102 protein-coding genes, 1 tRNA gene and 2 pseudogenes (1 of these 105 only partly in view) are annotated in these 112314 nt (G+C 69.5%); 55 read left to right on the top strand and 50 right to left on the bottom strand.

All coding sequences use genetic code 11. The annotated features are described in order from the left end of the window. Both SGCZBJ_RS05265 and odhB read left to right on the top strand, forming a co-directional pair. Positions 1-894: the final stretch of a 2-oxoglutarate dehydrogenase E1 component gene (locus SGCZBJ_RS05265; protein WP_101716974.1), read on the top strand. 2070 nt of this gene lie to the left of the window's left edge; 894 of the gene's 2964 nt are visible here — the last part of the coding sequence; its start codon lies beyond the left edge, outside the window; it ends in the stop codon at positions 892-894. Positions 895-1002: 108 nt separating this feature from the next. Beyond that, entirely contained in the window at positions 1003-2220 is a 1218-nt protein-coding gene (gene odhB / locus SGCZBJ_RS05260; protein WP_101716973.1) for a 2-oxoglutarate dehydrogenase complex dihydrolipoyllysine-residue succinyltransferase, read from the top strand. A 199-nt stretch (positions 2221-2419) separates the two neighbouring features. On the opposite strand, the gene SGCZBJ_RS05255 is transcribed toward odhB, so the two are convergent. Next, positions 2420-3259, bottom strand: a complete 840-nt coding sequence (locus tag SGCZBJ_RS05255; RefSeq protein WP_101716972.1) for an aldo/keto reductase — start codon at positions 3257-3259, stop codon at positions 2420-2422. Between the two features lie 41 nt (positions 3260-3300). After that, the gene (locus SGCZBJ_RS05250) at positions 3301-3648 is read right to left on the bottom strand and encodes an MmcQ/YjbR family DNA-binding protein (RefSeq protein ID WP_101716971.1); all 348 of its coding nucleotides are present in this window, start codon (positions 3646-3648) and stop codon (positions 3301-3303) included. Positions 3649-3683: 35 nt separating this feature from the next. On the opposite strand from SGCZBJ_RS05250, the gene SGCZBJ_RS05245 reads away from it, so the two are divergent. Further along, the gene (locus tag SGCZBJ_RS05245; RefSeq protein ID WP_101716970.1) at positions 3684-4544 is read left to right on the top strand and encodes an NAD-dependent epimerase/dehydratase family protein; all 861 of its coding nucleotides are present in this window, start codon (positions 3684-3686) and stop codon (positions 4542-4544) included. A gap of 121 nt (positions 4545-4665) precedes the next feature. Here SGCZBJ_RS05245 and SGCZBJ_RS05240 read toward each other — a convergent pair whose 3' ends face one another. From SGCZBJ_RS05240 to SGCZBJ_RS05230, 3 genes are all read right to left on the bottom strand, one after another. Then, positions 4666-4923 carry a hypothetical protein gene (locus SGCZBJ_RS05240; protein WP_101716969.1) on the bottom strand — a complete coding sequence of 86 codons (258 nt, stop codon included), beginning with the start codon at positions 4921-4923 and terminating at the stop codon, positions 4666-4668. Positions 4924-5005: 82 nt separating this feature from the next. Then, positions 5006-6466: a catalase gene (locus SGCZBJ_RS05235; RefSeq protein WP_101716968.1), complete on the bottom strand. Its 1461-nt coding sequence runs from the start codon at positions 6464-6466 to the stop codon at positions 5006-5008. Between the two features lie 91 nt (positions 6467-6557). Continuing rightward, entirely contained in the window at positions 6558-7016 is a 459-nt protein-coding gene (locus SGCZBJ_RS05230; protein ID WP_101716967.1) for a hypothetical protein, read from the bottom strand. A gap of 103 nt (positions 7017-7119) precedes the next feature. Between SGCZBJ_RS05230 and ubiA the strand changes: the two genes are divergently transcribed. After that, positions 7120-8046 carry a 4-hydroxybenzoate octaprenyltransferase gene (ubiA, locus tag SGCZBJ_RS05225; protein WP_101716966.1) on the top strand — a complete coding sequence of 309 codons (927 nt, stop codon included), beginning with the start codon at positions 7120-7122 and terminating at the stop codon, positions 8044-8046. Between the two features lie 207 nt (positions 8047-8253). Here the strand turns inward: ubiA and SGCZBJ_RS05220 are convergent, their stop codons facing one another. Continuing rightward, positions 8254-8595 carry a lysozyme inhibitor LprI family protein gene (locus SGCZBJ_RS05220; RefSeq protein ID WP_101716965.1) on the bottom strand — a complete coding sequence of 114 codons (342 nt, stop codon included), beginning with the start codon at positions 8593-8595 and terminating at the stop codon, positions 8254-8256. 74 nt (positions 8596-8669) lie between these two features. Here SGCZBJ_RS05220 and SGCZBJ_RS05215 point away from each other — a divergent pair, with 74 nt between their 5' ends. From SGCZBJ_RS05215 to SGCZBJ_RS05200, 4 genes are all read left to right on the top strand, one after another. After that, entirely contained in the window at positions 8670-9617 is a 948-nt protein-coding gene (locus SGCZBJ_RS05215) for a fatty acid desaturase family protein (protein WP_101717250.1), read from the top strand. Between the two features lie 202 nt (positions 9618-9819). After that, positions 9820-10479 carry a class I SAM-dependent methyltransferase gene (locus SGCZBJ_RS05210; RefSeq protein ID WP_101716964.1) on the top strand — a complete coding sequence of 220 codons (660 nt, stop codon included), beginning with the start codon at positions 9820-9822 and terminating at the stop codon, positions 10477-10479. Between the two features lie 43 nt (positions 10480-10522). Next, entirely contained in the window at positions 10523-10876 is a 354-nt protein-coding gene (locus SGCZBJ_RS05205; protein ID WP_101716963.1) for a VOC family protein, read from the top strand. A gap of 368 nt (positions 10877-11244) precedes the next feature. Beyond that, a complete protein-coding gene (locus SGCZBJ_RS05200; protein ID WP_101716962.1) occupies positions 11245-13038 on the top strand; it encodes an ABC transporter ATP-binding protein in 1794 nt (597 codons plus the stop codon). A 10-nt stretch (positions 13039-13048) separates the two neighbouring features. On the opposite strand, the gene SGCZBJ_RS05195 is transcribed toward SGCZBJ_RS05200, so the two are convergent. Then, positions 13049-14896 carry a DUF4153 domain-containing protein gene (locus tag SGCZBJ_RS05195; protein ID WP_101716961.1) on the bottom strand — a complete coding sequence of 616 codons (1848 nt, stop codon included), beginning with the start codon at positions 14894-14896 and terminating at the stop codon, positions 13049-13051. A 153-nt stretch (positions 14897-15049) separates the two neighbouring features. Between SGCZBJ_RS05195 and SGCZBJ_RS05190 the strand changes: the two genes are divergently transcribed. Genes SGCZBJ_RS05190 through SGCZBJ_RS05180 form a run of 3 tightly spaced genes read left to right on the top strand, consistent with a single transcriptional unit; the run spans position 15050 to position 18911 of the window. After that, complete coding sequence (locus tag SGCZBJ_RS05190) at positions 15050-16585, top strand: UbiD family decarboxylase (RefSeq protein WP_101716960.1); 1536 nt, start codon at positions 15050-15052, stop codon at positions 16583-16585. An 18-nt stretch (positions 16586-16603) separates the two neighbouring features. Next, a complete protein-coding gene (locus SGCZBJ_RS05185) occupies positions 16604-17089 on the top strand; it encodes a hypothetical protein (protein ID WP_101716959.1) in 486 nt (161 codons plus the stop codon). 7 nt (positions 17090-17096) lie between these two features. After that, a complete protein-coding gene (locus SGCZBJ_RS05180; RefSeq protein WP_101717249.1) occupies positions 17097-18911 on the top strand; it encodes a M14 family metallopeptidase in 1815 nt (604 codons plus the stop codon). Positions 18912-19087: 176 nt separating this feature from the next. On the opposite strand, the gene SGCZBJ_RS05175 is transcribed toward SGCZBJ_RS05180, so the two are convergent. After that, complete coding sequence (locus SGCZBJ_RS05175) at positions 19088-20014, bottom strand: LysR family transcriptional regulator (protein WP_101716958.1); 927 nt, start codon at positions 20012-20014, stop codon at positions 19088-19090. 75 nt (positions 20015-20089) lie between these two features. Between SGCZBJ_RS05175 and SGCZBJ_RS05170 the strand changes: the two genes are divergently transcribed. From SGCZBJ_RS05170 to SGCZBJ_RS05150, 5 genes are all read left to right on the top strand, one after another. Next, a complete protein-coding gene (locus SGCZBJ_RS05170; protein ID WP_101716957.1) occupies positions 20090-20806 on the top strand; it encodes an SDR family oxidoreductase in 717 nt (238 codons plus the stop codon). A gap of 282 nt (positions 20807-21088) precedes the next feature. Next, positions 21089-21490 (top strand): MAPEG family protein, encoded by a 402-nt coding sequence (locus SGCZBJ_RS05165; protein WP_101716956.1) that lies wholly within the window; start codon positions 21089-21091, stop codon positions 21488-21490. A gap of 49 nt (positions 21491-21539) precedes the next feature. Beyond that, positions 21540-22871 (top strand): TldD/PmbA family protein, encoded by a 1332-nt coding sequence (locus tag SGCZBJ_RS05160; RefSeq protein WP_101716955.1) that lies wholly within the window; start codon positions 21540-21542, stop codon positions 22869-22871. Continuing rightward, on the top strand, positions 22871-23650 hold the full coding sequence (locus tag SGCZBJ_RS05155) for a 3'(2'),5'-bisphosphate nucleotidase CysQ (protein WP_101717248.1): 780 nt from the start codon (positions 22871-22873) through the stop codon (positions 23648-23650). The genes SGCZBJ_RS05160 and SGCZBJ_RS05155 overlap by 1 nt, the downstream gene beginning before the upstream one ends. A gap of 29 nt (positions 23651-23679) precedes the next feature. Then, positions 23680-23904, top strand: coding sequence for a DUF4170 domain-containing protein (locus tag SGCZBJ_RS05150; RefSeq protein ID WP_101716954.1), 225 nt, complete (start codon positions 23680-23682; stop codon positions 23902-23904). A 163-nt stretch (positions 23905-24067) separates the two neighbouring features. Here the strand turns inward: SGCZBJ_RS05150 and SGCZBJ_RS05145 are convergent, their stop codons facing one another. Next, the gene (locus SGCZBJ_RS05145; RefSeq protein WP_101716953.1) at positions 24068-24733 is read right to left on the bottom strand and encodes a fused DSP-PTPase phosphatase/NAD kinase-like protein; all 666 of its coding nucleotides are present in this window, start codon (positions 24731-24733) and stop codon (positions 24068-24070) included. A gap of 187 nt (positions 24734-24920) precedes the next feature. Between SGCZBJ_RS05145 and SGCZBJ_RS05140 the strand changes: the two genes are divergently transcribed. From SGCZBJ_RS05140 to lpxK, 5 genes are all read left to right on the top strand, one after another. Beyond that, positions 24921-26735: an ABC transporter ATP-binding protein gene (locus tag SGCZBJ_RS05140; RefSeq protein ID WP_101716952.1), complete on the top strand. Its 1815-nt coding sequence runs from the start codon at positions 24921-24923 to the stop codon at positions 26733-26735. Further along, positions 26732-27436 carry a lysophospholipid acyltransferase family protein gene (locus tag SGCZBJ_RS05135; protein ID WP_101716951.1) on the top strand — a complete coding sequence of 235 codons (705 nt, stop codon included), beginning with the start codon at positions 26732-26734 and terminating at the stop codon, positions 27434-27436. The genes SGCZBJ_RS05140 and SGCZBJ_RS05135 overlap by 4 nt, the downstream gene beginning before the upstream one ends. A 191-nt stretch (positions 27437-27627) precedes the next feature. Continuing rightward, positions 27628-28644, top strand: coding sequence for a cation diffusion facilitator family transporter (locus tag SGCZBJ_RS05130; protein WP_101716950.1), 1017 nt, complete (start codon positions 27628-27630; stop codon positions 28642-28644). 2 nt (positions 28645-28646) lie between these two features. Then, positions 28647-29921 carry a 3-deoxy-D-manno-octulosonic acid transferase gene (locus tag SGCZBJ_RS05125; protein ID WP_420808150.1) on the top strand — a complete coding sequence of 425 codons (1275 nt, stop codon included), beginning with the start codon at positions 28647-28649 and terminating at the stop codon, positions 29919-29921. Beyond that, positions 29918-30922 carry a tetraacyldisaccharide 4'-kinase gene (lpxK, locus tag SGCZBJ_RS05120; RefSeq protein ID WP_101716948.1) on the top strand — a complete coding sequence of 335 codons (1005 nt, stop codon included), beginning with the start codon at positions 29918-29920 and terminating at the stop codon, positions 30920-30922. Before SGCZBJ_RS05125 ends, lpxK begins: the two co-directional genes overlap by 4 nt. A 38-nt stretch (positions 30923-30960) precedes the next feature. Here lpxK and SGCZBJ_RS05115 read toward each other — a convergent pair whose 3' ends face one another. From SGCZBJ_RS05115 to purD, 3 genes are all read right to left on the bottom strand, one after another. Continuing rightward, complete coding sequence (locus SGCZBJ_RS05115; protein WP_101716947.1) at positions 30961-32271, bottom strand: metal-dependent hydrolase family protein; 1311 nt, start codon at positions 32269-32271, stop codon at positions 30961-30963. Between the two features lie 219 nt (positions 32272-32490). Then, the gene (locus SGCZBJ_RS05110) at positions 32491-33567 is read right to left on the bottom strand and encodes a phosphotransferase family protein (RefSeq protein WP_101716946.1); all 1077 of its coding nucleotides are present in this window, start codon (positions 33565-33567) and stop codon (positions 32491-32493) included. Positions 33568-33777: 210 nt separating this feature from the next. Further along, the gene (gene purD, locus SGCZBJ_RS05105) at positions 33778-35061 is read right to left on the bottom strand and encodes a phosphoribosylamine--glycine ligase (protein WP_101716945.1); all 1284 of its coding nucleotides are present in this window, start codon (positions 35059-35061) and stop codon (positions 33778-33780) included. Between the two features lie 177 nt (positions 35062-35238). On the opposite strand from purD, the gene SGCZBJ_RS05100 reads away from it, so the two are divergent. Continuing rightward, a complete protein-coding gene (locus SGCZBJ_RS05100) occupies positions 35239-36858 on the top strand; it encodes an ATP-binding protein (protein WP_101716944.1) in 1620 nt (539 codons plus the stop codon). A 245-nt stretch (positions 36859-37103) separates the two neighbouring features. Then, entirely contained in the window at positions 37104-37724 is a 621-nt protein-coding gene (locus SGCZBJ_RS05095) for a cysteine hydrolase family protein (protein ID WP_101716943.1), read from the top strand. A gap of 120 nt (positions 37725-37844) precedes the next feature. Here the strand turns inward: SGCZBJ_RS05095 and SGCZBJ_RS05090 are convergent, their stop codons facing one another. Continuing rightward, entirely contained in the window at positions 37845-38513 is a 669-nt protein-coding gene (locus SGCZBJ_RS05090) for a cation efflux transmembrane domain-containing protein (protein WP_101717247.1), read from the bottom strand. Positions 38514-38573: 60 nt separating this feature from the next. Here SGCZBJ_RS05090 and SGCZBJ_RS05085 point away from each other — a divergent pair, with 60 nt between their 5' ends. Further along, positions 38574-38972, top strand: a complete 399-nt coding sequence (locus tag SGCZBJ_RS05085; RefSeq protein ID WP_101716942.1) for a MerR family transcriptional regulator — start codon at positions 38574-38576, stop codon at positions 38970-38972. Between the two features lie 295 nt (positions 38973-39267). On the opposite strand, the gene phoB is transcribed toward SGCZBJ_RS05085, so the two are convergent. From phoB to SGCZBJ_RS05055, 6 genes are all read right to left on the bottom strand, one after another. Then, complete coding sequence (gene phoB, locus SGCZBJ_RS05080) at positions 39268-39960, bottom strand: phosphate regulon transcriptional regulator PhoB (RefSeq protein ID WP_058349669.1); 693 nt, start codon at positions 39958-39960, stop codon at positions 39268-39270. 21 nt (positions 39961-39981) lie between these two features. Beyond that, positions 39982-40674, bottom strand: coding sequence for a phosphate signaling complex protein PhoU (gene phoU, locus SGCZBJ_RS05075; protein WP_101716941.1), 693 nt, complete (start codon positions 40672-40674; stop codon positions 39982-39984). A gap of 16 nt (positions 40675-40690) precedes the next feature. After that, a complete protein-coding gene (gene pstB / locus SGCZBJ_RS05070) occupies positions 40691-41533 on the bottom strand; it encodes a phosphate ABC transporter ATP-binding protein PstB (RefSeq protein WP_420808149.1) in 843 nt (280 codons plus the stop codon). A 55-nt stretch (positions 41534-41588) separates the two neighbouring features. Further along, complete coding sequence (gene pstA / locus SGCZBJ_RS05065; RefSeq protein ID WP_101716939.1) at positions 41589-42902, bottom strand: phosphate ABC transporter permease PstA; 1314 nt, start codon at positions 42900-42902, stop codon at positions 41589-41591. Then, positions 42895-44337 (bottom strand): phosphate ABC transporter permease subunit PstC, encoded by a 1443-nt coding sequence (gene pstC, locus SGCZBJ_RS05060; protein WP_101716938.1) that lies wholly within the window; start codon positions 44335-44337, stop codon positions 42895-42897. Before pstC ends, pstA begins: the two co-directional genes overlap by 8 nt. A 101-nt stretch (positions 44338-44438) precedes the next feature. Continuing rightward, positions 44439-45896: a sensor histidine kinase gene (locus SGCZBJ_RS05055; protein ID WP_101716937.1), complete on the bottom strand. Its 1458-nt coding sequence runs from the start codon at positions 45894-45896 to the stop codon at positions 44439-44441. 243 nt (positions 45897-46139) lie between these two features. On the opposite strand from SGCZBJ_RS05055, the gene SGCZBJ_RS05050 reads away from it, so the two are divergent. The 12 genes from SGCZBJ_RS05050 to SGCZBJ_RS04995 all read left to right on the top strand — a co-directional run bounded on the left by SGCZBJ_RS05050 (position 46140) and on the right by SGCZBJ_RS04995 (position 60043). Next, positions 46140-49361 (top strand): autotransporter outer membrane beta-barrel domain-containing protein, encoded by a 3222-nt coding sequence (locus tag SGCZBJ_RS05050; RefSeq protein WP_101716936.1) that lies wholly within the window; start codon positions 46140-46142, stop codon positions 49359-49361. A 210-nt stretch (positions 49362-49571) separates the two neighbouring features. Further along, positions 49572-51137, top strand: coding sequence for an OprO/OprP family phosphate-selective porin (locus SGCZBJ_RS05045; protein ID WP_240621417.1), 1566 nt, complete (start codon positions 49572-49574; stop codon positions 51135-51137). Positions 51138-51415: 278 nt separating this feature from the next. Then, positions 51416-52444 carry a sulfate ABC transporter substrate-binding protein gene (locus SGCZBJ_RS05040; RefSeq protein ID WP_101716935.1) on the top strand — a complete coding sequence of 343 codons (1029 nt, stop codon included), beginning with the start codon at positions 51416-51418 and terminating at the stop codon, positions 52442-52444. Between the two features lie 104 nt (positions 52445-52548). Continuing rightward, entirely contained in the window at positions 52549-53595 is a 1047-nt protein-coding gene (locus SGCZBJ_RS05035; RefSeq protein WP_101716934.1) for a sulfate ABC transporter substrate-binding protein, read from the top strand. Between the two features lie 160 nt (positions 53596-53755). Then, entirely contained in the window at positions 53756-54865 is a 1110-nt protein-coding gene (gene lovK / locus SGCZBJ_RS05030; RefSeq protein WP_101716933.1) for a photosensory histidine protein kinase LovK, read from the top strand. 13 nt (positions 54866-54878) lie between these two features. Continuing rightward, entirely contained in the window at positions 54879-55343 is a 465-nt protein-coding gene (locus tag SGCZBJ_RS05025; protein WP_101716932.1) for a response regulator, read from the top strand. Beyond that, positions 55343-55639 carry a SemiSWEET family sugar transporter gene (locus SGCZBJ_RS05020; RefSeq protein WP_101716931.1) on the top strand — a complete coding sequence of 99 codons (297 nt, stop codon included), beginning with the start codon at positions 55343-55345 and terminating at the stop codon, positions 55637-55639. The genes SGCZBJ_RS05025 and SGCZBJ_RS05020 overlap by 1 nt, the downstream gene beginning before the upstream one ends. Before the next feature lie 77 nt (positions 55640-55716). Further along, a complete protein-coding gene (gene argB / locus SGCZBJ_RS05015; protein ID WP_101716930.1) occupies positions 55717-56631 on the top strand; it encodes an acetylglutamate kinase in 915 nt (304 codons plus the stop codon). A 136-nt stretch (positions 56632-56767) separates the two neighbouring features. After that, positions 56768-57433 (top strand): pyrimidine 5'-nucleotidase, encoded by a 666-nt coding sequence (locus tag SGCZBJ_RS05010; protein WP_101716929.1) that lies wholly within the window; start codon positions 56768-56770, stop codon positions 57431-57433. Next, positions 57430-58275 carry a 2,3,4,5-tetrahydropyridine-2,6-dicarboxylate N-succinyltransferase gene (gene dapD, locus SGCZBJ_RS05005; protein WP_101716928.1) on the top strand — a complete coding sequence of 282 codons (846 nt, stop codon included), beginning with the start codon at positions 57430-57432 and terminating at the stop codon, positions 58273-58275. Before SGCZBJ_RS05010 ends, dapD begins: the two co-directional genes overlap by 4 nt. A gap of 7 nt (positions 58276-58282) precedes the next feature. Then, positions 58283-59566: a leucine-rich repeat-containing protein kinase family protein gene (locus tag SGCZBJ_RS05000; RefSeq protein ID WP_101716927.1), complete on the top strand. Its 1284-nt coding sequence runs from the start codon at positions 58283-58285 to the stop codon at positions 59564-59566. Positions 59567-59593: 27 nt separating this feature from the next. Beyond that, on the top strand, positions 59594-60043 hold the full coding sequence (locus SGCZBJ_RS04995) for a DUF805 domain-containing protein (protein WP_101716926.1): 450 nt from the start codon (positions 59594-59596) through the stop codon (positions 60041-60043). An 8-nt stretch (positions 60044-60051) separates the two neighbouring features. Here the strand turns inward: SGCZBJ_RS04995 and SGCZBJ_RS04990 are convergent, their stop codons facing one another. Then, positions 60052-60408, bottom strand: a complete 357-nt coding sequence (locus SGCZBJ_RS04990; protein WP_101716925.1) for a cell surface protein — start codon at positions 60406-60408, stop codon at positions 60052-60054. 137 nt (positions 60409-60545) lie between these two features. Here SGCZBJ_RS04990 and fmt point away from each other — a divergent pair, with 137 nt between their 5' ends. Next, complete coding sequence (fmt, locus tag SGCZBJ_RS04985; protein ID WP_101716924.1) at positions 60546-61472, top strand: methionyl-tRNA formyltransferase; 927 nt, start codon at positions 60546-60548, stop codon at positions 61470-61472. Continuing rightward, positions 61472-62215, top strand: a complete 744-nt coding sequence (truA, locus tag SGCZBJ_RS04980; protein ID WP_101716923.1) for a tRNA pseudouridine(38-40) synthase TruA — start codon at positions 61472-61474, stop codon at positions 62213-62215. The genes fmt and truA overlap by 1 nt, the downstream gene beginning before the upstream one ends. Positions 62216-62636: 421 nt before the next feature. Here truA and SGCZBJ_RS04970 read toward each other — a convergent pair whose 3' ends face one another. Then, positions 62637-63557 carry a glutaminase gene (locus SGCZBJ_RS04970; protein WP_101716921.1) on the bottom strand — a complete coding sequence of 307 codons (921 nt, stop codon included), beginning with the start codon at positions 63555-63557 and terminating at the stop codon, positions 62637-62639. 188 nt (positions 63558-63745) lie between these two features. Beyond that, the gene (gene dapE, locus SGCZBJ_RS04965) at positions 63746-64909 is read right to left on the bottom strand and encodes a succinyl-diaminopimelate desuccinylase (RefSeq protein ID WP_101716920.1); all 1164 of its coding nucleotides are present in this window, start codon (positions 64907-64909) and stop codon (positions 63746-63748) included. Between the two features lie 77 nt (positions 64910-64986). On the opposite strand from dapE, the gene SGCZBJ_RS04960 reads away from it, so the two are divergent. The 4 genes and pseudogenes from SGCZBJ_RS04960 to SGCZBJ_RS26465 form a co-directional block, all read left to right on the top strand. After that, a complete protein-coding gene (locus tag SGCZBJ_RS04960) occupies positions 64987-65466 on the top strand; it encodes a cupin domain-containing protein (RefSeq protein ID WP_101716919.1) in 480 nt (159 codons plus the stop codon). 298 nt (positions 65467-65764) lie between these two features. Then, positions 65765-66073: a hypothetical protein gene (locus tag SGCZBJ_RS04955; RefSeq protein ID WP_133149192.1), complete on the top strand. Its 309-nt coding sequence runs from the start codon at positions 65765-65767 to the stop codon at positions 66071-66073. Positions 66074-66192: 119 nt separating this feature from the next. Next, positions 66193-66330, top strand: a complete 138-nt coding sequence (locus SGCZBJ_RS25575) for a hypothetical protein (RefSeq protein WP_162839360.1) — start codon at positions 66193-66195, stop codon at positions 66328-66330. 10 nt (positions 66331-66340) lie between these two features. Next, positions 66341-66438, top strand: a pseudogene (locus SGCZBJ_RS26465) (hypothetical protein); the annotation flags it as partial. Positions 66439-66445: 7 nt separating this feature from the next. Here the strand turns inward: SGCZBJ_RS26465 and SGCZBJ_RS04950 are convergent. Continuing rightward, complete coding sequence (locus SGCZBJ_RS04950; protein WP_165799247.1) at positions 66446-66913, bottom strand: COG3650 family protein; 468 nt, start codon at positions 66911-66913, stop codon at positions 66446-66448. A 48-nt stretch (positions 66914-66961) separates the two neighbouring features. On the opposite strand from SGCZBJ_RS04950, the gene SGCZBJ_RS04945 reads away from it, so the two are divergent. From SGCZBJ_RS04945 to SGCZBJ_RS04935, 4 genes and pseudogenes are all read left to right on the top strand, one after another. After that, on the top strand, positions 66962-68089 hold the full coding sequence (locus SGCZBJ_RS04945) for a DNA cytosine methyltransferase (protein WP_101716917.1): 1128 nt from the start codon (positions 66962-66964) through the stop codon (positions 68087-68089). Between the two features lie 75 nt (positions 68090-68164). Further along, complete coding sequence (gene cysK / locus SGCZBJ_RS04940; RefSeq protein ID WP_101716916.1) at positions 68165-69151, top strand: cysteine synthase A; 987 nt, start codon at positions 68165-68167, stop codon at positions 69149-69151. 34 nt (positions 69152-69185) lie between these two features. After that, positions 69186-69257 (top strand): annotated as a pseudogene (locus tag SGCZBJ_RS26005) (hypothetical protein); the annotation flags it as partial. Positions 69258-69332: 75 nt separating this feature from the next. Further along, positions 69333-69779, top strand: coding sequence for a very short patch repair endonuclease (locus tag SGCZBJ_RS04935; protein ID WP_101716915.1), 447 nt, complete (start codon positions 69333-69335; stop codon positions 69777-69779). On the opposite strand, the gene SGCZBJ_RS04930 is transcribed toward SGCZBJ_RS04935, so the two are convergent. The 3 genes from SGCZBJ_RS04930 to SGCZBJ_RS04920 form a co-directional block, all read right to left on the bottom strand. Beyond that, positions 69776-71536 carry an ATP-binding protein gene (locus tag SGCZBJ_RS04930; protein WP_101716914.1) on the bottom strand — a complete coding sequence of 587 codons (1761 nt, stop codon included), beginning with the start codon at positions 71534-71536 and terminating at the stop codon, positions 69776-69778. The genes SGCZBJ_RS04935 and SGCZBJ_RS04930 overlap by 4 nt on opposite strands. Before the next feature lie 171 nt (positions 71537-71707). Continuing rightward, positions 71708-71995, bottom strand: a complete 288-nt coding sequence (locus tag SGCZBJ_RS04925; protein ID WP_101716913.1) for a DUF167 family protein — start codon at positions 71993-71995, stop codon at positions 71708-71710. Between the two features lie 11 nt (positions 71996-72006). Continuing rightward, positions 72007-72321 (bottom strand): YggT family protein, encoded by a 315-nt coding sequence (locus SGCZBJ_RS04920; RefSeq protein WP_101716912.1) that lies wholly within the window; start codon positions 72319-72321, stop codon positions 72007-72009. A 240-nt stretch (positions 72322-72561) separates the two neighbouring features. On the opposite strand from SGCZBJ_RS04920, the gene SGCZBJ_RS04915 reads away from it, so the two are divergent. Next, positions 72562-72637 (top strand) — tRNA-Ala (locus SGCZBJ_RS04915). Between the two features lie 79 nt (positions 72638-72716). Here SGCZBJ_RS04915 and SGCZBJ_RS04910 read toward each other — a convergent pair. The 5 genes from SGCZBJ_RS04910 to SGCZBJ_RS04890 form a co-directional block, all read right to left on the bottom strand. Next, positions 72717-72926 carry a hypothetical protein gene (locus tag SGCZBJ_RS04910; RefSeq protein ID WP_101716911.1) on the bottom strand — a complete coding sequence of 70 codons (210 nt, stop codon included), beginning with the start codon at positions 72924-72926 and terminating at the stop codon, positions 72717-72719. A 131-nt stretch (positions 72927-73057) separates the two neighbouring features. Next, positions 73058-73246 (bottom strand): hypothetical protein, encoded by a 189-nt coding sequence (locus tag SGCZBJ_RS04905; protein WP_133149191.1) that lies wholly within the window; start codon positions 73244-73246, stop codon positions 73058-73060. 64 nt (positions 73247-73310) lie between these two features. After that, positions 73311-74192: an N-carbamoylputrescine amidase gene (aguB, locus tag SGCZBJ_RS04900; RefSeq protein WP_101716909.1), complete on the bottom strand. Its 882-nt coding sequence runs from the start codon at positions 74190-74192 to the stop codon at positions 73311-73313. A 6-nt stretch (positions 74193-74198) separates the two neighbouring features. Further along, positions 74199-75203: an agmatine deiminase family protein gene (locus tag SGCZBJ_RS04895; protein WP_101716908.1), complete on the bottom strand. Its 1005-nt coding sequence runs from the start codon at positions 75201-75203 to the stop codon at positions 74199-74201. 147 nt (positions 75204-75350) lie between these two features. Then, entirely contained in the window at positions 75351-77789 is a 2439-nt protein-coding gene (locus SGCZBJ_RS04890; protein WP_101716907.1) for a TonB-dependent receptor, read from the bottom strand. A gap of 188 nt (positions 77790-77977) precedes the next feature. On the opposite strand from SGCZBJ_RS04890, the gene SGCZBJ_RS04885 reads away from it, so the two are divergent. Continuing rightward, the gene (locus SGCZBJ_RS04885) at positions 77978-79561 is read left to right on the top strand and encodes an ArnT family glycosyltransferase (RefSeq protein ID WP_101716906.1); all 1584 of its coding nucleotides are present in this window, start codon (positions 77978-77980) and stop codon (positions 79559-79561) included. 150 nt (positions 79562-79711) lie between these two features. Here the strand turns inward: SGCZBJ_RS04885 and cysS are convergent, their stop codons facing one another. Then, positions 79712-81103, bottom strand: coding sequence for a cysteine--tRNA ligase (gene cysS / locus SGCZBJ_RS04880; protein WP_101717244.1), 1392 nt, complete (start codon positions 81101-81103; stop codon positions 79712-79714). A 194-nt stretch (positions 81104-81297) separates the two neighbouring features. Here cysS and folE point away from each other — a divergent pair, with 194 nt between their 5' ends. Further along, complete coding sequence (gene folE, locus SGCZBJ_RS04875) at positions 81298-81933, top strand: GTP cyclohydrolase I FolE (RefSeq protein ID WP_101716905.1); 636 nt, start codon at positions 81298-81300, stop codon at positions 81931-81933. A gap of 124 nt (positions 81934-82057) precedes the next feature. Here the strand turns inward: folE and SGCZBJ_RS04870 are convergent, their stop codons facing one another. The 5 genes from SGCZBJ_RS04870 to SGCZBJ_RS04855 all read right to left on the bottom strand — a co-directional run bounded on the left by SGCZBJ_RS04870 (position 82058) and on the right by SGCZBJ_RS04855 (position 84060). Then, on the bottom strand, positions 82058-82249 hold the full coding sequence (locus tag SGCZBJ_RS04870) for a hypothetical protein (protein WP_101716904.1): 192 nt from the start codon (positions 82247-82249) through the stop codon (positions 82058-82060). Beyond that, positions 82250-82426 (bottom strand): coiled-coil domain-containing protein, encoded by a 177-nt coding sequence (locus SGCZBJ_RS25570; protein WP_165799246.1) that lies wholly within the window; start codon positions 82424-82426, stop codon positions 82250-82252. Further along, a complete protein-coding gene (locus SGCZBJ_RS04865) occupies positions 82423-82683 on the bottom strand; it encodes a hypothetical protein (protein ID WP_101716903.1) in 261 nt (86 codons plus the stop codon). Before SGCZBJ_RS04865 ends, SGCZBJ_RS25570 begins: the two co-directional genes overlap by 4 nt. After that, a complete protein-coding gene (locus SGCZBJ_RS04860; RefSeq protein WP_101716902.1) occupies positions 82670-82966 on the bottom strand; it encodes a hypothetical protein in 297 nt (98 codons plus the stop codon). Before SGCZBJ_RS04860 ends, SGCZBJ_RS04865 begins: the two co-directional genes overlap by 14 nt. A 209-nt stretch (positions 82967-83175) precedes the next feature. Further along, a complete protein-coding gene (locus SGCZBJ_RS04855) occupies positions 83176-84060 on the bottom strand; it encodes a DUF817 domain-containing protein (RefSeq protein WP_101716901.1) in 885 nt (294 codons plus the stop codon). A 75-nt stretch (positions 84061-84135) separates the two neighbouring features. Between SGCZBJ_RS04855 and hisI the strand changes: the two genes are divergently transcribed. Next, positions 84136-84558 (top strand): phosphoribosyl-AMP cyclohydrolase, encoded by a 423-nt coding sequence (gene hisI / locus SGCZBJ_RS04850; protein ID WP_101717243.1) that lies wholly within the window; start codon positions 84136-84138, stop codon positions 84556-84558. Next, positions 84545-85171: a LysE family translocator gene (locus SGCZBJ_RS04845; protein ID WP_101716900.1), complete on the top strand. Its 627-nt coding sequence runs from the start codon at positions 84545-84547 to the stop codon at positions 85169-85171. The genes hisI and SGCZBJ_RS04845 overlap by 14 nt, the downstream gene beginning before the upstream one ends. A 160-nt stretch (positions 85172-85331) precedes the next feature. On the opposite strand, the gene SGCZBJ_RS04840 is transcribed toward SGCZBJ_RS04845, so the two are convergent. From SGCZBJ_RS04840 to SGCZBJ_RS04825, 4 genes are all read right to left on the bottom strand, one after another. Next, a complete protein-coding gene (locus SGCZBJ_RS04840) occupies positions 85332-87035 on the bottom strand; it encodes an alkaline phosphatase D family protein (RefSeq protein ID WP_101716899.1) in 1704 nt (567 codons plus the stop codon). A gap of 257 nt (positions 87036-87292) precedes the next feature. Next, positions 87293-88492, bottom strand: a complete 1200-nt coding sequence (locus tag SGCZBJ_RS04835; protein ID WP_101716898.1) for a DUF418 domain-containing protein — start codon at positions 88490-88492, stop codon at positions 87293-87295. A gap of 195 nt (positions 88493-88687) precedes the next feature. Next, a complete protein-coding gene (locus tag SGCZBJ_RS04830; RefSeq protein WP_101716897.1) occupies positions 88688-93514 on the bottom strand; it encodes an NAD-glutamate dehydrogenase in 4827 nt (1608 codons plus the stop codon). A gap of 338 nt (positions 93515-93852) precedes the next feature. Then, the gene (locus SGCZBJ_RS04825; protein ID WP_101716896.1) at positions 93853-94980 is read right to left on the bottom strand and encodes an AI-2E family transporter; all 1128 of its coding nucleotides are present in this window, start codon (positions 94978-94980) and stop codon (positions 93853-93855) included. A 108-nt stretch (positions 94981-95088) separates the two neighbouring features. Here SGCZBJ_RS04825 and SGCZBJ_RS04820 point away from each other — a divergent pair, with 108 nt between their 5' ends. Further along, positions 95089-96630, top strand: coding sequence for a helicase HerA-like domain-containing protein (locus tag SGCZBJ_RS04820; RefSeq protein WP_101716895.1), 1542 nt, complete (start codon positions 95089-95091; stop codon positions 96628-96630). A 19-nt stretch (positions 96631-96649) separates the two neighbouring features. On the opposite strand, the gene SGCZBJ_RS26330 is transcribed toward SGCZBJ_RS04820, so the two are convergent. The 4 genes from SGCZBJ_RS26330 to SGCZBJ_RS04800 form a co-directional block, all read right to left on the bottom strand. Beyond that, complete coding sequence (locus SGCZBJ_RS26330; RefSeq protein WP_101716894.1) at positions 96650-98992, bottom strand: ATP-binding protein; 2343 nt, start codon at positions 98990-98992, stop codon at positions 96650-96652. A 92-nt stretch (positions 98993-99084) separates the two neighbouring features. Further along, positions 99085-101493: an EAL domain-containing protein gene (locus SGCZBJ_RS04810; RefSeq protein ID WP_101716893.1), complete on the bottom strand. Its 2409-nt coding sequence runs from the start codon at positions 101491-101493 to the stop codon at positions 99085-99087. Positions 101494-101661: 168 nt separating this feature from the next. After that, complete coding sequence (locus SGCZBJ_RS04805; RefSeq protein ID WP_101716892.1) at positions 101662-102294, bottom strand: polysaccharide biosynthesis/export family protein; 633 nt, start codon at positions 102292-102294, stop codon at positions 101662-101664. 67 nt (positions 102295-102361) lie between these two features. Next, a complete protein-coding gene (locus SGCZBJ_RS04800; protein ID WP_338065441.1) occupies positions 102362-103093 on the bottom strand; it encodes a metallophosphoesterase family protein in 732 nt (243 codons plus the stop codon). A 324-nt stretch (positions 103094-103417) separates the two neighbouring features. Here SGCZBJ_RS04800 and SGCZBJ_RS04795 point away from each other — a divergent pair, with 324 nt between their 5' ends. Then, positions 103418-104293, top strand: a complete 876-nt coding sequence (locus SGCZBJ_RS04795; protein ID WP_101716891.1) for a transglutaminase-like cysteine peptidase — start codon at positions 103418-103420, stop codon at positions 104291-104293. A gap of 80 nt (positions 104294-104373) precedes the next feature. On the opposite strand, the gene pssZ is transcribed toward SGCZBJ_RS04795, so the two are convergent. After that, positions 104374-105000 carry an exopolysaccharide biosynthesis protein PssZ gene (pssZ, locus tag SGCZBJ_RS04790; RefSeq protein ID WP_101714178.1) on the bottom strand — a complete coding sequence of 209 codons (627 nt, stop codon included), beginning with the start codon at positions 104998-105000 and terminating at the stop codon, positions 104374-104376. A 251-nt stretch (positions 105001-105251) separates the two neighbouring features. On the opposite strand from pssZ, the gene SGCZBJ_RS25565 reads away from it, so the two are divergent. After that, the gene (locus tag SGCZBJ_RS25565; protein WP_165799245.1) at positions 105252-105404 is read left to right on the top strand and encodes a hypothetical protein; all 153 of its coding nucleotides are present in this window, start codon (positions 105252-105254) and stop codon (positions 105402-105404) included. A gap of 13 nt (positions 105405-105417) precedes the next feature. On the opposite strand, the gene SGCZBJ_RS04785 is transcribed toward SGCZBJ_RS25565, so the two are convergent. The 4 genes from SGCZBJ_RS04785 to SGCZBJ_RS04770 form a co-directional block, all read right to left on the bottom strand. Then, positions 105418-107322 carry an O-antigen ligase family protein gene (locus SGCZBJ_RS04785; protein WP_101716890.1) on the bottom strand — a complete coding sequence of 635 codons (1905 nt, stop codon included), beginning with the start codon at positions 107320-107322 and terminating at the stop codon, positions 105418-105420. Continuing rightward, complete coding sequence (locus tag SGCZBJ_RS04780) at positions 107312-109534, bottom strand: GumC family protein (RefSeq protein WP_101716889.1); 2223 nt, start codon at positions 109532-109534, stop codon at positions 107312-107314. Before SGCZBJ_RS04780 ends, SGCZBJ_RS04785 begins: the two co-directional genes overlap by 11 nt. 59 nt (positions 109535-109593) lie before the next feature. Then, positions 109594-110862 (bottom strand): outer membrane beta-barrel protein, encoded by a 1269-nt coding sequence (locus tag SGCZBJ_RS04775; protein WP_101716888.1) that lies wholly within the window; start codon positions 110860-110862, stop codon positions 109594-109596. Between the two features lie 107 nt (positions 110863-110969). Then, positions 110970-111536, bottom strand: a complete 567-nt coding sequence (locus SGCZBJ_RS04770) for a hypothetical protein (RefSeq protein ID WP_101716887.1) — start codon at positions 111534-111536, stop codon at positions 110970-110972. A gap of 668 nt (positions 111537-112204) precedes the next feature. Here SGCZBJ_RS04770 and SGCZBJ_RS04765 point away from each other — a divergent pair. Then, on the top strand, positions 112205-112314 hold a 110-nt coding region (locus SGCZBJ_RS04765), incomplete at its 3' end, for a hypothetical protein (protein WP_133149190.1).

The following is a 112314-nucleotide window of genomic DNA, read 5'->3' as shown; positions in this document are numbered from 1 at the left end:
CAGGCCAACTACGAAGTCATCGACTCGGCCCTGTCGGAAGAAGCGGTGCTGGGCTTCGAGTACGGCTTCTCGCTGGCCGACCCGAACACCCTGACCCTGTGGGAAGGCCAGTTCGGCGACTTCGTGAACGGCGCCCAGGTGGTGATCGACCAGTTCATCAGCTCGGGCGAACGCAAGTGGCTGCGCATGAGCGGTCTGGTGATGCTGCTGCCGCACGGCTACGAAGGCCAGGGCCCCGAGCACAGCTCGGCCCGCCTCGAGCGCTTCCTGCAGTCGTGCGCGGAAGACAACATGCAGGTCGTCAACTGCACCACGCCGGCCAACTACTTCCACGCCCTGCGTCGCCAGATGCACCGTGAGTACCGCAAGCCGCTGATCGTGATGTCGCCCAAGAGCCTGCTGCGCCACAAGCGCGCCGTCTCGAACCTGTCGGACCTGGCCGAAGGCACCGCCTTCCACCGCGTGATGGTGGACGGCGCCGAAGCCGGCTGCGACGTCGGCGGGATCACGCTGAAGAGCGACGACCAGATCAAGCGCGTCATCATGTGCTCGGGCAAGGTCTACTTCGACCTGATCGACCAGCGCGCCAAGACCGGCCGCGACGACGTCTACATCCTGCGCCTGGAGCAGTTCTATCCCTGGCCGATGAAGTCGGTCATGGGCGTCCTGAACCGCTTCAAGAACGCAGAACTGGTGTGGGTGCAGGAAGAGCCGAAGAACATGGGCGGCTGGACCTTCGTCGATCCGTGGATCGAGCTGACCCTCGACAAGATGGACATCAAGGCCAAGCGGGCCCGTTACGTCGGCCGTCCGGCCAGCGCCTCGACCGCCGCCGGCCTGATGAGCCGCCACCTCAAGGAGCTCGAAGCCTTCCTCACCGAAGCCTTCGCCTAAGAGCACCAACCTTCAAGCCGCCGCGCCCTCGGACTTGTTCGATAGGCGCGGCGGCCTAAGTTCGTTTAGACCCCCGACCGCCAGATCAAAGAGACATCGGAACCTGACATGGCCGACATCATGACCCCCGCCCTGGGCGAATCCGTCACCGAAGCGACGGTCGCCCGCTGGACCAAGAAGGCCGGGGAGGCCGTGAAGAAGGACGAGCTGCTCGTCGAGCTGGAAACCGACAAGGTCAGCCTCGAAGTGGTCTCGCCGGCCGACGGCGTCCTGGCCGCGATCAGCGCCGAGGAAGGCGCCACCGTGGTTCCGGGCACGGTCCTGGGCGTGGTGACCGAAGGCGCGACCGCCTCGGCCGCTCCGGCCGCCGCCGCTCCGGCCCCGGCCGCTGCTCCGGCGCCCGCCCCGGCTCCGGCTCCCGCCGCTGCGGCCCCTGCCGCCCCGGCCGCCGCTCCGGTCAGCCCGGCCCCGGCCCGCGTCGCCGCCGAAAACAACCTCGACCTGTCCAAGGTCGTCGGCACCGGCAAGGACGGCCGCGTGACCAAGGGCGACGCTCTCGCCGCCCTGGAAGCCCGCGCCAGCGCCCCGGCTCCGGCCGCCGCTCCGGCCGCGCCGCGCGCCCTGCACGAACGCGAAGAGCGCGTGAAGATGACGCGCCTGCGTCAGACGATCGCCCGCCGCCTGAAGGAAGCCCAGAACACGGCCGCCATGCTGACGACCTTCAACGAGGTCGACATGACGGCGGTCATGGCCCTGCGCGCCCAGTACAAGGACGTGTTCGAAAAGCGTCACGGCGTGAAACTCGGTTTCATGTCGTTCTTCACCAAGGCCGTCGTGGCCGCGCTGAAGGCGATCCCGGACGTCAACGCCGAGATCGACGGCCAGGACGTCATCTACAAGAACCACTACGACATCGGCGTCGCCGTCGGCACCGACAAGGGCCTGGTGGTTCCGGTCGTCCGTGACGCCGACGTGCTGAACCTGGCCGAGATCGAAAAGACCATCGGCGACCTCGGCAAGAAGGCCCGCACCGGCGGCCTGGCCATCGAGGACATGCAGGGCGGCACCTTCACGATCACCAACGGCGGCATCTACGGTTCGCTGATGTCGACCCCGATCCTGAACGCGCCGCAGTCGGGCATCCTGGGCATGCACGCGATCAAGGAACGCGCCATGGTCGTCAACGGCAAGATCGAGATCCGTCCGATGATGTACCTGGCCCTGTCGTACGACCACCGCGTCGTCGACGGCGCCGGCGCCGTGACCTTCCTGGTCAAGGTCAAGGAAGCCCTGGAAGACCCGCAGCGCCTGCTGCTGGACCTGTAAGGTCCGGTTCGATCCAGAACGACGAAGGGGCCGCGAAAGCGGCCCCTTTTTCTTTGGTCAGAAGATCCTCTCCCTCTGGGGGAGGCGGCCCGGAGAGCCGGAGGGGGGACGGTTTCAGCTCCCGAAACGACGGCCGATTTCCCGACTACGCCCCCCTCCGACCGCTACGCGGTCTCCTCCCCCATGGGGGGGAGGGTCCTCATTCCGCGTCCCACCTGAACGCCGCGTCGATCCAGTCGCCGATGCGGCCGTCCGGACGGGCCAGGCCGTAGACCGCCGCCATTTCCTCGTCGGTCAGGGCGAAGTCGAAGATCGCGAAGTTCTCGGCCAGGCGAGCCGGGTTCTTGGTGCGCGGAATGGTGACCACGCCCTGCTGCACCTGCCAGCGCAGGGTCACCTGGCCCGGCGTCTTGCCGTACTTCTCGCCGATCGCCTTCAGCACCGGATCGCCCGCGACCTTGCCCTGGGCCAGGGGCGACCAGGCGGTGATCGAGGCGCCCAGCTTGTCGGCCGCAGCCCGCAGGGTCTTCTGCGACAGGTAGGGGTGGTACTCGACCTGGTTGGTGGCCAGCGGGGCTTCGGACAGCTTGGCCGCCTCTTCCCACAGCGCCGAGGGGAAGTTCGACAGGCCGATCGCCCGCGCGCGGCCGTCAGCCTTCACCGCGTTCAGGGCGGCGATGGTTTCCGACAAGGCCGGCTTGGGCTTGGGCCAATGCAGCAGCAGGAGGTCGACCTGGTCGACCCGCAGCTTCCTAAGGCTCTCGTCGACCGAGCGCTGCAGGTCGCCCTCGGCGAACTTGTCGATCCACACCTTGGTGGTGACGAAGATCTCGCCGCGCGCCACGCCCGTCGCCGCCAGGGCAGCGCCGACGTCCTGCTCGTTGCCGTAGATCTGGGCGGTGTCGACATGCCGATAGCCAAGCTCCAGCGCCTGCTCGGTCATGGTCTGGGCCAGGCCGTTCTCCAGCTGGTAGGTGCCCAGGCCGATGGCGGGGATCTCGACATCGCCCGAACGGACGCCGGGGGTGGGGTTCGACATGGAAAGCTCCGCAAAATCTGGTCAGGCGGATATAGGCGCCCTCACAGGCCTTCGTCATGGGCCCTGGCGACCTTCTTCGGCACGCAGGCGCGCCAGTGACGCTCGATCAGGCGCTTGACCGTCCCGGCCTCGACCGCCGACAGCCGCGCCAGCACCATCGGATAGTTCCGGTAGTGGTCGGTGAAATAGAACACCTCGGGCGCCGCCTCGATCAGCATCTCGCGCTCGTCGAACGGCACGCCGGGCAGCACCAGGCTGTCGCCGTCCTCCTTCAGCCGCGTCAGGAACTTGCCGTTCGCCTTCAGGCAGGGATAGCCATAGGACGTCCCGTCCGCGACCAGCGGCAGGGCCAAGGCGAACGCGCGGACCTCGTCATAGGTGATGGGCATGGGCGAAGCTCCCCTGGCGCGACTATAGAGGGACCATGAGCGCGGAAAACACCCTGAAGACGCCGATCCTCGTGCTGGGCGCCACCAGCCTGATCGGAACCTTCCTGATGGAGCGGCTGCAGGCCGCCGGCCACGAGCCCATGGGGCTTTCGCGGAGACCTCCGGGTGGAGACGCCTGCTGGATCGACGCCGACCTCAAGGGCGGCGACCTGGCCGAACAGCTGCCCGGCGCGGCCACGGTGTTCTCCCTGTCGCCGATCTGGCTGCTGCCGGCCGTGCTGCCGCTCTTGAAGGCGCGCGGCATGAAGCGCCTGGTGGCCTTCTCCTCGACCAGCCGTTTCACCAAGGAGACCTCGCCCGAGGCCTCCGAGCGCGCCGTGGCCAAGGCCCTGGCCGACGCCGAAGCCGCCGTCGAGGCTTTCTGCGCGGAGCAAGACGTCGCCTGGACCATCCTGCGCCCCACCCTGATCTATGCCGAGGGCCGCGACGGCAATGTCAGCCGGCTGGCCGGCCTGATCCGCCGCTTCAAGGTGCTGCCGCTGTCGGGATCCGGCGGGGGCCTGCGCCAGCCGGTGCACGCCGACGACCTGGCCGCGGGGGCCATCGCCGCCGCCACGGCCCCGGCCGCCTTCGACCGGGCCTACGCCCTGGTCGGCGGCGAGACCCTGCCCTATCGCGAGATGGCCCGCCGGGTGTTCGAGGGCCTGGGCCGGCGCCCGGCCATCCTGGTTCTACCGCCCTGGCTGTTTTCCCTGCTGCTGACCCTGGCCAGGCCGTTCTTCCCAGGAGCCACGGCGGCCATGGGCGCGCGCATGAGCCAGGATCTGACGTTCGACGCCTCGGACGCCGTCAGGGATTTCGGGTGGTCGCCGCGGGATTTCAGGCCGCGGTTCTGACCCCCTCCGGCCCTCCGGGCCACCTCCCCCAAAGGGGGGAGGATCTAACGACGCCGAGCCAAGAAGATGCTCCCCCTCTGGGGGAGCTGTCGCGGAGCGACTGAGGGGGCCTGCGCAGGCGTCAAGCCAACCCCGCCCTTCCATAATACAGCATCCCCGCCGTCGGCCGCTTCAGGCCACGGCGGATCCGCGGCCCGAACTTCGTCGTCGACAGCAGGCGCGAGACCATCGCCTCGTCGCCAGCGCGGCGGAACGCCCGGGCCGAGGCCGACCACAGGGCCGTGGTGGCCGGATGCGGCAGGACGACGCCCGCCGCCAGGCCCAGGGCCAGCAGGCCGTAGCCGGCGATGCGGTTCGAGATCGGGTCGGGACGGGTCATCGGATGTCTCCTTTCATGGGGTGGAGGAGGACCGCCGGGGGCTGGGCGGGTGGCGGTCCTCCTCGGGCCGCCGAGCGAGCGTCTACTCGGCGGCGATGGGGGCCGCGTCGAACGCGATCCCCAGTCTCGAAGCGACTCCGGCGGCATAGGCCGGGTCGGCGCGGTGGAAGTGGACCAGCTGGCGACGCACGATCGCTTCCGGCACGCCCTGCATGGCCGCGGCGATGTTGCCGAACAGCTGGGCCTGCTGGGTCGGGCTCATCAGCCGGAAGAGGGCCCCCGGCTGGGCGTAGTCGTCATTGCCCGCTCGGTGATCGAACCGGTCGGCGTCGCCGTACAGCGGCAGCGGCGGCTCGGCCGCGGACGGCTCCTGCACCGGCCCGCCGAAGCTGCTGGGCTCGTACCAGGCCTGCGTCCGCTTCGGCGCGTCGAAGCGCATGGCGCCGTCGGCGTGGTAGTGGTTCACCGGGCAGCGCGGACGATTGACCGGCAGCGCCTCGTAGTGCGTGCCCACCCGGTAGCGGTGCGCGTCGGCATAGGCGAACAGCCGGCCTTGCAGCACCCTGTCGGGCGAGAAGCCGATCCCGGGCACGATGTTCGACGGCGAGAACGAGCTCTGCTCGACCTCGGCGAAATAGTTGTCCGGATTGCGGTTCAGCTCCAGCACGCCGACCTCGATCAGCGGGAAGTCGGCATGGGGCCACACCTTGGTCAGGTCGAACGGGTCGAAGGCCGTCTCGCGCGCCTGGGCCTCGGTCATGATCTGCACCTTCAGGGACCAGCGGGGGTATTCGCCGCCCTCGATGGCCTCGAACAGGTCGCGCTGGGCGCTCTCGCGGTCGCCCGCGATCACCGCATTGCCCTCTTCGTTGGTCCAGGTGCGGACGCCCTGCTGGGACTTGAAGTGGAACTTCACCCACACCCGCTCATTGGCGGCGTTGATGAAGCTGTAGGTGTGACTGCCGAAGCCGTGCATGTGGCGATAGCCCTGCGGCAGGCCGCGGTCCGAGAACAGGATCGTCACCTGGTGCAGGCTCTCGGGGCTCAGGCTCCAGAAGTCCCACATCGCCGTCGGCGAGCGCAGGTTCGACACCGGGTGGCGCTTCTGGGTGCGGATGAAGTCGGGGAACTTCAGCGGGTCGCGGATGAAGAACACCGGGGTGTTGTTGCCCACCAGATCCCAGTTGCCCTCGTCGGTGTAGACCTTCAGGGCGAAACCGCGCACGTCGCGCTCGGCGTCGGCCGCGCCGCGCTCGCCGGCCACGGTGGAAAAACGCAGCAGCACCTCGGATCGGGCGCCCGGCTGCAGGGCCTTGGCCTTGGTGTAGCGGCTGATGTCGTGGGTGATGGTCAGCGTGCCGTAGGCCGCCGAGCCCTTGGCGTGCACGACACGCTCGGGGATGCGCTCGCGGTTCTGGTGCGCCAGCTTCTCGATCAGTTGGTAGTCCTGCATCAGCAGAGGACCGCGCGGGCCGGCCGACAGGCTGTTCTGGTTGTCCGCGACGGGCGCGCCGGCCGTGGTGGTCAGGGTGTCTCGGGTCATCTGCGCCTCTTGGTCATGCCTTGACCCTGAAGGTGCCGCAGATGGATCTATTGATCTAATCGTTCGTTTTTTGCGTCGAAATCGAAATTGTCTATGGAAGCTGGTTCACCGTCGCCTCCAGCCAGCGCTGCATCCGTACCCGCCTGACGCCGACCCCGATCAGGACCAGGGCCAAGAGGAGCAGCGAGAATCCCGCCGCGAACGGCGCGAGCTCGCGACTGGAGAACCAGACCATGACGGGAAAACCCACGAGCCCCAGCAACTCGCCGGACCACATCCGGTGCAGGCGCAGGACAAGGCTCGTCTCGCCCCGCTCTGGCTCGATGCTGATCACGCCCCGCTTGAAGCCCCTGAACAGCCCGCCGCCGATCCCTCCAGGCCGCCCGGCCGTGGGGAAGTAGGTCTGGCGGAAGACGACCTGGTCGTCGCGGACGCTGGCCCAGTTCACGCTGGCCTTCAGCAGCCGGTCGCGCACCGCCAGCAAGGCCGTCTCGACGACGGGATCGCCGTGCAGCGGCGCACGCAGGACAAGGCCGGTACAGGGCGACATGGGCTCGCGATCTCCACATGGTTGAGCTTGTATCGACCCTTAGCCGATCCGCCCGGCGCGCGACAGGTTGCAGAGCGCCATCGGTGGGCGCTAAGCCTCCGCCATGACCGCCATCCTGCCCGACGCCGCCGCCGCCAACTGGGTCGACCGCTACGCGCCCGTGTCCTTGCGTCCCTGGCTGAAGCTGGGGCGGTTCGACCGTCCGGCCGGCATCTGGCTCTTGATGCTGCCCGGCTGGCAGGGCATCGCCCTGGCGGCGGCCGAGCAGGGCCAGCTGCCCAATCCCTGGCTGCTGATCGCCTTCTTCGTGGGGGCGGCGCTGATGCGGGCGGCCGGCTGCGCCTTCAACGACATCGTCGACCGCGACTTCGACGCCCAGGTGGCCCGCACCGCCCTGCGCCCGATCCCGGCCGGCCTGATCACCGTCAAGCAGGCCTGGCTGTTCCTGGTGGGATGCAGCCTGACGAGTTTCCTCATTCTGATCTGCCTGGGCTGGGTCGCCATCGGCCTGGGCGTGGCCTCGCTGCTGCTGGTGGCCGGCTATCCGTTCATGAAGCGCATCACCTGGTGGCCGCAGGCATGGCTGGGCCTGACCTTCAACTGGGGCACCCTCCTGGGCTACGCCGCCGCCACCCACACCCTGTCGTGGTCGGCCGCCCTGCTCTACGCCTCGGGCATCTTCTGGACCCTGGGCTACGACACGATCTACGCCATCCAGGACATCGAGGACGACGCCCTGGCCGGGGTGAAGTCGTCGACCCGGCGCCTGGGCGCCAAGGTCCGCGAGGGCGTGGCGGTGTTCTACGTCCTGGCCTTCGTGCTGGCGCTGGCCGCCGCATGGGTCGGGGGCCTGGGGCCGCTGTTCCTGCCGCTGCTGGGCCTCTTCGGCCTGCACCTGTCGCGCCAGGCCGTGGCCGTGCGCGTCGACGACGGCCCCGGCGCGCTGAAGATCTTCAAGTCCAACGCCCAGGCCGGCGCGATCCTGGTCCTGGCCCTGGTGGCGGGGCTGTGGAGCCCGGCGGGGTTCTGAGGGAAGGCCCCTCAGTCGGCTTTGCCGACAGCTCCCCCAGAGGGGGAGCATCTTCAAGGAGCGCCGGCGCCAAGAAATCCTCCCCCTCTGGGGGAGGTGGCCCGGAGGGCCGGAGGGGGGCTTCTCAGCTTTCGAGGCGTCGGCCGACTTCGCAGCCACTCCCCCCACCGATCGCTGCGCGATCGCCTCCCCCACAGGGGGAGGCTCCTAGAACGGTCCCGCCCGATAGATCCGCTCCATCGACCGCTCCAGCTCGCCCAGTCGGCGGTCGTAGGCCCGGTTCAGGCAGGCGCGGTTGGCCTTGCAGTTCGCGCGGTCGTTCAGCCAGGCCTGCTGGCCGTCCATCAGCGCCCCGCGCGCGCCCATGCCCATGGTGCGCTTGTTGATGTCGTAGAGCACGCTCATCCGCACGTCCTTGTTGTCGAGCCCCCGGTCCGCGCAGATCGCCCGCTCGTCGGCCCGCCTGGCCTTGGCGCAGTCGAAGCTGGCCGCGTGGGCGCCACCGGCGAGACCAAGCGAGACAAGGGCGGCGGCGACGAGCAAGCGCATGAAAACTCTCCGGAAACAGACCTGACCTAACGGCATTCTGTCGGCCAGAACCTGAATGTGCGATGATCCGTTCCATGGCCGTCGCCGCCCGCATCAAGCCGCAGGAGCTGTTCGCGCCCGAGGAATGGGCTCGCCTGTCGGCGCGCTCGTCCTGGCGCGGGATCGCCATGGTCGCCCACGCCTGGGGCGTGATCCTGGCGGCCGGCGCCCTCTTCGTGATCTGGCCCAACCCGCTGACCTATCTCGTGGCGGTCATGCTGATCGGCGCGCGGCAGCTGGGCCTGGCGATCCTGATGCACGAGACCGCGCATGGCGGCCTGCACCCCAACCTCAAGCTCAACGACTGGCTGGGCGAGTGGCTGTGCGCCGCGCCCCTGGGCGCTTCGCTCAGCAGCTACCGCCCCTACCACCTGACCCACCACAAGTTCGCCCAGCAGGCGGAAGACCCCGACCTCGTGCTGTCGGCGCCGTTCCCGACCACCCGCGCCTCGCTGCGCCGCAAGATCGTCCGCGACCTCACGGGCCAGACCTTCTTCAAGCAGCGGCTGGGACCAATCATCGCCGGCCTGAAGCAGCGCGGCCACGGCCAGGCCCCCGGCGCGATCTTCGCCCGCGCGGCGGCGGGCCAGAAGCGGTTCCTGCTGATCAACCTGGCCATGCTCGTGGTGTTGAGCGCCGCGGGCCTGTGGTGGGCCTGGCTGGCGCTCTGGATCGTGCCGATGGCCACCTGGTTCCCGCTCGTCACCCGCCTGCGCAACATCGCCGAGCACGCCCTGGTGGCCAAGGACGAGCCCGACCCGTTCCGCCACGCCCGCACCACCCGCGCCAACTGGCTCGAACGCGCCCTGGTCGCGCCCTACCACGTCAATTTCCACGCCGAGCACCACCTGTTCATGCACGTGCCCTGCTGGAACCTGCCCCGCGCCCACCGGCTGCTGCGGGAAAAGGGGCTGACCGAGGGCATGCTGACCGCGCCGGGCTATCTGACGGTGCTGAAGGCGGCGTCCGGGAAGGCGGCCTGACCCTATATTTTCCCGTCATTCCCGCCCTTGTGGCGGGAACCCCTCCATAAGCCGCAAGGGCAGATGTGGCGGATCGCAGGCGATCCGCTGGCGCCTCGCGTGCGAGCGGAACCAGGGGTTCCCGCCACAAGGGCGGGAATGACGGGCGGATAGGTTGGCGCCCTACTGGTCTGGCCGCCGCACCAATGCTCTAACCCGCCCCATGATCGTCCAGACCCTGGAAGGCCGCCGGGCCTTCATCGCCGAGAACACCCGCCTGCTGCCCACGCCGCACGCGCCGGAATTGGTGCTGCACCTGGCCGACGAGATCACGCCGCTGTGGAAGCTGACGGAAGAGGCGCTGGAAGAGATCGGCCTGCCGCCGCCGTTCTGGGCCTTCGCCTGGGCGGGCGGCCAGGCCCTGGCGCGCTATGTTCTGGACCACCCCGAAATCGTGCGCGGCAAGACCGTGATCGACTTCGCCACCGGCTCAGGCATCGTCGCGGTGGCGGCGATGAAGGCGGGCGCCAAAAGCGTGCTGGCGGCCGACATCGACGTCTTCTGCGAGGCGGCCGTGGCCATGAACGCGGCGGCCAACGGCGTCGAGATCGCCTTCACCGACGCCAACCTGCTCGACGCCCCGCCGCCGCCGGCCGACGTGCTGCTGGCCGGCGACATCTGCTACGAGGGGCCGATGGCGGCCGCCGTCATGGCCTGGCTGGGGAAGGGCCGCGCGGCCGGGGCCACGGTGCTGGTCGGCGATCCGGGCCGCACCTACTTCCCCAAGGACGGCCTGGAAAAGCTGGCCGAGTACCAAGTGCCCACCACCCGCGAGCTGGAAGACCTGGCGATCAAGCGCACCAGCGTCTGGACTCTGCCCTGAGCCCCACCTAGAACATAATAAGAACATTTCGAGGAGCACGCCCATGCGCGAAGACGGCAAGATCGACTACATCGAATGGGCGGGCGGCGAGCTGCCGGCGACCAAGGCCTTCTACGCCGCCGCCTTCGGCTGGAGCTTCACCGACTACGGCCCCGGCTACACCGCCTTCGAGGGCCAGGGCGCCGACGGCGGCTTCGTGGGCGACATCACCGAAGAGCCGGCCAAGCCGCTGGTCATCCTCTACGCCAACGACCTCGAAGCCATGGAGGCCAAGGTGGTCGCCGCCGGCGGCGTGGTGGTGAAGCCGATCTTCGAATTCCCCGGCGGTCGCCGCTTCCACTTCATCGACCCGGCCGGCAACGAACTGGCCGTCTGGAGCGCCACCGGGTTCGAGTGACCCCTCAGTCGCTCCGCGGCAGCTCCCCCTGAGGGGGAGCATTCACGGCGATAAATCCTCCCCCTCTGGGGGAGGTGGCCCGGAGGGCCGGGGGGGACGGTCTCAGCTTTCGTAGAGTTGGCCGTAGTCAGTCGCTTCGGGCCGCCTCCCTGCACCTCCCCCGTAAAACGGGGGAGGTGGCGCGGCGCTATAAGCGCCGTGACGGAGGGGGCGACGGCCGGCACGGCGCCCAGTCCCGCCCCCTCCACCGCTTCGCGGTCCCCCTCCCCCGCGAGCGGGGGAGGGGCAAGGCCCCCACCGCCAATTCCTGGCAGCAGCCTGTCGGCAGGACGTTCCTTATCGGCCGCAACAGGCCTATCTAGCCGCCCATGAGCGATTTCGACGACACGGACGACCAGGGGGACGGGGGCGGCGGCAAGCGCCGGGCGCTGTCCAACGGCCAGGTGCTGGGCTTCCTGGCGCGGTTCTGGCTGCGCCGCAAAGCGATCTTCGCCGCCGGCGTGAGCCTGACCCTGGTGGCGGTGGCCTTCGACCTCGCTTTGCCGTGGGCCTCGGGCAAGCTGATCGACGTGGTCGCCGCCGGCCACAAGGACCAGGCCTGGGGCGCCTGGGCGGCCTTCGTCGGCGTCTACCTGGCCTTCTCGTTGATCCGTAACGTCGCGCACCGGTTCTGGATTCCGCTGGCCGCCCGCAACATGGAAGAGATGACCAACGAGGGCTTCGCCCGCGTCCAAGCCTTCTCGTCCGACTGGCACGCCGACAGCTTCGCCGGCGCCACGGTGCGTAAGCTGACCCGCGCCATGTGGGGCTATGACAGCGTCACCGACGCCTTCACCATCTGGCTCGTGCCCAGCCTGATCGTGCTGGTCGGCCTGTCAGTGATGATGCTGGTGCGCCAGCCCCTGGCCGGCGCCATCTCGCTGGTCGTGGTGGTGCTGTACCTGGCGGTGAACCTGTGGATCACCGAGCGCTATGTCCGCCCGTCCAACCTGAAGTCCAACGCCCTGGATTCCGCCATCGGCGGGGCCCTGGCCGACGCCGTGACCTCCAACCCGACCGTCAAGGCCTTCGGCGCGGAAGGCCGCGAGACCGAGCGCCTGGCCCAGGTCACCGCCGCCTGGCGCGACGCGGTGATGGTCACCTGGAACCGCTTCACCGACGTCTGGCTGGGCCAGAACCTGCTGCTGGTGGTCCTACAGGCGGGCCTGTCGGGCGCGATGGTCTGGAGCTGGCTGCAAGGCCAGGCCGGCCCCGGCGACGTCGCCTTCGCCATCACCGCCTTCCTCCTGATGAGCGGCTATCTGCGCAACATGGGCGAGAACATCCGCATGCTGCAGAAGGGCCTGGACGACAGCGAGGACGCCGCCGCCTGGGCCACGCTGTCGCCGCAGATCGCCGACCAGGCGGGCGCGCCCGACTTCGTCCCCGGCCCCGGCGAGATCGCCTTCCAGGGCGTGACCTTCGCCTACCGCAACGCCGGCGCGCCGCTGTACGACCGCTTCTCGCTGGACATCGCGCCGGGCGAGAAGGTGGCGCTGGTGGGCCCCACGGGCTCGGGCAAGTCGACCTTCGTCAAGCTGATCCAGCGCCTGCACGACCTGCAAGGCGGACGGATCCTGATCGACGGCCAGGACGTGGCCCGGGTGACGCAAGGGTCCCTGCGCCGCGCCATCGCCGTGGTGCCGCAGGACCCGGCCCTGTTCCACCGCTCCCTGCTCGACAACATCGCCTACGGCCGCCCCGACGCGACCTTCGACCAGGTCGTGGAAGCCGCCAAGAAGGCCCGCGCCCACGACTTCATCCTCAAGCTGCCGCATGGCTACGACACCCTGGTCGGCGAGCGCGGCATCAAGCTGTCGGGCGGCGAGCGCCAGCGCGTGGCCATCGCCCGCGCCTTCCTGACCGACGCCCCGATCCTGGTTCTGGACGAGGCCACCTCGTCGCTCGACGTCGAGACCGAGGCCCTGGTGCAGGAAGCCGCCGAGGCCCTGATGCAGGGCCGCACGACGATCGTCATCGCCCACCGCCTGTCGACCGTGCGCGGCGCCGACCGGATCCTGGTGTTCCAGAACGGCCGCGTTGTCGAGGAAGGCCGCCACGCCGACCTCAAGGCCGCTGGCGGGGTCTATGCCCGGCTGAACGCGGTCAGCGAGGGCGCCTAGGGCGCCGCCATCAGCGGGTTGACGACTTGCCGCCGCCCCTCTTCTCCGGCAGCGGAGCCAGCTTGGCCGGCGGCGGCTCCCTGCGCTCGCAGCCCATCTGGCCCAGCGTCATGTGATGGCGCTGGCCGGCGATCTCCAGGTCGGGCAGCGACGGCGGCAGCGGCTTCAACTGGCCGGCCGCGAAGACGTCGCGGATGTTGTAGGTCGGACACTCTGACAGGCCAACCTGCCCATACTCCTCCCACCTGGCCGCACCCCGACGGTAGATGACGATGTCCGGGCCGCTCGACATCAGCAGCTCGGGCCCACCCTGGGCGTCGATATCGACGAGGGTGGCGATGCACCAGCTGTCCGGATCATAGTCGCACCCTGCGAGCGGCAGAGCTCCGGGGCTGGTGAACTGGGTCGCGAAGTCGGCCGGCAAGACCTGGCCGGCTGGCAGCATCTGCGCACGGGCGAGCACGCCCTTGTTGCGCTCGATAATGGAGGGCTCCTGCCTCTTTACCACTCGCCGCGCAGAAGCCTCCAAGTAGGTCTTCGGCGTGGCCTTGGCCGCCTGGGCGATCGCCGGGTCGGCGTGTTGCTCCAACGCGTCGAACGCCTTTTTTCCCGTTGGGCCGGACCCGAACCGCAGGAACTCGAAGTCGAAGGCCCCGGGCTTGACCTTCCCGCTCTCCAACCGCGCCACCTGGCTGTTCACCGACAGCCGCACCGGATCGGCGATCGGGGTGAACAGCGCCAGCAGCACGGCGACGGCCACGAAGGCCAGGGCGATGTTGGTCGCCTCCAGCGGCTTCATCCAGGCGCCGGGCTTGAGGGCCGCGATCGCGTAGCCGATCGCATAGCCCGCCGCGACCACGACACAGGCGCCGCCGTACACCCGCTCGGGGGTCAGGCCGTACTGGTTCACCCGCAGCCAGATGGCGTAGCCGGCGAGCACCGTGATAGGGGCCAGCAGCAGGCCGGCGATCCGCGCCGCCCAGGCCAGCACGGTCGGCGGCCGCTCGGTCCCGTCCTGATAGGCGGCGTTGGTCAGCACGATCAGGAAGGCCGCCGCCGTCAGCAGCAGGGCCGCCGCCTTCTTGGTGGCCCACAGCAGGTCCAGCCCCTTGAACGGCAGGGTCGCCAGGAAGCCGGCGGCGATCAGCACCATCAGCGGCAGCAGCCAGGCCAGCAGGGTCAGCGACACCGTCCGCACCCCGCGCACCAGGCCGGCGCGCACGTCGGTCAGCTGCACGGCGGCGGCGAACATCACCGCCGTCGCCGGCCACGAGAACCACGGCTGGTCGATCAGCTTGTTGATCGCCTCGATGCCGATCATCGAGAACAGGGCCGAGGCCAGGTGCAGCAGCAGCCAGAACGCGCCGGTGAACAGGGCCGACAGCGCCAGCTGCACGCCGTGCTTCCAGGTCTCGTCGAAATACGTGGTGAAGCGCGCGATCGGCCGGCGCTCCATCTCGGCCGGCTGCACCAGATGATGGCCGATGAACAGCAGGACGGCGATCGCCAGCATCGCCACGCCCTCCGGGATCACCGACCGGGGCCGGATCTCGGCCTGACCGCTGTGGACGGCGTAGGCGGCCAGCCCGGCGGCCACCAGCACCGCGACCAGCTTCCAGGCCGCCAGCCGGCTCAGGCGCATGGTCGACAGGCCGGCCAGCACCACGAACGGCACGAAGATCGCGACCGCGGCGATGGCGGCGAACACCGCCGGCTGGGTGGCCGGCCAGGCCTTGGCCTGCAGCGCGTGGTCCAGGCAAAACAGCAGCAGGCCCTGGGCCAGGCCCGTCGCCAGGCGCAGCATCGCCAAGCGGCGCACGGCCTTGGGATCGGCGGTCTCGGGCGCGGGATCGGTCATGGCGTCGTTTCGCTCAACTCTGGAAGGCGCCCGCAAGGGAGCACGCCTATCGCGGCGCGACTAGGGCGAAGCTTGCCGCTTCACCCATCCCGACGCCTTGCCCCGACGCACGCCCACCCCTAGGTTCCGCCGCGTTCCAGGAGTTTCCCGCCCATGGCCTACCGCTCGCTTCGCGAATTCATCGACGTGCTGGAGGCCCAGGGCGAGCTGGTGCGGGTCAAGGAGCCGGTGTCGTCCGTCCTTGAGATGACCGAGATCCAGACCCGGCTGCTGGCCACCGGCGGCCCGGCGGTGCTGTTCGAGCACGTGCTGCTGCCCGACGGGTCGCGCTCGCCGATGCCGGCCCTGGCCAACCTGTTCGGCACGGTCAAGCGCGTGGCCATGGGCGTGACGCTGGGCGGCGAGCCGCGCACCACCGCCGGCGAACTGCGCGAGGTGGGCGAGCTCCTGGCCTTCCTCCGCCAGCCCCAGCCGCCCAAGGGCCTGAAGGACGCCATCGACATGCTGCCGCTGGCCAAGACGGTGCTGTCGATGCGCCCCGGCACGGTCAAGAAGGCCCCCGTGCAGGAGGTCGTGCTGACCGGCGACCAGATCGATCTGGCCAAGCTGCCGGTGCAGACCTGCTGGCCGGGCGAGCCGGCGCCGCTGATCACCTGGGGCCTGGTGGTCACCAAGGGCCCCAGCGACGACCGCGAGGACGACTTCAACCTCGGCATCTACCGCATGCAGGTGCTGGGCAAGGACAAGGCGATCATGCGCTGGCTGGCCCACCGCGGCGGCGCCCAGCACTACGCCCGCCACAAGAAGGCCGGCAAGAAGGAGCCCCTGCCCTGCGCCGTCGTGCTGGGCGCGGACCCAGGCACCATCCTGGCCGCCGTGACGCCGGTGCCCGACACCCTTTCCGAGTACCAGTTCGCCGGTCTGATGCGCGGCGCCAAGCTCGACCTCGTGCCCTGCAAGACCGTGCCGCTGATGGTCCCGGCCCAGGCCGAGATCGTGCTGGAGGGCCACGTCCTGCTCGACGAGTACGAGGACGAGGGCCCCTACGGCGACCACACCGGCTACTACAACAGCGTCGAGAAATTCCCGGTCTTCCAGGTGACGGCGATCACCATGCGCAAGGACCCGATCTATCTCACCACCTTCACTGGCCGGCCGCCGGACGAGCCCTCGGTGCTGGGCGAGGCGCTGAACGAGGTGTTCATCCCGCTGATCCGCCAGCAGTTCCCCGAGATCGTCGACTTCTGGCTGCCGCCCGAGGGCTGCTCCTACCGCATCGCCGTGGTGTCGATGAAGAAGGCCTATCCGGGCCACGCCAAGCGGGTGATGCTGGGCGTGTGGAGCTACCTGCGCCAGTTCATGTACACCAAGTGGGTGATCGTCGTGGACCACGACATCAACGCCCGCGACTGGAAGGACGTGATGTGGGCGATCAGCACCAAGATGGATCCCGCCCGGGACATCACGGTGATCGAGCACACCCCGATCGACTATCTCGACTTCGCCAGTCCGGTGAGCGGCCTGGGCAGCAAGATCGGCCTCGACGCCACAGACAAGTGGGAGCCCGAGACCAATCGCGAGTGGGGCGAGGAGATCCGCATGGACCAGTCGGTGATCGACGCGGTCAGCGAAAAGTGGTCGCGCCTGGGCCTGCCGGGCGAGGGCAAGCCGATCTGGAAGGGCAAGTAGTCCGAAGGAAGGCCCGTCTTGATCATCACCCTGACATCGAAGGCCTGGTACGACGCCAAGGATCAAACGCTCTTCGCGCTCCCCATGCTTGAAGACGCGCTGCAACCCGCGCTCGGCGCCGACTATGGCGGGCTCGCCGCCTTCCATGCGGTGTTGGTGGCAATGGAGCCCGACGAAGCCGGAAATGCTCCCCATCGGAAGACCTTCGAAAAGGTCGGCCGATTTCCTGGTACGGACCTTCGCTTCCTCAGCGTGTCGGTCGGGTTCTCCTCGGAGGAAATCGTCAAGATGACGGGCACCGAGGTAGCGCGCGTCTTTGCGATACGTCTGAAGGAGCGCCTCGCCGACCGACCCGCGCGCCTGCCGAAGGCTTTCGACTACCCGCGTTTTCACGCGGATATCTCGCAAGCGCTGGACGCCTTCATCGCCTCGGCGGGCGCTTGCGGCGATCCCGGCTCTCCATTTCCCTGCCCCCGGGATGACAATGGAATCACAGCGGGCTGATATGCGTATCCTGACCTTCGCGGCGCTGGCCGCGGCCCTGATGGCGAGTGCGAGCATGGCCCAAACCCCAACCAAGAAGCCCTGGGACGAAGCCTTCCTGCCGCCGGCCCCGCAGTGGCAAGGCGCCAGCCAAGCCCTGATCCGCGACAAGGCCGATCCCTGGGTGACGCCGTTCGAGGCCGATCCGGGCCACGACTTCTCGCCGACCTACGCCGACACCCGCGCCTGGTTCGACAGGCTGGACAAGGCGAGCAAGCTGGTGCGCGTCGAGGACTTCGGCGTCTCGCCCGAGGGTCGTCCGATCTTCGCGGTGATCGCCAGCAAGGACGGCGACAAGCTGGACCCGAAGAAGCCGCTGCTGCTGGTTCAGTGCGGCATCCACCCCGGCGAGATCGACGGCAAGGACGCGGGCATGATGCTGCTGCGCGACATGGCCTTTCACGGCAAGGACGCCTTGCTCGACAAGGTCAACCTGGTGCTGATCCCGATCCTGTCGGTCGACGGCCACGAGCGCTCGGGCCCCTATTCGCGCCCCAACCAGCGCGGACCGCGCATCCAGGGCTGGCGCAACACCGCCACCAACCAGAACCTCAATCGCGACTTCATGAAGCTCGACCAGCCCGAGATGCAGGCGCTGAAGCGGCTTCAGGCCAAGTACCGGGCCGACCTTTACGTCGACGTCCACGTCACCGACGGCATGGATTACCAGTACGACGTCACCTACGGCTACAACGGCGAGGACGGTGTCTGGTCGCGCTCGCCGGCCACCGCCAAGTGGCTGGACGACGCCTTCAAGCCGGCGATGAACCAGAGCCTTGAGGCCGAGGGCCACATCCCGGGCGAGCTCGTCTTCGGCATCGACGAGCGCAACCCCAAGGCCGGCCTGTCGGACGGCGGTCTTGGCGAGCGGTTCTCCAACGGCTGGGGCTCGGCCGCCCACGTGCCGACCATCCTGATCGAGAACCATAGCCTCAAGCCCCACGCCCAGCGCGTGCTCGGGACCTACGTCTTCATCGAGACGGCGCTGGAGCTGCTGGCGCAGAAGGGCGACACCCTGCGCGCCGCGATCGCCGCCGACAGCGCCCTGCGCCCGGCGACCATCCCGGCCAACTTCGTCGCCGACGACAAGCCGAGCGTGGCCCGCCTCTTCAAGGGAATCCGCTACGAGACCTACGAGAGCGCCGCCTCGGGCGCGACCGAGATCCGCTGGCTGGGCGAGGCCGACCCGGAGCTGTGGCAGCTGCCGTTCTACAGCTCCCACCCCACCCTGCAACTGGCGCGCCCCAAGGCCTATTGGGTGCCCAGCTACCGCGCCGACATCATCGAGCGGCTGAAGCTGCATGGCGTGAAGGTCGAAACGCTGGATGCGCCCCAAACCGTACCGGTCGAGATGCTGCGCCTCGTGGACCCCAAGCTCGCCCCGCGCGCCAACGAGGGCCACGTCCAGATGAGCGTGGAGCAGGTGACGACGGAAGCCCGCGACTGGACCTTCCCCAAGGGCTCGGTGCGGGTGTCGACCGACCAGCCGCTGGGCGACCTCGTGGTGCTGCTGCTGGAGCCGCAATCGAGCGAAAGCGTCTTCGCCTGGGGCATGGTCCCCGAGGTGCTGAGCCGCGTCGAATATATCGAGCCCTACGCCATCGCGCCCCTGGCCGAGAAGATGATGGCCGCCGATCCGGCGCTGAAGGCCGAGTTCGAGGCCAAGCTGGCCGCCGAGCCCAAGTTCGCCGCCGATCCCGACGCCCGCCTGGCCTGGTTCTACAAGCGCACGCCCTTCTACGACCAGCGCCACCTGCTCTACCCGATCGCCCGGGAGAAGTAGGCGGCAAAGGTCGAGGCCCTCTTTTCGCCCCCTCTTCCATAGGGAGAGGGAGGGGCCCGCCGCGAAGCGGTGGGAGGGTGAGGGTTTTCACCGCCAGCAGGCGAATCCGAGAAGGCGGCCAACCGCGACGCGCCGCTGCACGAACGCCGCGCTTCATTCCGCGAGTTTGTTACCTCTCACCCCTCCCAAGGCCGCTCCGTCCCATACCGCTCCAACAACACGTCCACGGCCACCCGCAGCTTGGCGCTCAGATACGGCGTGCGGGGCCAGACGAGGTTGACCGGCAGGGGGCTGTCGAACACGCCGTCCAGCACCGTCTCCAGCCGTCCGGCCGCAAGGTCTGCGGCGACCAGCCAGCGGGGGACCATGGCGATCCCCGCGCCAGCCAGCGTGGCCTGCGCCAGCATCTGCGCATCGCCCAGCCGCACCCGGCCGTCGACCGCCAGGCTGCGCGCCGCGCCGTCCGCGTCGACATAGGGCCAGGGCGTGGGACGGCCGTCGCGGGCCTCGACCAGGCAGGCGTGGGCGGCGAGGCCCTCGACGATGTCGGGGCGTCCGCGCGCGTCGAGATAGGCCGGGGTGGCGCAGAGCACCCGCCGCTGCGCGCCCAGCGACCGGGCCACGAGACCGGCGCGATCGTCCAGAGCGCCGATGCGCACCGCCAGGTCGACGCCCTCGCCGGTCAGGTCGACCGGGCGGGCGTCGAAGCTCGCCTCCAGCCGCAAGGCCGGCCAGCGGGCCAGCAGGTCCAGCAGCACAGGCATGACGAAGGCCCGGCCCAGCAGCGGCGGCAGGGCCACGCGCAGCAGGCCCGACGGCTCGCCCCGGCCCTGTCTCAGCTCGGCCTCGGCCTGGGCGAGGCCCGCCAGAGCGGCGACGCAGCGGGCGTGATAGAGGCGGCCGTCCTGCGTCAGGGCCACGCTGCGGGTGGTGCGGGCCAACAGGCGCACGCCCAGCCTGGCCTCCAGCCGCGCCACCGCCTTGCCCACCGCCGACGGTGAAAGCCCCAGCACCGGCGCTGCGGCCGCGAAGCCGCCATGCTCGGCCACGGCCACGAAGGCCCGCACGCCGCTGTATCCGTCGAGGGAGGGGATCGAGGCCATTCCCGAACTGATGTCCGGAATGATCGGAATTCAAGTCGTTTCCGTCGCCGCGCGCCGCCGCCTAAGCCTTGGGCCATGCGATATGATGACAAGACCCTGGTGGTGATCGGCGGCGGCTCGGGGATCGGGCTGGCCACGGCGAAGGCCTTCGTCGAGGGCGGCGGACAGGTGGTGATCGGCGGGCGGTCGCTCGATCGGCTCGAGACCGCGCGCGAACGCCTGGGTCCCAACGCCCGGGCGGCGGCGGTCGACCTGTTCGACCCCGCCTCGGTGGCCCGCTTCTTCGCGCTGGTCGACCGCATCGACCACCTGTTCACCCCGGCCGCCACCTACACCATCGCGCCCTTCGATCATCCCGACGAGGCGGCCCTGGCCTCGCCTTTCGACGGCAAGTTCTGGGGCCAGGTCCGCTGCGTGCGCGCCGCCGCGCCGAAGCTTTCGCCCGACGGCTCGGTGGTGCTGATGTCTGGCGCCGCCAGCGCCCGGCCGCCCAAGGGCGCGGCCCTCTACGCGGCCGCCAACGGCGCGATTGAGGCGTTCGGGCGCGGTCTGGCGGTCGACCTGGCGCCCATCCGAGTCAACGTGATCGCGCCGGGCACGATCGACGGCGACTTCTGGGCCCGGCGCCCCGCCGAGGTTCGCGACGCCGCCTTCGCCGGCCAGGCCGCCGGCTCGCTGGCCGGCCGCCCCGGAACCGAGGCCGAGATCGCCCAGGCGGTGCTGTTCCTCCTGACCAACGGCTTCACCACGGGGACGACGCTGTTCACGGACGGCGGCTACAGCCTGCGCTGAGGATTTGGGCCACGCCCCTCAACATCCGTCATTCCCGCCCTTGTGGCGGGAACCTCTGGTTCCGCCCGTGCGTAAAACGCCAGCGGATCGCTGGCGATCCGCCCCATCTGCCCTCGCGGCTGAGAGAGGGGTTCCCGCCACAAGGGCGGGAATGACGGGAGTATGGGGCAAGGTCGTAGGCAGACGCCCATTCAAAGCCAAGCTTCCGTCACGTCACCAGTTGCCATGAGCGCGGAAGCCAGGGCCTTATGCGGCCCCGCTTTCTGTACGAAGGGTCCGTCGATGGACGTTTCCGCTTCCGGTCATGCCGCCGCCCTGTGGGCCGGCCTGCATGTCTTCCTGCTGCTGGTGCTGTCGCTGCTGGTCGTGCGCGGCCGCCAGAAGCACAAGGTGGCCCTGGGCGACGGCGGCGTGCCCGAGCTGGCCCAGGCCGTGCGGGCTTTCGGCAACGCCAGCGAATATGTCCCCACGGGCCTGGGCGTCCTGGCGGTGCTGGCCGTGGTCGGCGCGCCATCCATCGCCATCCACGGGGTGGGCCTGGTCCTGTTCGCCGGCCGCCTGATCCACGCCGTGGGCCTGTCGCGTAGCGGCGGCGCCTCGGTGCCGCGCGCCATCGGCATGATCTGCACCTGGCTGGCCTACGTCTTCGGCGGCGTGATCCTGCTGTTCTACGCCATTCCCTAAAACCGGAGGCGGTGCTTGCCCCGCCCCTCCCGCCTCGCCATAAGACGCCATGGACGAAAACCTGTTGCATGACGTCGTCGCCGCCGCGCGCAAGGCCGGGGCCGACGCCGCCGAGGCCGTGTTCGCCGAGCGCCAGTCCCTTTCGGTGGGCGTGCGCCTGGGCGAACTGGAGGAAGTCGAGCGCGAGGAGGCCAAGGACCTTGGCCTGCGCGTCTTCGTCGGCCGGCGCAGCGCCACCGTCTCCGGCTCGGACGTCAGCCCCGAGGCCCGCGCCAAGCTGGTCGAGCGCGCCGTCGCCATGGCCCGCCTGGCCCCCGAGGATCCCTATGCCGGCTTCGCGCCGAAGGACCGCCTGGCCAAGGGTCCGTTCCCCGATCTCGACCTGATCGACACCTACGAACCCACGGCCGAGACCCTGGAAGACCAGGCCCGCGCCGCCGAGGCCGGCGCCCGCGGCGTCGAGGGCGTGACCAATTCCGACGGCGGCTCGTCCAGCTGGAGCTCGACCGTCTGGCGCCTGGTGACCAGCGACGGCTTCTCGGGCCAGCACGCGGCCACGGGTTTCGGCATCTCGGCCTCGGCCATCGCCGGCGAGGGCGCGGGCATGGAGCGCGGCGGCGAGGGCCGTTCGGTGCGGCATGCAGAGGACCTGCCCTCGCCCGAGGCCATCGGCGCCAAGGCCGGCCAGCAGGCCGTCTCGCGCCTGGGCGCGCGCAAGATCGGCTCGACCACCGCCCCGGTGATCTTCGAAAACCGGCTGGCCATGTCGCTGATCAGCCCGCTGATCGGCGCGATCTCCGGCCCGGCCATCGCCCGCGGCACCTCGTTCCTGAAGGACAAGCTGAACCAGCGGATCTTCGCCGCCGGCGTGCAGCTGACCGACGACCCGCACCGGGTGCGCGGCCTGGGCTCGGCCCCGTTCGACGACGAGGGCGTGACCACCGTGCGCCGCGCCCTGATCGACGACGGCGTGCTGACCACCTGGCTGCTCAACAGCGCCAGCGCCCGCCAGCTTAACCTGGAGACCACCGGCCACGCCTCGCGCGGCTCGGCCGGGGCGCCGGGGGTGTCGACCCACAACCTGACCCTGGAGCCGGGCGAGCTGGATCTCGCCGGCCTGATGGGCCAGGCCAAGGACGGCCTCTTCATCACCTCGATGTTCGGCCCCTCGCTGAACGGCAACACCGGCGACTGGTCGGTAGGCTGCTCGGGCTTCTGGTTCGAGAACGGCCAGATCGCCTATCCGGTCACCGAGATCACCGTGGCCGGCAACCTGATCGACATCTACGGCCGGCTGGTCGTGGGGTCGGACCTGGAGCTGCGCGGCGCCAGCAACAGCCCGTCGCTGCTGGTCGACGCCCTGGCGATCGCAGGCAAATGATGAGCGACCTCGACCTGATCCTCGACGCGGCTCGCGAGGCCGGGGCCCTGGCCCTGGCGGCCCGGGCCAAGGGCGTGAAGATCTGGTCGAAGGAGGGCGGCTCGCCGGTCACCGACGCCGACCTGGCGGTCGACGCCCTGCTGAAGGAACGCCTGGGCGCGGCCCGGCCCGATTACGGCTGGCTGTCGGAAGAGACGGTCGACGACCCGGCCCGCCTGGCCACCGACCGTCAGTTCGTGGTCGACCCGATCGACGGCACCGTCGCCTTCATGAAGGACAAGCCCTGGTTCGCCGTCTCGGTGGCGGTGGTCGAGAACGGCCGGCCGATCGCCGGCGTCGTCCATGCCCCGGCCCTTGACGAGACCTATGCGGCAACCCTTGGCGGCGGCGCGACCCTGAACGGCGCGGCCCTGGCCCCCAGCCTTTCGACCACGCTGGACGGCGCGGCCATGCTGGGCGACGCCAAGATGTTCGCCCACCCGGCCTGGCCGACGCCCTGGCCGGCCATGCGGGTCGAGGCCCGCAACTCGATCGCCTATCGCATCTGCCTGGTGGCGGCCGGCGCCTTCGACGCGGCCATCGCCCTGACCCCCAAGAGCGAGTGGGACCTGGCCGCCGCCGACCTGATCTGCGGCGAGGCCGGAGCGTTGCTTACCGATCACCTCGGCCGAAAATTCGCCTATAATCGGCCGAATCCGACGGTTCCGAGCCTGGTTTGCGCGAATAGGGCGCTTCACCCGTTGATCCTGTCACGCGTCGGGCATATCGACCTGCCATAATCAAAAACTCCGCAGGATCTTGCTCCCCCATGTCCGACAAGCAGCTTCTTCATATCGTGATCGGCGGCGAACTGAAGGATGTCGCCGGCACCGAATTCCGTGACCTCTCGAAGGTCGAATTCGTCGGCGCCTATCCGACCTACAACGACGCCCACGCCGCCTGGAAGGCCAAGGCCCAGGCCACCGTCGACAACGCCCACGCCCGCTACTTCATCATCCACGCCCACAAGCTGCTGGACCCGAGCGCGGCTTAAGAGCGGATCCTTCTCCCCTTGCGGGAGAAGGTGTCATCCGCAGGATGACGGATGAGGGGTCGAAAGGTCTGTCCGCAGAGCTCTTCTCCCGGAGTTCTGAGAGACCCCTCACCCGACCTCCCTCCGGGAGGCCACCCTCTCCCGCAAGGGGAGAGGGACGATATCACTCCCGCCGCAGCAGCTTGTCGGTCAGCACCTTGCCCAGCATGCCGGCGCGGAAGGTCTTCTTCATTTCCACCGGATCGTAGTCGTCGCTGTCGACCCACTGGGTGAAGGTCAGACCCTTGGGCGCGCCCTTCTCCAGGTACTGGTCGAAGGTGTAGTCGAGCACCCCGGTGTTGCCCTCCTTGATGTGGAGGTAGCGGCCCGACAGCTGCTTCTTGGCCTCCTCGATCGGCAGGCCCAGGCGATAGTGGGCGTAGAGCACGCTCATGATGCCCGCGCGGTCGGCTCCCGACTTGCAGTGGATCAGGGCCGGATATTCGATCGTCTCGAACAGTTCCCTGGCGCCGTGCACCCGCTGGCGGATCGGCACCTCGCGCGAGGTGATGACGAAATCGACCATCTTGATGCCCAGGCGCTCGCAGGCGTCCTTCTCCAGCGCGTAGAAACTGCCGTCGAAGCCGCCGCGCAGGTTCACCACCGTCTTGATCCCCTGCTTCTTCCACCAGGCCAGCTGGAACGGCCAGGGCTGGTTGGTGCGCACCAGTTCCGGGCTGATCCAGTGGGCGTTGGTGAAGCCCACGCGCAGATAGGCGTGGTCGTTCCACAGGAAGTGGAGATAAGTCTTGAAGCGCCCCCAGCGCGTGGAAAGGTCGAAACCGGCCAAGTGGCGATCCTCTGAAAACGCGCCTAGATAGGGCCCACCGGGGATTATTGCAAAACCCCCGCGTCGTTTGGCGTCGCAAAGCGTGGCGGCCGAAAGTGTCAGCGGTTTCGGCGTCCGCACGCTTTAATTCCAAAAGTGCGGCGCCGGCGTCCTTGACAGCCCTCCCTCGAAATCCGACCCCTCGCCCATGACCGAAACCCCCGCGACCGAGCTTTCCAACCGCGCCCTGGCCGCGCGGGTCTGGCGCGACTACCTGCGGCCGCGCTGGAAGGGGTTTGCGGTGTCGGTGGGCTGCGCCGCCATCGTCGCCGGCCTGACCGCGCTGCTGCTGTGGCTGGTCGGCCCGGCGGTGGACAAGCTGATCACCCATCCGACGCGCGAGGCGATCTGGTCCATCCCGCTGGCGATCGCCTGCATCGCCGTGGTCCGCGCCGTCTTCCAGGTGCTGCAGGCCCGGATCATCAACGGCATCGGCAACGGCATCGTCGGCGACGTCCAGGTCGGGCTGTTCAGCCGTCTGGTCCGCGCCGACCTGGCGCGGCTGCGCGGCGCCCACTCGGGCTCCTACGTCGCCTCGGTGCTCTATGACGCCGGCCTGATCCGCGAGGCCTCGACCACCGGCGTGGTCAACTACGTGCGCGAGAGCCTGGTGGTCATCGGCGCCATCGGCACGATGTTCTGGTACGACCCGATCCTGACCGGCGCGGTGCTGCTGATCGCGCCCGTGGTCAGCATGATCACCCGCCGCTTCTCCAGGAAGACCACCAAGGCCGCCAAGGGCGCGATGGGCGAGACCTCGAACCTGTCGACGGCGATCATGGAAAGCCTGGACGGCATCAAGATCGTCAAGATCGAGAACCGCGAGGCCGACGAGGAAGCGAGGGTCGGCGAGGTCATCGCCCGCCGCCAGAAGCACCTGGTCAAGGGCAGCAACGCCAAGTCGATGGCCGCCCCCGCCACCGAGGCCTTCACGACGATCATCGTCGCCCTGGTGCTGCTCTACACCGGCTGGCGCGCCATGACCGGCGGCATCACCGCCGGCGACTTCACCGCCTTCCTGGCCGCGCTGATGGCCGCGGGCCAGTCGCTGCGCCAAGTGACCAACCTGCAGACGGTGATGGCCGAGGGCTTCACCGCCGCCCGCCGCCTGTTCGCCGCCCTCGACGTCGCGCCGGCCATCGTCGAGCCGGTCGGCGCCGCGCCGCTGCCGCCGGGCGACGGCTCGGTGAGCCTCGAGCATGTGGACTTCGCCTACGGGGAAGGCGCGCCGGCCCTGTCGGACGTGTCGCTGCGGGTGTGCAAGGGCGAGACCGTCGCCCTGGTCGGCCCGTCCGGCGGCGGCAAGAGCTCGATCCTCAACCTGATCCCGCGCTTCTACGACGTCACCGGCGGCACGGTCAGCGTCGACGGCCATGACGTGCGCTCGGTGACCCTGGCCAGCTTGCGCGACCGCATCGCCCTGGTGACGCAGGAGCCGTTCCTGTTCGACGACACCATCCGCGCCAACATCGCCTACGCCAAGCCGGACGCCAGCGATGAAGAGATCGAGGCCGCCGCCCGCCAGGCCGCCGCCCACGACTTCGTCAGCGCCCTGCCCGAGGGCTATGACAGCCGCGTCGGCGAGGCCGGGACGCGGCTGTCGGGCGGCCAGCGCCAGCGCATCGCCATCGCCCGGGCCTTCCTCAAGAACGCCCCGATCCTGCTGCTCGACGAGGCCACCAGCGCGCTCGACACCGAGAGCGAGGCCCTGGTGCAGGCGGCGCTGGAGCGGCTGATGGCCGGCCGCGCCACCATCCTGATCGCCCACCGGCTGTCGACCGTGAAGCACGCCGACCGCATCTACGTCATCGACAAGGGCCGCGTCGTCGAGACCGGAACCCACGCGGGCCTGGTGCGCGCCAAGGGCCTGTACTCGCGCCTGGCCAGGGCCCAGGACCTCGACCACGCTCCCGATCCCATTCCCGGCCCCTCCATTCCCGGCTCTGAGGAGACCGCCTCTTGAGGCCTCTGCGTTCCCCCCTGGTCATCAAGATCCTGTCCTCGATCTTCGCCGGCTATTCCAAGCTGGTCTTCATGACGCTGCGCATGACCGTCGAGGGCCAGGACCAGGCCGAGGCCGTCTGGGCGCAGGGGCGCACCAAGGGCGCGGGCGCGATCCTGTGCTTCTGGCACTCGCGCATCCCGATGTCGCCGCTGTCCTGGCCGCAGAGCCCGGCCCGCCAGGACATGCGCGCCCTGATCTCGCTGTCCAACGACGGCGAGTTCATCGCCCGCACGGTGGAAAAGCTCGGCTTCCCGTCGATCCGCGGCTCGTCGGCCAAGAAGACGGACCTGGCCAAGAACAAGCACGGCGAGCAGGCCTTCCGCGACATGGTCAAGTGGGTGAAGGACGGCGGCGGCATCGCCATCACCCCCGACGGCCCGCGCGGCCCGGCCGAGCACATGGAGAAGGGCACCCCGTCCCTGGCCCGCGTCACCGGCGCGCCGGTGATCTTCGTCGGCCTGGCCGCCAAACCCTGCATCCGCCTGGGCTCTTGGGACCGCACGCTGATCCCCCTGCCCTTCGCCAAGGCCGCCATGGTCTGGGACGGCCCCACGGGCGCCGGCCGCGGCGACGACCCCGACACCCTGGCCGAGGACTGGGCCGACCGCCTCTCGGCCGTGACCCGGCGGGCGGAAGAGATCGTGGGGATCGAGGACTGAGTATCGAGACCCCTTCTCCCCTTGCGGGAGAAGGTGGCGGCCGAAGGCCGTCGGATGAGGGGTCAACGACCTCTCCGCCGACTTCTGAGAGACCCCTCACCCGACCTCCCTCCGGGAGGCCACCCTCTCCCACAAGGGGGAGAGGGACTTGGAATGTTGATCCCCGCCCGCCTTGGTGGGATGTAGACCCCATGCCGCACGACCATCCGGGCCACGATCACGACCACGATCACCACGATCACGCCGATGGGCACGCCCACGGTCATTCGCATGGTCACGGTCACCATCATCACGGCCACGGGCACGGACATCACGGCCACAGCCACGCCCCCGCCGACTTCGGGCGGGCCTTCGCCATCGGCACGGCGCTGAACCTGGCCTTCGTGGCGGCCGAGGCCGCCGCCGGCTTCTTCACCGGCTCGCTGGCCCTGCTGGCCGACGCCGGCCACAATCTGTCCGACGTGCTGGGCCTGCTGCTGGCCTGGGGGGCTGCGGTGCTGGCCAAGCGCGCGCCCACGGGCCGACGCACCTACGGCCTGCGCAAAGGCACCATCCTGGCCTCGCTGACCAACGCGGCCTTGCTGCTGGTGGCCGTCGGCGCCATCGCCTGGGAGGCCGTGCGCCGCTTCGCCGATCCGCAGCCTGTGCAGACCGGCCCGGTGATGATCGTCGCGGCCATCGGCATCGCCATCAACACCGCCACGGCCCTGATGTTCATGAAGGGCAGCAAGGACGACCTCAACGTCCGGGGCGCCTTCCTGCACATGGCCGCCGACGCCGCCGTCTCGGCCGGCGTGGTGGTCGCGGCCCTCGCCATGTGGGCCACCGGCTGGCTGTGGCTGGATCCGGTGGTCAGCCTGGCCATCGTCGTCGTCATCGTGCTGGGCACCTGGGGCCTGCTGCGCGACTCCCTGGACCTGGCTCTGGACGCCGCCCCGCGCGGCATCGACCCCAGGGCCGTGGCCGACTGGCTGGCCGCCCAGCCGGGCGTGGCCGAGGTGCACGACCTGCACATCTGGGCCATGAGCACCACCGAGACGGCGATGACCGCCCACCTGGTGCGCCCCGACGAGAGCGACCACGACCAGTTCCTGCACGATGTCTGCGGGCAGCTTTCCAAGCGCTTCAACATCGGCCACTCGACCATCCAGATCGAGCGCGGCGGACACGCCCACCCTTGCGCCCTGGCCGCCGAAGGCAGCGTGTGAGCCTGCCCTTCTCCCTGGCGCTCTATCGGGCCGCGACCACCGCCCTGACGCCGATCGCGCCCGCCCTGCTGCGCGGCCGCGCCCGAAAGGGCAAGGAAGACCCCACCCGCCTGAACGAGCGCCTGGGCCGCCCCGCGATCCCGCGCCCGCCCGGCGCGCTGGTCTGGCTGCACGGCGCCAGCGTCGGCGAGAGCCTGTCGATCCTGCCGCTGGTCGAGCGCCTGCGCGCCGAGCGCCCCGACGCGAGCGTGCTGGTCACCTCGGGCACCGTCACCTCCGCAGAACTCCTGGCCAAGCGCCTGCCGCCGGGCGCCATCCATCAGTACCTGCCGGTCGACACGCCCAGCGGCGCGGCCCGCTTCCTCGACCACTGGCGGCCGGACCTGGCCGTCTTCGTCGAGAGCGAGCTGTGGCCCAACCTGCTGCTGGGGGCCAAGCAACGCGGCGCCAAGCTGGCCCTGGTCTCGGCCAAGCTGTCGGACAAGAGCTATCGCAGCTGGCAGACGCGCCCCCTGGCGGCGGCCTGGCTGTTCGCCAGCTTCGACTTGATCCTGGCCCAGGACGGCCGCGCCGCCGATCGCTTCGCCAGCCTGGGCGGGACCGTGGCGGGCGAGGCCGACCTGAAGTTCGGCTCGCCGCCCCTGCCGGTGGACGAGGCCGAATATGCCCGCCTGCGCTTCCAGCTCACCGACCGGCCGCTGCTGCTGGCCGCCAGCACCCATCCCGGCGAGGACGAGATCGTGCTCGACGCCGTCGCCGGCTTCCATCTGGCCCCTCGGCTGGTGATCGTGCCGCGCCACCCGGCGCGCGGCGAGGCGATCCTAGAGATGGCCAGGGCCCGCGGCCTCGAGGCCGTGCGCCGCAGCCAGGCGCCTGGCGCCGTGGCCGAGGTGATCGTCGCCGACACCCTGGGCGAGATGGGCCTGTGGTGCCGCCTGGCCGACCTGGCCCTGGTCTGCGGCAGCCTTGTGCCCGGCATCGGCGGCCATAATCCGCTGGAGCCGGCGCGGCTGGACTGCCCGATCGTCTCGGGCCCCCATGTCGAGAACTGGCTGACCGCCTATGCCGACCTGGCCGCCGTCGAGGGCTGCGCCCATGCCGACGCCTCGGTGCTGGGCCAGCGGCTGTCGGCGATGCTGGAAACGCCCGAGCGGCTGAAGGCGCAGGCCGCCCGCGCCAGGGCCTTCGTCGAGGCCCGCGACGGGGCCGCGCAGGTCGGCCTGTCGCGCATTCTCGAACTCACGCCGCCCAACCTTGAGCAAGGGGTTTCCGCATGAAGCTCTCGACCCCCCGCTGGTGGTATCGCCGTGAAGGCGGCCCCGCCCCGCTGACCCGCGCCCTGCTGACCCCGCTGTCGTGGATCTGGGCCGGCGCCACGGCCCGCCGCATCGCAAGGGCGACTCCGGCCGATCCGGGCGCGCCGGTGATCTGCGTCGGCAACCTCACCGCCGGCGGCGTCGGCAAGACCCCGATCGTGCGCGAGCTCCTGCTGGTGCTGAACAACGGCGGCGTGGCGGCCCATGGCCTGTCGCGCGGCTATGGCGGCTCGCTGAAGGGGCCGCTGCGCGTCGATCCCTCCCGCCACAAGGCCGGCGAGGTCGGCGACGAGCCGCTGATGCTGGCCCAGGACTTCCCGATCTGGGTGTCGCGCGACCGCGTGGCCGGCGCGACCGCCGCCGCGGCCGCCGGGGCCCAGGTCATCGTCATGGACGACGGCCACCAGAACCCGGACCTGGCCAAGACCCTGTCGCTGGTGGTGGTCGACGGCGAGACCCGCGACGACGAGTGGCCGTTCGGCGACGGCCGGGTGTTCCCCGCTGGGCCCATGCGCGAGCCGCTGGCCGTGGGCCTGGCCCGCGCCGACGCGGTGATCGTGCTGCTGCCGGCCGACCTGCCCCAGGCCGATCCGGCCCTGCTGGCTCTGCTGGCCTCCAAGCCGGTGCTGATCGCCCGCCTCGAGCCGGCCGCCCCGCCGCCGGGCGGGCCGCAGGTCGGCTTCGCCGGCGTCGGCAAGCCGTGGAAGGTCGAGCGCGCCCTGCAGGCCGCGGGCTGCGACCTCGTCGACTTCGCCCCCTTCCCCGACCACGGCGCCTATAGCGAAGACACCCTGCGGGGCCTCGCCGAACGGGCCCGCGACCTGGGCGCCAGCCTGATCACGACGGAGAAGGACTGGATCCGCCTGCCCCCGGCCTGGCGCGAACGCGTCGCCGCCTGGCCCGTGCGGGCGCGGTTCGAGGATGAAGAGGCGCTGGCGCGGGTGCTGGCGGGTTTGAGCTGATCCTGGGCATCTCCCTTCCCTCTTGATGGGGGAAGGGCTTATTTGACAACCACCCCGCCCTTGATCACCGTCTCCACCTTCTGGAGCACGGACACATCGGCCAGCGGGTCGCCCGACACGGCCACCAGGTCGGCCGCCTTGCCCGGAGCCAGCGAGCCGACCTCGGCCGAGATCCCCAGGTGGTCGGCGGCGTTGACGGTGGCGGCGCGGATGGCGTCCAGCGGCGACAGGCCCGCGCGGTTCAGCAGCACGAACTCGTAGGCGTTGTCGCCATGGGCGCTGACGCCGCTGTCGGTGCCGAAGGCGATCTTGACGCCGCCGGCGTTGGCGCGGCGGGCCATGTCCAGCATCTTGGGCCCGGCCTCCAGGGCCTTGGCGGTCTGGGCCGGCGTGAAGAAGTTGCCCGGGCTGGCGGCGATGCGGGCCACGTAGTCGCCGGCCATCAGGGTCGGCACCAGATAGGCGCCGTTCTTCTTGAACAGGGCGATGCTCTCGTTGTCGAGATAGGTGCCGTGCTCGATGGAGTCGCCGCCGGCCTTGAGGAAGGCGTTGATGCCGTCGACGCCGTGGGCGTGGGCGGTGACGCGACGGCCCATGCGGTGGGCGCTCTCGACGATGGCGGCCAGCTCGCCGTCGCTGAACTGCTGGGAGAGGCCTGCGGCGGTGTTGGACAGCACGCCGCCGGTGGCGGTGATCTTGATGATGTCGGCGCCGCGCCAGACCTGCTCGCGCACCGCGCGGCGGCAGTCGTCGGCGCCCGAGCAAACCGATTCCGGCCGCAGTACGTGCATGACCTCCTCGCTGTAGCCGTTGACGTCGCCGTGGCCGCCGTGGATCGACACGGCCGAGCCGGCGGCGATGATCCGCGGGCCCACGACGTCGCCGCGCTTGATGCCCGCGCGCAGGGCGAAGATGGCGGCGTTCTCGGCGCCCAGATCGGCCACGGTGGTGAAGCCCGCCATCAGGGTCTTGCGGGCGTAGCCGGCCCCGACCATCGCCTGGTCGGCCGACGACTGCGTCACCTCGTCGAGGCGCGAGGTCGGGCCCTGCTGGCCGGTCAGGTGCACGTGGCTGTCGATGAAGCCGGGCAGCACGAAGCGGTCCTTCAGGTCGACCACCACCCCGCCGGGCTCGGACACGTAGCCGTCGGCGATCCGCACCACCTTGCCGTCCTGCAGCACCACGGTCTTGGCGGTCTCGACCTTGCCAGCGGCCGGATCGGCCAGCAGCTTGCCGGCCTGGACGAAGGTCAGCGGGCCCGCAGCCCCATTGGCGGCTTGAGCCGCGGCGAACGACAGGGCGGCGGCCGCGACGCCGAGCGCGGCGGCGGCCAGGAAACGGATACGCATGAAGAGAGCCCCTCTGAACGATCTCGCCCCTCCCCAGGGGCGTTTGCGGCAGGATGGCGGGGTCAGGCCGAGGCTGTCACGCCATATTTCGTAGATCCTCCCCCTCTGGGGGAGGTGTCGGCAAAGCCGACGGAGGGGGGCCGTTTTCAGCTTCCGCGGAGGCGGCCGATCTCCCCCACCGATCGCTTCGCGATCGCCTTCCCCACAGGGGGAGGTTCCTTACGCCGCCCCCGCCTTCTGCGCGAACATCCACGCCCCCTTGGCCAGCACCGGCACCCGGGCTTCCATCAGCTGGGCGTGGGCGCTGGCGGCGGTGCCGTCGCGCACGCGGCCGACGATGCCCTGGCAAATGCCGGCCAGGCGGAAGAGGTTGTAGCTGAAGTACCAGTCCAGTTGCGGCAGGCCCTGGCGCCCCGTCGCGGCGCAGTAGCGGGCCACGGCCTCCTCGATGGTGGGAACGCCATAGGCGGTGAGATCCGAAATCTCGGCCAGGCCCCCGCGCTGGTCGGACGGCATCACCCAGTTCATCAGGAAGTAGGTGAAGTCGGCCAGCGGATTGCCCAGGGTCGACAGCTCCCAGTCCAGCACCGCGATCACGCGCGGCTCGGTGGGATGCAGGATCATGTTGTCCAGGCGATAGTCGCCGTGGACGATCGAGGTCTGGTCGTCGGCCGGCGCGCTGGCCGGCAGCCAGTCGATCAGCCGGTCCATCTCGTCGATCTTGGTCGTCTCGCTGGCGCGGTACTGCTTGGTCCAGCGATCGATCTGGCGCGTGAAGTAGTTGCCCGGCTTGCCGTAGTCGGCCAGGCCCACGGCGGCGTAGTCGACGGTGTGCAGGGCCGCCAGGGTGTCGATCTGGGCCTCGTAGATGGCCCGACGCTCGGCCGGCTGGTAGTCCGGCAGCGTGCCGTCCCATAGGATCCGGCCCTCGACGTTGTCCATCACGTAGAAGATCGTGCCGATGACCCCCTCGTCCATACACAGGGCGTAGGGCCGGGCGACCGGGAACCTGGCCTGGTGCAGGCCCGAGATCACCTTGAACTCCCGGTCGACGGCGTGGGCGCTGGGCAAGAGCTTGCCGGGCGGCTTGCGGCGCAGGACGTAGCGCCGCTCCGGCGTCACCAGCTGATAGGTGGGATTGCTCTGCCCGCCCTTGAACTGGCGCACCTCCAGCGGGCCGGCATAGCCCTCGACGTTCGCCTCCAGCCAGGCGGCCAGGGCGGCCTCGTCGATCGCATGGCGCGGATCGACCGGCTTGGTGCCCGAATTCAGCTCCTGAGCGGACGGCTCGGCCACGGCGCTTCACTCCCAACGTTTGTTTGAATGGGAGTTTAGAGACGACGACGTCGGGCGCAATACAAAACCCCCTTCCCCCTTGATGGGGGAAGGGTCGGGGATGGGGGTGGTTACGGCGTCGGCGGCTGGCGCAGGCGGCCAGCTCAGCAGCTCACCCCCAACCCTGCCCTTCCCCCATCAAGGGGGAAGGGTTCTTCCAGGGATCGGTTCTCAGTGCTGGCTGAGCGCCCGCCAGCCGATGTCGCTGCGGTAGAAGCCGCCTTCCAGCGACACTGTGCCCAGCGCGGCATAGGCCACGTCGCGGGCCTCGTGCAGCGTCGCGCCCAGGGCGCAGACGTTGAGCACCCGGCCGCCCGAGGCCACCAGCTTGCCGTCGGCGTCGCGGGTCGTGCCGGCGTGGAAGATCTCGGCCTCGTGGCCGTAGTCGGCCTCGGCGCCCTGGATCAGGCCGCCGGACTTGGGGGCGTCGGGATAGCCCTCGGCAGCCAGCACCACGCAGATCGCCGCCTCGTCGCGCCACTTGGGCGGCTCGGCGCTCGCCAGTTCGCCCTTGGCCGCCGCCAGCAGGGTCGGGACGATGTCGCTTTCCAGGCGCAGCATCAGCACCTGGCATTCCGGATCGCCGAAGCGGGCGTTGTATTCCACCAGCTTGGGGCCCGCGGGCGTCAGCATCAGGCCGGCATAGAGCACGCCCACATAGGGGTTGCCCTCGGCGGCCATGCCCTCGACGGTCGGCACGATCAGCTCGCGCCAGGCCTGCTCGATCAGGGCGTCGGTCAGCACGGGCGGCGGCGAATAGGTGCCCATGCCGCCGGTGTTGGGGCCCTCGTCGCCGTCATAGGCGCGCTTGTGGTCCTGGGCCGCGCCGAAGAAGATCGCAGTCTCGCCATCGCACACCGCGAAGAGCGAGGCCTCCTCGCCGTGCATGAACTCCTCGATGACCACCCGGGCGCCGGCCGAGCCGAAGCGGCCGCCCAGCATGTCGACCACGGCGGCGTCAGCGGCCGCGCGGTCCGGCGCGATGACCACGCCCTTGCCGGCGGCCAGGCCATCGGCCTTGATCACGAACGGCGCTTCCAGGGTGTCGAGGAATTCGCTCGCGGAAGCCGCGTCCTCGAACACGCCGTAGGCGGCGGTCGGCAGGTCGTGGCGCTTGCAGAAGTCCTTGGTGAAGGCCTTGGAGGTTTCCAGCTGGGCGGCGCGCTGGCTGCCGCCAAAGCAGGGAATGCCGATTTCGGCGAGCTTGTCGGCCAGGCCCGCTTCGAGGGCCGACTCCGGACCGACCACCACCAGGTCCGCGCCGATCTCCTGGGCCAGGGCCACCAGGCCGTCGGCGTCGGTCGCCTTGACCGGCGCCAGCTCGGCGACGGCCGCGATGCCCGGATTGCCCGGGGCGGCGACGAGGCGGCCGCACAGCGGCGATTGCGCGATCTTCCAGGCCAGGGCGTGCTCGCGCCCGCCGGACCCGACGAGGAGGATGGTCAGCTTTTCCATGAGCCGGGGATGTCGCGCGGGCCGGGGCGCGGGTCAAGCATCGGCTGCGTCTGATCGTCCATCACCCCGTCCTGCGACGCTTGGCCCGATTGCCAGGCGCCCCGCGCGCGGGCTTCTTCCTGTGCAAATTCGCGCGTCCAGGGCAGGACGCGCGCCACGGGGCTTTCTCAAAGACACATGGCCAAGGACGACCATCACCTTCCGCGCGACCCGGCGGCCGCGACGGACGCCGCTTCCCACCCGGCCAAGGCCCTGCACTCCTGGGCCTTCCTCGACGCCGTGGTCGAGAGCGTGCCGGCCATGCTGGTGGTCAAGAACGGCCGCGACGGCCGCTTCGTGCTGGTCAACCGCACCGGCGAGGAACTGCTGGGCGTCCCGCGCGAGGACCTGATCGGCCGCAACGACGCCGACTTCTTCCCGCCCGAGCAGGCCGCCTTCTTCGCCGAGATGGACGCCAAGGTGCTGGCCAGCGACCGCCTGTGGGTGATCGACGAGGAACCGCTGAAGACGCCGCACAACGGCGACCGCTGGCTGCAGACCAAGAAGATCGCCATCCCCGGAGAGGGCGACGAGAAGCTGCTGCTGATCATCAGCGAGGACATCACCGAGCGAAAGAAGTCGGCAATCGCCCTGGAGGCCGCCCTGGAGAGGGCCCGCGCCGCCAGCGTCGCCAAGTCAGAGTTCCTGGCCAATATGAGCCACGAGATCCGCACGCCCCTGAACGGCGTGCTGGGCATGGCCCAGGTGCTGGCCCAGACCGAGCTGACCCCGCGCCAGCGCGAGATGATGGACGTGATCCTCAGCTCCGGCCGCACCCTGAACGCCCTGCTCAGCGGCATTCTGGATCTGGCCAAGATCGAGGCCGGCGAGGTCGAGCTGGAAACCGCGCCCTTCGACCTGCGCGCGGCGGTGACCGCCTGCGCCGCCACCTTCGAGGGCCTGGCCCACCAGAAGGGCCTGTCCTTCTCGCTCGATTTCGACGAGCCCTTCCAGCAGCGGGTCACCGGCGACGCACTGAAGTTCGGACAGATCGTCAACAACCTGATCAGCAACGCGGTGAAGTTCACCTGCGAGGGCTCGGTGAGCGTCCACGCAGGCACGCGCGCCGACGGCGACGAGGTGCTGCTGACCCTCACCGTCGAGGACACCGGCGAGGGCTTCACGCCCGAGGTGCAGGCCAGCCTGTTCGAGCGCTTCGTGCAGGGCGACGGCTCGATCACCCGCCGGTTCGGCGGCTCGGGCCTGGGCCTGTCGATCGCCCTGCGGTTCGCCAAGCTGATGGGCGGCGACATCGCCTGCGTCTCCACGCCCGGCGAAGGCGCTCGCTTCACCCTGACCACGCGCCTGGCCCCGGCCGCCCCGGAAGCGCCGGCGCCGGCCCGGCGCGCGCCGAAGGCCGCCGCGCCCGAGCGCCTGCGGGTGCTGCTGGCCGAGGACCATCCGGCCAACCAGCGGGTGGTGGAACTGATGCTCGACGGCGTCGCCGACGTGGTCGTCACCGAGGATGGCGAGGCGGCCCTGCGCGCCTACCAGGCGCAGGACTTCGACCTCGTCCTGATGGACACCCAGATGCCGGTGATGGACGGGCTGACGGCGATCCAGGAGATCCGCCAGCGCGAGCGGGCCGCCGGCCGCGTGCGGATCCCGATCATCTCGCTGACAGCCAACGCCATGCCCCACCAGGTGGAGGCCTGCCTGGCGGCCGGCGCCGACCTGCACCTGGCCAAGCCGGTCACCGTCTCGGCCCTGTTCGACGCCATCGCGCAAGCCTGCGAACTGGCGGCGGAGGGGGTTTAGGTCCTTAATCTCCCCTCATTCCCGCCCTTGTGGCGGAAACCCCTCTGCCAGCCGCAAGGGCGGTTGAGGCGGATCGCCTGCGATCCGCTTGCGCCTCCCGTGCAGGCGGAACCAGGGGTTCTCGCCACAAGGGCGAGAATGACGGGAGTTTTGGAGGTGGAGGGAGGTCCCGCCACGACCGGAACATCCAAGCCTTCCGCCCGCCGAGCGCGCCTCCTGACAGTCCCGCCGCCAGGAGCCTCGCCATGCCGGACGCCTATCCCAGGGACCGCACCGCCCTGTTGTTCGTCGACCCCTACAACGACTTCCTGGCCGACGGCGGCAAGCTGTGGCCCAGGGTCGCGGCGACGAAAGCGGCCGAAGGGCTGCACGCGCGGCTGGCGGCCGTGACGGCGGCGGCGCGGGCGGCCGGCCTGCCGGTGTTCATCGTGCCTCACCACCGCTTCGCCCTGGGCGACCTGGACGGCTGGAAGCATCCCTCGCCCTACCTGCAAGGCAGCGCCCGGGCGATGGTCTTCGAGAAGGACGGCTGGGGCGGCCAGTGGCACCCCGACTTCGCGCCCCTGCCCGGCGACGTCATCGTCACCGAACACTGGGGCTCCAGCGGCTTCGCCAACACCGACCTCGACTATCGCCTCAAGCAGCGCGAGATCACCCACGTGATCCTGATCGGCCTGGTGGCCAACACCTGCATCGAGGGCACCGGCCGCTTCGCCTCGGAGCTGGGCTACCACGTCACCCTGGTCACCGACGCCACGGCAGCCTTTACCGACGAGGCCCTGCACGCGGCCCACGCCATCAACGCCCCGACCTACGCCCACGCCATCCTGACGGCCGAGGCGGTGACGGCGGCGCTGGGCGGCTAGCCTGCCTCTGGGACGAAAACCTCGTCCTTCGACAAGCTCAGGATGAGGTTTTTCCGCCGCCGCGCCCAGATTGGTCCTCACCCTGAGCCTGTCGAAGGGCGAGGGCCACGCACCGGGCGGCTAGCGGTTGCGCGCCGCGACGGTGAAACGAGCGGGGGCCGGCGGGGCCTTGGCCTGGCGCAGTTCGCCGCGCGCCTGGCGGACGATCTCCCAGCCGCCTTGCAAGGCCAGCAGCGCCATCACCCCGGCCACCAGCAGGTCGGGCCAGCGCGAGTTCGTGCCGAACACGCCCAGCGCCGCCAGCATCACCGCCACGTTGCCGATGGCGTCGTTGCGCGAGCAGATCCACACCGAGCGCATGTTGGCGTCGCCGGTGCGGAAGCCATAGAGCATGATCGCCACGGCGACGTTGGCGACCAGGGCGGCCAGGCCCAGGGCGCCCATCACCGGCGCCTCGGGGGTGCGCCCCTCGAACACGCCCCACAGCGCAGCGCCGCTGACCCAGGCCCCGAAGACCAGCATGGTCGCGCCCTTCAGCATCGCCGCCCGGGCCCGCCAGGCCAGGGCCATGCCGGCCACGCCCAGGCTGATGGCGTAGTTGGCCGCATCACCGAGAAAATCGAGGCTGTCGGCCTGCAGCGCCGCCGAGCCCGACAACAGGCCCGCCGTTCCCTCGACGAGGAACATGCCGCCGTTGACCACCAGCGCGATCCACAGCGCCAGGCGCCAGCGGCCCGCCGGCGGGGCGCTCTCGGGTTTGCAAAGATCGTCGCCGCAGCAGCCGGACATCTGGACCTCCATCGAGAAGGCCCCATCTCTGCACCCTGTAGTCGCTACAGGGTCAAGAGCATGTCGACGCTATCCATCGGAGATCTCGCCCGCCGAACCGGCGTGCCGGTCGAGACCATCCGCTACTACGAGCGCATGGGCCTGTTGCCCAAGCCGCCGCGCACGGAAGGCAACTACCGCGCCTACGAGGCCGGCCACGAACGCCGGCTGGCCTTCGTCAAGCGCTCGCGCGACCTGGGGTTCGGCCTCGACGCCATCCGGGCCCTGCTGGATCTCGCCGACGGCGCCGACCGCCCCTGCGGCGAGGTCGACGCCCTGGCCCGCGACCAGCTGGCCGAGGTCGAGCGCAAGATCGCCGACCTGACGGCCATGCGCGCCGAGCTTCAGGACATGCTGGGCCACTGCCGCAACGACACGGTGGCCGACTGCGAGATCATCGGGCGACTGCGGGGGAAATGATCGACCCTCTCTCTTTGAGAGAGGGAGGGGCCCGCCGCGCAGCGGTGGGAGGGTGAGAGGTTTCACCGCTTGCCGGGAAACCTCAGACCGTTCTCTCAATCGTCATCCGGGCGCCGCGTACCGGAGAGCCGGGGTCGCCGCACTGCGTCGGCCCCTGGGTCCTGGATAAGCCCTTCGGGCTTTCCGGGATGGCGGGCGGTTTGGGGGACGGCGCCTTGTCCGGTGAGACTGTAACCTCTCACCCTCCCACGCCCTTGGCGTGGGCCCCTCCCTCTCTCTCAGAGAGAGGGAATCCTCAGGCCGCCTCGACGTCCAGCGAGTAGCCGGCCGAGCGGACGGTGCGGATCGGGTCGGCTTCGGTGGAGCCGTTCAGCGCCTTGCGCAGGCGGCCGATGTGGACGTCGACCGTGCGGGCCTCGACATAGACGTCCGAGCCCCAGACGGCGTCCAGCAGCTGTTCGCGGCTGAACACCCGGCCCGGGTGCTGCATCAGGTAGTCGAGCAGGCGGAACTCGGTCGGGCCAAGGTGCACTTCCTTGCCCTGGCGCTTCACGCGGTGGGCGACCCGGTCGATGACGATGTCGCCGACCGTGATGCGGTCGTCGGCCAGGGCCGGGCGGATGCGGCGCATGACGGCGCGGACCCGGGCGGTCAGCTCGACCATCGAGAACGGCTTGACCACATAGTCGTCGGCGCCGGTGTCGAGGCCGCGGATACGGTCGCTCTCCTCGCCGCGCGCCGTCAGCATGATGATCGGCACGTTGCGGGTGTCGGTGCGGCCCCGCAGGCGGCGGCAGACCTCGATGCCCGAGACCTTGGGCAGCATCCAGTCGAGGATGACGAGGTCCGGCGCGCGTTCGCTGGCCAGGGTCAGGGCTTCCTCGCCGTCGGCGGCCACCGCGACCTGGTAGCCCTCCTTGTCGAGATTGTAGTGAAGCAGGGTGGCCAGGGCGTCCTCGTCCTCGACCACCAGAACGTACGGAGTCACTTCTAAAGGCCTCCCGAAAGCTTACTGAGCGACGACGTCGAGCTTGGGACGCTGGGAGATGATCTCCTCGCCCGTCAGCTCGAAATGGATGATCTCGGCGATGTTGGTGGCGTGATCGCCGATCCGCTCGAGGTTCTTGGCGACGAACAGCAGATGCGTGCACGCGTTGATCGTGCGCGGATCGCCCATCATGTAGGTCAGCAGTTCGCGGAAGATCGAGTTGTAGTGCTCGTCGACTTCCTCGTCGCTGCTCCAGACATTGATGGCGCGCTGCACGTCCGAGGCGGTGTAGGCGTCCAGCACGTCCTTAAGGCGGCTCTGCACCAGGCGGCCCATGCGCTCGATCGAGCGCGTCAGGGCGCTCATCGGCTCGGCCTCGGTCAGGATCAGGGCGCGCTTGCCGATGTTCTTGGCCATGTCGCCGCAGCGCTCGAGGCTCATCGAGATCTTCAGGGCGGCGACGGCGTGGCGCAGGTCCACGGCCATCGGCTGGCGCAGGGCGATCAGGCGGAAGGCCTTGCGCTCGATCTCGACCTGCAGGCTGTCGAGACGCTCGTCACGGCCGACCACCAGTTGGGCCAGCGGCGCGTCGCGGCGGGCGATGCAGTCGACGGCGTCGGCGACCTGGGCTTCAGCGAGGCCGCCCATGCGGGTCACCTCGGCGGTCAGGTGGTTCAGCTCTTCGCCGTAGGATTTGACGGTATGTTCGGTCATGTCCTTGGTCCCCGGGTCAGCCGAAGCGGCCGGTGATGTAGTCCTGGGTGCGGCTGTCGCGAGGATTGGTGAACATCTCCTCGGTCGGGCCGCTTTCGACCAGCTTGCCCAGGTGGAAGAAAGCCGTCTTCTGCGAGACGCGGGCGGCCTGGGCCATCGAGTGGGTCACGATGACGATGCAGAACTGGCTGCGCAGCTCGTCGATCAGCTCCTCGATCTTGGCCGTGGCGATCGGGTCCAGCGCCGAGCAGGGCTCGTCCATCAGGATCACTTCGGGCGAGACGGCGATGGCGCGGGCGATCACCAGGCGCTGCTGCTGGCCGCCCGACAGGCCGGTGCCGGGCTGGTGCAGGCGGTCGGCGACCTCGTTCCACAGGCCGGCCTTCTTGAGGCTGCTCTCGACGATGCTTTCCAGCTCGTCCTTGCGCGTGGCCAGGCCATGGATTTTCGGGCCGTAGGCGACGTTCTCGAAGATGGTCTTGGGGAACGGGTTCGGCTTTTGGAACACCATGCCGACGCGCGAGCGCAGCACCACCGGATCGACGCTCTTGGCGTTGACGTCGGCGCCGTCGATCTCGATCGAGCCCAGCACGCGGGCCGACGGGATGGTGTCGTTCATCCGGTTGATGCAGCGCAGGAAGGTCGACTTGCCGCAGCCCGACGGGCCGATGAAGGCGGTGACCGACTTGGCCGGGATGTCGAGGTTGACGTCGAACAGCGCCTGCTTGTCGCCGTAGAAGACTTTGACGTCGCGGGCGCGGATCTTGAAGTCGCGGCTCTCGACCACGCCATGGCCCTGGGGCACGGCGGTGTGGATGACGGGCGCGGCGACGGAGGCGTCGCGGTTCTGGGTCGGCATGGCGTGTCCCCGGACGAGGGCGTGGGCTTTGGGATGGGTGAAGGTCATCGGGATCCTACCACCGGCGTTCGAAGCGGCGGCGCAGGATCACGGCCGCGGCGTTCATGACGATCATGAAGATCAGGAGGACGAGAATGGCCGCGGCGGTGCGCTCGTGGAAGGCCCGCTCCGAAGCGTTCTCCCAGATGAACACCTGCACGGGCAGGACGGTCGAGGCGCCGGTGAAGCCTTCCGGCACGCCCGGCACGAACGAGACCATGCCGATCATCAGCAGCGGGGCGGTCTCGCCCAGCGCGTGGGCCAGCGACAGGATGGCGCCGGTCATCACGCCCGGCATGGCCAGCGGCAGCACGTGGTGGAACACGGTCTGGGCCTTGGAGGCGCCGACGCCGAGGGCGGCTTCGCGGATCGAGGGCGGCACGGCCTTCAGCGCCGAGCGGGTGGCGATGATCACGGTGGGCAGGGCCATCAGGGCCAGCACCAGGCCGCCGACCAGCGGCGAGCTGCGCGGCACGTGCAGCCAGTTGATGAACAGCGCCAGGCCCAGCAGGCCGTAGACGATCGAGGGCACGGCCGCGAGGTTGTTGATGTTGACCTCGATGACGTCGGTCCAGCGGTTCTTCGGGGCGAACTCTTCGAGGTAGACGGCGGCCAGCACGCCGACCGGCACCGCGATCAGGGCGGTGATGATCAGCATCAGGGCCGAGCCGACCACCGCGCCCAGCACGCCGGCCTGCTCGGGCTCGGTCGAGTCGGACTTGGTGAAGAAGCCGAAGTTGAAGCCGCCCTTGACGGTGCCGTCCTTCTCCAGCTGGTCCAGCCAGGCCAGTTGCTGGTTGTCGAGCTTGCGGTCTTCCTCAGGCGTAGAGCGCTTGATCTCGCCCTTGAAGTAGAGGTCGGCGTCGGCCTTGACCGGGCCGGTGACGGTGATCGTCTTGCCGATCACCGACGGGTCGGCCTTGATCTTGTCGAGCAGCTGGAAGCCGAGGTCGCGCGAGACCAGGTCCATGACCTTGCCCGACGTCGTGCCCAGGTCGTCGTCTTGGATGTTCAGCTTCTTCATCACCGCCTCGGCGACGATGTAGTCGTAATTGACCCCGTCCAGCGCGGTGCGGTCGATGCGGTCCGGGTTCAGGTAGACCGGCACGCTGATCGAGTGGGTCTCGAAGGTGGTGTAGCCCTGGGCGACGATGCGGCCGACCAGCACGACCAGGAAGATCATCGCCACGACGATGGCGGCGATGCCCTGGGCCTTGAACCACATCTCCGAGCGATAGCGCTTCTTCAGGCGCGCTTCGGCGGCCGAGAGCTGCGGGCGGGGACCCTGCTCGCGCGGGGCGGCGCCGGCGTTGATGGCGGCGTCAGTCATATTGTTCCCGATACTTCTGGACGATGCGCAGGGCGATGATGTTGAGCGCCAGGGTCACGACGAATAGCGTCAGGCCCAGGCCGAAGGCCGAGAGGGTCTTGGGGCTGTCGAACTCCTGGTCGCCGGTCAGCAGGGTGACGATCTGCACCGTGACGGTGGTGACCGTGTCCAGCGGGTTGGCGGTCAGCTTGGCCTGCAGGCCCGCGGCCATGGTCACGATCATCGTCTCGCCGACCGCGCGGGACACGGCCAGCAGCATGGCGGCCATGATGCCCGGCAGGGCGGCGGGAAGGATGACCTTCTTGACCGTCTCGGACTTGGTGGCGCCCATGGCGTAGCTGCCGTCGCGAAGGGACTGCGGCACGGCGTTGATGATGTCGTCCGACAGCGACGAGACGAACGGGATCAGCATGATCCCCATCACCACGCCGGCCACCAGGGCCATCTGGTTCTGCACCTGCATCAGGTACTGGGCGATCCCGTCCAGCGGGCCGCCGGCCATGCCCTCGCCGATCGCATTGAAGAAGGCCCGGAACAGCGGGCCCACGGTCAGGGCGGCGAAGAAGCCGTAGACGACGGTCGGCACGCCGGCCAGCACCTCGAGCAGCGGCTTGACGATCGAGCGCACGCGGCGGTCGGCGTATTCCGAAAGATAGATCGCCGAGTAGAGACCGACCGGCGCGGCCACCAGCATGGCGATCAGCATGATCAGGAAGGTGCCGGCGAACAGCGGCACGGCCCCGAAGGCGCCCGACGAGGCCACCTGGTCGGCGCGCATGGCGATCTGCGGGCTCCATTCGGTGCCGAACAGGAACGACAGCGGATTGACGCTCTGGAAGAAGCGCCAGCTTTCCCAGACCAGCGACAGCACGATGCCCAGGGTGGTCAGCACGGCGGCGACCGAGCAGGCGATCAGGAGGCCGTTGATCCAGCCCTCGACGCGGTTGCGGGCGCGGAACTCCAGCCCCACGCGCGGCAGGGCCAGCAGCACGCCGATCAGGGCCACCAGGGCGGCCAGGCCGATGGTGGTGTAGCGCACCGTGGCGGTGATCTTGGCGGACTCGGCGACCTTGGCGTCGAGCGCGGTCTTCAGCTCGCCCTCGTAGACGACTTCCGACGGCGATTCCTTGGCCGCGATGGCGCGGGCGTCGCTGAAGAACACGTCCTGGCGGTCGGGGGTCAGCGAAGCGATGGCGGCCGGACGCTCGGCCTGCAGCACGGCTTCCTCGATGCGGCCGCCGAACACGGCGCCGAGCAGGAGCAGGAGGGCGGCGGGCGCGCCGGCCCACAGGGCGGCGTAGGCGCCGTAATAGTTGGGCAGCGAGTGCAGGCGCACCGAGGCGCCGCCGGCGGCCTTGAGCGCTCGGCCGCGGCCGAGCAGGAACGCCGCCAGCGCGAACAGCGCCAGGAACAGGAGCGAGAGCCAGGTCAGCATGCGTGAAGCGGTCTTGCGCTGGATGCGAAGACGGCGCCCGTTGCACCGCCCCGCCCGTCAACCGATCTATGCCGGCCGGGCGACGACCTTATGCGACGTTTCTACGACAGTTTTACGACACCGGCCGGCGCAGGCTCTTCCGACGCCACGAAATCCTTGTCCGGCAAGGACTTGGCCATCGGCAGGTAGATCCCGAAGGTGGCCCCCTCGCCGCGCACCGACTCCACGTGCAGCCCGCCGCGATGGCGGTTGACGATGTGCTTGACGATGGCCAGGCCCAGGCCCGTGCCCTGGCGCTCGCCGCTCTTCTGGCCCTCGACGCGGTAGAAGCGCTCGGTCAGGCGCGGCAGGTGCTCGCGGGCGATGCCCGGCCCGCGGTCGCTGACCCGCAGGCCGGCGTAGAATTCCTCGACGGCGGAATGATCGGGGGTCAGCAGCGCCAGGCGGGCGGCGGCCGGGTCGCGCGCGGCCACGGCCGTGGCCGGGGTCAGGCCGGGGAAGATCTCGACCCGCACCGTCCCGTCCTTGGGCGTATACTTGATGGCGTTGTCGACCAGGTTCTGGATCACCTGGACGATCTGGTCACGGTCGCCCTCGACCACGGCCGCGCCGCGCGGCGGCAGGATGGCGTCGAAGGCGACCTGCTTGTCGCGGGCCTGCGGAGCCAAGGCGTCGATGACGTCCTGGGCGGCCATGGCCAGGTCGACGCGGCCGGCCGGGGCGATGTGCTCGTTCAGCTCGATGCGCGACAGGCTCATCAGGTCGTCGATCAGCCGCGACATCCGCTCGGCCTGGGCCTGCATGATGGCCAGGAACCTGTCGCGGGCGCCCGGATCCTCCTTGGCGTGGCCGCGCAGGGTCTCGATGAAGCCCGACAGCGAGGCCAGCGGCGTGCGCAGTTCGTGGCTGGCGTTGGCCAGGAAGTCGGCGCGGGTGCGCTCGGTGCGGCGCACGTCCGTCTCGTCGCGCAGCACCAGCAAGGCCAGGTGCGAGCCGGCCTCGTCGCGGCCCAGCGGCCGGGCCTGGGCGGTCCAGTCGCGCCCCTGCGAGCCGACGCCGGTCCATTCGACCGTGCGCTCGACGCCGCCGAACAGGGCCTCGTCCACCGCCTCCAGCACCTGGGGACTGCGCACGGCGGTGACCAGCAGGGCCCCCTCACGGATGCGGAAACGCTCGCGGGCCGCGGCGTTGGCGAACACGAAACGCCGGCCGGTCAGGTCGTCGGCCTCCTCGGCGGCGATGACCATCAAGGGGTCGGGCAGGTTCTCGGTAATGACGGCGAAGGGCGGCGCGCGGTCGGCCGAGGCGGCGGCGGGCGCCAGGCTGAGCACCGAGTCGTCGAGCCGGCGACGCAGCCGGCGCAGCAGGATCGCGCCGCCGAAGCCCAGCAGGATCGCCGCCGGCAGGGCCACGCCCGGCCTGGCCGCGCCCAGGGCGGTCATCGCCACCAGGGCGGTCGGCCCGGCGGCCACGGCGGTCCAGGCCCCGACCCAGGCTCCGGCCAAGCCGCCGCCCCAGCGCTCCGGCGCGACCGGCGAGAGGGGAGTAAGGCTGGGCATGGCGAGCGTCCGGGCTCCTTGGAAAGGGCGATGGCCTCCGACAAGGGCGGGGCGGGGGCCAAGGCTCCTAGGCCAGTTTTGTGACGATGCGATGATTCGACGAACCAGATATGGCGCCGCCGTTGAGCATGGGATAGACGGGGAACCCCTGGATGCGTGTCGGGTGCGGAAGTCACCGCAATTTCGCCGCAACCTGACGCAATCTGGGGATCGAGGGAATTCTCCTTAGGGTGGTCTGTTCGTATGCAGCGCAAGGTCCTGGTCGCGACGGTCGCGGCCGCTCCTCTTTTGGCCATGGCCTTGGCCGCGCAGGCCGAGACGGTGGTGAACACCGCGCGGACCACGCCTATCGCCACCGGCTCGGCCGGGACGAACGGCGCGGCCGATGATGTCAAGATCGACACGGCCGGCTCGATCAAGCTGACCGCCAGCGGCGCGCTGGTGACGCTGAACAGCAACAATAAGGTCAACAACGCCGGGACGCTCAGCACCCAGGGCGTCAACGACTCGACCGGCATCCTGATCAACGGCGGGACGACCGGCACGGTCACCAACACCGGCACGATCACGCTGGACGAAGACTACACCCCCACCGACACCGACTCGGACGGCGACGTGGACGGCGCCTTCGCGCTGGGTTCCAACCGCTACGGCATCCGCCTGGCCGGCCCCGGCGCCTTCACCGGCGACATCCTGTCCACCGGCGGCACGATCACCATCGAGGGCAACAACTCGGCCGGCATCAAGCTGGACAGCGCGCTGAACGGCAACCTGACCAGCGGCGGCGCGATCGCCGTGACCGGCAACAACAGCTACGGCGTCCACGTCAACGCGCCGGTGACCGGCAAGGTCACCGTCAACGGCAGCGTCTCGGTGCTGGGCCAGAACTCGACCGGCGTCGCGATCGACAACAACATCAACGGCGCCTTCGTCATCCAGGGCGCGGTCACGGCCACCGGCTACCGCTACACCGCCCGCCCGGCCGACAAGACCGTGCGCGACAAGCTGGACGCCGACGACCTGCTGCAAGGCGGCCCGGCCGTCCGCGTGGCCGGCAGCGTCACCGGCGGCGTGCTGCTCGACATCCGCCCGGCCGACAACGACACCACCAAGACCGACGAAGACGGCGACGGCATCGAGGACGCCAACGAGGGCAACGCCGCCCTGGCCGTCTACGGCGCGGCTCCGGCCCTGCTGATCGGTTCGGACACCGGCGCGATCAACATCGGCGTCATCGGCACGGGCGACAACGCCTACGGCCTGCGCGCCCGCGGCGCGATCGTCGCCAACGGCGTCTATGACGGCATCACCTCGACCGGCGTCCAGCTGGGCGGCAATACCGGCCAGGCGACCAACATCGCAAACGGCGCCCTGCTCGAGACCGCCATGACCTCGCAGGCCTACGAGGCCAACGCCAACGGCGTGCGGGTGACGGCCGGCGCCAACGTCCCGGTGATCTACAACAAGGGTTCGATCACCACCTACAGCGTCTCGGAAGGCGAGTTCGACGCCCGCGGCATCGTCATCGAGGCCGGCGCCAACGTCCCCAGCCTGCGCAACGGCGGCGTGATCAACTCCAACGTCGTCGGCGAGAAGGGCTCGGCCTACGGCGTCATCGACTATTCGGGCGGCCTGACCTCGATCGAGAACACCGGCTCGATCATCGCGGCGATCTCGCCCACCGACGACGCCGACGACAAGGACGACGCCGACACCGATCCGTCTAACGAGACGATCACCGGCAAGGCCGTCGCCATCGACGTCAGCCGCAACACCACCGGCGTCACCCTGACCCAGAACGGCATCGTCAGCAGCGACAAGACCCTGCCCGACGCCGACGGCGACGGCGTGCCCGACAACGCAGAACCGTCGATCATCGGCGCGATCCGCTTCGGCTCGGGCGCCGACACCTTCAACGTGCTGAACGGCGCCGTGGTCGGCGACATCGCGTTCGGCGCCGGGGCCGACACCTTCCGCATCGACGGCGGCGCGGCCGTGATCGGCGCGATCAGCGACAGCGACGGCCAGCTGGACATCACCATCGGCAAGGGCTCGCTGGGCCTGACCAACGCCCAGACCCTGAACATCTCGAACCTGAACCTGGGCGCCGAGAGCAAGCTGGTGTTCACGGCCGACCCGACGGCCGGCACCCACACCCAGCTGGCGGTCTCGGGCGCGGCCAACATCACCAGCGGCGCGCAGCTTGGCCTGCGCCTGACCAGCCTGCTGACCGAAGAGACCTCGTACAAGGTGATCTCGGCCGGCTCGCTGACCGCCGGGACCTTCGGCCAAGGCCTGCTGGACAACGCGCCGTACATGTACGTCGCCACCGCCAAGGCCCAGGGCAACGACGTCTATCTGGACGTGCGCCGCCGCACCGCCTCGGAAATCGGCCTGGCCCGATCGGGCGCCTCGGCCTACGACGCCCTGTTCGGCTCGCTGGCCGGCGACAAGGACGTGGCCAGCCTGTTCCTGGGCATCAACGACAAGGCCACCTTCGTCCGCAACTACAACCAGCTGCTGCCCGACCAGGGCGAAGGCATGTTCGCGACCCTGCAGAACATCAACCAGCAGATCTCGGCCGCCACCGCCATCCGTCCCGATCCGGGCGACCGCTATGGCCCCGACAGCATCTGGGTGCAGGAGATCAACGGCCTGGTGCGCCGCGAGGACGGCGAGACCCTGGGCACCGACACCCAGGCCTTCGGCTTCGTCGCCGGCTATGAAGCCATGGGCGACGCGGGCGGCGCTCTGGGCGCGACCCTGGCCTACACCGCGCTGGAAGAACACGACACGGTCGCCCAGGTCGGCGAACAGACCACCGCCTCGATCGTACAGACCGGCGTCTACTGGCGTCGTTCGGTCGGCCCCTGGCGCTTCAACCTCGGCGGCGGCGCCGGTTACGGCTGGTTCGAGAGCAACCGCGTGCTGTTCCTCGACCTCAACGGCGACGGCGTCACCGACGAAGACCGCGTGACCAAGGCCGACTGGGGCGCGGTGACCGCCAACGCCTTCGCCGGCGCCGCCTACGAGGCCAAGCTAGGCCGCTACTTCCTGCGTCCCGAAACGCGCGTCGACTACACCTACCTCAACGAGTCGAGCCACGACGAAGTCGGCGGCGGCGACGTGCTGGACGGCGCCATCGGCTCGCGCAAGTGGAGCAACCTGTCGGGCGACCTGGGCCTGGTCATGGGCGCGGACTTCGGCCGCGAGGTGTGGCTGCGTCCGGAAGTGCGCGTCGGCTACCGCAAGACCATCGCCGGCAGCCTGGCCGACACCGTCGTGACCAAGAAGAACGGCAAGTACGTGCTGGAAGCCTTCGACAACCGCGACGGCGCCCTGACCCTGGGCTTCGCCCTGCGGGCCGGCACGGCCATGTCCTACGTCGCCCTGGAAGGCGGCGCGGAAAGCACCAAGCGCCAGAAGCGCTACAATGTGAAGCTCACCGGCCGGACGATGTTCTAACCATCGGCCGCCCTGGCGGAGTAGAGTTCAAGGCCCCGCACAACGTGCGGGGCCTTTTTCGTTCGATCGTCCGCCCTCGGAGCGACACTTGGCCGCAGCGGCCAGCAAAACCAAGGACTTGGGTCGTCAAAACTCCGTTAGAGCCTGCCCGTTAGTCATGTTCCCCTGAGCAATAGGACGGTGGCGCAGAGCCGCCGCGAGGGGAAGACCGTGACCATCAACCGCCTTGCCTCGCGCATGGCCCTGATCGCCTGCGCCTCGACGCTGGCGATCGCGGGGAGCGCCGGCGCCCAGACGCCAGCATCACAGACATCCGCCTCTCCTGCTGCGGGCGACCAGCAGGCCCGCATCGAGGCCCTGGAAGCGCAGCTGAAGCTGCTGCAGCAACAGATCAACGAACTGAAGACGGCCACCATGGCCAGCCGACCGGTCACCACGGCCCCCGCCGCCGCGACCCCCGCCACCACGGCCCAGGCGGCTCCGGCCCAGACCCAGGTCGCCGCCGTCGCGCCGCCGCCGAAGGCCGCCTCGCCACTGCCGGCCGCCACCGTCAGCATCGCCGCCGGCCGTCCGACCATCGCCTCCACCGACGGCGCCTTCACCGCCAGCCTGCACGCAGTGATGCAGCTCGACACCGCCCACTACTTCCAGGACAAGGGCCTGCCGGCGGTGATCGGCAACGGCCGCGACCTCAATAGCGGCAGCAACTTCCGCCGCGCGCGCCTGGGCGTCGACGGCCGGTTCTTCAAGAACTTCGACTACTCGATCCTGCTCGACTTCGGCGGCAACGGGACCGACGGCCCCGGCATGCTCCAGGAGCTTTTCATCCAGTATAACTACGCGCCGTTCAGGGTGCGGGCCGGAGCCTTCGCCCCGAACGTCGGCCTCAGCGACGCGGCCTCGCAGAACAGCGCGCTGTTCCCCGAGCGCGCGGCGATCGCCGAGATGGTGCGGGGCCTGGCCGCAGCCGACCGCCGCTACGGCTTGCAGGTGCAGACCTCGGGCGAGAACTGGCTGCTGTCGGCCGCCGCCACCGGCGGCAAGAGCGGCGACGCCCAGACCTTCGACGAGCAGCAGGCCTATGTCGGCCGCGCCGCCTTCGCCCCGATCAAGAACAAGGACTGGCTGCTGCACCTGGGCGTCAACGGCGGCTACATCGCCACCCCGGCCCAGACGGCGGTCGGCGGCGCCTACGCCCTGACCCTGACCGAGCGCCCCGAACTGCGCGTCGACGGGACCACCCTGGTCTCGACCGGCGCTCTCGACGCCAAGAACCTGCGCCACCTGGGCGCCGAGCTGGCCGTGCAGCACAAGAGCCTGCTGATCCAGAGCGAGGTGTTCGACATCGCGCTGGAGCGCCGCAACGCCGCCGCCGGCGTCAGCGACCCCAAGTTCGGCGGCTGGTACGTCGAGGGCGGCCTGGTGCTGACCGGCGAGAGCCGCCGCTACAATGCCTCGACCTTCGCCTTCGACGCCCCGTCCATCGCCCATCCCTTCGACCCGAAGGCGGGCCAATGGGGCGCCTGGGAGCTGGCGGCGCGCTATTCGGTGCTGGACCTCAACCACCACGAACTGGCCGCCCTGGCCGCCGACCGGGTGCGCGGCGGCGAGCAGACGATCTGGAGCGCAGGCGTGAACTGGTTCCCCAACTCGGTGACCAAGGTCTCGCTCGACTACCTGGACGTCGACATCGACCGGCTCGACCCGGCCGGCGGCGCGACCCCGCTCAGCCAGGGCTACCAGGCGGTCAACCTGCGCAGCCAGTTCGCGTTCTAGGGCGGACGCCTCCTTTCCTCCCGTCATTCCCGCCCTTGTGGCGGGAACCCCTCTATCAGCCGCAAGGGCGAGTGAGGCGACGTGCCGAGCACGCCGCTGGCGCTTCTCGTGCGAACGGAACCAGGGTTTCCCGCCACAAGGGCGGGAATGACGGGCGATAAGAAGGGTTACCTCCCCCAAAGACGGCGGCCCCTTTCTGATCCCCCCTTCAGAAACACTCGCGCGCGTTGCGGCCGCGCATCGGCCAAGGTCTGGCGTCACCTCCTCAAGGACGCCCGATGACCCTGCTCCGCTTTCCTTCCCGCCGGGACCTCGCCCTCGGCGCCGGCGCCCTGGCGGCGGCTCCCGGCAGCGCGCTGGCCCAGAAAGCGCCCAAGGTCGTCACCCTGCTGAACGTCAGCTACGACCCCACGCGGGAGCTCTACCAGGACATCAACCCGGCCTTCGCCGCCTACTGGAAGCGCCGGGTGGGCCAGACGCTGGAGATCCGCCAGAGCCACGGCGGTTCGGGCAAGCAGGCCCGCTCGGTGATCGACGGCTTGCAGGCCGACGTCGTCACGCTCGCCCTCGCAGACGATATCGACCAGATCGCCGCCCGCGGCCTGACCGCCGCCAACTGGCAGTCGCGCCTGCCGCAGAACTCGGCCCCCTACACCTCGACGATCGTGTTCCTGGTCAGGAAGGGCAACCCCAAGCGGATCAAGGACTGGGGCGACATCGTCAAACCCGGCGTCCAGATCATCACCCCCAACCCCAAGACCGGCGGCGCGCCGCGCTGGGCCTATCTGGCCGCCTGGGCCTGGGCGCTGAAGCAGCCGGGCGGCAACGACGCCTCGGCGCAATCGTTCGTGCGCCAGCTCTACAGGCAGGTGCCGGTGCTCGACAGCGGCGCGCGCGGCTCGATGACCACCTTCGCCCAGCGGGGCGTCGGCGACGTGCTGCTGACCTGGGAGAACGAGGCGCACCTGGCCCGCCAGGAGTTCGCCGCCGACGGCCTGGAGATCGTCTATCCGTCGCGCTCGATCCTGGCCGAGCCGTCGGTGGCGGTAATCGACAGCGTGGTGAAACGGCGCGGCGCCAAGCTGATCGCCGAGGGCTATCTCAACTTCCTCTACAGCCCGCTGGCCCAGGACCTGATCGGCAAGCATCACTACCGCCCGCGCAATCCGCAGGCCGCGGCCAAGTACGCCGCCAAGTTCCCGAAGATCCCGCTGGCCACCATCGACGGCCAGTTCGGCGGCTGGAAGAAGGCGCAAGGCCGGCATTTCGCCGACGGCGGCGTCTTCGATCAAATCTACCGACCGTGAGAGTCTTCTTGGGCGTGAAACCTACCTAGACAATAGGGTATGAGGCGTCAGTCAGGTTCGTGCGTTAATCGCCCGGACCCATCCGAGCCAAGAGCGACATCGCCATGACCAACGCCTTCAAGTCTCCCACCCGGCGCGGCCTGCTCGGCGCGGCCGGCGCCGGCGCGGCCGCTCTCGGGGCCCCCGCCCTGCTGGCGGGCCAGGCCCAGGCGGCCGGGTCGCTGACCCTGCTGAACGTCAGCTACGACCCGACGCGCGAGCTCTACAAGGACATCAACACCGCCTACGCCAAGTACTGGAAGGACAAGGTCGGCCAGACCCTGACCATCAACCAGAGCCACGGCGGTTCGGGCAAGCAGGCCCGCTCGGTGATCGACGGCCTGCAGGCCGACGTGGTCACGCTGGCCCTGGCCTACGACATCGACGAGATCGCCGAGCGCGCCAAGCTGCTGCCGGCCAACTGGCAGTCGCGCCTGCCGCAGAACTCGACGCCCTACACCTCGACGATCGTGTTCCTGGTCCGCAAGGGCAACCCCAAGCGGATCAAGGACTGGCCGGACCTGGTCAAGCCGGGCGTCGGCGTCATCACCCCCAACCCGAAGACCTCGGGCGGGGCGCGCTGGAACTACCTGGCCGCCTGGGCCTGGGCGCTGAAGCAGCCGGGCGGCAATCCGGCCAAGGCCGAAGCCTATCTGAAGGACCTGTTCGCCCACGTGCCGGTGCTCGACACCGGCGCGCGCGGGGCCACGACCACCTTCACCCAGCGCGGCATCGGCGACGTGCTGCTGGCCTGGGAGAACGAGGCGTTCCTGGCGCTGGAGGAACTGCCGGGCCAGTTCGAGATCGTCGTGCCGTCAACCTCGGTGCTGGCCGAGCCGCCGGTGGCCCTGGTCGACAAGAACGTCGACCGCCACAAGACCCGCCTGGCCGCCACGGGGTACCTCAACTTCCTCTACAGCCCCCTGGCCCAGGAGCTGATCGCCAAGCACCACTACCGTCCGCGCAACGCGGCCGTGGCCAAGAAGTACGCCGGCAAGTTCAAGGCGATCCCGCTGTCGACCATCGACGACACCTTCGGCGGCTGGAAGAAGGCCCAGGCCACCCACTTCGCCGACGGCGGCGTCTTCGACCGCATCTACCGTCCGAAATAGGGCCCCCCTTTCAAAACTTGACCATTGCAGGCGCGGCGGTCCCCATGGGGCCGCCGCGTTTTGCGTTCCCACGCCAAGCTTGGTCGGGAACCCGACCCAGGACCGGGCGTTCAGCCGTTGACGGGGCGTCCATAGAACAAAGCCGGGGTCGGGCTCAGGAATGACGGATTATCTGAAGTCTCAGCGGGCGAGCGACCAGCTCGCGGCCGAGCACGGCATCGACGACCCTTTCGCCGCCGCCATCCGCGCCACCCGCATGGCCATGATCGTCACCGACGCCACCCAGGCCGACAATCCGATCATCTTCGCCAACGACGCCTTCCTGCGGCTGACCGGCTATGCCCGTTCGGAGGTGATCGGCCGCAACTGCCGCTTCCTGCAGGGGCCCGACACCAGCCCGGTCGCCATCGGCGAACTGCGCGGCGCGATCGCCGACGGCGACGACATCGCCATCGACATCCTCAACTACCGCAAGGACGGCAGCACGTTCTGGAACGCGCTGTACCTGTCGCCCGTGCGCAACAAGCTGGGGCAGATCATCTACTTCTTCGGCTCGCAGCTGGACGTCAGCGAAAAGAAGCAGACCGAGCAGCACCTGCGCGAGACCCGCAGCGACCTGGAGGACGCCGTCGAGGCCCGCACCCGCGAGCTCTCCCTGGCCCTGGAGCAGAAGACCGCCCTGCTGCACGAGGTCGACCACCGGGTGAAGAACAACCTGCAGCTCATATCGTCGCTGCTTCTGCTGCAGAACCGGCGCGAGAAGGAGCCGGCGGTCAAGCACAGCCTGCGCGGCATGCTGGAGCGGGTGAACGCCATCGCCACCGTCCACCGCCGCCTGTTCCAGAGCGAGGACGTCGAGCGCTTCGACGTCTCGGCCTTCGTGCGCGACCTGGTGTCGGACATGGCCGGCTCGGCCAATCGCGACGAGATCCGCGTCAGCCTGGACCTTGAGCGGGTGGACGTGCCGGCCTCGAAGGCCGCGCCCCTGGCCCTGGTGATCAGCGAACTGTTCTCCAACGCCCTGCGCCATGGCTTCCCGGAGGGGCGTTCGGGCCACATTTCGGTATCGATCACTCGCACAAATGGCGAGTTTCGGATCGAAATCGCCGATGACGGCGTTGGAATGGCTGAAGGGGCCCGGTCCACGGGGTTCGGACTGACCATCGTCCAGCTGCTGTGCCAGCAGTTGAAGGCGCGGTCCGAGACCACGGCGACCCAGCCCGGAACCCGCGTCGTCGTCAACCTGCCCGTCAACGGCGCGCATCACTAGGAACCAGTAACCCATGCCAGGGCGCGCGTTGGATGTGTTGATCGTCGAGGACGAGGTGCTCCTGGCCACCGAGCTGGAGTTCCTGGTCCAGGAGGCTGGCTACCACCCCGTGGGCTGCGCCATGAGCTCCGACGAGGCGGTGGACCTGGCCAGGTCGCTGCATCCGGACCTGGCCCTCGTCGACGTCCACCTGCGCGACGGCCCTACGGGCGTGGAGGTGGTGCGCAAGATCCACGACGACTGCGGCTGCGTGGCCCTGTTCATGACCGCCAACGTCAAGCGCCTGCCCGACGACTTCGCCGGCGCCTGCGGGGTGATCGGCAAGCCCTATTCCGAGCACGGCGTGAAGACCGCTCTCGCCTATCTGGCCGTTTGCCTGGAAGAGGGGCACGCGCCGGGCCTGCCGCCGGTCGGGCTGGCGCTGGCGCCGGCCTATGCAGAGCTCTGGGGCCTGACCGAAACGCCTCGCTCGGCCTGATGGCCGCCGCCCACCCGGTCGCGGTCTTCGTCGGCACGGCCGCGGCGCTGCTCTCCATCGCCAGCTTCGCCCCGCAGATCGTCAAGATCCTGCGGGAGAAGGACGCCTCGTCGGTGTCGCTGCGGACCTATGTGGTGACCGTGACAGGCTTCGCCTGCTGGCTGGGCTACGGCCTGATGATCAAGGCCTGGCCGGTAGCGGCCTCGAACCTCGCCTGCCTTGCGATGTCGGCCGCCGTGCTCGCGCTGAAATGGCGCTACGGGCGCCAGAGGTCGGGAGACGACGTCAAAGGGTGAACCTAGTCAAAGGGTGACAGGGGGGGCGGGGTCCGCTATCGAGGCGCGCCTATTTTCGCGCACCAGGACCACCGCCTTTGACCAATGTCGCCGAGGAAGCTGGCTGGGCCACCGCCAAGACTTTGGCCGAGGCCCTGCCCTATATCCAGATCTACGACCGCGAGACGGTCGTGATCAAATACGGCGGCCACGCCATGGGCCAGGAAGAGGTGGCCAAGCTGTTCGCCGCCGACGCCGTGCTGCTGAAGCTCCTGGGCGTGCATCCCGTGGTGGTCCACGGCGGCGGTCCGCAGATCAGCCGCATGCTCGACAAGGCCGGTGTGAAGTCGACCTTCATCGACGGCCTGCGCGTCACCGACGAAGCCACCATGGAAGTGGCCGAGATGGTCCTGTCGGGGGCCATCAACAAGGAAATCGCCAACTGGATCACCCAGGCCGGCGCCGAAGCCGACGTGCGCGGCGTGGGCCTGTCAGGCAAGGACGCCCGCCTGATCACCGCCGAGAAGGTGACCCGGACCAAGAAGGATCCGGACAGCAACATCGAGCAGGCCGTCGACCTGGGCTTCGTGGGCGAGCCGACCAAGGTCGACCCGCACCTGATCCAGGCCCTGCTGACCTCGGAAACCGACTACATCCCGGTGATCGCCCCGATCGGCGTGTCCGAGCAGGGCGAGACCTTCAACATCAACGCCGACACGGTCGCCGGAGCGCTCGCGGGCGCGCTGAAGGCCAAGCGGATGCTGATGCTGACCGACATCAAGGGCGTGCTCGACGCCAATGGCGAGCTGATCCGCGAGATGACGATCGAGCAGGCCCGCCAGCTGATCGCCGACGGCGTCGCCACCGGCGGCATGATCCCCAAGCTCGAGAACGCCATCCACGCCGTGGAGAGCGGCGTCGAGGCCGTGGTCATCCTCGATGGCCGCCGCCCGCACGCCATGCTGGTCGAACTGTTCAGCGAGCACGGCGCGGGCACGCTGATCTCGAAATGATCGACAGGATCCTCCCCCTCTGGGGGAGGTGGCCCGAAGGGCCGGAGGGGGGCCGTTTTCAGCCGCCGCCGCGCCAAGGTCCCTCCTCCCTCCGATCGCTCCGCGATCGCCTCCCCCACAGGGGGAGGTTCCAGCCATGACCATCGACCTCACCCACGTCGACACCTGGCTGTTCGACCTCGACAACACCCTCTATCCGGCCGAGACCCAGTTCATGGGCCTGATCGAGGGCCGGATGACCGACTTCGTCGAGCGCTTCACGGGCCTGCCCCGCGAAGAGGCCCGGGCCTTGCAGAAGAAATACTACCTCGAGCACGGCACCACCCTGGCCGGGCTGATGACCTATCACGGCATGGACCCCGCCCAGTTCCTGGAGGAGGTGCACGACGTGTCGATGGAGAACCTGGTCCCCGACCAGGCGCTGCATGACGCCATCGCCGCCCTGCCCGGCCGCCGGCTGGTGTTCACCAACGGTTCGCTGGGCCACGCCGAGCGGGTGCTGGCTCACCTGGGGCTGCGCGCGATGTTCCAGGACGTCTTCGCCATCGAGACGGCCGACTACATCCCCAAGCCCTCGCTGGCGACCTTCGACAAGATCACCAAGCTGCACGCCATCGATCCGCCGGCCACGGCCTTCTTCGAGGACAGCGAGAAGAACCTCGTGCCCGCCGCGCGACTGGGCATGACCACCGTCCTGGTCGGCGCCCATGCGGCCGCCTCGACCTCCGAACACGTCCATCACCGCACCAACGACCTCGCCGGGTTCCTGAGCTCGGCGCGCCTGAAGGGAACCCACGCATGACCGCCCTCCCCCTCGCCGACCTCCAGACCGAGATCGAAGCCGCCTGGGAAGCCCGCGACGGCGTCTCGACCGCCACCACCGGCCCGGTGCGCACCGCCGTGGAGGAAGCCCTGCTGCTGCTCGACAGCGGCAAGGCCCGCGTGTCGGAAAAGATCGACGGCGCGTGGACCACCCACCAGTGGCTGAAGAAGGCCGTGCTGCTGTCGTTCCGCCTGAACCCCAACAGCGTGATGCGCGCCGGCACGCTCGGCGGCGGCGTGGGTCCGTGGTGGGACAAGGTGCCCAACAAGTTCGACGGCTGGGAAGCCCCGCAGTTCGAGGCCGCCGGCTTCCGCGCGGTGCCGGGCGCCATCGTCCGCCGCGGCTCGCACGTGGCCAAGAACGTCATCCTGATGCCGTCGTTCGTGAACATCGGCGCCTTCGTCGACGAGGGCACCATGGTCGACACCTGGGTGACGGTCGGCTCGTGCGCCCAGATCGGCAAGCACGTCCACCTGTCGGGCGGCGTCGGCATCGGCGGCGTGCTGGAGCCCCTGCAGGCCAACCCGACCATCATCGAGGACAACTGCTTCATCGGCGCCCGCTCGGAAGTCGTCGAAGGCGTGGTCGTCGGCGAAGGCAGCGTGCTGTCGATGGGCGTCTACCTGTCGGCCTCGACCAAGATCATCGACCGCAAGACCGGCGAGATCCACGTCGGCAAGGTGCCGCCCTACAGCGTCGTGGTGCCGGGCAGCCTGCCCGACAAGAACGGTGGCCCGAGCCTCTACTGCGCCGTGATCGTCAAGACGGTCGACGCCCAGACCCGCTCGAAGACCTCGATCAACGACCTGCTGCGCGACTGATCGCGCAATGGGGGCGGCCAAGACTGAAACCCTGGCCGCCCTGCGCGCCGGCGACCTGGCCGGCGCGACGCGGCTGGACCTTTCCGGCGCCGACCTCGCCGAGGTCCCGCCGGAGGTCTTCGCCCTGGCCGACACGCTGGAGGTGCTGGATATCGGCGCCACCGGCATCCGCGCCCTGCCCCACGACTTTTCCCGCCTGACCCGCCTGAAGGTGGTGTTCGCGTCCGGCGCGCCGTTCCGCGCGCTGCCGGAGGTCCTGGGCGACCTGCCGGCCCTGGGCCAGGTCGGCTTTCGCGGCTGCGGGATCGAGACGATCCCCGGCGAAGCCCTGTCGCCGGCCCTGCGCTGGCTGACCCTGACCGACAACCGCATCGAGACGCTGCCGGATGCGCTGGGCGAACGCCCGCGGTTGCAGAAGGTGATGCTGGCCGGCAACCGCCTGTCGGCCCTGCCCGAAAGCCTGGGCCAGGCGTCGAGCCTGGAACTGCTGCGCATCGCCGCCAACCGCTTCGAAGCCCTGCCCGGCTGGCTGGCGCAGCTGCCGGCGCTGGCCTGGCTGGCCTGGGCCGGCAATCCGTTCGACACCGCGACGGGAGCCGCCGCCCCGCCTGTCGCCTGGAACACGCTGTCGCTGGGCCGCCCGCTGGGGCGCGGCGCCTCGGGCGACGTCTTCGAGACCGCCTGGAACGATCGCCCGGCCGCCTTGAAGCTGTTTCGCGGGACCATGACCAGCGACGGCCTGCCCGAGCGCGAGATGGCCGCGTGCCTCGCCGCCGGCGAGCATCCGAACCTGACGGGCGCCCTGGGCCGGATCGAGGGGCATCCCGACGGCGCCGATGGCCTGCTGATGCCGCTGCTGCCGGAAAGCTGGCGCGTCATGGCCGGTCCGCCCAGCGCGCAGAGCTGCAGCCGCGACGTCTATACTCCCGACCAGGCCTTCCCGCTCGACACAGCCCGCCGCATCGCCCGCGACGTGGCCGCCGGCGCGGCCCACCTGCACGGCCGAGGTTTGCAGCATGGCGACCTCTACGCCCACAACGTGCTGTGGGATGGCGACATGGGCGCGGCCGTGCTCAGCGACTTCGGCGCGGCGGCGTTCCTGCCGGCCGGCGAGGAGGGCCGCTGGACGCCGCTGGACGTGCGGGCCTTCGGCCTGCTGCTGGGCGAGCTGCTGGACCGCGTGGTCGACGGCGAAGTTCCAGCCGCCCTGCGCGCGCTGGAGGCGGCCTGCGTCCAGCCCGACGGCGCGGCGCGCCCGTCGATGGCCGCGGTCCTGTCCGCCCTTTCCTGATCACGCCGGAAAGGCTCTAGTGTCCCGATGAGGGGCCTTGTCGACAAGCTGAAGCCGGTCTTCGCCATCTCCGGCCGCGCCTCGCGGCTGGACTACTGGCGCGCCCAGGTCGGGCTGGCCCTGGCCACCGCCCTGGTGCTGACCCTGACGGTGCTGGCCACCCAGGCCGGCGGCTGGCTGGGCGCGGTTCCATGCCTGCTGTTCCTGCCGGTGCTGGCGGCCGGCGTCTGCGTGGCGGTGCGCCGCCTGCACGACCGGGGCAAGACGGCCTGGTGGATGGCGGTCTTCGCCGTCGGCCCCTATGTGCTCAGCGGCCTGGCCAGCGGGCTCTACGCGGGCGACTCCGTGCTGATCCTGGCCGCGCCGCTGCTGGCCCTGGCGGCCCTGGCCCTGTCGATCTGGGCGTGGGTGGAGCTGGGCTTCCTGCGCGGCACGCGGGGCGACAACCGCTACGGCGCCGAACCCGCGCGGCGCTAAGGCCACCCCTAGCGGGTGGCCTCGTGGACTTCCTTCTTGGCGGCCGAGCCGGCTTCCTTGCTCTCGCGGGTGATGTCCTTGCCGGCTTCCTGGGCGGCGTCGCCGGCCTTGGCGCCGGCCACCTTGGCCGCGTCGACGGCGTCGCCCGCGGCGGCCTTCAGCTCGGCGGCGGTCTCCTTGCTGCTTTCCTTCAGCGCCGTGCCGGCTTCCTTGACGTCCGGATCGTTCTTGATCTCGTTGGCGGCGTCCTTGATGTCCTGGCCGGCGGCGCTGGCGCCTTCCTTGATCTGCTGGGCGTGCTGGTCCGAGCAGGCGGCGGCCGACAGGGCCAGGGCCGAGACGGCGATCAGGGCGAGGGTGCGCATCTGGTGTTCCTCCGACGATCTTGGCGACGATCTTGGTTGGTACAGGTCGAGCAGAGAACGGCGCGGCCAAGGTCGAGGTTCCGACTCTGGCGCCCGCACGGCTTTCCCCCGGGCCTTCCGACCGCTAAACCCCCGCCATGCGCATCGCCTTCCTCGGAACTCCCGATTTCGCCGTCGCCTGCCTGGCCGAGCTGGTCGCCAGCGGCCACGAGATAGTCGCCGTATATTCCCAGCCGCCCGCCCCGCGCGGTCGCGGCCAGGAGCTGAAGCCCTCGCCGGTCCACGCCTTCGCCGACGGCCTGGGGCTGCCGGTGCGCACGCCGGTCTCGATGAAGACCCCTGAGGAGATCGAGGCCTTCCAGGCGCTGGATCTCGACGCCGCGGTCGTCGTCGCCTTCGGCCAGATCCTCGTGAAGGACGTGCTGGAGGCGCCCAGGCTGGGCTGCTTCAACCTGCATGCCAGCCTGCTGCCCCGCTGGCGGGGCGCGGCCCCGATCCAGCGGGCGATCATGGCCGGGGATCCCGTGACGGGCGTCCAGGTGATGCGGATGAGCGAAGGCCTCGACGAGGGCCCGGTGCTGCTGTCGGAGAGCGTGCGCATCGACGCGCTGGACACGGTGGCCAGCCTGCACGACCGCCTGGCGGCCGTCGGCGCCCGCCTGCTGCCCGTGGCCCTGGCCGCCATCGAGCGCGGCGGCGCGGTCGAGACCCCGCAGAGCGAGGACGGCGTCACCTACGCCAAGAAGATCAAGCCGGCCGAGGCCCGCATCGACTGGAGCCGCCCCGCCGCCGAGGTCGACCGTCATATCCGCGGCCTGTCGCCCTTCCCCGGCGCCTGGTTCGAGGCTCCGTCCGACAAGGTTCCGGTGCGGGTGAAGGCCCTGCTGTCGAAGGTGGAGGACGCGGAAGGCGCGCCGGGCGCGGTGCTCGACGACGCCCTGCTGGTCGCCTGCGGTGAAGGCGCCGTCCGCCTGCTGAAGGCCCAGCGCGAGGGCAAGGGCGTGCAGGAGGCCGAGGTCTTCGTGCGCGGCTTCCCGCTGGCGGCCGGGACGGTCCTGGCCTGATGCCCCGCTACCGCCTCCTCGTCGAGTATGACGGCCGTCCCTATTCGGGCTTCCAGGCCCAGGCGACCCTGCCCAGCGTGCAGGGGGCGATCGAGGCGGCGGTGAAGGCCTTCTCCGGCCAGGAACTGCGCATCGCCGCGGCCGGCCGCACCGACACCGGCGTGCATGCCACGGGCCAGGTGGTGCATGTCGACCTCGAGCGCGACTGGCCGGCCCAGACGGTGATGAACGCCCTGAACGCCCACCTGACCCGCGAGGCGGTGTCGATCCTGGACGCGCAGATGGCGCCCGAGGGCTGGCACGCGCGGTTCTCGGCCAACGAGCGGCGCTACCTCTACCGGATCCTCAACCGCCGCGCCCCGCCTGCCCTCGACAAGGGCAAGGTCTGGCACATGAAGAAGGACCTCGACCACGAGGCCATGCATGCGGCGGCCCAGGCCCTCGTCGGCCTGCACGACTTCACCACCTTCCGCGACATGCACTGCCAGGCCCAGAGCCCGATGAAGACCCTCGACGTGGCCCGCGTGCGGCCGGTGGGCGAGGAGATCCACCTCGACTTCGAGGCGCGCTCGTTCCTCCATCGCCAGGTGCGGTCGATGACCGGCACGCTGGTCGAGGTGGGCGCGGGCCGCTGGGCCGTCGGCGACGTCCGGAAGGCCCTGGAGGCCAGGGACCGCCGCGCCTGCGGGCCGGTGGCTCCGGCCGACGGGCTATACCTGGTGGGCGTGGGCTACGAGGACTGAAGGCAAGGGCCCGCGGCCCTCGCCGGCTCGACATCCGGCGAAGGCCGCGAGGAACCGAAGACCGACCGACATCGGCCTCCGGACGAAAGCCCCGGGGTGGAGGGGACCGGGGCTCGCGATAGCGTCAGTCGTCCGACAGCCGCTCGGCGATCCAGACCGACCCCAGCGCCAGCATGAACACGCCGAAGGCGGCGAGGACAAAACCGAGATAGGCGAGCTGGGCGATCGGCATGGCGGGCTCCATCGGGGAACGCATGGAGGTTGCGTCGGTGCGCAGAGGGCCGCCTTGATCTGGGTCAAAGGCCGAAAACCCCCTCAGTCGCTCCGCGACAGCTCCCCCAGAGGGGGAGCATCTGCGCCGCGATAGATCCTCCCCCTCTGGGGGAGGTGGCCCGGAGGGCCGGAGGGGGCCTTCCCCGCCCTACAGCACCGAGCAGTTGGTCAGCTGGCTGAACGCCTCCAGCGCGCTGGCGCCGACCACCGAGGTGCCGAAGCGGTCGAGTTCGGGGGACCAGACGGCGACCGTGGCCTTGCCGGGAACCACCGCGACGATCCCGCCGCCGACGCCGCTCTTGGCCGGCAGGCCGACACGGTAGGCGAAGCTGCCGACGCTGTCGTAGATGCCGCAGGTCAGCAGCAGGGCGTTGAGGCGCCGGGTCAGGCGCTCGGGGAAGATGGTCTCCTCGACCACCGGCGAGAAGCCGCCGGCCGCCAGCGGCAGGAAGGCCCGCGCCAGCTGGCGGCAGCTCATGGACAGGGCGCATTGGCGGCAATAGGCGGCGACCACGGCCTCGGGATCGTGGCGCACCGTGCCCTTGCCGCGCATCAGGTTGGCGATGGCGCGGTTCTGCCAGGCGTTGTCGAGCTCGGAGGCGGCCACCGCCTCGTCGATCGCCACCGGGCCGTCGGCGAGAAAGCCTGCGAAGCCGCTGACCAGGGCGGCGGGATCGCGCACCTTGTCCAGCAGGATGTCGGTCACCGCCAGGGCGCCGGCGTTGATGAACGGGTTGCGCGGGAAGCCGCCCTCGGCCTCCAGCAGCGACAGGTGGTTGAACGGCGTGCCCGAGGGCTCCTTGCCCACGCGGGTCCAGACCTCGTCGCCGATGCGGTTGAGCGCCAGGCCAAGGCTCAGCACCTTGGTGATGCTCTGGACCGAGAAGCCCTCGTCGGCGTCGCCGATCACGTGCTCGCCGCCGTCGACCGTGCGCACGGCCATGCCGAACTTCGCGCCCGGCACGGTGGCGAGCTGGGGAATGTAGTCGGGCACGCGGCCCTTGCCGAAGTGCGGCTTCACCAGCACGGCGACCTCGGCGAGGACTTCGTCGATGGAGAGCTCGTTCATGGCGTCGACGTCCTCCCCTCAGTTCGTCATCCCGGCCGAAGCGTAGCGTAGAGCCGGGAGCCAGGGGCTAGCGACGATGCGGCGGCCGCCTTCGATAGCAGACCCAGGCGCTGCGCCCAGTCCCCCTGGGTCCCGGATAAGCCCTGCGGGCTTTCCGGGATGACGACCCTTTGGGGTGCTGGATGGGGTTACCCCGAAAACGCCTCGAAATAGCGCCGGATCAGGGCGGTGTAGGCGCCGGCCAGCTGGCGGACCTCTTCCACCGGCACGCGTTCGTCGACCTGGTGCATGGTCGAGCCCACCAGGCCGAACTCGACCACCGGGCAGAGGGCGCGGATGAAGCGCGCGTCACTGGTGCCGCCGGTGGTCGACAGCTCGGGCACGCGACCGGTGGCGTCGCCCACGGCGCCGACGATGACGTCGGTGAAGGGGCCAGGCTCGGTCAGGAAGGCCTCGCCGCTGATCTTGCACAGGGCCTCGACACGGCCCGAGAAGCCCTCGGCGGCCTCGCGGCACTCGTGCTCGATCCAGGCGGCCAGATCCTTGCCCTTGTGGGCCGGGTTGAAGCGGATGTTGATGCGCGCCTTGGCGCTGGCGGGGATCACGTTGGTGGCCGGGTTGCCGACGTCGACCGTGGTCACCTCCAGGTTCGACGGCTGGAAGCCGGTGTAGCCGTCGTCGAGCACGCGGGCCTGCAGGCGCGAAAGGATGTCGACCATCACCGGGATCGGGTTGGCGGCGCGGTGCGGATAGGCCACGTGGCCCTGGCGGCCGTCGACGGCGATCCAGGCGTTGATGCTGCCGCGCCGGCCGATCTTGACCATGTCGCCCAGCAGGCTGGCGCTGGTCGGCTCGCCGACGATGCAGTGGTCGATGATCTCGCCCTCGGCGGCCAGGGCCTCGACGACCTTGACCGTGCCGTCCTCGGCCACGCCCTCCTCGTCGCCGGTGATCAGGAAGCTGATCGAGCCGGGGACTTCCTCGGTATGGGCCACGGCCGAGACGAAGGCGGCGATGGCCGACTTCATGTCGACCGCGCCACGGCCGTAGAGCACGCCGTCCTTGATCTCCGCCTCAAACGGCCCGGCGGTCCAGGCCGCGTCGTCGCCCACCGGCACCACGTCGGTGTGGCCGGCGAAGCAGAGGTTGGGCCGCGCGGTCCCGCGCCTGGCGTAGAGGTTCTCGATCTCGCCGAACTTCATGCGCCGGCAGGTGAAGCCCAAGCCTTCCAGCTGTCGTTGCAACACGTCCATCGCGCCCTCGTCGGCGGGGGTGACGGACGGGCGGCGGATCAGGGCCTGGGCGAGCTCGACGGGGTCGATGCTGACGGAAACGGGCGCGGGGCTGGTCATGTTGCAGGCTTTAGGCTTCCCATCGGCGGGACGCAAACCGCGCATAAACCTTCCTCCGAAAAGTCTTAGGGCCGACCATGCCAAAGATCGACATCGACCAGGCGCCCACCCGTCACGGCACGGCCTATCCCGCGCCCTTCGACCTGCCTTGCCGGGCGCGCAAGCGCTGGAAGCTGGGCGACGCGGTCGGCCTGACCCAGTTCGGGGTCAACCTGATGCGGCTTGAGCCGGGAACCTGGTCCAGCCAGCGCCACTGGCACACGGCGGAAGACGAGTTCGTCTGGGTGGTCGAGGGCGAAGTGATACTGGTCGAGGATGGGGGCGAGACGATCCTTCGGGCCGGCGACTGCGCGGGCTTCAAGGCCGGCGTGCCCAACGGCCACCAGATCCAGAACCGCTCGAACGCGCCGGCCGTGCTGCTGGAGATGGGCTCGCGCCGGCCCGACGAGGACGGCTGCGACTATCCGGACCTGGACCTCGTCATCCACCCGGGCGAGGAGACCTATCGCCACCGGGACGGGACGCCGTACGTGGCGGACAGCGGGCGCAAGCGGTAGGGGGCGAAGTTATCCACAGCCCCCCCCCCTTCCTTTTCGCCCGTCATTCTCGCCCTTGTGGCGGGAACCCCGCTCTCAACCGCAAGGGCGGATGGGGCGGATCGCCAGCGATCCGCTGGCGTCTCACGTGCGAGCGGAACCAGAGGTTCCCGCCACAAGGGCGGGAATGACGGGAGGTGGGGGGACGGGCGGCGTCTATCCCCGCGCATTCATGCTCCGACACCAACGAATTCAACACCCTACACGAAAACACACCTTTCTTATCCGACACCGTCAAACCGGCCTCATGCTGTTGTGCATGACCAGCGAAACCTCCCGCGCCTGGTGCGCGAAGATCCAGCAGCGGCTGATGGCGGCGATGGATGAGCTCTGGGCCGCGATGGAGGAGGGCCTCGACCGCGAGGCGTTCCGCAAGGCGTCCGAGAAGGTGCGGCTCTTGGGCCAGATGGCCGGCACGGTGCGCAAGATCGTCCAGGCCCTGCCGCCCGAGCGCGCGGCAAGGCCGGCGGGCGGCTGGCCGCTCCCGACGCTGGAGGCGGAAACCGCGTCGCCCCGGCCTGAACGCAAGATCGACGCCCTGAAGGGCGGGGCGCGCGGGAGGCTGTGAGCACGGACGCCTCGTCGCGATACCGCCGTTCACCGGCGCCCTTGCAAGCTCCGCAGGCGGAACCATATGTCGGGCACGGGCGCTGAATTTACAGCCCCGAAACGGACCAGAAACACGCCATGGCGGCCAAGGCCCTCATCGCTCTCGCCATCGTCGCGGCCATCGCCGTCGGCCTGCTGCTGCCCATCCCGGGCCGCTCCCACAAGGCCGAGGCGACCCAGTCGCAGATCGAGACCATCGACATCAAGGGCGGCTGAACGCCGCCCTGCGTGGTCCCCGCCCTTCGACAAGCTCAGGGTGAGGACCAAACCATAGGCCGCGCAGTCGAAATCCTCATCCTGAGCCTGTCGAAGGACGAGGATTTCGCTCCTCCTAAGGCCGCCCCTGCCGGGCCAGATCCTCCGTCCGCGCCGCGCAGCCCTTGAAGCTCGTTCCGTCCAGCCAGACTTCGGCCGCGTGGCTGAACACGCGGTCGGACATGCCGTCCGAGCACGGTTGCGGCGTCAGGCGGAAGACCAGGCGATGGCCCTCTGCGCCCGCCTCGCCGGGCTGTTCGGCGTCCCAGACCCCCTGCTCGCCGTCGATGCGCACGCCGGGATTGGACAGGCTGACCGCGCCGCCCTCCATGCGGTCCAGGGTGATCGCCCCCTCGCGCACCTTGCCGGCCCAGAAGGGCTCGGTTCCCACCAGGTCGAAGTCGCCGGCGTAGTCGGGGCCGGTCGCGACGTCGGCCGGCGCGTCGGCGGGGGCGGAAGCTGCGCCCTCGGCGGCGCCCAGCGGACCATCGCCGCATCCGGCCAGCAGCACGCAGGCGACGACGACGGCGGTGGATCGGATCATGCGGGCGCTATCCTCGAAGCGGCGGCTCAAGCTAATCTGCCAGGTACGATGAATCACAACGCCCGCCCCGTCTTCTATGAATTCTTCGCTGGCGGCGGCATGGCCCGCATAGGCCTCGGCGAAGGCTGGAATTGCGCCTTCGCCAACGATTTCGACCCGGTGAAGGCGCAGACCTACCGCGCCAACTTCGAAGGCGCCGACGATCACTTCCACACCGGCGACGTCTTCAAGCTGGAGGCGGCCGACCTGCCGGGGCGAGCGGACCTGGCCTGGGCCTCCAGCCCCTGCCAGGACTTCAGCCTGGCCGGCGCCCGGGCGGGCCTGCACGGCGGGCGCTCGTCGGCCTTCTTCGGCTTCTGGCGGCTGATCGAGGCGCTGGAGGACGAGGGCCGCGCCCCGACCACCATCGTCATCGAGAACGTGGTGGGCCTCCTGACCTCGCACCGCGGCGAGGACTTCACGGCCCTGTGCCAGGCCCTGGCCGACCAGGGCTATCGCTTCGGCGCGCTGGAGATCGACGCGGCCCATTTCACCCCGCAGTCGCGGCCGCGCGTCTTCGTGGTCGCCACCCGGGCCGAAACCAGCGGCCTGACCGGCCAGGGACCGTTCCACAGCCGCGCCGTGCGCGAGGCCGCCGCCCGGCTGCCCCAGGCCCTGAAGGATCGCTGGCTGTGGTGGGCCCTGCCCGCCCCGCCCGCCCGCAACACCGACCTGTCGACCGTGCTGGAGCCCGACGACGCCGTCGAATGGCGCAGCGACGAGGCCACGGCCGCCTTGCTGGAGCTGATGGCCCCGGCCCACCGCGCCTCGGTGGACGCCCGGATCGCTTCGGGGGAGCGCGCCGTCGGCGGCGTCTTCCGGCGCATGCGCGGCGGCGAACAACGGGCCGAGGTGCGCTTCGACGGTATTGCGGGCTGCCTGCGCACCCCGCGCGGCGGCTCCTCGCGCCAGACGCTGCTGGTGATCGACAAGGGGACCGTGCGCTCGCGCCTGGTCAGCCCGCGCGAAGGCGCCCGGCTGATGGGCCTGCCCGACAGCTACGCCCTGCCGAAAAGCGCCACGGCGGGCCTGCACGTGATCGGCGACGGCGTGGCCGCCCCGGCCGTGCGCTGGCTGGCGGAGCATCTGTTGACTCCGCTCGCTGCCAGGAAAACTGCGGCCCTGGCGGCCGAATAGGTCGCTGACAGCCCAATTCCCACGGCTTAAGGTGGAGATCACCTAGGGCCTGCTTTTCATCCCCGAGAGATCACCATGGACGACGCTTCCAGCCTGTACGACGCCGCGCGCTTCAAGCGCGCCGGCCGGGGCAAGATCTACGACTCCATCATCGACACCGTCGGCGACACCCCGCTGATCCGCCTGCCGCGCCTGTCGGCCGAGCTGAAGCCCAAGGGCGAGGTCGTGGCCAAGCTTGAGTTCTTCAACCCGCTGGCCTCGGTCAAGGACCGCATCGGCGTGGCCATGATCGAGTATCTCGAGGCCAAGGGCCTGCTGAAGCCGGGCGGTTCGATCGTCGAGCCGACCAGCGGCAACACCGGCATCGCCCTGGCCTTCGTGGCCGCCGCCAAGGGCTACAAGCTGACCCTGGTCATGCCGGAGAGCATGTCGATCGAGCGCCGCAAGATGCTGCTGCTGCTCGGCGCCAAGCTGGAGCTGACCCCGGCCGAGAAGGGCATGCGCGGCGCGGTGGCCCGCGCCCAGGAAATCGTCGACGCCACTCCCGGCGCGGTGATGCCCCAGCAGTTCGAGAATACCGCGAACCCCTTGATCCACCGCGTCTCGACCGCCGAAGAGATCTGGAACGACACCGCCGGCGCCGTTGACGCCGTGGTCTCGGGCGTGGGCACCGGCGGCACGATCAGCGGCGTCGGCCAGGTGCTGAAGGCTCGCAAGCCGGGCCTGAAGATGGTGGCCGTCGAGCCTGAAGCCAGCGCCGTGCTGTCGGGCGGCCAGCCGGGTCCGCACAAGATCCAGGGCATCGGCGCGGGCTTCGTGCCCGGCATCCTGGATCGCGGCGTCATCGACGACATCGTCCAGGTCAGCAACGACGACGCCTTCGCCATGGCCCGCCGCGCGGCGTCCACCGAAGGCCTGCCGGTGGGCATCAGCTCGGGCGCGGCCCTGACCGCCGCCTTCGACCTGGCCCTGCGCGACGAATACGCCGGCAAGCTGATCGTGGCGATCATCCCCAGCTTCGCCGAACGCTACCTGTCGACGGCCCTGTTCGAGGGGCTGTAAGGCGCTTGCCTCCGCCTCCGCTCCCCAGGGCCGTCATCCCGGCCGGAGCGCAGCGGAGAGCCGGGACCCAGGGGCGACCGCACCGCGCCGGCCCCTGGGTCCCGGATAAGCGCTTCGCGCTTTCCGGGATGACGAAGGATGTGGGCGAGGCGCTGTCTCGCCTCTCCCCCGCGCCCGCGCCATGACCACCGACGTCTTCGACCCCGCCAAGCGCTCGGCCGTGATGGCCAGGGTCAAGAGCACCGGCACCACGCCGGAAAAGACCCTGCGGCGACTGCTCACCGGCCTGGGCGCGCGCTACCGCCTGCACCGCAAGGACCTGCCCGGCTCGCCCGACCTGGTGATGCCGGGGCGAAGGCTGGTGTTCTTCGTCCACGGCTGCTTCTGGCACGGCCACGACTGCGCGCGCGGATCGCGCGTGCCCAAGGCCAACCGCGACTACTGGCTGGCCAAGGTGGCCCGCAACAAGGCCCGCGACGCGCGCAACGGAGCGGCGCTGACCCAGGCCGGCTGGCGGGTCGAGACGATCTGGGAATGCCAGATGAAGGACGAGGCGGCGCTGGTGGAGCGGCTCAAGGAAAACCTCTCACACGGGAGAGGTTTTTCAGGGACGGGAGAGGACCTCTAGGCCGCCGCCGTGCGCGCAGGCGGGCCCGACAGCAGCTCGACCAGGGCCGCGTGCAGCTGGGCTGGATCGATGGGCTTGGCGACGTGGGCGTCCATGCCGGCGGCGCGGCAGGCGTCCCAGTCCTTGGAGGTCGAGGAGGCGGTCACCGCGATCACCGGGACCTCGCGATTGGGGCCAGGCTCGCCGCGCAGGACGCGGGTGGTCTCACGACCGCCCAGGCCCGGCATGTAGACGTCCATCAACACCACGTCGAAGCCGCCGGCGGCGAGCAGCTCCAGGGCCCGCTCGCCGGACTCGGCCAGCACCGGCGCGACGCCGAAGGTCTGCAAGACCAGCTCGACGGCCCGGCGGTTGACCACGTGGTCGTCGACCACCAGCACCCGCGCTCCGGCGATCGAGGCGGCGCTGGCCTGGGCCGGCGGGGCCTGGGCCTCGTCGACCCGCACGGTCAGGCGCAGGGTCGCGCCCTTGCCCAAGCCCTCGCTGGCCACGGTGATGTCGCCGCCCATCAGCCGGGCGAGCTCGCGACTGATCACCAGGCCGAGGCCCGAACCGCCGTGCCGGCGCACGACCTCGGCGGTCAGCTGGTCGAAGGGCGTGAACAGGCGCGGCAGGGCCTCGGGCTCGATGCCCCGGCCGGTGTCGGCGATGACGATCTCCAGCGTCCAGCCCTCGCCCTGGCGATGGGCGGCCAGCGAGACGACGATCTCGCCGCGCTCGGTGAACTTGATGGCGTTGGACAAAAGGTTGTTGAGCACCTGGCGCAGGCGCAGGGCGTCGCCGGCCACCCAGCGCGGCAGGCCAGCGGCCCCCTCGATGCGCAGGCGCAGGCCCTTCTTCTGCACCTCGGGCCGCCACAGGCGCAGGGTGTCGGCCAGGGCCTGGCGCAGGTCGTAGGGCGCGCGCTCGACCGCCATGCGGCCGGCCTCCAGCCGCGAGAAGTCCAGCAGGTCGTTGAGCAGGGTGCGCATCATGCCGCCGGCGTCGGCGATCAGCTGGGCGTGGGTCTTGGCGCTGGCCTCGGGGACCTCGCTGTGCAACCGGGCCGCGCCGGCCAGGATGGCGCTGATCGGGGTGCGCAGCTCGTGGCTGATCATGGCCACGAAGGCGCTCTTGGCGGCCACGGCCTCCTCGGCCTCGTGGCGCCGACGCTCGGCCTCGGCCTTGGCGGCCTCCTCGGCCCTCAGGGCAGCCTCCAGGGTGCGGGCGGCCACGGCCACCGAGAAGATCAGCAGCAGCACCCCGAACCACAGGGCGTTGGCCAGCGGGGCCTCGGGATTGGCCGCCCGGCCGATGAACGGCGCGATCAGCAGGTAGACGACGTGAGGGATCGCCGCCGCCAGGGTCGCCGACCGCAGGCTGACATTGACGACGATGACGTTGAGCAGCGCCCCCGCCAGCAGCATGCCGCCCAGGGTGGGGGCGAAGCGCTGGTGCGAGGCGAACAGCGGCAGGGCAAGGGCCCCGAAGATGATCGAGGTGACGGCCGGCATGATCGCCAGCGACCAGGCCCGCCAGCCGGTCAGGAACCGCTCGGGCGCGGCCTTCAGCTTGCGGAACAGCCACAGCTCGAAGACCTGGGCCGCGGTATAGACCGCCGCCCAGGCCCAGACCCACTTCATGCCGATGAAGACATGCAGGATGGCGGCGATCGAGAAGGTGGCGACCAGGCGCAGATAGACATTGCCCCGCCGCGCCGCGGCGGCGTGGACGATCGCGACCTGGCGATCCTTCGCGTTGATGGCCCTTCCGCGCATAGCGCAGCCCCCGCTGGCCTCGAAACCCTGGAATTTCCCACCCGCACTATGGGCGGCAGACGCTAAAAGGGCGTGAAAGAACGCCATTCTCTCAATGGCACGCCGGATCGGGGCTTGGCGAGGGCGGTAAGGGGCTGCCGGGCGATTGGTCGCACCCCGCCGGGGAAACGATCAGGCGGGGGCGCCGAGCAGGCGGTCGAGGTCCTCGGGCGACAGGCCCTCGATCTCCAGCCGCTTGAGGCGGGCCGTCGCTCCCGCGGCCACGCGCACGGCCGAGCGCGACAGGCCAAGGCGCTTGGCCATCAGGGCGACGAGGGCGGCGTTGGCCTCGCCCTCGACCGGCGGGGCGCTGACCCGCACCTTCAGATAGGGCCGGCCGTCGGCGTCGGCCGCCCAGCCGTCGACGGCGTCGCGCCCGCCGCGCGGGGTCAGGCGCACGGCCAGGACGGCGCAGGGCATGCGGGCGAGGCTCAGCCGAGGATGTTCAGCATCGTCCGGTGCAGCGGATCGAGCAGGAAGCTCTGCACGCCGACGATGATCAGGATCAGCACGATCGGGGTGATGTCGACGCCGCCCAGCGGCGGGATCACCCGGCGCAGCGGGGCCAGCAGCGGACGGGTCACCGCGTCGAGGAAGCGGCTGATCGAATAGACCGCCTGGTTGCGCAGGTTGATGACGTCGAAGGCCACCAGCCAGCTGATGATGGCGCTGATGATCACCGCCCACTTGAGCAGCTCCAGAAGCGAGCCGAGGATGAAGAAGACGAAGTTGATCAACGGGGCCATGTGGGTTCCAGGCTAGAGCGTGGCAGTCGAATGTATGGGCGCTTTGCGCCGCCCGCCATGCTCCGGATGTCGGATTTGAAGCCGCCGGTCCGGTTTCGACGAACCGTCGGGACCAGGCGGGCTCCAGCTCCCCGCTTCTTGCCCGCCCCCGCCCGCCCTGGCAAGGCCGCGCTGTTTTCGCCAGGGCCCGCAACTGCCGCTTGACGGACGCCCCAGGCCACCGTATCTCCGCGCTTCCTTGGGGCCGTAGCTCAGATGGTAGAGCGCCTCGTTCGCAATGAGGAGGTCAGGGGTTCGATTCCCCTCGGCTCCACCAATCCCTTCGCGGATTGGATTGCTCCAAGACAATCAATGACTTTGGCGGCCGCCCCGGACGGGCGGCGAGTTTGCTCGGCTCAAGCTCTACGGCGGCCGGCCGGGTCGGGCAGGTGGGCCGCCAGGCGGGCGCGCAGGGCGGTCTGTTCGGGGGCGGCGAGCTGGTCGAGAGGCACGGCGAACCAGGCCGTCTTGCTGATCGAGATCGCCAGCGCCCCATGGACGGCCTTGTAGCCGCGGACCTCGGCCCATCTCAGGCGCGTCGTGGACTTCGGCGCGACCAGAACCAAGCCGTCCTGGTCAAGCTCGAAGACGGTCGGGCCTTAGAAACCGGGGTTCTGGCGGAACATGGTCCGCGCCAGCATCGGGACCAGCAGGTAGCGAAAGCCCAGCAATCCCAGCCCGCCGAAGACCACGCCCATCACCAGATGCGACACAGCCTAGGCGCGGACGGCCTCGGGCGCCCCCAGTCGAGCGTCCCGGCCTGCATAAGGGACATGCCGCCTGCGAACGTCACCGCCATGAAGATCGCCAGCAGCACGAAGTTCTGGGCGGCCAGCATGCCGGCGCCGACCGAGGCCTCGGTGGGCGTGAAGCGGATGCTCAGCATGTCTGGTGGGGCGATCATCGGGCCAGTGGAGCGGGAAGAGGCCCTTCCCGCTCCGTCGCCGCCCTCACGCCGTCGGGCGCGGGCTCGACAGGCTGGTGTAGAGGTCCGGACGGCGGTCGCGGAAGAAGCCCCAGGCGGCGCGGTGCGTCGTCAGGTAGTCGAGGTCGAAGGTCCCGGTGACGAGGCCTTCGTCGCTGGTTCCCAGTTCGCTGACCAGGTCGCCACGATGGTCGGCGACGAAGGACGAGCCGTAGAAGGTCTGGCCGCCGGTGGGATAGTTCTCCCACGGCTCGAAACCGATGCGGTTGGCGCCGATCACCGGGATCACGTTGCTGACCGCGTGGCCCTGCATCGCCCGCTGCCACGGCTTGGTGGTGATCAGGGTCGGGTCATGCGGCTCGCTGCCGATGGCGGTGGGGTAGAACAGGGCCTCGGCGCCCATCAGGGCCATGGCGCGGGCGGCTTCGGGGTACCACTGGTCCCAGCAGATGCCGACGCCGATGCGGCCGAAACGCGTGTCCCAGACCTTGAAGCCGGTGTCGCCCGGACGGAAGTAGTACTTCTCCTGGTAGCCGGGGCCGTCGGGGATGTGGCTCTTGCGGTAGAGGCCCAGCATCGAGCCGTCGGCGTCGGCCATCACCAGGCTGTTGAAGTAGTGCGGGCCCTCGCGCTCGAAGATCGAGATCGGGATGACCACGCCCAGCTCGCCGGCCAGGGGGGCGATGGCCTTGACCACCGGGTGCTCGCGCCACGGATGCGCTTGCGCAAACCACCGCTCTTCCTGGGTGACGCAGAAATACGGCCCCTGGAACAGCTCGGACGGCAGGATCACCTGCGCGCCGCCGGCGGCGGCCTCGCGGATGAAGGCTTCCGTCTTCTTGATGTTGGCCTCGAGGTCGAGGCCGTAGGAGGTCTGGATGGCGGCGACGCTGAGCGTGCGGGTCATGTCGACTTACTCCCCGGGTTCTTGCTGGCTGATGCAGTGGAACGAGCCACCGCCAGTGAGGATCGCGGTCGAGGGCAGGCCGATGACCTGGCGCTCGGGGAACAGCCCCTTGATCACCTCGACGGCGAAGGCGCCCGACTCCTCGGCGTAGATCGGGACAATCACGGCCTCGTTGGCGATCAGGAAGTTCATGTGCGAGGCCGGGATCGGCTCGCCGTCCTCGTCGAGGATGCGGCCCGGCGAAGGCACGCGCACGACCTGAAGCGGCGAGCCGCGGCTGTCGGTCATGGCGCCCAGCAGGCGGGCGGTCTCGGCATAGATCTCGGCGTTGGGGTCGTCCGCGCCGAAGGCCATCGGGCAGGCCACGACGCCCGGGGCGACGAAGCGGGCCAGGTTGTCGACGTGGCCGTCGGTGTGGTCGTTGAGCAGACCATCGCCCAGCCACAGCACCTTCTTGATCCCCATCGAGGCGGCGAAGGCGGCGGTGATGGCGGCCTCGTCCATGCCCGGGTTGCGGTTGTCGTTCAGCACGCACTGGCGGGTGGTCAGCACCGTGCCCAGGCCGTCGTGGTCGAGCGAGCCGCCTTCGAGCACGAAGTCGTTGCGAACCAGCGCCACGCCCGAGGCCGCGGCGATCTGCTCGGCGACGATCTCGTCGCCCTCCAGCTCGTACTTGCCGCCCCAGCCGTTGAACTTGAAGCCGGCGGCCGACGGGCCCTGGGCGGTCTCGGTGAAGATCGGGCCGGTGTCGCGCAGCCAGATGTCGCCGAACTGGCCGCGGACGATCTCGACGCTGGTGTCGGACAGCAGGGCGCGGGCGGCGGCCTCAGCCTCGTCGCCGACGACCATCAGGCGCACGCGCTCGCCGCCAGGACCGGCCAGCGCCCGGGCGAGGTCGGCGACCTCCTGCTGGGCCTGCTCGAGATCTTCCTTCCAATGTTCGCCATGGCTCGGGAAGCCCAGCCACATGGCGCGGTGCGGAGCCCACTCGGCGGGAACGGTGAGGGTCATTTTCGAAACCTGGTCAAAACGAGGGGCGCAGATGGCCCCGGATGGCCCGGGGGTCAAGCGCGCCTTCTAGCAAATTGCTGCGACAAAAGAAAAAGGGCGGCTCCGAAGAGCCGCCCTTCCCGTGCATCCGGAGGGGATGCGCAGGTCTTAGAACTCCGTGCGCAGGGTGAACTGCACGGTGCGCGGAGCGCCGATGTAGTAGGTCGGAGCGCCGACGCCCGTGACGCCGGTGACCGGCAGGGCGTTGGTGCGCGAGCTGATCGAACCGAAGTAGGTCTCGTCGAACAGGTTGGTGACGTTCAGTTGCGCGTAGGTGCGCTCGGCGAACGGCAGTTCGTAACGCACGTCGAGATCCCACACGGTGTAGTGCGGAGCGACTTCGTCGTTCACGTCGGTCGAGTAGCGGTCGCCGGTGAACTTGCCCTGCACGCCGAAGTGCAGCTTCTCGGTGATGTCCCAGTCCAGACGACCACCGAAGGTGTGCGTCGGGGTTTCGACGATCTGCTTGCCCTTCAGCGGCAGGATGTTGCCGGCGGCGGCGCCGTTGACCAGGTCCGACTGGATCTCGCTGTTGTTGTACGAGTACGACGCCGTGACGGTCAGGTAGTCGGCCAGGCGCCAGGCGGCTTGGGTGTCCAGGCCGAAGGCGTCGACGTCGCCGACGTTGCGGTCGATGCTGATGCCCAGGTCCGGATCGTACGACTGCACGATGCGGTTCTTGTACTTCGTGCTCCACGCCGCGACGGTGGCCAGCAGCTGGCCCGAGGCGTAGCGGTAGCCGACGTCGAAGGTGCGGGTGGTTTCCGGCTGGGTGTCGGCCGGAGCGCCCTTACCGTTGACCAGGGTCGCGGTGTAGAGGTTGTCGGTCCGCGGCGACGAGAAGCCCTCGGCGTAGCTGGTGTAGACCGAGTGGCCCGGCGCGATCTGGTAGGTCAGGCCGGCGTTCGGCAGGACCTTGTCGTACTTCACGGTGGCGGCCCACGGCGCGATGTACTTCGTGGCCGAGGTGCCGAAGGTGACCGAACCGTCAGCGGCGGCGGCATTCGGGGTCTGCGTGGTGCAGATCACGTTGAAGCCGGTGACGACGCCCGGGAGGGTCGAGGCGTTGGTCGTGTAGCAGAACTGGTTCAGTTCACGCTTGAAGAACGGGGCGCGCAGGCCGGCGTTCACGACCAGGCGGTTGTCGTAGAACTTGCCGACGTATTCAGCCGCGACCTGGTTCAGCTGGGCGATCGAGAAACGGTCGCGGTTGCGCAGGATGCTGCCGTCGGCCGTGGCGACGGTCTTGCCGTGGCCTTCCTTGCCGCCGAACACGTTGGTCGTGGTGCCATCCGGGTTCAGGTAGGTGAATTCACCCGTCTGACGGTGACGGCCGTAGTCGCCGGTGTAGGCCACGCGGATGCGGTTCTGGGGGTTGATGTCCCAGATCAGCGAGGTGGTCAGGCTGTAGCGGCGGGTGTTGGTGACCGACGGCGCGAAGAACGCGACGGTGTCGGTGGTGTCGCCGTCGCCGTTCAGGTCGAAGCCGGTGATCGAGCCGAAGCGGGTGCCGCGGACGCGACCGTCGGTCTCGCTGATCGTGCCCAGCTGCGAGCCGCCGTCGGCCAGGGTGTAGGAGAACGACGGGTCGACGGTCAGGCGCAGGTTGTCGGCGACGTGGAACAGGCCGGCGCCGCGGATGCTGCCGGTGTTCGACGGGTTGACCTGGCGACCGTAGAAGTTGGCGCAGTTGCCGGCGCTGATGGCCGGGCAGGTCGCGTCGAAGTCGTAGTCCTTGCCGAAGTTACGGAAGTCCGACAGCGTCAGGGCGCGGATGTTGTTGTTGCGGTTGATGTTGTAGTTGGCGGCCAGGCTGACGAAGTCGCCGTTGTCGCCGATCGGCTGGTAGAGGCGAGCGTTGAACTGCTTCTTCTCCAGTTCGCCCGGGCCCTTGAACTTGTCGTACTTCTGGTAGCTGCCGGCGACGAAGACGCGGGTGCCGAGCGGGCCGACTTCGCCGCTTTCCAGCATCAGGAAGCCGCGGTGATAGTTGTTCGAGCCGAACGAAGCGGTGGCGATGCCGCCGGCTTCAGTGCCCGGAAGACGGGTGGTGTAGTTGATCGTGCCGCCGGTGGCCGAAGCGGTCGGGCTGTCGACGTCGGTGGCGCCCAGGTTGACGCTGGCGCGGCTGATCAGCTCGGGGTCCAGCATCTGGTTGGGGTACACGGCGTAGTTGCCGGTGTCGTTCAGCGGAACGCCGTCGAAGGTGACCGAGACGCGGTTACCGTCGAAGCCGCGCAGGCGCAGGTTGCCGCCCGACGAGCCGTACGGGTCGTTGTTGGTGAAGCTGACGCCCGGAAGCTGGTTCAGCGACTGGAAGATGTTCTGGCCGGTGGCCTGGTTCTGCAGGTACGCGCCGTCGATCGTGGCGCGCGACTTCGGCAGGGTTTCTTGGACCTGGCCGGCGATGGCCCGAGCGCGGGCGGCGGTGACGACAACCTGGTCGACTTCCGACGAACCGGTCGACTGGGCGAAAGCGGCGGTAGCCGCCAGCAGGCTGCCGACCAGCGCGGTCGACGCCAGGCAGGCGATTTTTTTCGTGTTCATATCGAAGGATCCCCTCATTCTTTGACGCGAGCCCTAAAGGTGAGCATCAATCCGCATCGTTCCGGGGGTTTAGCGAAACATTTCGAAGGTTTGGTGACGGAAACGCCACGATCGCCCAGAAACTGCCACAACGACGGTTGTTTGCGGAACGATTGGTCAGATTTCACTTACTTGGCTAAGGAGAGGGCATGACCGCTACCGCCTTGCCCGCCTTGGATTCAGAAGCCCGCGCCTGGCGCCTCACCCTCATCGCGGTGGGCCTTTTGACAATCGTCCGGGTTCTGGCGATTTTTTCGACACCGCTGGAGTTGTACCCGGACGAAGCCCAATACTGGCTTTGGTCGCGCACCCTGGACTTCGGCTACTACTCCAAGCCGCCGATGGTCGCGTGGGTGATCTGGCTGACCACTCAGATCGGCGGCGACGCCGAGGCCTGGCTGCGGGTGGGCGCGCCGCTGCTGCACGGCGCCACGGCCCTGGTGCTGCATCGCATCGCCCGCAGGCTCTATGGCGGCTGGACCGGCCTGGCGGCCGCGGCGGTCTATGCCCTGATGCCGGGCGTGGCCCTGTCGTCGGCGGTGATCGGCACCGACGCGCCGCTGTTGTTCTTCCTGGCTCTGACGATCTGGGCCTATGTCTCGCTGCCGGCCGCTGAAGCCGGTCGCAAGCGCCTGCTGGTCGCGGCGGGCCTGGGCGCGGCGCTGGGCCTGGCCTTCCTGTCGAAGTACGCGGCGGTCTATGTGCTGGCCAGCATCGGCGCGCACCTGGCCCTGTCGCGCGAGGCCCGCAAGGTCTGGACCTGGCCGATGGCCCTGGCCTTCTTCGGCGTACTGATCGCCGTCTTCGCTCCGAATGTGATCTGGAACGCCGCCCACAAGTTCGCCACGGTCGAGCACACCGCCGCCAACGCCAACTGGGGCTCGCACTCGCTGTTCAACCCGCGTGAGCTGGTCGAGTTCGTCGGCTCGCAGTTCGGGGTGTTCGGCCCCCTGCCCTTCGGCGTGCTGCTGGGCGGCGGGATCGTGCTGGCGGTGCGCCGCAAGCTGGCGCCGGCCGACGTGCTGCTGCTGTGCTTTGCTTTGCCCCCCCTGCTGACCGTGGCCGGCCAGGCCTTCGTCAGCCGCGCCAACGCCAACTGGGCGGCCGCCGCCTATGTCGCCGGCTCGGTGCTGGCGGCCGGCTGGATGATGCGCTGGGGCGCCCGCAAATGGCTGATCGCGGGCCTGGCCGTTCAGGGCGTGTTCGCGGGCCTGTTCCTGGCCTGCCTGACCAACCCGCGCCTGGCCGACAACATCGGCCTGTCCAACAGCTTCAAGCGGGTGCGCGGCTGGGACCAGACGGTGCAGGCGATCATCGACCGGGCCCGCGAGGAGCAGGCCGGCGTCGGCGTGACCGCCGTGGCCGTGGACGACCGCTTCCTGTTCAACGTGGCGGCCTATTACGGCCGCGACTACTGGGGCACGTTCGGCGCCCCGCCGCTGCGTATCTGGGTGCACGAGGCCCATCCGCAGAACCAGGCCGAGACCGAGGCCCCGCTGACGCCCGAGTATGGCCGCCGGGCGCTGGTCGCCAGCCTGGAGGGGGTCTACCGATCCAAGATCGAGCAGGACTTCAAGGCCCATTCGGGCGACGAGATCGTCCGCGTGCGGCTGGACGCCAAGCGCAACCGGCGGACGGACCTGTTCATCGCCGAGGGCTTTGCGCCCGTGCCCCGCGATCCGAAGACGGGGCTGCCCCCGGATCCGGAGAACGGCGGGTCGACGGCGCGGTAAGCTCCTCCCCCGTTGCCCGGGGGAGGAGATGCACGCCGAGACGAGAACGCCGCGAAAGCCGATCAGCTTTCGCGGCGTCCTGCTTTTGAAAAACCCTCATCCGTCGGCTTTCGCCGACACCTTCTCCCGCAAGGGGAGAAGGAAAAGGCCTCAGTCCTTCATCCGCCAGGTGGCGCCGGTCGGGCTGTCCATGACCACCACGCCCAAGGCGTCGAGTTCGCCGCGGATGGCGTCGGCGGCGGTCCAGTCCTTGGCGGCGCGGGCGGCGACGCGGCGGGCCAGCAGGTCTTCGACCTGGGCCTTCAGCTCGTCGGAGGCGTCGCCTTCGAACCAGCTGTCGGGATCGGCCTGCAGGAAGCCCATCAGGGCGCCGGCCTCGAGCAGGCGCGACTTGTGGATCGCCACCTCGGTCAGGTCGCCGGCGGTGACGGCCTTCTCGATGGCGCTGGAAACCTCGAACAGCTTGGCCACGGCGGCCGGGGTGTTGAGGTCGTCGCACAGGGCGTCCATCACCTCCTGCGGGGCCTCGACGGCCTGGTCGGGAACGACGTCCTTGGCGCGGCGCAGGGCGCCGTAGAGGCGGTCCAGCGACTTGCGGCTCTGTTCCAGCAGCTCGGGCGTCCAGTCCAGCGGCTGGCGGTAGTGAGCGCTCAGCAGGGCCCAGCGCACCACCTCGCCCGGCGTGGTCTTGACCAGCTCGTGCGGGATGATGACGTTGCCCAGGCTCTTGGACATCTTCTCGCCGGCCATGTCGAGGAAGCCGTTGTGCATCCAGTAGCGGGCGTAGGTCGGCAGGCCGTGGGCGCAGCGCCCTTGCGCCACCTCGTTCTCATGGTGGGGGAATTGCAGGTCGATGCCGCCGGCGTGGATGTCGATCGGCAGGCCTAGCTGCTTGTCGATCATCGCCGAGCACTCGATGTGCCAGCCGGGACGGCCCGCGCCCCAGGGGCTTTCCCACTCCGGCTCGTTCTCCTTGGACGGCTTCCACAGCACGAAATCGGCCGGGTGGCGCTTGTAGGGCGCGACCTCGACGCGGGCGCCGGCGATCATCTCGTCGAGCGGCCGGCCGGAAAGCTGGCCGTAGTCGGGGAAGCTCTGGGTGTCGAACAGCACGTGGCCGTCGGCGGCGTAGGCCGAGCCATTGTCGACCAGCTTGCCGATCATCTCGACGATGGCGCCGATGTGGTCGGTGGCCTTGGGCTCCAGCGTCGGGCGAAGCGCGCCCAGCGCATCGGCGTCCTGGTGGTAGGCGGCGAGATAGCGGTCGGTGATGACCTTGATCTCGACGCCCTCGTCGGCGGCCTTCTTGTTGATCTTGTCGTCGACGTCGGTGACGTTGCGCGCATAGACCACCGCCTCGTCGCCGAATTCGTGGCGCAGCAGGCGGAACAGCACGTCGAAGGCCACCACCGGACGGAAGTTGCCGATGTGTGCGTAGCCGTAGACCGTCGGTCCACAGACATACATCGTCACCCGGTCACGATCGGCGGGAACGAAGTCGCGCTTCTCGCGCGCCATGGTGTCGTAGAGCGTGATGGTCATGAAAAGTCGGTCGCCTTGACGCAGCGGAAGGGTGTTGTCGGAACGAAAAACCGGACCCATATAGCGAGGTGCGCGCCTTCGAACCACGTCTTTAACGACGGGAGGGGCGCGCCCTTTAACGGGTGGCACGCGTAATTCCAGGGCGACAGGCGTCCTGGCGCAACTCAGCCCGTGGAAAGAAACCCCGCGAAAACATGGACGCCCTGACCCGCGAGCGAACCCTGATCGGCTCTGACGACACCGGTCTTGATCTTGAACCCGCCCAGCGCCCCACCCGCGACGAAGCCATGGCCGCCGTGCGCACGCTGCTGGCCTGGGCCGGCGACAACCCCGACCGCGAAGGCCTGCTCGACACGCCCCAGCGCGTGGTCGACGCCTATGGCGAGTGGTTCGCCGGCTATGACGGCGACCCGGCCAAGGAACTGTCGCGCACTTTCGAGGACGTGCAGGGCTATGACGACATGGTCATGCTGCGCGGTATCGACGTGCAGAGCCACTGCGAGCACCACATGGCGCCGTTCCTGGGCAAGGCCTGGGTGGCCTACATGCCCACCGGCAAGGTCGTGGGCCTGTCGAAGCTGGCGCGCCTGGTCGAGATCTACGCCAAGCGCCTGCAGACCCAGGAAACCATGACCATGCAGGTCGCCGACGCCATCGAGGACCACCTCTCGGCCGCCGGCGTGGCCGTACTGATCGACGCCGAGCACCAGTGCATGTCGACCCGCGGCGTGCACCACCACGACGTCTCGACCATCACCACCCAGTTCCGCGGCGTGTTCAAGACCGACAAGGTCCTGCAGCAGCGGTTCATGGACCTGGTGCGGAAGTAGGCCGCAAAGATGCTCCCCCTCCGGGGGAGCTGTCGCGAAGCGACTGAGGGGGTTTCATGGCCAATGCCGCGCTACCCCCTCCGGCCCTCTGGGCCACCTCCCCCAAAGGGGGAGGATCCGGCGTTTAACCCCGCTCGTGCTCCGAAAGCGCCGCCTCGCCGGCCCGGGTGATCACCCAGCCGGTGCGGCCGCGTTCGGCCAGCCCCTGGTCGGTCAGGGCCCGAGCGTCGGAGATGTTGATCCAGTCGACGTCGTGGCCGAGCTTCTTGCGCGCCAGGTTGCGCAGGGCGGCGACGTGGTGGGGCGGCAGGCCCATCTATTGTCCTCCCGACAGGGGATTGGGCGCCGTGACGGCGCGCACGGCCAGGCGGCTCAGATGCTGCTGCAGCCGCAAAACCTCGCTGGCCAGATCCGAGGCCTCGGCTTGCAGCTGGGCGTTCCGACGCTTGAGATACTCGTTCTCGCGTCGCAACTGGTCGAGATCGTCGCTCACCGCTCGCCTCCATGACCGTCGTAGGGCGTGGCCGTACAGCGGGCCAGCCAGCCGCGGCCGCCCTCACGACTGAGATGCACCACGGTGAAGTCCTGGATGCCGTCTGGGGAACCCAGCGTGTAGACGTCGCCGATAACTGGCGGCGTCGCCAGCTTGCCCCCGATGGTCACGTTCAGCGCCTCGTCACGCCAGCCGTAGGTCAGCTCGTAGTCGTGACGGCCGAAAGGCGAACGACGTGGAGGATCACGATCGGTCATGAGGCGCCGGCGAGTTGGAGGAAGCCTTGGCATCGACGTCGGCCAGATTGCGGTCGACATGGTCGCGCAGCCCGGCCTCCATCGTTCTGGCCGCCTCGCCGCCGCCAGGGCGCACCGGCTTGGCGAAGGCCGCCGCGAAGGCCCGATGGACCAGCAGGCCGGCTGCGTTGACGTCGGGCTGGAGCCTGACCGCGTAGCGGCGCAGGGCGTCGGAGAGCCTCAGCAGGCGCAGGTCGCGCGCCAGGCGCGGCGGGCGTTCGTCGATGGTCTTGAGACGGGCCATAAAAATCCTCCAGGCGCGTCGCAGGCGTCGTCGCGCCCCCGACAACGGGGGGTTTCGCGCCGAACGTCGGCGGCGATGAACAGAAACGGATGGGATCGACAAATCGCCGAGCAGGTCGAGGGCGTCGCGAACGAGCCTCGTCTAGCGCTCTCCGGCGCATGACCCTTTATACCACGTCCAGGCCGCCCCCGCCGAAGTTTCTCCGGCGATCAGGCCGCCGCCCGGATGCCTTCGCGCAGGCGTTCGACACAGGCGTCGAGGGGGCGGTGGACGAGGCTGACCAGCACGAAGCTGATGGTCATCAGCAGGTACCAGGCGCCCAGCTTCTCGATCGGCACCATGTGCCAACCCTCGCGCTGGCTGGGATAGATCCAGGCCCCGGCGGCGGTGCCGAGGTTCTCGGCCAGCCAGATGAACAGCGCCACCAGCATCAGGCCCAGCAGCATCGGCATACGGCGCTGCACGCGGTCGGGCGTGAACACGAACCAGGTGCGGCCGAACAAAAGGGCCGACAGGGCGAACAGCCCCAGCCGCATGTCGGTGACATAGTGGTGGGTGAAGAAATTCAGATAGATCAGCACCGCCAGGACGTGGGCGCTCCAGAACGGCGGGTAGCGGATGAAGGTGATGTCGAACAATCGCCAGATACGGGCGATGTAGCTGCCGACGCAGGCGTACATGAAGCCGGTGAACAGCGGCACGTCGCCGATCCGCAGGACGCTGGCCTCGGGATAGATCCAAGAGCCGTGGGCGGTCTTGAAGATCTCCATGGCCGTGCCGACCAGGTGGAAGATCAGGATCACCGCCGCCTCGTCCCAGCGCTCCAGCTTGAGCAGGATCAGCATCGCCTGGATGGCGACCGAGGCGATGACGAGGAAGTCGTAGCGGGCCAGGGCCGCGTCGTGCGGCCAGAACAGGTAGGTGCCGACCAGCAGCACCAGCATCAGGCCGCCGAACAGGCAGGCCCAAGCTTGCTTCAGGCCGAACAGCAGGAACTCGTAGGCCCATTCGTTGGCCTTCGAGCGCTGCGCCCACGGACGCGCTTGGCGGTCCAGCGCCGCCACGCCATCCTTGATCCTGGACTTGAGGTCCATCGTCCCTGTCGTTCCCGTCCCCCGCCGGTGCGCGGAGGCTAGCCCAAACCAGGGGTGATGCGCCATATGTCTTTGATGACCAGCCAGATCTTCCCCTCCGCCCCCGACAAGCAGGCCCTGGAACGGGGCGTCGCCCTGGCCCCGCGTTTCGACGCCAATGGCCTGGTGGCGGCGGTGGCCCAGCATGCCGACACCGGCGAGATCCTGATGCTCGCCTGGATGAACGACGAGGCCCTGAAGCTGACGCTGGACACGGGCGTGGCCCACTACTTCAGCCGCTCGCGCAACGGCCTGTGGAAGAAGGGCGAGACCAGCGGCCAGCTGCAGATCGTCACCGAGGTTCGCATCGACTGCGACCAGGACGCCGTGGTCATCAAGGTGCGGCCGCAGGGCGACGGCGGGGCCTGCCACGTGGGCTTCCGCTCGTGCTTCTATCGGGTGTGGGAGAACGGCCAGCTGGTCGAGCGCGAGGAAGAGCACGTCCATGACCACACCTGAGGCCCTGCTGGCCTTCACCCTGGCCGCGTCCTTGCTGACCATCACCCCGGGTCTCGACACCGCCCTGGTGCTGCGCAGCGCAGCCACGGAAGGCCCGCGCCGGGCGGCGGCGGCGGCCATGGGCATCGGCATGGGCTGCCTGGTCTGGGGCATGGCCGCGGCCTTCGGGGCCGGGGCGCTGCTGACCGCCTCGGAACTGGCCTATACGGCGCTGAAATGGGCCGGCGCGGCCTACCTGGTCTGGATGGGCGCCAAGATGCTGTGGAAGCCGCGCGACCGCTTCGAGCCGGGCGCGGTGTCGCCCACCGGCGGCGGCCTGGCGGACTCGTTCCGGCGCGGGCTGTTCACCAACCTGCTCAATCCGAAGGTCGGGGTGTTCTACATCTCGTTCCTGCCGCAGTTCGTGCCGGCGGGCGCCAGCCCCGGCGTGTTCGGCACGATGCTGGCCGGGATCCACGTGCTGCTGGGCCTGGCCTGGGCCGGCCTCCTGATCGCCGCCACCGCGCCGCTGGCCGGCTTGCTGCGCGAGGCCGCCGTCGTGCGGTGGCTCGACCGCATCAGCGGCGGGGTGTTCATCGCGTTCGGGCTGAGGCTGGCGCTGGAGCGGCGGTAGCCACCATACTTCCCGTCATTCCCGCCCTTGTGGCGGGAAACCCTCTGTCAGCCGCAATGGCGGATGGGGCGGACTGCCGAGCAGTCCGCTTGCGCCTCACCTGCGAGCGGAACCAGGGGTTCCCGCCACAAGGGCGGGAATGACGGGAGATTTGAGGGGATTACCCTTCGCTGAGCGCCCCCACCCCGCCGCCGTCCGCCGGAGTGACCACGAAGGTCTTGAGCACGCTGGTGGTGTAGTCAGTCGACAGGATGGTCGACACCGCCACCAGCTGGCCGGTCGCGCGGCCCTTTTCCAGGGTCAGCAGGACGAAGCCCTTGGCGCTGGGGTGGGCGTACTTGACCTCGCGATTGCGCTGGACGAAGGCCTCGCCGATCGGGGCGCCGGGCATCAGGTCGCCGTAGCCGGGCGAGGTGATCGAGGTGGCGCCGAACTCGGCGGCGACGCGGGTGGAGCCGGCGTCGTCCCACAGCTCGTTGGCCCAGAACATGTGGCTGTCGCCGGCCAGCACGATCGGGGCGGCCTTGCTGGCCTTGAAGATGTCGTAGACCCGCTGGCGATCGACCGGATAGCCGTCCCAGGCGTCGAGGTTGGACGGGATGTCGAAGGCCGACATGGCCACGCTCTTGGCGACCCGGCCCCTGGCGTAGTCGGGCAGGGCTGCGACCATGGCGTCGAACTTCTCAGGCCCCATCGTGGCCTTGAGGTTGGGGGCGGCCACGCGGGCCATGACCACTTGGTTGCCCAGCACCTGCCAGGCGGTGCCGGCCTTGACCGAGGCGTCGACCTCGCGGGCCAGCCACTGCTCCTGGCCCTCGCCCATCATACGGCGGGCGGGATTCTTCCACTTGGCGACGAAGGCCTCGACCTGCGGCTTGCCGTCTGCGGTGAAGGCCAGGTCCTTGGCGTAGTCCAGCTGCTCGGTGCGGGCGGTGAGGCGGGTCTCGACCATCAGGAGGGTGGCGATGTCGCCGAACTGGAAGCGACGCCAGGCGGCTTCCGGCAGAGAGCCGGCCGAGGGCTCGCGGATCGGCATCCACTCGTAATAGGCCTTCAGGGCGGCGGCCTTGCGCGCGGCCCAGTCGCCTTCGCCTTTGTCCGGATCGTGGTTCTCGGCCCCGCCGACCCAGCTGTCGTTGGCGGTCTCGTGGTCGTCCCAGACCACGATCCACGGCGCGCGGGCGTGGGCGGCCTGCAGCATCGGGTCGGTCTTGTAGAGGGCGTGGCGGCGACGATAGTCGCCAAGGCTGACGATCTCGTGCAGCGGATCGGGCTGGCGCTGGGCGGCGACCGGCGAGTTCATGCCGTAGTCCTTGGGACCGCCGCCGTACTCGTAGATGTAGTCGCCCAGGTGCAGCACCGCATCGACGCGCGGCAGCCTGGCGATGGCGTCGTAGGCGGTGAAGTAGCCGTTCGGATAGAGCGAGCAGGAGGCCACGGCCAGGACCACGTCCTTCACCGAGCCCTGCGGCAGGGTGCGGGTGCGGCCGACGATGCCCTCGCCGACCGGCTTGCCGGCCTTCAGCGGGCGGAAGCGGAAGTAATAGTCCGTGCCCGGCTTCAGGCCCGTCGCGTCGACCTTGACCGTCCAGTCCCGGCCGGCGTCCGTCTGGGTCTGGCCCTGGGCGACGATGGTCTTGAAGCCTTCGTCGGTGGCCACCTCCCAGCGCAGGGCGACGGGAGCGGTGGCGCCCTCGGCCGAGACGCGGGTCCACAGGATCACCCGGTCGGCCAGCGGATCGCCCGAGGCCAGACCATGGGCGAAGGCGACCTCGCCCTCGAAGGTCTTGGGAACGGCGGCGGCGACCGGCGTAGCCGCGCCCGTGCCGAGCAGGGCCAGAAGCCCGCGACGATCGATCTTCATGCAACGCACTCCCCGACTGGACGCCCGCGACGTCTCGTCGGTCGCGTTAGCGTCGGCCCGCGACAACCTTATGACGCACAGGGTTATTCGGGGAGAGAAGATCCTCCGTCCCCATCCTCCCGTCATTCCCGCCCTTGTGGCGGGAACCTCTCGGTCAGCCGCTGGAGCAGATGGGGCGGCGTGCTCGGCACGCCGCTTGAACTTCACGTGTCAGCGGAACCAGGGGTTCCCGCCACAAGGGCGGGAATGACGAGAATTTATGAACGCCTCAAAGCCGTCGGCCCGCGATAGAGCCGCCGCCACACCCACTCCAGCGGGCCCATGGAAAAGCGATCCAGCCACCAGCGCGACCACAGCACCTGGGCGATCCACAGCGCGACGACGATCAGGGCCAGGGCCGGGCGGTCGAGGCGGGCGTAGAGGCCAAGGCCGCGGCCGCCGTAGAAGATCGCAGTCATGACCAGCGACTGGGCGATGTAGTTGGTGAAGGCCATCTGGCCGACGGGCGCCAGGACGGCGGGGATCTTGCGCCAGAACCCGGCCGAGCGCGCCGCCAGGGCCATCAGCCCGACATAGGCCAGGGTGGTGAGTGGCGCGGTGACCATCTGCAGCCCCTCGGCCAGGCGAAGGTCGCGCTCCTGCATGCCGTTCAGCACGAAGGCGAAATGCGGCCAGCCGACGAGGGCCAGCGCCGCAAGGCCGATGGCGATCAGCACGCCGTAGGTCCGCCCCGAGGCCGCCCCGGTGAACACGCCCTTCTTGTAGGCGCCCAGGCCGATCATCATCAGGGCGGTCGTCAGCAGGAAGATGATCGGCTCGTAGGGCAGGGTCTCCAGCCGCTCGCGGGCGTTGATGGCCAGAGACGACAGGAAATCGCCGCGATAGGCGGCGATGGCGGCGGCGCCGCGAACGGCCTCCTCGGCGGCGTCTCCCATGACCTCGGCCGGCGGCGTCGAGGCCAGCAGGCCAAGGCCCAGGAGGGTGACCAGCGAGAAGGCGACCCACAGGCCGATCCCCCAGGACAGCAACTTGCGGGCCGGCCACGAACGGGCCTGGGCCACGGCGAAGCCTGCCAGGGCGTAGCTCAACAGCACGTCGCCCCACCAGATCGCGAAACCGTGGACGATCCCGAACACCAGAAGCCAGCCCAGGCGCCGATACAGCACCCCGCCCTTGCCGCTCCCTCCTTTCGAAGCGGACCCCTTCTCGCCCCCGACCAGGAACATCGAGATGCCGAACAGCATCGAGAACAGGGTGACGAACTTGCGCTGGAACAGCCACTGGGTGACCAGCCACACCGACATGGTCTCGGCCCCCGCCCCGAACGGCCAGGCCCGGACGCTGTCGCTGAGCTCCATCGGAAACGCGAAGCCCGGCGCATTGCACAGAAGGATGCCCAGCACGCCCAGCCCCCGCAGGGCGTCGAGCAGGATGATGCGGTCTTTGTCAGCGGCCATGGATCCCCCGGGAATCGGCGGGATGGTGACCTGCGTCGCGGGCGGCGGGTAGCCCCCCGTTCTTCCTTCCCCCTTGATGGGGGAAGGGTCGGGGATGGGGGTGGTTGCTGATTTGGACGAGGCCAAGCGTCCGCCGTCGTACTCACCCCCACCCCTGCCCCTCCCCCTCCCCCATCAAGGGGGAGGGGTGGAGTTTTACCCCTGCACCGACAGCTCGCGCAGCGCCGCGTTGGCGATGGTGAGCTTGGCGAAGGTCCAGCCGCCGCCGGCCTGCTCGATGTCTTCAACCGTGCGCTTGGCGGCCTTGACGCGGTCGGCGCGCAGGGCGGCCCAGGAAGCCACCGCGGCCTTGGCCGAGCTTTCGTCATCGCCGGCCTGGGCGTTGGCGGCGAACTTCAGCACCGCCTGGGTGATGGCGGCCTGTTCGAACAGCAGGTCCTCGATCAGGCGACGGACGGCCAGGCGCTCGAAGCTGTCGCCGCCGACGAACTGGCCGGCCGCCCAGCGCAGGCGGTCGAAGCCCAGCGCCGCGCCGACCTGGTGATAGAGGCGGGCGACGTTCTCGACCGACCAGCTGGACGCGTTGCCCAGGTCGACGAGGTCGGCGGCCGTGGTCACCGGCTGCAGGGCCGCGACCGCTTCTGCGAGTTGCTGCGGGGCGCCGTCGGCGACATAGGCCTTGGCGCGCTTGGCCGTGGTCTTCTGCTCGAAGCTCGACAGGATGGCCGGGGTGAGACCCTTCAGGGCCGCCACCGACGAGCCATAGGCCTCGACCAGCTGCTGGACGCTGGACTTGTCGCGGAAGGCCCGGCGGGCCAGCCAGAAGGTCAGGCTGCGCAGCGCATAGGCCAGCGCCTTGTAAAGCGCGGTCTGGCCCTCGGCCTCGGCCTTGTTGTCCAGCGCCGAGACCTGGTCCCACAGGGCGTCGACGCCCAGGATCTGGCGGGCGGCGGCGAAGCCGACCACCAGGGCCTCGACGTCGCAGCCGGCGGCGGCCTTCAGGCGGCTCGGGAAGGTCGGGCCGCACATGTTGACCATCTGGTTGCCGACCACCGTGGCGATGATCTCGCGCTTCAGGCGGTGCTTCTGCATGGCGTCGGCGTACTTATCGAGCGCCTTGGGGAAGTAGCCGCGCAGGGTGGCTTCGAACCAGGGATCGTCCGGCGCGCGCGAGGCGATGATGTCGTCGAACAGGTCGAGCTTGCCGTAGGCCAGCAGCACGGCCAGTTCAGGACGGGTCAGGCCCTTCTTGGCCTGGGCGCGGTCGGCCAGCACGGCGGCCTCGGGCAGGCCCTCGACCTTGCGGTCCAGGCGGCCGCGGGCCTCCAGCTCGCTCATGAAGCGGGCGTGGGCCTCGAGTTCCTCGGCGCTGTCGCTTTCCAGCAGGGTCAGCGCCAGGGTCTGGTCGTAGTTGTGCTCCAGCACGTGATGGGCCACGTCGTCGGTCATCGAGGCCAGCAGCGTGTTGCGGTCCGGTCGGGTCAGCTCGCCCGAACGTTCCAGCAGGCCCGTGAGGATCTTGATGTTGACCTCGTGGTCGGAGCTGTCGACGCCGGCGCTGTTGTCGATGGCGTCGGTGTTGAGATGCCCGGCGGCCTGCGCGAACTCGATGCGGCCGGCCTGGGTGAGGCCAAGGTTCGCGCCCTCGCCCACCACCTTGACCCGCAGGTCGGCGCCGTTGACGCGGATGGCGTCGTTGGCCTTGTCGCCGGCCTCGGCGTTGGTCTCGCCCTTGGCCTTCACATAGGTGCCGATGCCGCCGAGATAGAGCAGCTCGGCGCGCGACTTAAGGATCGCGGTCATCAGCTCGGCCGGCGAGACGCTGGCGGCCTTCAGGTCCAGCATGGCCTGGACCTCGGGCGACAGCGGGATCTCCTTCTGGTTCCGCGGCACGATGGCGCCGCCCTTGGAGAGCTTGCTGGCGTCATAGTCGGCCCAGGACGAGCGCGGCAGCTTGAACATGCGGTCGCGTTCGGCCCACGAGACGGCCGGATCCGGATCGGGATCGAGGAAGATGTGACGGTGGTCGAAGGCGGCCAGCAGCTTGGTCTGCTTGGACAGCAGCATGCCGTTGCCGAACACGTCGCCCGACATGTCGCCCACGCCGACCACGGTGAAGGGCTCGGCCTGGATGTCCTTGCCCAGTTCGCGGAAGTGGCGCTTGACCGCTTCCCAGGCGCCGCGGGCGGTGATGCCCATGACCTTGTGGTCGTAGCCGACCGACCCGCCCGACGCGAAGGCGTCGCCCAGCCAGAAGCCGTAGCTTTCCGCCAGGCCGTTGGCGATGTCGGAGAAGGTGGCCGTGCCCTTGTCGGCGGCGACGACCAGGTAGGGATCCTCACCGTCGTGGACGACCACGGCCGGCGGGGCGATCACCTGGTTGTCGGCGTCGATGTTGTCGGTGATGTCCAGAAGGCCCGACAGGAAGGTCTTGTAGGCGCGGATGGCTTCGGCCTGGATCGCGTCGCGGTCGCCGCCGCGCGGCAGCTGCTTGGGATAGAAGCCGCCCTTCGAGCCGACCGGCACGATGACCGCGTTCTTGACCTGCTGGGCCTTCACCAGGCCGAGCACTTCGGTGCGGAAATCGTCGCGACGGTCGGACCAGCGCAGGCCGCCGCGGGCGACGGGGCCAAAGCGCAGGTGCACGCCCTCGACGTGCGGGGCCGAGACGAAGATCTCGCGATAGGGCTTGGGCGCCGGCAGGTCGGCCAGTTCGCGCGAGGCGATCTTGAAGCTGATGTGCGGCTTGGCGGCCCCATCCTCGCCGGCCTGGTAGAAGTTGGTGCGCTGGATGGCGCCGACGAGGGCGGCGATGCGGCGCAGGGCTCGGTCGGCGTCGAGGCTTTCGACCGCCTGCAGGGCCTCGGTGATCTTGTCGGCGACGGCGGCGGCCTGCTCCTTGCGCGCGGCGAGGTCGGCGGCGATGGCCGGGTCGAACTTGATGCGGAAGAGATCCAGGATCAGGCGCGCGACGCCCGGATTGTCGGCCAGGGCGGCCTCTTGCACCGCCTGCGACGGGTCCAGTCCCGTCTGCTGGCGATAGCGGGCCAGGGCGCGCACCAGGGCGGCCTCGCGCCAGTCGACGCCGAGCTCCAGCACCAAGCGGTTGAAGCCGTCGCTTTCGGCGCGGCCCGTCCAGATGGCGACGAAGGCGGCCTCGAAGGCCGACTTGATGTCGGCGAAGGACAGATGCTCGCCCTGCTCGTCGCGCAGCACGAACTCGTGCACCCAGGTCGGGGCCTTGAGGCCGTCGATGGTCGGCTTCAGCTTGAAGCCGTCCTCGATCAGGGCTTTGAGGCCCATGTGCTCGAGGATCGGCAGCACGTCGGCCAGCGGCGCGGCCGCGCCCGGACGATAGAGCTTGAAGCGGAAGGTCATGGCGTCGTCGCCGTCGCGGCGGAAGGCCCGCACGCGCACGGCCTCGCCGGCCTTCAGGTCGTCGACGACGGCGATGTCTGCCAGGGCCTCGGGCGCGTCGTACTGGTCACGGTAGCCGGGCGGGAAGGCGCCGGCCCAGCGGGCCAGGGTGTCGACCACCGGGCGGGTGGCGCCGCGCTCGCGGACGATGGCCTCGAAGCGGTCGTCCCAGGTGCGGGTGGTCTCGGCGATGGCCGCTTCCAGCGCGGCCAGGTCCGGCTCGGGATGCACGCCCGGCTTGACGCCGAGGATGTAGTGCACCCGGGCCAGGGGCGCGTCCGAGAAGCTGGGATAATAGGCCGAGACGCGGCCGTCGAAGGCCTGGCTGAGCAGGTCGCCGGCCCGCTGGCGCACGCCGGAGTCATAGCGCTCGCGCGGGACGAACAGCAGGGCCGAGATGAAACGGTCGAACGGGTCGCGGCGGGTGAACAGGCGCACGCGCGGGCGGTCGTAGAGGTGCAGCACGCCGAGCGCCATGGAGAGCAGGTCGCCCTCCTCGATCTGGAACAGCTCGTCGCGCGGCCAGGTCTCGAGGATATTGCGCAGGCGCTTGCCGTTGTGGCTGTCGGGATCCTTGCCGGCCTTGTCCAGCACATGCTCGACCTTGCGGCGGATCAGCGGCACCTCGTGGGCCGGGGTCTCGTAGGCCTCGGCGGTGAACAGGCCGACGAACCGGACCTCGCCCGAGGGCTTGCCGTCGGCGCCGTAGCGGCGCACGCCGACATAGTCCATGTAGCCGCGGCGGTGGACCTTGGAGCGCAGGTTCGACTTGGCCACGACCAGCGGGGCGCCCAGCAACAGGTGGTCGCGCACCTGCGGCGACAGGATCGCCGGCTCGCTCTCGCGGCGCAGGACGGTGCGGGTCTGGTCGCGCAGGACGCCCAGGCTGCCTTCGGGCTGGTAGAGCGGCTCTTCGGCCGCGTAGCCGCCGTCGGCGGTGCGGGGATATTCGTAGACGCGCGCGCCCAGGAACACGAAGTGGTCGCCTTCCAGCCAGTCGAGGAAGTCGACGCCCTCGGCGCGCTCCTCGGCGGGGAGTTCGACCTGGGCGCCGCGCAGCTCTTCGATCGTGCGGCGCATCAGGGCGCGCATGGCGTCGAAGTCGTCGACGGCGCGGTGGGCGTCGGCCAGGGCGTCGCGGACGGCGATCAGCAGGGCCTCTTCGCGGTCGGCGCCGACGGGCTCGAGCCACACCTGGATCAGCGAGCGGCGCTGGCCGGCGAGTTCGACCATCGGGTGGAACATGGCGCGGACCGAGAAGCCGGTCTCGGCGATGGCGCCCATGATCGAATCGACGAGGAAGGGACGGTCGGGCTGGACGATCTCGAGGACGTCGCCGCCCTTGGCGGTGCGCACGCGCAGGGCCAGGGCCTCGTTGGCCGAGCCTTCGGCGAAACGGTAGAGGGCGGCCAGCTCGGCGGCCACGTCGCCGGCTTCGACGCCGGGTAGTTCCTCGGCCGACCAGTCTTCGGACGCCAGCGCCGCGAACTGCGCCTGGGCAGGGGTGAGCGCACCGCCGAAAGCCGTTTCCAGAGCCGCGCTCAGAGCCGTGCCCTGGGCGCTGAACGCCTGTTGGTTCGCCTTGCGGTCACTATCGCCGACCATGGGATTTCCTCGCGAATTTTTGGCGACAACCTAGCCCTTTCCCGTGCGCGTTCAACCGACACGCCCGAGAACCGAACAATATTTTGCCTAAACTGCTGAATTCCGAAGGAAGCGCCACCCACATTTCTATCCGGGCGTCCTGGCCGTGGATTGTTCGGAAACGCTGCTCCGGACACGGAAGCGCCGCCGGTGGGGGGAGACCGGCGGCGCAGGCCCGCCTTGGGGGGCGGCGGGCGTTTTCCGCGTTCGACGCGCCAGGTAAAGCAGGCCGGCGTCGCGCGGGACCGGGATTGGGGGGCTCCCGGTACCAGACCTAGATAGGAGCGCTCCCAAGAAATTTAAGCCCCTTTTTTCGAACTTGGCTTTTTTCTCGCATTTCCCTGTTTGGCGACCCCCGCCGGGCCGTGTCCGGTGGCCCGCTCGCTGGTCGGATCGCCGTCTTCCGACAGCAGGATGGCGATCCAGCGGGTGCCGTCGAACTGGGCCAGGATCAGCATCAGGGCCACGGTCAGGGGCGTGGACAGGAACATGCCGATGCCGCCCCACAGCGCGCCCCAGACGGCCAGCGACAGCAGCACGACGGTGGGGTCCATGTTCAGGCTGTCGCCCTGCATGCGCGGCAGTACGACATTGCCGACCACGAAGAAGATCACCTGCAGCGACCCGGCCAGGATCAGGGCCGGCAGCAGGCTGTGGGGGAACTGCACCAGAGCAAACAGCGGCGGCAGGATGCAGCCGATGGCCCCACCGATGATCGGGATGTAGGCGGCGATGAAGATCAGGAAGGCCCAGAAGAAGGCGTTGTCGAGCCCGACCAGGGCCATCACCGCCCAGGCGGCCACGGCGATCATCAGGCCGGTGACGGTCTGGATCCACAGGTACTGCTCGACCCCGTTGCGGATGCGCTGGAACAGCGCCACCGACTGGTCGCGCTCGGCGTGGTGCGGGAACAGGGCGACGATCTTGCGCGAGAAGCCCCGGCGCGAGGCGATGATGAAGCCCAGATAGATCAGCACCAGCACGGCGTTGGAGGCGAAGTTCTGCAGGCTGCCGGCGATCGCGCCGACATACTGCTGCGGATTGAGCTGGGCGATCAGGTCGTCGAGCGTGGGGGCGACACGCACCCCCACCAGGCCGGCTATCTTGGCGATCACCTCGTTGAGGCGCGGGGCGTAGGCCTTGGCCTGGCCCACGAAGCCCGCGCCGTTCTCGACGACGATCCACACCGAGCCGCCGAACAGCAGGAGCGACAGCACGATGGCCGTCGGCAGGGCCAGCTTCTGCGGGAACTTGGGCACCCGCACCGTCAGCACGCGGGCGAAGCTGTCGATCATTACGGCCAGGAAGATGGCCAGGACCAGCGGCGTGAGGATGCCGCGCATGTAGTAGAGGGCCGCGCCGGCCGCGACCACCGCCAGGAAGACGACGGCGTTTCGGCTGGTGATCGAGGGCGTGAAGGTCGTCATCGACGGGAATCTCTGTTCGCGTAAGTCTTGGGGACCATTGTTCAGCCCAATTGGCGAAGGACAAGGCCGGAGCTAGGCTTAAGCCTCAATCATGTAGGGAAGTTGCGCATGACCCTGGCGATCGGCGAAGGCGAGATTCTGATCGGGCTCGGCGAAGGACCTGTCACTCAGCGGCTGGACCGCTCCAATCGCCACGGCGTGGTGGCCGGCGCCACCGGCACCGGCAAGACGGTGACGCTGCAGGTCATGGCCCAGGCCTTCGCCGACGCGGGCGTGCCGGTGTTCGCCGCCGACGTGAAGGGCGACCTGTCGGGCGTCGCCGCCCTGGGGACGCCCAACGAGAAGATGCAGGCCCGCGCCGCGTCGATGGACATCACCCTGACCCCGGCCGCGCCGCCGACCATCTTCTGGGACCTGTTCGGCGAGAAGGGCCACCCGATCCGCACGACCATCTCGGAGATGGGTCCGCTCTTGCTGTCGCGCCTCTTGGAACTGAACGACGTGCAGGAAGGGGTGCTGACCATCACCTTCCACGTCGCCGACCAGGACGGCCTGCTGCTGCTGGACCTGAAGGATCTCCAGGCGGCGCTGAAGTACGTGGCCGACAACGCCGCCGAGATCGGCACCCAGTACGGCAACGTCTCGGCCGCCACGGTCGGCGCGATCCAGCGCAAGCTGCTGACCCTGCAGACCCAAGGCGCCGAGCACTTCTTCGGCGAGCCGGCCCTGAACCTTTCCGACATCATGCGCACCGACGTGGCCGGGCGCGGCTATGTCAACGTGCTGGCTGCCGACAAGCTGATCCAGTCGCCCAAGCTCTATTCGACCTTCCTGCTGTGGCTGTTGTCGGAGCTGTTCGAAGAGCTGCCCGAGGTGGGCGATCCGGAAAAGCCCAAGCTCGTCTTCTTCTTCGACGAGGCGCACCTGCTGTTCAACGATGCGCCGAAACCCTTGCTCGAGAAGATCGAGCAGGTGGTGCGCCTGATCCGCTCCAAGGGCGTGGGCATCTATTTCGTCACCCAGAACCCGGCCGACATCCCCGACGCGGTGCTGGGCCAGCTGGGCGCGCGCGTCCAGCACGCCCTGCGCGCCTATACCCCCGCCGACCAGAAGGGGCTGAAGGCGGCGGCCCAGTCGTTCCGGGTCAATCCGGCCTTCGACACCGCCGAGACCATCCAGGCCCTGGGCGTGGGCGAGGCCCTGGTCTCGGTGCTCGACGCCAAGGGCGCGCCGTGCGTGGTGCAGAAGACCCTGATCCGCCCGCCGGCCTCGCGCCTGGGCCCGCTGACGCCGGAAGAACGCGCCGCCGCCATCGCCAAGAGCCCGGTGGCCGGCCTCTACGACACCGCCCAGGACCGCGCCTCGGCCTATGAGACCCTGCAGGGCCGCGCCGCCCAGGCCCAGAAGGACGCGGCGGCCGCCGCCAGCGCCGCCGAGGCCGAACGCCAGCGGGCGGCCGAGGAAAAGGTGCGCGAGCGCGAACGGGCCCGGGAAGAGCGCGAAGAGGCCCGCGCCTCTCGCCCCCGCGCCTCGTCCAACCGCCAGGGCATGGCCGAGACCTTCGCCAAGTCGCTGCTGCGGACCGTGGCCAGTCAGGCGGGCCGCGAGATCATGCGCGGTCTGCTGGGGGGTCTGAGCCGAAGGCGGTAGGCGTCCGGAATCCCTCTCTCTAAGAGAGAGGGACCATCTTGGTCCGCCCCCCGACCGCCTCGGCCAGCGCCCTATGCAGCTGCTCGATGCGGAACGGCTTGCGCAGCACCGGCCAGGGCAGGTCTTCGAGCGCGGCGGCCAGGCGGTCGCCGGCGTAGCCGGTGGTCAGCAGGACGGCGGTGCGGGGCGCGCGTTCGGCGACGATGCGGCCCAGCTCCACGCCGCTGACGCCGCCGGGCATGACGAGATCCGACAGCAGGACGTCGAAGTCCGCCTCGGCCTCCAGCCGGGCCAGGGCCGCGCGGCCGTGCTCGGCCGTGACGACGATGCATCCCAGCTCGGTCAGCGCGCCCTCGGTGATGGCCCGGACGCTTGCGTCGTCCTCGACCAGCAGCACCCGCACGCCCGAAAGGTCGGCGATGGGCGCGTCCTCCGACCGTTCCACCGCGACGCCGTCGGCGATGGCGACCGGCAGGTGCAGCGACACCGTCGTGCCCCTGTCCTCCTGGCTGTCGATGGTCACCGCCCCGCCGCACTGGCGCACGAAGCCATAGACCTGGGCCAGGCCCAGGCCCGTGCCCTTGCCGACCTCCTTGGTGGTGAAGAACGGCTCGAACACCCGGCCCAGCACCTCGGGCGACATGCCGTGGCCGGTGTCGGACACCGCCACGCGCACATAGTCGCCGGCCGGGGCCTCGCCCGCCTGGCCGTCCTCCAGCCGCTCGGCCGCGACCTCGACGGTGATGGTCCCATGGTCGGGCGTGGCGTCGACGGCGTTGACGACGAGATTGAGCAGGGCGGCCTCGAACTGGGCGGCGTCGACGCGACTGGAGCCGGCCTCGCGGTCGGCGCGGACCTCCAGGCTCTTGGCGTCGCCGACGGCGCGACGGACCAGGGGCTCGACCTGAAGGATCAGGCCGGCGATGTCGACGACCTCCAGCTTCAGCTCCTGGCTGCGCGAGAAGGCCAGGAGCTGGCGGGTCAGGCGCTCGCCGCGCTGGCCGGCGGCCAGGGCCGCCTCGCCCAGGCGGCGCACGCGGGCCACGTCGTCGGGGCGCTTGAGGATCATGTCGAGCCCGCCGACCATCACCGTCAGCAGGTTGTTGAAGTCGTGGGCGACGCCGCCGGTCAGCCGGCCGACGGTCTCCAGCCGCTGGGACTGGGCAAGCGCGGCCTCGGTCTTGGCGCGCTCGGCGATGCTGGCCTCCAGGGCGGCGGTGCGCTCGGCCACGCGGTCTTCCAGTTCGAGCGTGGTCTCCACGACCTCGGTGTTGTCGAAGCAGCTGCCGATATAGCCCTGGAACTGGCCGTAGGCGTCGTGGCGCGGGGCGCCGGCGCTGCTGATCCAGCGCCAGGCGCCGTCGGCCCGGCGCAGGCGGAAGGCGGCGCGGAACGGGCGGCGGGCCGCGATGGCGGCGGCCGCCTCGGTCTCGGCGGCGTCCAGGTCGTCGGGGTGGACGCCGGCCGCCCAGCCGCGCCCCAGCTCCTCGTCCATGCTGCGGCCGGTGAACTTCAGCCAGGCGTCGTTGAACCAGATGCAGGCCCCGTCCACGCCCGAGATCCAGATCATCACCGGGGCGGCGTTGGCCACGCCGCGGAACTGCTCCTCGCTGGTGCGCAGGGCCGCCTGGGCCCGGCGCTCGCGGGTCACGTCGCGAAAGGTCACCGCCAGGCCCTCGGTGATGCGCACGCCGCTGGAGCGCACCCAGTGCTCCTCGCCGTCGATCACCCGGCGCACTTCGAGATCGTCAGGACCGCCCTCGTCGAGCAGGCGGGTCAGGCGCTCGATCATCTGCTGGCCGGTCTCGTCGCGGAAGACGTCGCGCACCCGGCGGCCGATCAGGGTGGAGACGCCGCGCGGCCGCAGGGCCTGGGCGGCGGGGTTGGCGTAGGTCCAGCGGAAGTCGGCGACCTGGCCCCCCCGCCGCACCGGTTCCAGGATCACGAAGGCGTCGAGCGAGGCGTCCTGGGCGATGCGGAACCGCTCCTCGGCGGCCAGGCCGCTGCGTACGGCCAGCCGCAGGGCGGCGACGAACAGCACGATCAGGCCGCTGCTCAAGCCGAAGGTGGCCAGCTGCGCGGCCTGGGGGGTGTCGAGGGGGCCGCTCATCCACAGCAGGCGGACGATCAGGGCGCTGGCCACCACCGAGGCCAGGCCCGCCCACAGCCCGCCGACCAGGGCGGCCAGCATGACGGCGACGAAGAACGGCGGGAAGTTGCTGGGGTGGTCGGTCAGGTTGGCCGCGCCGAAGCGGGCGGCCACGGCCAGGCCCACGGCCGCGCCGGCCAGACAGAACCGAAGAATCGGGCGATCGACCGACGATGCGAACCGGATCGTCGTCCGACTGAGAAACTGGCCCATTACGCTAGCCCCGCGTCACCAGGCGCACCCCCGCCGGCGACGCTGATGCTAACGCCGGCGAACGGCAGAGGTTCCCGCGCAGGTTGCCCGAATCAGGCCGCACCGCGAGTCTTGGTTTCGATCGTGATCGGGGCCGGAACACTGGCCAGGGTCCAGGCCGACAGGCTGTCGATCGGGCCAGGACGGCCGATGGCGTAGCCTTGTAGCTCGGCGCAGGACTCGCCGCGCAGGAAGTCGATCTGCTCCTGGGTCTCGACGCCCTCGGCCACGACCGGGATCTCCAGGCTGCGACCCAGGCCCAGCACGGCGCGCACGATGACGGTGGCGCGGTCGTGGCGATGGATGTTCTCGACGAAGCTCTTGTCGATCTTGATCTTGTCGAACGGGAACGACTGAAGCGTCGACAGCGACGAGAAGCCGGTGCCGAAGTCGTCCATGGCGATGCGAACGCCCAGGGCTTTCAGACGGCGCAGGTTGTCGAGCGCGCGCTGGTAGTCCTTGAACAGGGCGCTTTCGGTGATCTCCAGCTCCAGGCGCGAGGGCGACAGGCCGGTGGCGATCAGCACTTCGTGCACCAGGGTCGGCAGGTTGGGCTGGTTCAGTTGCAGCGGCGACAGGTTGACGGCGATGCGCAGCGGGCGGTCCCAGCTGGCGGCGTCGGCGCAGGCGCGGCGCAGGACCCATTCGCCCAGCTGGGTGATCAGGCCGTTCTCCTCGGCCACCGGAATGAAGTCGAGCGGCGGGACCATGCCGCGCACCGGGTGCTTCCAGCGGACCAGGGCCTCGAAGCCGCAGACCTCGCCGTCGGCGGCGCGGGCCAGGGGCTGGTAGAACACCACCAGCTCCTCGTCGGTGATGGCCTGGCGCAGCTCGCGGGCCAGGGTGCGACGTTCACGGATGGTCTCGTCCATCTCGCGCTTGAAGAAGCGATAGACGCCGCGGCCGCTTTCCTTGGCGCGGTAGAGGGCCATGTCGGCGTTGGCCAGCAGGGCCTCGGCGGTGCGGCCGTCGTCGGGGAACAGCGAGACGCCCAGGCTGGCGCCCATGGCCAGGTCCTGGCCCTCGTAGACGGCCGGGGTCGACAGCTGCTCGAGCACGCGGCCGGCCAGTTCGGCGGCGGCGGCCGGCTGGTCGCCGGCGGCGATCTGCACCAGGATGAATTCGTCGCCGCCCAGGCGCGCGGCGAAGGACGGGGCGGTGACCGAGTCCTGCAGGCGGCGGGCGGCCTCGACCAGCAGGGCGTCGCCGGCCAGGTGGCCGTGCAGGTCGTTGGCTTCCTTGAAGTGGTCCAGGTCGATGCAGACCAGCGACAGGGTCTCGCCGGACGCCTCGACGCGCTCAAGGGCGGCGGCCAGGCGGGCCTGCAGCGAGTTGCGGTTGGGAAGCCCCGTGAGGCCGTCGTGTTCGGCCAGGTAGCGGATCTTCTCCTCGGCCGAGCGGCGCTCGCGCAGGTCGCGGATGGCCAGCACGGTCAGGCCCGAGGTCTCGGTGCGGGCGCCGTCGTCCATCAGGCGCGAGAACACCTCGACCGGAATGGCGCGGCCGCCTTCGAGCGGCTGGAGAAGCCCTTCGCGGCGGACGCCCTCACGGGCCGGTTCCTTGCCGTCGAAGGTCAGCATGGCGGTGTAGAGCGGCTTGCCGACCAGCTCGTCCAGCGACGCGCCGGCCAGTTCGCAGAAGGCGGCGTTGGCGTCGTTGATGCGGCCGTCCTGGACCACGACGATGCCTTCGTAGGCGGCGTTGGCCAGGCGGCGGATGCGGTCCAGCGCCGAGCGGCTGGTCGAGGACTCGATGGTCACCGCGCCCAGGCCGCCCAGGATGATCAGGCCGGTGATGGCGGTCACCGCCAGGGTCAGCATGGCGCCCGACAGCAGCTGCTCGGGCACGACGACATTGACGTCGGGCATGATCGTCACGGCGCCCATGCCGGTGAAGTGCAGGCCGCAGACGCCCAGCGTCAGCACCGTGCCGCCGATCAGCTGCTTGGTCAGCGAGCGGGCGCGACCGGCGATGACCAGGGCGATGGCCGAGAAGGACACGCCGATGACGACCGAAGCGGCGACGGTGGCCTGCTCCCAGAGCACGTAGCCCTGGGTCACGAAGGCCGACATGCCGGTATAGTGCATCGCGCCGATGCCCAGGCCCAGCAGCAGGCCGCCGGCGCAGTCGTTGGTGCGGGTGCGCTCGGCCGAGGCCACGGCGAAGCCGGCGGCCATGAACAGCACCGCGATCATCAGCGACAGCAGGGTGCCGGCCGGGCTGTAGCCGGTCTTGAGGCCCGGGTCGTAGGCGACCATGGCGATGAAGTGGGTGGCCCAGACGCCCGAGCCGGCGACCAGGCCGGTCAGCAGCAGCCAGGCCCCGCGGACCAGGCCGCGCGCGCCGCGCAGGCGTGAAAAGAGCCGGAACGCCGTGAAACAGGCGGCGAAGCAGACGAGGCCGGCGACAAGCACGAGCCTGAAGTCATGCTGCCCCGTCAGGCAGGTCAGAACCTTCAGCAAAGGCGTTCCCCCAGAGTGGTACGGCGCCACTCTGTGCGGAAAGATACAAAAAATGGTTTCTATTACGCGGCCAGGTAGTCGAAAGCGCGACCTATCGCCGCGCGCCGTGATGAATCGAACCTTAACGCCGCCGACGCCGCGAAAAACGCGGCGCCTGCATTTGAGCTCTTAGAAGAAGCGCTCGCCGATACGCACCGTGTCGCCCGGCGCGACCTGGGTCGACGGGGTCAGGCTCATCTTGGTCTCTTTCTCTTCGCCCAGACGCTTGATGAAGACCTTGTTCTTGTCGGCCCGGTAGGTGTAGCCGCCGGCGGTGGCCACGGCGTTCTGGACGGTCAGGCCCGAGGTGTAGGGATAGGTGCCCGGCTTGCTGACCTCGCCCAGGATGTAGAACGGGCGGAAGTTCAGCACTTCGGCGCTGACGCGCGGCTGCTTCAGGTAGCCGTTGCGCAGGGCGGTCTCGACCGTCTCCTGGAACTGGCGGACGCTGAGCCCGGCGGCCTTGACCTCGCCCAGCAACGGCAGGGACACCAGGCCCGAACCGGTGACGTAGAACTCGCCCGACAGGGTGGGTTCGCCGAAGACGGTGACGCGGATCTTGTCGCCCGAACCCAGCTGGTAGTCGGGATCGACCGGGGCGGCGGGCGCGGCCGTGGACGGCGCGACGGGCGCGGTTTGCGGCGCCGCAGCAGCGGCGGCGGGAGGCGGCGGAGGAGTGTCCTGAGCCTGGGCGATCGGCGCGGCCGCAGCGAGGGCCAGGCAGATCGAAGCCGCCCGAATAAGGCGTCGAACGGTAATCATTCTCGTCACGTCTCTCGGCTGCATCCCTCCCTGGTCTCATCGCATGGAGACCCGGGCGTCACAAGCTTCACCCCGGAACGGGACGTCGTTTTCGCGCTTGCAGCATGACCGGGGCGCCCTGCCCCACCCGGACGGCGGTCAGAACGCCCGTCGCATAGGCTCCGGTGTCGACATTGATCCGGTCACGGCCCAGGAACGGCTCTTCGTCGGGGGTGTGGCCGTGGACGACGACCATGCCCAGGCCGTGCGGCTGGTGCAGGAAATCGCCGCGGATCCACAACAGGTCCTGCGGGTCCTGCTCGGCCAGGGACCGGCCCGGACGCACGCCGGCGTGGACGAACAGATAGTCGCCATAGGCCGCGGTCAGCTCCAGCTGGCGCAGGAAGTTCAGGTGGCGCAGGGGCAGGTTGCGCTGGAACTGCTCCTGGGCCGCGCGCCAAGCCTCGGGGTCACGCCCCACCGGCCGCGCCACGCCGTAGGAAGCCAGGGTCTCGCCGCCGCCGAACTCGGTCCAGACCGGGCCGCCCTCGGGACTGTCGAGGAATTGCAGCAGGGTCTGCTCGTGATTGCCCATCAGGGCGCGGACCTCGAAGCCCGAAGGCCCGCCCGAGGCGGCCTTGAGGGCGGCGATGCGCTCGATCACCCCGGCCGAGTCCGGACCGCGGTCGACATAGTCGCCGACGAACACGATCACCGGCCGGTCCTGGCGGCCAAGCGCGGCGAAATCGGCCGCCACGGCGTCGAGCAGCTGGTCCAGCAGGTCGAGACGGCCATGGATGTCGCCGACGCCGTAAACCACTCGGCCGTCGGCGGAGGCCGTTTGCGACTTGGATCGGGACTTGGGACGCAGGAAGCCGAAGACCATGGACCTGAAGAGGATGGAGAAGGACGAAACAGGGTCGATTGTCAAAATGCCTTAGGCGCAAGGCCCCTTCAACCGCTGCCACGCATATTTACGATAAATAAACCGATATTTTCGAGATCAATTTAACCCTGAATATTCATTGCCCATTACCAATAACGTCAAATAAACCAGATTGGTTAGACGTTAAAAAACCAACTATTTTGACCTCGAATTCAATGGATATTCCGATGATGAGCTCACGAACTTCGCGAGCCCGTCATGAAGATCACCGCCTTTCTCGGAACCGCCATCGCCAGCCTTGGGCTGATGGCCGCCGCCCCGGCCCTGGCCGGGCCGGCGCCGGCGTTCATGCCGATGGGCGCGCCGGCCGCCGCCCCGCCCGGGTTCACCGACCTTTGCCAGCGCGACCTGGACAGCTGCGGCGCGGCCGCGCACGAGATCGCGGCCCTGACCGGCCAGGCGCCGCAGGCGGCGCTCCAGGCCGGCATCGCCACCTCGTCGACCTCGACCGCCTGGAGCGGGGGCCGCCGCCTGACCTTCGCCGCCCAGGCCCAGGCGATCGCCGCCGAAACCGACGCTGAAGACGAAGACGCGGTCGCCGCCCTGACAGTGGAAACCCTTCAAGCCCTGCGCCTGGACACCGCCTTCGCCCTGGTCTCGCCGGAAGCGGCGATGGCCGCCGCCCTGTCGCCGAACACGACCCGGACGGTCGGCCTGGCCTCGGCCGAGGGTGAGCTTCCGCGCCTGTCGCGCGACCAGATGAAGCTGCTCAACGACATCAATCGCCGCGTTAATCGCGAGGTGCAGAAGGCCGACGACTTCGATCTCTACGGCATGATCGAGTATTGGAGCCTGCCGCGCGTGATCGACGGCAAGATGTACGGCGACTGCGAGGACTACGCCCTGGAAAAGCGCCGCCGCCTGATCGAGGCCGGCGTGCCGGCCGCAGCCCTGTCGATGGCCGTGGCGGTCACCGCCCGCGGCGAAAGCCACGCCGTGCTGGTGGTGGCGATGGAGCAGGGCGACTGGGTGCTCGACAACCTGACCCCCTGGGCCACGCCCTGGAGCGAGCTGAACTATCGCTGGATCGAGCGCCAGGCCCCCGGCTCGGCCGCCTGGGTGACGATCGGCTGATCACCGCCCCCCATGTAAGTAAAAAGGCCCCGCTTCGAGCAGAAGCGGGGCCTTTTCAGTATTCGAACAATACTGCCTGCCTAGTAGGCGTTCTCGGCCATCAGCAGGTGCGGCACCGTCAGCAGCAGGATGCGGATGTCGCTCATCAGCGACCAGCCGTCGATATAGGCGATGTCGGCCTTGATGCGGGCCGCCATGTCCTCGACGTCGGTCGTGCCGCCGCGCAGGCCGCGGATCTGGGCCAGGCCCGTGAGGCCCGGCTTGGCCTGGAAGCGCATGTTGTAGGTCGAGATCAGCGCGCCGTAATAGGCGTCGTGCGCCATGGCGTGCGGACGCGGGCCCACCAGCGACATGTCGCCCTTCAGCACGTTGAGCAGCTGGGGCAGCTCGTCGATGCTGGTGGTGCGCAACAGCTTGCCGGACTTGGTGATGCGGTCGTCGTCGCGACGGGCCTGGGTGACCTTGTCGCCGTTCTCCTCGCATCGCATCGAGCGCAGCTTGTAGATGGTGAAGGTTCGACCGTTCAGGCCGCCCCGCGTCTGGCGGAACAGCACGGGTCCGGGCGACTCCAACTTAATCCAGAGCGCCGCGAGCAAAAGCACGGGCGCAAAGAAGATCAAGGCAAGGGCAGCAACGACGACGTCGATGAAGCGCTTGCCGGGATCCACGGCGACACGAGCAAGAATCTCGCCCGCGACGGCGTTCATGGTTTCGGTGTTCGAGCTTCCGCTCACAGCGTAACCCCCTATCCCACGACACACAAAAAGGAACGAAGCCACCCCACTTCGTCTCTAACTACCTAATGCAACTCTCCGACGACGTCGCGCGGAAACTGATACTTAACCATAAAATACAGTCATTTTGCGTAAACCCTGTTCCTTCACTAGGGCTTAGGGGTGAAAAGCTAAGCTTAGATTCGCGCAGATGACGAAGCTGCGCTGAAGGGGCCTTGAGTTTCATGCCGCACGCCGACATCTCGCTGAGCAACGTCGCCGACGCCATTCCGGTCGCCACGCGCCGCCTGCCGCGGGCCGTCGGCCTGGGTCTGGCCGCCCTGGTCTCGGCCGGCCTGTGGCTGGGCGCCGTGGAACTTTTCCGCGCCCTCATCTGATCGGCCGCCGCGGTCACGACTGCCTCAGCCGCAGCACGGTCAGCTGCAAGGCCAGCCCGACCCGGCCCGCCGGGTTGCGGATCTCGTTGGCCAGCCGCACCATTTCCTTCCGCTTCCAGTCGGCGCGACGCCATTCGACGCTGAGCTGTTCGATCGTCTGCGTCCGCGCCGTCGGCGTCAGCCGGTCCCAACGCTCGTAGGCGAACCGCGTCCGGGCGTTGAACAGGCTGGTCTGCAACGGCGCCACCGTGAACGAGCGCTCCAGCGCCAGGGCCGAGGGCCCGTCGAGGCCCGCCGCGGCGTCGACCGCCGCCCGACGCAGCCAGGCCGAACCCGACCCTGGCCGTGACGCTAGCTCTCGGCGGCTGAGACCGTCGAGGCGCGCCAGCTCCGTCTTCGGAAGATCCTTGCGCGCCAGGCCGCGCTCGATGCTCGTCGCCAGGGCGTCGGCCGGCGCGGTGGGCCAGGCCGACAGATCGCCGCCGACCTTGGCCGCCAGCAGCGGACCAGCCATCAGCACGGCGACCAGCGTGCAGGCGCCGCCGCCGGCCAGGGCCAGGCGAGCCGGCGCGCGATCGGGCCTGGCGCCGCGCGTCTCGCCGCGAGGCGAGACCAGGCCGCCCAGCGCGCCCAGGCCCAGGGTGACCAGGGCCTGGATGGCCGGAACCTGAAGCGCGAAGTCCGACAGGCCGTGGATCAGGAACACCGCCGCCGCGCAGACCGCGCCCCGCGCCCAGATCCCCACCGCGCCCGGGCCGAACGCGGCGCGGACCACCGGGACCAGACGCTCGCCCAGCAGGGCGGCCATCAGCAAGGCCCCGACGACGCCTGCCTCTTCCAGCCACTGGACATAGAGGTTGTGCACGGCGCGCACATTGTGCAGCTCGCGCAGGGCCGCCTCGGTCATCAGCATCTGGTTGACCGACGGAAACGAGCCCAGGCCGTAGCCGAACCAGGGCGAAGACAGGAAAGCCCGCCAGTGCGGGGCGATGATCTGCCGGCGGATGTCGAGGTCCTGCTGGGCAAGATCGAAGCGCTCGACCACCAGGCCCGCGCCGTTCAGGCCCAGGGCGACCACCAGCAGCACGGCCGCGCCGCCGATGAAAAGCACGCCGCCGCGCGTCATCCGGCGGCCGGCGAAGACCTGCCAGACCGTGAACATCGCGGCGCCGATCGCGCCGGCGATCAGGCCGCCGCGCGAGGCGGTCATCAGCAGGCAGACGACCAGCAGGGCCACTAGGCCGGCCAGGGCGACGGCGCGCGGATCGCCCTTCTTCAGCGCAGCCGAGCCGCCCCGGCGCAGGCGCTGGGCCAGGGCCGCCGCGGCCATCACGGCGCCGGCGGCGAAGACGGTGGCGGCGCTGTTGGGCCCCAGCAGGGTGGCGGCCATACGGCCCTCGCCGCGCAGGCCGACGTGGTGCACGAGGGCGCCGGCGGCGTAGATCCCCAGACCCCACAGCATGAAGGCCAGCAGCCGGCGGCCGCGCGTCTGCGAGGCGGCGACCACCCGGGCGGCGACATAGAGGCAGAACAGGCCCAGGAGGTTCAGGACGTTGAGCAGCACCGCCGAGCGGTCAAGGGTCGAGGCGCCTGGGCCGTCGGGCAGGAAGGTCCAGACCGGGTGCGGACCGTCGGGGCTCCACGGCGTCAGGGGGACCAGGACCGCGACCAGCAGCAGGCCGGCCAGCACGGCCGGAACCGTCCAGCCGCCCAGCCGGGCCAGATCGCGGCGGGCCCAGCTGCAGGCGGCCAGCAGGATGACCAGGGACAGGGCGTAGAGCCCGGCGAACACGGCCGCCACGGCCGTGTCGCTGGCGCCGAAGGCCAGGACGGCGCCGAAGACCAGAGCCGTCAGCCCCGCGCAGGCGGCGGTTTCGGACCCCGCGAGCCGCCGGGTCCGACGCCCGTCAGTCCGCATAGTACTTGCGGTAGCTCTTGTAGTAGTAGCCCGCGTCGCCGTAGCCGTAGCGGGACTGGGCCTTGAGATCCATCTGGGTCAGGGCCACGCCGGCCAGGAACACGCCGCGGCCTTGCAGCAGCGACAGGGCCGAGGTGATGGCCTTGACCGGGGTGCGCTTCCAGCGGGCCAGCATGACCACGGCGTCGGCGTGCGGCGCCAGGATGCGGGTGTCGGCGATGGCCAGCAGCGGGGCGGTGTCGAGCAGAACCACGTCGAAGCGCTGGCGCAGCTCGGCCAGCAGGCGCTGGAAGGCGGCCGAGCCGAAGACGTCGCGGGGCGTGTAGGCCGACTTGGTCAGCGGCAGGACGCGGGCCCCGCTTTCATCGGCGTAGAGCGCCTCTTCCAGCGTGGCCGCGCCGTTCAGCACCTCGATCAGGCCGACCGTCGGGGCGGTGGGCAGGAAGCGGTTGATGGCGCCCTGGCGCAGGTCGCAGTCGACGACCACGACATTGGCGCCCGAGGCGGCCAGGGTGCGACCCAGCGAGAAGGTGGTGGTGGTCTTGCCCTCGCCCGGCAGCGATGAAGTGACGGCGATCACCTTGACCGTCTCGCCGACCTTGGAGAACAGGATCGCCGCCCGCAGCTTGCGCAGGCTCTCGGCGAAGCTGGAGAGCGGCTTGTTCAGCAGGTAGTCGGGCGGGGCCAGGCCGCGGGCGGCGCGGGCGTCGTCCAGGGTGGAGCTGAGCAGCGGCACCGAGCCCAGATAGGGCACGCCCAGGCGGCGCTCGACCTCGTCCTCGGTGAACAGGCCCGCCATCAGGATCTCGGCCAGCACCACGGCCGCGCCGCCGGCGCCGAGCGCGGCGACCAGGCCCAGGATCAGGTTGACCGAGGGCTTGGGTTCGCTGGGCTTGCTGGGGATCGTCGCGCGCGACAGCACGCGGGCGTCGGGCTGCTCGATGCCCTGCTGGGTGGTGGTCTGCTTGAAGCGACCGAGCAGGGACTCATACAGGGTGCGGACGGACTCGGCCTTCCGCTCCAGCTCGGCCAGGCGAATGCTGGCGCGGTTGTTGCCGGCCAGAGTTCCGCGGGCGGCGCCGACGCTGCCGGCCACCGAGCCGGTGCGCTGGCGCGAGATCTGGGCCTGGGCCTCGAGGTTGGAGATGATGCGCTTGATCTCGGCCTGGATCTGGGCGTCGATGTCCGACAGCTCGCGACGGGCCTTGATCAGGTCGGGCCAGCGCTCGTCGTAGCGCTCGGCCATCGAATTGACCTGGGCGCTCTTCTCGGCGCGCTGCTTGCGCAGCTGCTGGATGACCGGCGAGCTCATCGTCTCGCCCAGGTCCTCGCCGTTGCTGCCGCGGGCCAGCTGGTTGCGGGCGATATTGAGGCGGGCGTCGGTCTCGGCCTGTTCGGCGCGGGCCGTGGCCAGCTGCTGGTTCAGGCCTGAGATCTCCTGCTCGGTCAGGGTCGCGCCCTGGGCGCTGAGCAGGTTGTTGGCGATCTTGTACTGCTGGACGTCGGCCTCGGCCTGCTGCAGCTGGCCGCGCAGGTCGGCGACGCGGGTGTCGAGCCAGCTGTTGGCCTGCTTGGTGGCCTCGAACTTGGCCTCCAGCTGTTCGGTCAGGTAGAGGTCGGCGAAGGCGTTGGCCAGGCGGGCGGCCTGGGCCGGATCCTCGTGCGTGTACTGCACGGTGATCAGGTAGGTGACGCCCGAGCGGCGGACGTTGAGGCCGCTGAGCACACGGTCGACGATGCGCTCGCGTAGGCGCTGGGCCACGACCGGATCGTTGGCGGCGGTCGGCGCGACCGTCTTCTTCAGGAAGGGGAACCAGGCCTTGACGCCCTTCGCCCCGGCGAGGCTGGGGTTGTAGTACGGATCCTGGTCCAGCTTGAGCTGGTCGACCACGCGGCCGGCCAGCGACCGCGAGCGCAGCACCTCGACCTCGGTGTCGACCACGGCGCTGTCGGCGGGCAGGCCCGACAGCACGGCGTTCATGTCCGGGGTCACCTGTTCCTGGCGCACGTCGATCATGACCTGGGCCTGGGTCGAGTAGCGCGGGGTCTCCTGAAGCGTGAACAGCACCACGGCGACGAAGACCGCCAGGGCCACCGCCGCGAACAGCCGGAGCCTGCGCCGGAAGATCGCGATGATGACGTTGAGGTCAAACGCGGGCGCCGCGGCGTCGGACGCCGCAGCGATCGGGGTCTCGAAGGTCGAGCCGTCCATGATGCGCACTCTCAGTGGTCGATGCCCTCCCGCTAGAGGAGGGTCGCGACCTTTTTGGACTAGAATTGCAGGGCGAGCGAAGCGGCCAGCTTATTGTCGGTGAAGCTTCGCGCCGCATTGGCGCCTTCAGACTTCTGCTTCAGGTAAGTGTAGGTCAGGAAAACCCCGACACGACGGTTCATCAGATACGAGACCGAAGCCTTGGCGCCGCTGCGCTTGTCTTCGCGATCGATGCCTTCGTAATCGTCATTGCCGAAATTGGCCTGACCCGACAGTAGCACGTTGCGCAGCAGCTCGTGATCAACGGCGACCGAACCGGTGGTCGCCACGAAGCCCTGGGAGCCGGCGACGACGGATTCGTCGATGTTTCGGGTGGCGTTGAAGGTCACCGTGGTCAGCTCGGTGGGGAACCACTCGACCTTGGTCTTGGTGCTGAAGCCGGTGATGTCGCTGACCTGGCGGCCGTTGACGACGAAGTTGTCGTAGGTCTGCTTCATGTAGCCGGCGTCGACCTGGCCGCGAACGGCCTGGGCCAGTTCGAAGTCGACGCCCGCCGACAGGATGTAGCCGTCAGAGTCGCGCGCCGAGTCCGTGTCGTAGCGGCGCGAGTCGCCGGTCAGCGAGACGTAGAAGGCGGTGTCGGGGCTGACGGCGTAGTCGGCCTTGACGCCGTAGCGGTACTGGTCGCGGTCGCGGAAATCCTGGTCAAGCTCGCCGGCGATGTTGCGGCCGTCCTCGTAGTCGTAGGACTTGCTGCTGAGGTCGCCGGTCAGGCGCAGGCGGTTGAATTCCTTCACCCCGGTCAGGGCGGCGGTGACCAGTTCGTACTGGATCGGGGCCAGGGCGGCGACCGGCGAGGTCGGGGCCGAGCGCGGCTCGGTCAGCTTCTGGTACTGCAGGCCGCCGGAGATGAACGAGCCGCGGACCACGTCGAGCTTGCCGTTGAGGCCGAGGGTGTATTCCTCGTTGTCTTCCGTGCCCTTGTCCGAATAGCGGTTGATCGAGCTCGAGGCGAAGGCGCTGAGCGAGTGGCGCGACCAGTCCGAGCGCAGGGCGATTTCCGGCTTCACGCGCCAGATGGTGTCGGACGTCTCGTCAGTGGCGACGGCGTAGATGTTGTCGTCGTGCTCGAGGTCCACCGTCAGGCGCGGATAGGCGATGAAGGCGCCCAGGCGCACGCCGGCCGCTTCATAGTCGGGGCGCGGCCGCTGGCGCACGCTGGTGTGCTTGTCGCGCTTGAAGCTGGACGCGTCGCTCTGTGCAAAGGCGATCTGCGGCGCAGCCGCGACGAGAACAGCCGCGATCGCGGCCGAGGCGAGTATCTTCATGGTCTATCCCCAGTTCGGCGACTTCGATCGCCCTCGGAAACCCGACACAAACAAAAAAGGGATCCGGCGCCGGACATCCCGGCGCAGGTCTAACGCGTAGTAGAGTCTTAGGTGCCGCAGTAGTCGGCGGTCACGCCCGCGCACGGGTCGTAGGCCGCCGGCGGCGCGGCGCCGTCGCCACCGCCGCCGGTCGAGCCCGACAGGCTGACCAGGACGCTGACCGAGCCGCCGGCGGTCGAGGAGGTGACCGTGGCGGTTTGGCCGGTGGCCTTCAGCTGGGCGACGACGGCGGGAGCGTTGGCCACGGTGGCGGCCATGCCCGGCGCGACGGCGGCGGCGACCTTGAGGGCCACGCCGGCGCTGATGACGTTGGAGGCCACGGCCTGGATCAGGGCGGCGGCGATCACTTCGGGCGAAGCGCCGCTGGCGGCCAGGGCCGCGGCGACCGAGGCCTGGACGGCCTCGAGCTTGGCGTCCGGGGTCTTGGCCGCGAAGCTGGGATCGGCGGCGGCCGAGCGGGCGGCGGCGGCGATCACGGCCTGCAGCGAGGCCGCGCTGGGCGGCGCGGTCGAGGCCGGCGTGGCGCCGCCCTGGACGGCGGCGGCGGTCGACACGAAGGGCGCGACAGCGAGGGCCAGGCCCGCGACGATTGCGCCTACGAAACGCGATGACATGGCTTACCCCCTGTTAAGAATTCGAGCACCCTATAAGCCCCCGATCCCGGGTATTCCAGCCCTAAAACTATTATAAGCGTTAATCGAAGCGCTCAGACTTGCGACTTTGCACATAAGCGGCACAGTTTCGTGACCGTCTGCTTGGGATCAGATCAATTCTTACGACACGAGCATGACATAGGCGGCGATCGCCCGACCCGCGCACGATCTATCCTCTCGCACGAATATTTCCGGCGCCGACGACCGGACGCCTTCATCACCTGACAAGCTTCGCCATTAGCAAGCTCGACAGTGAAACTGTCCGATTCAACCTTGGGTTATACTCAAGCGGTCGTTTGATCAGCTTGCGGATTCAACGACGACGGCGCGTCAATCGTCGGAATTCTCGCCGCAGGGGTCGTTCGAGGCTGGGCCAGATCAGCAGACCGACCAGGACGGCGATGACGGCGGCGGCGAACAGCAAGCTTCCACTCCAGGCTGAGACCACCCTACAACCTGCACGTGACTGTTTGTTTGAAATCCGCCGCGCGTGCGATGTCGCCCAGCATTTTCGCGCCGGCGCCCAAGGCGCATGCACCCGACGGCTTGTCTCGCGCCCGCGATTGGCCGATTAGCGGGCGGAAGGTTCGGATCCGCCGGCCGCCCCCATCCGTGGAAAGAGGACATCCATGCGCGTAGCGATGATTGGCACGGGCTATGTGGGCCTGGTGTCGGGGGCGTGCTTTGCGGACTTCGGTCACGTGGTGACGTGCATCGACAAGGATCCGCGCAAGATCTC

The organism is Caulobacter zeae, from assembly GCF_002858925.1.
Lineage (GTDB): Bacteria > Pseudomonadota > Alphaproteobacteria > Caulobacterales > Caulobacteraceae > Caulobacter > Caulobacter zeae.
Note: the sequence above shows the minus strand (reverse complement) of the source record. Positions and strands in the feature narration are given on the sequence as shown.

Coding starts and splice junctions, on each gene's coding strand:
- odhB (WP_101716973.1), top strand. CDS start 1,003: ATGGCCGACATCATGACCCCCGCCCTGGGCGAATCCGTCACCGAAGCG.
- SGCZBJ_RS05255 (WP_101716972.1), bottom strand. CDS start 3,259: ATGTCGAACCCCACCCCCGGCGTCCGTTCGGGCGATGTCGAGATCCCC.
- SGCZBJ_RS05250 (WP_101716971.1), bottom strand. CDS start 3,648: ATGCCCATCACCTATGACGAGGTCCGCGCGTTCGCCTTGGCCCTGCCG.
- SGCZBJ_RS05245 (WP_101716970.1), top strand. CDS start 3,684: ATGAGCGCGGAAAACACCCTGAAGACGCCGATCCTCGTGCTGGGCGCC.
- SGCZBJ_RS05240 (WP_101716969.1), bottom strand. CDS start 4,923: ATGACCCGTCCCGACCCGATCTCGAACCGCATCGCCGGCTACGGCCTG.
- SGCZBJ_RS05235 (WP_101716968.1), bottom strand. CDS start 6,466: ATGACCCGAGACACCCTGACCACCACGGCCGGCGCGCCCGTCGCGGAC.
- SGCZBJ_RS05230 (WP_101716967.1), bottom strand. CDS start 7,016: ATGTCGCCCTGTACCGGCCTTGTCCTGCGTGCGCCGCTGCACGGCGAT.
- ubiA (WP_101716966.1), top strand. CDS start 7,120: ATGACCGCCATCCTGCCCGACGCCGCCGCCGCCAACTGGGTCGACCGC.
- SGCZBJ_RS05220 (WP_101716965.1), bottom strand. CDS start 8,595: ATGCGCTTGCTCGTCGCCGCCGCCCTTGTCTCGCTTGGTCTCGCCGGT.
- SGCZBJ_RS05215 (WP_101717250.1), top strand. CDS start 8,670: ATGGCCGTCGCCGCCCGCATCAAGCCGCAGGAGCTGTTCGCGCCCGAG.
- SGCZBJ_RS05210 (WP_101716964.1), top strand. CDS start 9,820: ATGATCGTCCAGACCCTGGAAGGCCGCCGGGCCTTCATCGCCGAGAAC.
- SGCZBJ_RS05205 (WP_101716963.1), top strand. CDS start 10,523: ATGCGCGAAGACGGCAAGATCGACTACATCGAATGGGCGGGCGGCGAG.
- SGCZBJ_RS05200 (WP_101716962.1), top strand. CDS start 11,245: ATGAGCGATTTCGACGACACGGACGACCAGGGGGACGGGGGCGGCGGC.
- SGCZBJ_RS05195 (WP_101716961.1), bottom strand. CDS start 14,896: ATGACCGATCCCGCGCCCGAGACCGCCGATCCCAAGGCCGTGCGCCGC.
- SGCZBJ_RS05190 (WP_101716960.1), top strand. CDS start 15,050: ATGGCCTACCGCTCGCTTCGCGAATTCATCGACGTGCTGGAGGCCCAG.
- SGCZBJ_RS05175 (WP_101716958.1), bottom strand. CDS start 20,014: ATGGCCTCGATCCCCTCCCTCGACGGATACAGCGGCGTGCGGGCCTTC.
- SGCZBJ_RS05170 (WP_101716957.1), top strand. CDS start 20,090: ATGCGATATGATGACAAGACCCTGGTGGTGATCGGCGGCGGCTCGGGG.
- SGCZBJ_RS05165 (WP_101716956.1), top strand. CDS start 21,089: ATGGACGTTTCCGCTTCCGGTCATGCCGCCGCCCTGTGGGCCGGCCTG.
- SGCZBJ_RS05160 (WP_101716955.1), top strand. CDS start 21,540: ATGGACGAAAACCTGTTGCATGACGTCGTCGCCGCCGCGCGCAAGGCC.
- SGCZBJ_RS05155 (WP_101717248.1), top strand. CDS start 22,871: ATGAGCGACCTCGACCTGATCCTCGACGCGGCTCGCGAGGCCGGGGCC.
- SGCZBJ_RS05150 (WP_101716954.1), top strand. CDS start 23,680: ATGTCCGACAAGCAGCTTCTTCATATCGTGATCGGCGGCGAACTGAAG.
- SGCZBJ_RS05140 (WP_101716952.1), top strand. CDS start 24,921: ATGACCGAAACCCCCGCGACCGAGCTTTCCAACCGCGCCCTGGCCGCG.
- SGCZBJ_RS05130 (WP_101716950.1), top strand. CDS start 27,628: ATGCCGCACGACCATCCGGGCCACGATCACGACCACGATCACCACGAT.
- lpxK (WP_101716948.1), top strand. CDS start 29,918: ATGAAGCTCTCGACCCCCCGCTGGTGGTATCGCCGTGAAGGCGGCCCC.
- SGCZBJ_RS05115 (WP_101716947.1), bottom strand. CDS start 32,271: ATGCGTATCCGTTTCCTGGCCGCCGCCGCGCTCGGCGTCGCGGCCGCC.
- purD (WP_101716945.1), bottom strand. CDS start 35,061: ATGGAAAAGCTGACCATCCTCCTCGTCGGGTCCGGCGGGCGCGAGCAC.
- SGCZBJ_RS05100 (WP_101716944.1), top strand. CDS start 35,239: ATGGCCAAGGACGACCATCACCTTCCGCGCGACCCGGCGGCCGCGACG.
- SGCZBJ_RS05095 (WP_101716943.1), top strand. CDS start 37,104: ATGCCGGACGCCTATCCCAGGGACCGCACCGCCCTGTTGTTCGTCGAC.
- SGCZBJ_RS05090 (WP_101717247.1), bottom strand. CDS start 38,513: ATGTCCGGCTGCTGCGGCGACGATCTTTGCAAACCCGAGAGCGCCCCG.
- SGCZBJ_RS05085 (WP_101716942.1), top strand. CDS start 38,574: ATGTCGACGCTATCCATCGGAGATCTCGCCCGCCGAACCGGCGTGCCG.
- phoU (WP_101716941.1), bottom strand. CDS start 40,674: ATGACCGAACATACCGTCAAATCCTACGGCGAAGAGCTGAACCACCTG.
- pstB (WP_420808149.1), bottom strand. CDS start 41,533: ATGCCGACCCAGAACCGCGACGCCTCCGTCGCCGCGCCCGTCATCCAC.
- pstA (WP_101716939.1), bottom strand. CDS start 42,902: ATGACTGACGCCGCCATCAACGCCGGCGCCGCCCCGCGCGAGCAGGGT.
- pstC (WP_101716938.1), bottom strand. CDS start 44,337: ATGCTGACCTGGCTCTCGCTCCTGTTCCTGGCGCTGTTCGCGCTGGCG.
- SGCZBJ_RS05055 (WP_101716937.1), bottom strand. CDS start 45,896: ATGCCCAGCCTTACTCCCCTCTCGCCGGTCGCGCCGGAGCGCTGGGGC.
- SGCZBJ_RS05050 (WP_101716936.1), top strand. CDS start 46,140: ATGCAGCGCAAGGTCCTGGTCGCGACGGTCGCGGCCGCTCCTCTTTTG.
- SGCZBJ_RS05040 (WP_101716935.1), top strand. CDS start 51,416: ATGACCCTGCTCCGCTTTCCTTCCCGCCGGGACCTCGCCCTCGGCGCC.
- SGCZBJ_RS05035 (WP_101716934.1), top strand. CDS start 52,549: ATGACCAACGCCTTCAAGTCTCCCACCCGGCGCGGCCTGCTCGGCGCG.
- lovK (WP_101716933.1), top strand. CDS start 53,756: ATGACGGATTATCTGAAGTCTCAGCGGGCGAGCGACCAGCTCGCGGCC.
- SGCZBJ_RS05025 (WP_101716932.1), top strand. CDS start 54,879: ATGCCAGGGCGCGCGTTGGATGTGTTGATCGTCGAGGACGAGGTGCTC.
- SGCZBJ_RS05020 (WP_101716931.1), top strand. CDS start 55,343: ATGGCCGCCGCCCACCCGGTCGCGGTCTTCGTCGGCACGGCCGCGGCG.
- SGCZBJ_RS05010 (WP_101716929.1), top strand. CDS start 56,768: ATGACCATCGACCTCACCCACGTCGACACCTGGCTGTTCGACCTCGAC.
- dapD (WP_101716928.1), top strand. CDS start 57,430: ATGACCGCCCTCCCCCTCGCCGACCTCCAGACCGAGATCGAAGCCGCC.
- SGCZBJ_RS05000 (WP_101716927.1), top strand. CDS start 58,283: ATGGGGGCGGCCAAGACTGAAACCCTGGCCGCCCTGCGCGCCGGCGAC.
- SGCZBJ_RS04995 (WP_101716926.1), top strand. CDS start 59,594: ATGAGGGGCCTTGTCGACAAGCTGAAGCCGGTCTTCGCCATCTCCGGC.
- SGCZBJ_RS04990 (WP_101716925.1), bottom strand. CDS start 60,408: ATGCGCACCCTCGCCCTGATCGCCGTCTCGGCCCTGGCCCTGTCGGCC.
- fmt (WP_101716924.1), top strand. CDS start 60,546: ATGCGCATCGCCTTCCTCGGAACTCCCGATTTCGCCGTCGCCTGCCTG.
- truA (WP_101716923.1), top strand. CDS start 61,472: ATGCCCCGCTACCGCCTCCTCGTCGAGTATGACGGCCGTCCCTATTCG.
- SGCZBJ_RS04970 (WP_101716921.1), bottom strand. CDS start 63,557: ATGAACGAGCTCTCCATCGACGAAGTCCTCGCCGAGGTCGCCGTGCTG.
- dapE (WP_101716920.1), bottom strand. CDS start 64,909: ATGACCAGCCCCGCGCCCGTTTCCGTCAGCATCGACCCCGTCGAGCTC.
- SGCZBJ_RS04960 (WP_101716919.1), top strand. CDS start 64,987: ATGCCAAAGATCGACATCGACCAGGCGCCCACCCGTCACGGCACGGCC.
- SGCZBJ_RS04955 (WP_133149192.1), top strand. CDS start 65,765: ATGACCAGCGAAACCTCCCGCGCCTGGTGCGCGAAGATCCAGCAGCGG.
- SGCZBJ_RS25575 (WP_162839360.1), top strand. CDS start 66,193: ATGGCGGCCAAGGCCCTCATCGCTCTCGCCATCGTCGCGGCCATCGCC.
- SGCZBJ_RS04950 (WP_165799247.1), bottom strand. CDS start 66,913: ATGATCCGATCCACCGCCGTCGTCGTCGCCTGCGTGCTGCTGGCCGGA.
- SGCZBJ_RS04945 (WP_101716917.1), top strand. CDS start 66,962: ATGAATCACAACGCCCGCCCCGTCTTCTATGAATTCTTCGCTGGCGGC.
- cysK (WP_101716916.1), top strand. CDS start 68,165: ATGGACGACGCTTCCAGCCTGTACGACGCCGCGCGCTTCAAGCGCGCC.
- SGCZBJ_RS04935 (WP_101716915.1), top strand. CDS start 69,333: ATGACCACCGACGTCTTCGACCCCGCCAAGCGCTCGGCCGTGATGGCC.
- SGCZBJ_RS04930 (WP_101716914.1), bottom strand. CDS start 71,536: ATGCGCGGAAGGGCCATCAACGCGAAGGATCGCCAGGTCGCGATCGTC.
- SGCZBJ_RS04925 (WP_101716913.1), bottom strand. CDS start 71,995: ATGCCCTGCGCCGTCCTGGCCGTGCGCCTGACCCCGCGCGGCGGGCGC.
- SGCZBJ_RS04920 (WP_101716912.1), bottom strand. CDS start 72,321: ATGGCCCCGTTGATCAACTTCGTCTTCTTCATCCTCGGCTCGCTTCTG.
- SGCZBJ_RS04905 (WP_133149191.1), bottom strand. CDS start 73,246: ATGCTGAGCATCCGCTTCACGCCCACCGAGGCCTCGGTCGGCGCCGGC.
- aguB (WP_101716909.1), bottom strand. CDS start 74,192: ATGACCCGCACGCTCAGCGTCGCCGCCATCCAGACCTCCTACGGCCTC.
- SGCZBJ_RS04895 (WP_101716908.1), bottom strand. CDS start 75,203: ATGACCCTCACCGTTCCCGCCGAGTGGGCTCCGCACCGCGCCATGTGG.
- SGCZBJ_RS04890 (WP_101716907.1), bottom strand. CDS start 77,789: ATGAACACGAAAAAAATCGCCTGCCTGGCGTCGACCGCGCTGGTCGGC.
- SGCZBJ_RS04885 (WP_101716906.1), top strand. CDS start 77,978: ATGACCGCTACCGCCTTGCCCGCCTTGGATTCAGAAGCCCGCGCCTGG.
- cysS (WP_101717244.1), bottom strand. CDS start 81,103: ATGACCATCACGCTCTACGACACCATGGCGCGCGAGAAGCGCGACTTC.
- folE (WP_101716905.1), top strand. CDS start 81,298: ATGGACGCCCTGACCCGCGAGCGAACCCTGATCGGCTCTGACGACACC.
- SGCZBJ_RS04870 (WP_101716904.1), bottom strand. CDS start 82,249: ATGGGCCTGCCGCCCCACCACGTCGCCGCCCTGCGCAACCTGGCGCGC.
- SGCZBJ_RS04865 (WP_101716903.1), bottom strand. CDS start 82,683: ATGACCGATCGTGATCCTCCACGTCGTTCGCCTTTCGGCCGTCACGAC.
- SGCZBJ_RS04860 (WP_101716902.1), bottom strand. CDS start 82,966: ATGGCCCGTCTCAAGACCATCGACGAACGCCCGCCGCGCCTGGCGCGC.
- SGCZBJ_RS04855 (WP_101716901.1), bottom strand. CDS start 84,060: ATGGACCTCAAGTCCAGGATCAAGGATGGCGTGGCGGCGCTGGACCGC.
- hisI (WP_101717243.1), top strand. CDS start 84,136: ATGACCAGCCAGATCTTCCCCTCCGCCCCCGACAAGCAGGCCCTGGAA.
- SGCZBJ_RS04845 (WP_101716900.1), top strand. CDS start 84,545: ATGACCACACCTGAGGCCCTGCTGGCCTTCACCCTGGCCGCGTCCTTG.
- SGCZBJ_RS04840 (WP_101716899.1), bottom strand. CDS start 87,035: ATGAAGATCGATCGTCGCGGGCTTCTGGCCCTGCTCGGCACGGGCGCG.
- SGCZBJ_RS04835 (WP_101716898.1), bottom strand. CDS start 88,492: ATGGCCGCTGACAAAGACCGCATCATCCTGCTCGACGCCCTGCGGGGG.
- SGCZBJ_RS04830 (WP_101716897.1), bottom strand. CDS start 93,514: ATGGTCGGCGATAGTGACCGCAAGGCGAACCAACAGGCGTTCAGCGCC.
- SGCZBJ_RS04825 (WP_101716896.1), bottom strand. CDS start 94,980: ATGACGACCTTCACGCCCTCGATCACCAGCCGAAACGCCGTCGTCTTC.
- SGCZBJ_RS04820 (WP_101716895.1), top strand. CDS start 95,089: ATGACCCTGGCGATCGGCGAAGGCGAGATTCTGATCGGGCTCGGCGAA.
- SGCZBJ_RS26330 (WP_101716894.1), bottom strand. CDS start 98,992: ATGGGCCAGTTTCTCAGTCGGACGACGATCCGGTTCGCATCGTCGGTC.
- SGCZBJ_RS04805 (WP_101716892.1), bottom strand. CDS start 102,294: ATGATTACCGTTCGACGCCTTATTCGGGCGGCTTCGATCTGCCTGGCC.
- SGCZBJ_RS04795 (WP_101716891.1), top strand. CDS start 103,418: ATGAAGATCACCGCCTTTCTCGGAACCGCCATCGCCAGCCTTGGGCTG.
- pssZ (WP_101714178.1), bottom strand. CDS start 105,000: ATGAACGCCGTCGCGGGCGAGATTCTTGCTCGTGTCGCCGTGGATCCC.
- SGCZBJ_RS25565 (WP_165799245.1), top strand. CDS start 105,252: ATGCCGCACGCCGACATCTCGCTGAGCAACGTCGCCGACGCCATTCCG.
- SGCZBJ_RS04785 (WP_101716890.1), bottom strand. CDS start 107,322: ATGCGGACTGACGGGCGTCGGACCCGGCGGCTCGCGGGGTCCGAAACC.
- SGCZBJ_RS04780 (WP_101716889.1), bottom strand. CDS start 109,534: ATGGACGGCTCGACCTTCGAGACCCCGATCGCTGCGGCGTCCGACGCC.
- SGCZBJ_RS04775 (WP_101716888.1), bottom strand. CDS start 110,862: ATGAAGATACTCGCCTCGGCCGCGATCGCGGCTGTTCTCGTCGCGGCT.
- SGCZBJ_RS04770 (WP_101716887.1), bottom strand. CDS start 111,536: ATGTCATCGCGTTTCGTAGGCGCAATCGTCGCGGGCCTGGCCCTCGCT.